Raw genomic sequence first — 115,343 nt, 5'->3', positions numbered from 1 at the left:
ACGGGGGCGTCCCCGATACTGTTGTCGATCACTTCCATAACTCGTATCTTTAGCGTAGAAGCGTCGATCCCAAGGTGCACCTTGCACCATTGGCGGCGATAGTCCGCGCCATGCTTTTTCGTCTTCCACTCGCCTTCGCCCAGCATCTTGATCCCCGTACTGTCCACCAGCAGATGCAAACCCGTTGTAGTCGGTACGGCGCCGGTGGCAACCTGCAGCGTTTTCTGGCGCCGGCTTATCGTGCTGTAATCCGGCACCGGCCAATCGAGACCGGCAAGCTTCAGGAGGCTTTGCGTCATGCCTACGGCCTGGCGCAGCGGCAGATTGAAGAGGCACTTGATGCTCAGGCAGAACTGGATTGCCTCGTCGCTGAACATCTGGCTGCGCCCGCGCTTGCCGCTCGGCTGACCATACCAGTTCATCGTTGGATTAAGCCAGATGAGTAGCGAGCCACGTGACTTCAGCGCTTCGTTGTATGACTTCCAGTTCGTGGTGCAGTACTTCTGAGGAGCCGGTTTCATCCACTCAGGCTACCAGACCATCACGTTCCCTGCTGCTTAGGGCGATTTACGCAACAAAGCCATCTGCACGCGTCGCGTCCGTCGGCCTTGACCGCCGAGGTACTGCGCTGCATCAGCGAACTGAATGCCATCGAAGAGGACGTCCGCAGCAAGCAGCCGGATAAACGTCTCATCGTACGGCAGGCGCAGGCGAAGGTATTGCTCGACGACTTGGAGCGCTGGCTAAACGCCACAGTCTCTACGCTGTCGCGCAAATCCGATACGGGGACGGCGATCCTGTACGCACTTAAGCTGTGGCCAGCCCTGACCCGTCATGCCGACGACAGCCACACCGAAATCGACAAATCGGCGGCCGAACGCCCGCTGCGCCGCGTCGCGCTTGGCCGCCGAAATTTCCTCATTGCCGGCGACGACGGTACTTAGCGCTGGCGCCGGCCGGTACCTGGTCGTGCGTTGACTTCACAGGCAAATGGACCGCGTGCCTTTCTTTCGCTCTGTAGTGGCGGTGCGAAAGTAACTCGGCTTCGTTGGGTTCGGTTTCAGGTTGCTTAGTATGTTTGGACCTCAAGCGAAACCTCGACGGAGCGCCAGGCGGCGGCGACAACAAGTTCTCCCTCGTTCTTTGCGACGATGTCGTCTACGGTATCCCTCATCGCATTTCTCTGGGTGCGCTGCACGCCATGCGCAGCTGGTCGATCGTAATCTCAAGTCGATCAATTTTAGGTTGCAGCTCGGCCAGGCGGTCCTTGGCAACTCGGGTTTCGGCGCGGCCCATCTCGATCGATTGCATGGCAAACAGCCGCTGACCTTTTAGCTCTTCCGTCAAGCTAACCACGGCTTGCCGCTGTTGGGCGAGAGCGGCCTGGCTTGTCTCCAGTTCGCGGGCGAGGAAGTCGGCGCGGGTTACATGCGTCTACAGCTCGCTGGCGAGTCGCGCATCCTGGATTATAACTTCGACCTTCGCGCGCTCAGCGTCGCGCAGTCGGCCATTGAGGTAACCAACCTGGGCGCCACGGCCGCGTAGGCCGCTAGGAGAGAGAACTGCGGCATACATTCGACAAAGACGGAACGAATGACAGACACGTCCAGCGCTGGTGCCTCAGGAAGCTGCTGATGAAAACCGGCCCAGACGGACGCGACATTGCGGCCGGTGCCGCGGCGGCAATTAATTCCCGCTCAAGGGTGTCGCGTTCGCTAGCAATAGTCGACGTCGACGGGCTGCGCCTAGATACGTAAGCATCGAGGCAACATTGCGTACTTTCCGACTGGGAAAGTAGCATAATACGTACTGTTCAAAGACAAGGAAACAACATGTTAGATGGCGTATCTGACGTTTTCAAATTCTTCCAGGCTTCTAAGCTGGCAAGTGCCGCGCTGCTAATCACTGCTATGTGCATGATCTTTGGACCACGATACGCCTTCATTGTGCCGCCTGTACCGTCAGATTGGCGTTGGTTGCCATGGAGCGTCATGTTCTTCACCGGTCTGCAATGCGCTTACTGGACCTCAACAGCCATATTGACGCGTTTGCACAAAGGGGCGCACGCACTTCGTGATGTTTTGTTTCCGGTCAGGCTTGACCAACTTTCAAACGACGAGCAGTTTGTGTTAGTTGTGGCAACCGATAATGCTGGTCATTTTTTTCGAGAAGGTGCAGAAAGATACAGCCCAAGACCACAATCCGTTGCAATAAATTTAGCTGAAGCAAGTTTGATAAAGAAGGGGCTGATGGCCGACAGTTTCGCGGGTAGCTACCTAACGGAAAAAGGCGAACGATTCTGTGTCTCTAATAAGCTCTACGCACGCATAAACCACACTCGCAATCTGCCTCCACTCTCGTAACCTCCACGAAACCATCCCCCAGTGAGCACTTCAAGCTGCTGAACAAGTCGAGCGGAAAATGTGCGACAAATCAATTGCGGTTATAACGAACCACGTTTGACGTAGGGGAAGATTCCTGTTCGGGCACGCTGTCGATTTCCGTCGCCAGATATCCATTGCGTGTCCTCATCCGCAGACTTCTGTATTAATGATACGTAAGGAAGTAAACTATGACAGACGAAATATTCCAAGCTTCCAATGTTGAAGGGGAAGCTCGCCGTCTCTATTTGCCACTGTCCAGCCTCAATCTTGATCCGAATAATTACCGGTTTGTGGACCATGAGGACTATGCCAAGGTGCCGAATACCCAAGTCACCAACGATGAGGTGCAGCGGCGTACGAGACGACTTATTCTTGGGGCAAATGAAGATAAAGTTAGTGACCTTATAGCGAGCCTGAAGCAGAACGGATGGCTGGACGTTGAGCCTATAAACGTCCGAAAAATCACCGAAAATCAATTTTTGGTTGTCGAGGGAAATCGAAGGGTTGCGACATTGAAGCATCTTCAGTCGCGCTGGCAAGATTCAACCGGGAACCTTGGGAAGCTTGATTCTTCGATATTCGAAAATGTGCCGTCTATTCTTTACGAAGAGCGTGATGATTTTCATCATCTCGTCGTTATGGGGTTACATCACATTAGTGGAAAGGCGCGCTGGCCGGCGGTAAATCAGGCGCGTTTAATGAAGCGCTTACGCGATCAGTTTAACAAGAATTCTGACGAGATCTGTGCATCACTCGGAGTCAGTAAGCGTGAATTTAATTTGAGTCTCCGTACCCTGGCGCTGGCTGACGCGTATGGTGCGAGCGACTACGGTGACCAATTCACGACTGAGATGTTCAATTTATTCCGTGAAGTATTAAAGGCCCCATCGTTGCGAAATTGGCTAGAGTGGGATAACGATAGGGAGGTAGCTCAAAATGTTGGAAATCTAGAACGGTTGTTCTCATGGCTATCTCGAGAGCCGGAGGATGAAAGTGAAGACGAAGACGATTCTCTTAACGGATCAAACCGAGTTCTTGGTGATCGCGTCATCACGACAGGGGGGCAGATCCGGGAACTAGCCAAAGTCATTGAAGATCCTACTGCCGTCAAGCGACTTGAGGAAACACGTAGCTTGCAGGCTGCAACACTCTCTAGCGACCTGCTTGTGAAGAACGAGATCGACGGTGCTATTGAACGTAGCAACCAAGACGCTGCCCGTCTTTTCGAGCTAGCTCCAAAAATGTCCGGCAGCGAACTCGATCGTGTAGAGAGCCTCGTCGCTCGACTTGAGGCTGTCGGCTTGTCTCGAAAGCGTCAGCCGGCAACTGCAACGATGTCAGAACAGCCTTGGAGAGTTTATTCCGAGCTCCCTCAATCCCATTTCAAGTCGATAAATATTGAAAAATATCGCTCTCTTAATAATATTTTCTTCGACGATCTTGGGCGGGTGAATCTGATCGTTGGCACTAATAACGCCGGCAAAACAAGTGTGCTCGAAGCAGTCTATTTACTCGCTAATCAAGCGGACCCGCGCGGCCTACTTGAGTTGCTTCGGAGGCGAACTCGTGTTGACCCAGTAGGCGTGCCTGCCTTCTCCGTAACTCAGCTTCCACAAGAGGTTATGTTAAACGCTAACTATGACAAAAGAGCTGACAACTCTGTTTTTCTGAAAATCGCAGCTAAGGACCAGCCTGAAGACGCTGATGAGGATTGGGCCAGTTACCTTCGCACATTGATTGTTGATGCGACATATGCGGGTCAGCGCCAACGTTCGGTGACGGACTTCTTTTCAGGACGTGCGCGTCGAACGCGGCTATCAATGGGAGATCCGCGCTGGTTGTGTGCTTCCGTCTTTCACTCCCCATTTTCGCTTTCCGATCCAGAGCTACTGGTTCACTGTAACGAGGAGAGTATTCGCCTGAAGCTAAAGGAACGGGTCGTGAAGTTTATCCGGGAGCATATCGATTCGGGCGTCCAGGACATTGCGTTAGCGAATGAACACCGCCGGTTTCTGGTGACTCACGATGATTTTAGTGAAGCGGTGGATCTCTCGCTATTCGGTGAGGGTATTCAAAGAGTTTTTTTAACAGGGCTTCTTTTTGCTGGTGCGCGAGGCGGCGTAGTCTTAATTGATGAGTTTGAGAATGCGCTGCACACGGGACTTCTGATTGAGTTCACTAAATTTGTGCACGAGCTCGCTGTCGAATTTGGGTGTCAAGTATTCCTAACGACTCACAGTAAAGAGACCGTCGACGCGTTTTTGCTTAATGGTTACCATATCGACGAAATTGTTGCGTATCTATTGAAGCTAGGTAGCGGCGGAAAGAAAAGTGTCGTCCGCATCTCTGGGCCCGATCTCAAGCATGCAATTGAGGTTGGTGATGTCGATTTGCGGAGACTTTAATGAGAGCAGTATTCGTTTTTTGTGAAGGGATTCACGACATTACGTTTGTGGTTCGTAGCCTTGGTCAATTGGCGAACGCAACGTGGATCGGCGACTCCATTGGTAAGTTGCCTTCTCCACTCGGACCCATTCCAGACCCGCTAAACCCGACTAAGCCTAAACTTGAGAGTCTAATTGCCAAACGGTATTCGAGCCGTACGCTCGATGGGCTACGTCTGAAAGCAGCCGCACATGCTCCATTGCCAGCCTTTGAAGCTATAGTAAAAGCTAACGATACGCTCTTTGTTTTAATTCGGTGTCACGGAGATGGCGCTTCGCAAGCAGCGATAAAGCTAATCAACGATACGATGGTATTGTTAAATCCGGCGTTTGGCACCGACCTGAAAGAGATCGCCGCAGCCTTCATCTTTGATGCAGATGCATCGCTAGGGCAGCGTGAGTCGACCTTCGCTGCTGAATTTGCTTCAATTTTGCAAAATGTTACTGCTCCGACACATGGCAAATGGGTCAAGGGTTCACATCGCGTCGGACTTTACGTTTTTCATAATCAGGCTAGCAAAAGTGGATCACTTGAGGAGATAATTGCTCCACTGGTTGCGGCTGAATGGGGCACACGGTGGGCCGCTGCTGATGCCTACCTGCATCAAAACGCCCAGCCAACCGATCCAGTGAGAGTAAAGAGGTCAGAGTGGTTAAAGGCGCAGATTAATGTGACCGGACAATTCTTATATCCTGGCGATCCAATGAGCATTGTCATCAGCAAACCCAGGGGAGCAATGCCCGGCCTCGGAGACGCTCACTTTAGCGGCGGCGAGTCGCAATCTCTTGTGAACTTCTTAAATGGAGTTTTATGGTGATCTGATGACTCAACTGCATCTAAAGCGCTAACCTGCACGAGGTGGCGCTTTCTTTGAGGCGTTCGCCGGTAGTTCATTTGTGAATTTCTACGAACTTTTAGGTCCGCCTAGCAATAGAAGCTACCACTGTGACGTTGGGCGCCAATGAACTTACCAATCCGGCTCAACATCAGCGTGTAAGATTGAAACTGGCAGCGCTGGACGTTTGGACGTTTGGACGATTTGGTCGGATAAATGCGTTGCTCGAAGTCAACCGAAAATAGACCGGAGCTCCCACAATGACACGACCCCAGAACGAAAAGCGCCAACCGTAGGGTTGGCGCTTCTGCCGAGATGTTCTTGGTGGCGCGGGGGAATTGAACCACCGACACAAGGATTTTCAATCCTAGTGCTACTCAGCTAGCCAGTGAGCGGAGCCGCTTGCGTCGCCAGTTCATGATTCTCATCCTTGCCGTACTCACGGATCTGATCGAGCGCGCTCTGCCGGGTGTACGCCATGGTGGTCGTGACGCTCGCATGTCCGAGCGACTCGGCCACCACCCGGATGTCCCGGCCGCGCACGATCAGGGCTTTCGCAAAAGTATGCCGCAACCAGTGCGGAGAGACTCCCCGCAACTGGATCGCCTCGGCACCGCGGCCATCCCGCTCGAGAGATACGGCGACCTCCTCGAGCCGATTCTTAACGATCAAATATAAACTCTTGCGTGACGTGATGCTGGCCCAAGCGCGGAAATAGCGCCGCGATTTTGCTTCTGTCACCATGCGGCTGCCAATCGCCACGGGTTTCGTCTGCACCGACAACAAAAGCCCATATTCTTCACTAGCTTCCGGCACGGACGACAATCCGAACGCACTCCGGTACGCCATCAGTTCCTCGAACACCACTCTCGTCATCGGCACATCCCGCCCGGTACTGCCTTTTGCATGTTCTTCATCAACCTTTAAAATCCAGTAAGTCCGCGCCGTCTTCGGATCGGTCAATGGGTACACATCGCGCATGCGCACGCCGACGAGTTCGGAGGCGCGCAGTCCCAGCTCGCGCAGCGCGACAAACGCAAACCGATCTCGCGCGCGCCGGCGCGCCGCCGAGTCATCGGGGACGGGCAGGGCATCTAGGTAATCCAGCACATAGGCATACAAATCGAGGTCGAGCGATCGCTCGGCATTGATCCGCCGCGATTTACGAGTTTTTACCCGCGCCATCGGGTTTTTCCGGATGACCCCATCCTCGTGCGTCCAATGAAGTAAAAGTGGAACTTGGGACTTCGCCGATCCCATAGTGTCGATCAGGCGAAAATCCAACAACAGTCGCACTTTTACTTCATTTCTCGGTGAAGTAAATTTGGGACTCGTCGGATCGTAGGTCCCCACTATCCCACTTGCTCGAGCAGGAACCGGCAGTTGTTCAAACACGAATTGGCAGGCTGACCTGGGCTTGCAGTTCTTTTAGCCTGACGTGATCGGCAAGGATGCGGTCGTACAGGTCCAAGTGCTTCTTGGCTTCGACTGTGACAACCAGCGCGTAGCGAATCCAGTCGGCACCCGCGCCGATGGTGTCACCGCCTTCACGTGCGTTGTAGTGGATGTCGAAGCACGGTTCCTGCAGACTGGACCCGTAAAAATTGTCGCTCGCGTGGAGCACCGTTTCCCACTTGCCCAGGTCGCTACGCTGCTCCTGTTCGGTACGGAATGTTGAGACGGTAAAGAACGAACGAGGTTTCGCTTCGCGTCCGCCGAGCTTACCAGAGTGGGGACGGAACGTAATACCCAGACCCGCCTTGGTGTAGCTTGCCGCGTTCTCGACATCGACCGGACTGGCATAGCAGAACGTCGCCGTAATCTTGACCTTGCCTTCAAGTTCGCCGGTAGGCAGCGGGATCGGGGCACGTAAGTATTTGCCCGGGCGCAGGCGGCCCTGATAGATGATTCGCGCGACGCCGTCGCCGCAGGTGACGACGTTGGCCACCTCACTCGCGACGCGCCCCCAGCCGATTTCGTCGATGCCGCACTCGGCCGATCCGTCGACGGCATGGAGCAGCAGCGCCTTGATCGTGAGCGGATCGACGTCGGCTCCGAGGATAGCGCGCACGCCAATGCCGGTGCGTAGCGCGAACGGGGAGGCGAAGCTGGTACCCATCGTCGCCGCCAACTCGGGGCGCCGACCCGAGCGAAGCACATGAAAATACTCCTTACCGCAACCGCCGAACGCCACAGCGTCGGGTTTGCGCCGCCCAGGGCTACGCCCCGGCCCCTTCGCGCTGTAGGCTGCGCGCGCCCATCCGGCCCCGGAATGGTTAGCCGCCCCGATCGACAGCGCATTCACACTGTCGGCCGGCACCTGGATGCGGTTTAGGAACAGCTCGGCATCGCGCTCACCGTTGTTGCCGACAGCAACGGTCATGAGGGTCTCGCCATCGCTAAGAAGATTGTCGAGCACGGCAGTCCAGGCATGGACATCGGAGTCCTCGTACGGCAGATCCGGCCCCAGGCTGAGATTGATGAACTGATACTGGCGGGTCAGCAGAACTTCTTCAATGTGCCCGAGTGTGCGGTAGAGTTCATATGGGTCCTCCTCGTCAGAGCGCGCATCCAGGACGCGGTAGTGATCGACTGGCGCGAACGGCCGCGCCGCGGTGCCCCCTGGTTCGATAGGGCCAAACAGCACGGCGGAGGTCACGCCCAGTCCATGCTCGAGGTAGTCAGGCACATCAGCGGCGCCCGGATCACTGCGCTCGTAATGATTGACGTACGGTGTCAAGACGTGTTGTTCCGGCAGGCCGCCGTCGAGGATAGCGACTTTCGGCTCGCTCGACAGAGGAGCTGCCAGCGGCAACGTGCACCCGACAGCCACAGCGCTCGAGCGGGCGATCGGCCGGGCGCTGCGCACTTTGGGCATCGGACGCACCACCCGAAGCAATGTAAATTGTGCCAAGCCGTCGAGTCCACTGGTCGGACCTTCGACCGCCACGAACAGCATGCCGCCTACCGGAAACTCATACTTCGGATTGACCGTAAACCCATGTTGACCGGCGAAGATGGCAAATGCATCGCGCAGCGCCGTGCTCGAATGGCCGGGAGCGAGGTGCAGACCGACCTCGAACACCTTACCATCGTAGTCTTCGAACAGCTTGATTCGATCGACCGGCGTCATGCTGAAGAAATTCTCGATGCGGCGAAACTGGTCACCGGCCGGGGTGTTCGGATCGAGTTGACTGGCCAGGGTAGGCAAACGCGCGAGCGCCGAACGCGAGCCAGCCACAAAGAGTTCGGTCGTCTCACATTCAGGCGGCGCGTTCTTCCTTGTGTCCTCGCGCGGATGCAAGCGGATAGTGCGGCTGCCGATTGATACGAGACCTGTGTCGCGCAGGACTGCACGCGGGAAGTATGACTTCGAAATATAGGCAGGGTGCAGCTGCAACTTTGCCACGGCCAGATCGAAGGGACATGCCTCACGCGGCAGCCGGGCCAACTCAGCCGCCGCGGTCGCAATCTGCGGAATCAAGACCTGCTGGGCCTGCTCGAGGGTGTACGGATGGACTTTATTCGCAAACATCGGAGGCGCGCCGATGTCATAAGTCAACAGCTCGCCTTTGCCGATGATAAATCGATTGGCCATCTTCACTCCTTCTTATGTCCGCGGCCCTTCAAGGGAGAGGGGCCAGCATATTTACGCAACGTATCGCGGGCAACCCCGGTCAACTCCGAAATTTGGTTGTGCGACATCGCCCCTTCCTTAGCCAGCGAGATGGCCAGGTCACGGCGCGCGATCTTGTCCATCGCTCCGGCGTGGCGTACCGCCAAGTCGACGGCCAAACGAGATGGTTCTAGCTGATGAATGAGAGCGTTGCGGCGCATCGTAAGAATCGAGCGCTCGACGTCCGACAGGGACTGTCCCATAAGCGAGGACGCCATAACGCCGATCCAAGGATCGAACTGCTCGGCATCGCGGCCGAGGAAGCGGCGAATCGCCAGGGCCACCGCATCTCGGTCAGACATCTCGAACTGAAGGATCGCGTCAAAACGCCGCCAGAGTGCAGGGTCAATCAGCTCAGGGTGGTTTGTCGCCGCCAGGAGCAGCCCCGAATCAGGCCAGTTGTCCACTTCCTGGAGGATCGCGGTCACAAGCCGCTTCAATTCCCCAACGTCGGAGTCGTCGCTGCGACGTTTGGCGATCGAGTCGACTTCGTCAAGTAACAGCACTGCTTGGCTTTGCTTAGCCGACTCGAACACCAGACGCAGGTTGTTAGCCGTCTTGCCAAGAAGGCTGCTCATCACTGTCGTCAGGTCCAGCACCCACAACGGCTTGTCGATACGCGCGGCCACGTAGCGGGCCGACAGGGTCTTCCCTACACCAGGAGGGCCCACCAGGATCGCTGAGCGAGTCGGGCGAATGCCGTGCGCCTCCAGCTTGGCACGCTGGTGGTGCTCGCGCACGATGTCGTCGATCTGCTTAGAAAGATCTTCGGGAAGAATGGGTGCGGCCAAGCCCTCGCGGTCATCAAACACGCGCACTAGCGACTGCCGGGTGTCCTGATCCTGCGGCAGCAGCGGCTGGGCGTCAGCGGGCGCCGGCCCGCGCCGCATTACGGACGGACCCGATGCGCGAGTCTGGCTCGACTTGAGAGACTGATCCAATTTCGCGGAAAACGCTGGCCGAATCGTCCGGTACTTGCGCACAAGTTTGGCGAGATACAACCGAACATCCTCCACCGAACCACTTGCCGCAAGCCTCGCCAAATTGGCGAAATCCAATTCGAAATCTTCGAGCACTTCACTAGCCTTCACTTCTGCCTCCAAGAACCAGTCGCAAAACTGGCAAATTAATTGGCGTATTATATTTTCTAATTGAAGAAATCGCCAATTGTTTTTTGTGAAGAGTGTGGGGCTTGTACCGATCGGCGCGAAACATGGACTTGGCTCAGGGCCAGCAAGCGCTAACGCCACTATCAAGTCGCCCCGTGCGAGCGGACGCTGGCCCAGCGCTTACCACACTGTTCAGGTGCCGCTGCCTGCCGAGTCGATGTACTGGCGTGCTGCTAGCTGACATGATGATTTTGGCCACTTGCTAGATCATTACGGGTGCTCGACGACGTAAGATCCGGTCGACCATGTGCGGTAACGCACAATCGTGCGCCGGCTTCGTTAGCTCAAGCATATGCTTGGCTCGCACAATGCGCGCTAGGAGGCTGAGATGTCGACTGCACCACGCTTTGTAGAACCTATTGTGATGGATCGCCCACACAAGGCCCACCGCTTCGATGTCTATTCGCCCAAGCTGAGACGCCAGGTGACCCTGTTCGGTCGCAATGCACTGGATCTCTGGACGACGCTCGAGGGCAGTTCGCAGGTGCTGAGCTTCTGTGAGCGGCCCATGAAAATCCCAGGAGCTTCCAGGCATCGGTGCTTCGACTTCTGGACTCGCCGCGCTGATGGGGAAGAGCTGCTCGTGCTGCTCAGGGAAAGCGAGCGCAACGTGGCCAATTCGAAATCCAAACACAAGATCCTGGCCGATCTAGACGGTACCACGCTCGACGGTGCCCTGGTCCGCTGTCTCGATCCCGAATATATGGCCGACCACGCGATCGCCCTTGCCAACTGGGGCAGCATGATCCGCGATCTGTCGGCGTTCGAGCGATTCGTACCGCAAACCTTGAGCAAGGACTTGGCCACCTCCATCGCGCAACCAAAATCGATACGCCAGCTGCAGGAGGAATTCGCGCTTCACGACAGCACGACCATCAGGATAGGCATCTATCTGCTCCTGCATCGCGGCCAGGCCGTATGCAAGCAAATCGCGACGCACAGGCTCGGACCGGAACACATCATCGAGGCGCCATGAGCGAACACAGTTTGGAGCGCTTCGACCGCCGAACATTGAGTCTCGAAGCCCCGCTCATCGAGTTCTGGCCGTCCGCGGACCCGACACACCTACCGGACGATGAGCAGGATGCCTTTCACCGGTTGAGCCAAGCCGTTGCCGAACTGTTTGGTCAACCCGACATCCCCGTTGCGCACATCCTTGCCAAGCACAGCGTGGGGAAGTCAGCGCTGTACCGCGCCGCGCGCCGCTGCTTGCGCTTACACCCAGATGGGCGCATCTATGGTTTCCGAGCTGTGCTGCCATTTCAACATGTAAAAGACTACGAGCGGCAAACTGTGGTCGAGCCCACGCCTTACTCAACCTCCGGCTGTGCAGGCGCCTTTACCCAACTACTGCGAGATTACCCGAGCATCGAAAAGGCTCTTCGAAAGGCCATCAAGGCTCGAAGCAAGAAGGCCGCGCTCGGGCGACAGGTCCGCCAGCCCATCTACGACATCCACGCCGAGTTTGTCGCAGCATGTCGGAATGCGGGTATCACCGCCGAGCGGTATCCGCTCAACACCAAGCGCGTGGCCTTTCGCTCTCTGCACACCTATGTACTGAGGACTTCACACGAGGACTTTGCCATGGCTGTTTCTCACTCTGGCGGTACCAAGACCCGTGTCAGGGCGACCGACGACGTCCAGGCGCCGGCGGCCACACGTGCGTTCGAAGTAGTCGAATTCGACGGACACAAAATGGATTTGCGGCTCGACGTGCGGCTGATCGATCCTATGGGGATGGAGCAGGTACTCGAACTGCATCGCATCTGGATCATCGTCGCACTCGATGTGTTTTCGCGCGCAGTACTCGGCTACCACATCGCCCTCGGCATGGAGTACAACAAGGATGACGTCGCGGCCGCGCTCCAGTCGGCGCTGGTACCCGCGCCACCACGGACCTACACCATTCCGGATTTGCAGCTGAAACCAGACGGCGGCTTTCCGTCGACCGTAATTCCTGAAACGGCCTATGCCTGCTGGGATTGGTTCCGGATGGACGGGGCGAAATCGCAGCTGGCAGGGGACACACTGACGCGCTTGAACCGCATTGTCGGCTGCTGGACCGATAACGGCCGGGGCGGCGATCCCAATGCCCGCCCGCATATCGAGCGCTTCTTCCATCTCATCGCCCGCCACTTCGCACATCGGCTTCCGGGCACTGTCGGGAACTCACCGGAGTCGATCGAACGGGCTTTGGGCGAGCCCGAAGGAAACACTCGGCTACGGGTCGAGCTGACCGAACTGGAAGACATGATTCACGTGCTGATCGCCAATTACAACGGCACCGCACACGCTGGCGTCAGCGGGAAGACACCGCTGGAAGCCATGGCGTTCTCCGTCAAGGCGCAAGGCGGTTTTCTTCGCACCGTGCCTGCCCCTTTACGCAGCAACCTGTGCCTGATGCAGGAGGCGCGCGTCGTCGTGATCAAGGGATCCACTAGCAAGGGCATCAGACCGCACATCAACTTCGCGTACGTTCGCTATACCAGCCATGCACTCTCGGGAAATGCGGCTTTGATCGGGAAAAAACTGCGGATCTATTACGACGTACGCGATATTCGTGCTGTGAAGGCGTTCTTCGAAGACGGGGCCGAACTGGGGATATTGACGGCTGCGCGCCCATGGAACTTCACGCCACATTCGCTTCGTGTAAGACAGGAAATTCATCGTTTGACCGCTGAGCGAAAGCTGCGGCTCTATCCGGATGATTGCCCTACACGTGCCTGGGCAAAGTACAAATGGAAGCAGGCAAAAACCAGTACCCGTGCCGCAAACGGTCTCGCGAAAGTCAGGGACACTGTTCAGAACGACGTCATCGGAGACAGCGCCACCGACCAGGTTCTCGAGTCGAGCGGTACTGCACCTAATGTCGAAGTGACGCTGCAAGAGCCGGCCCAGCTACCGGATCCGGTACAGCCCAAACCCAAGGCGATGCAGATCCGTCGTACGTTCGTTTTTTAGGGGTGCTTTCATGTCCGAGTCCTTTGTTCGCCCAATCGATACCAAGCTTCACCCACTGATCCGGCATCAATATATGCTCGCCACGCCCAGCATCGATGCGCTGATGGCCAAGGTCAAGCGCCTCGTTCGCAACCACACACCTGGAGCGATTGTGTTCGCGGATCCGCGCGTTGGAAAGACCTACGCGATCCGCTACGTGAAAAACGCGTTATGTGACGAGTATCCCGGTGTAGTCTGCCTGAGCTGGGGAACAGAGAACAAGATCAAACCATCGGAGGACGCGTTCTTTACCACGTTGCTGGAAGCCGCAGGTCATCCGGAAGCACTCAAGGGGAATTCGACGCGTAAACGGCGCCGGCTGATCGAGCGTCTGACCGAACTTGTAGATGAGTCTGGACACAACTGGCTGATCATGTTCGCCGACGAGGCCCAGCGGCTGGGCACGATCGAATACGAGTGGCTGCGCGACGTGCACGATTGCCTCGAGCGCAAGGGCATCCGGATGATCACGCTGCTGGTCGGGCAGCCGCAGCTGCTGAACCAGAAGTCGGCGTTCAGGCAGAGTAGTCAGAGCCAGATTATCCTGCGATTCATGGTGGGTGAGTTGCGGTTTGACGGCTTGACCGACGCCGACAGTATCGCGACGTGTCTGCAAGGTTATGACGAAGCGACTTTCCCGGAAAACAGCGACTGGACGTACACCCGCTTCTTTTTTCCACGCGCTTATGCAAACGGATTTCGGCTAGTCGACCAGGCGCTTTCTGTCTGGCAGGCGTTCCAGCGCGCCCATTCGAAGGCGCTGCCAAACCTACCCATCGAGATACCGATGCAGTACTTCGCTCATACAGTCGAGATCGCATTGGAAGAGGGCATGAGTCTGGATACCGCCAACTTCGCTTTCACGCCGGCGATGTGGGACTTGGCGGTGGCGGAATCCTTCTATTGCAGTGCGTTGGAGGAACTGCACTTGGGCATGCCTGCAAACTGAGGACGAGCCATGCGTGCTGGGCAAATCATTCTCGACACCTATATGCCGCAGCCCCAGCAGTGGTGTTGGCGACGCGACTGGCACGTAAAGTGGGAGTCGGCCTGGACACTTTTCTGGAAGTTCGCATATCTCAATCAGATGGCCACGAGTGACCTAGCTCGTCTGGTCATAAGCCGCCAATGCGGCAAACGCTCTGCCATTCTCGCCAAGCCACAAGTCGATCTGCGCGACGGCGCTGTATTCGACATTGCGGTGCTCGCTTCACTCTTGCGCGTCGACCAGGGAACCGTTCGCGAGGCATTTCTCTTCAATATTGCACCCGGCAGCGTGCTCGATTCCAGCGATTGCCTGAGGTGGTGTGTGACGTGCATGAGTTCAGGGTTCCACAGTCCACTGTTTCAGCTTCGTCATACCCGTTCCTGTCCGCTTCATGGACAAATGCTGGTCGACCGTTGCCTAAATTGCAGAGGGACGATTCCATACAAGCTGACGAAGACGTTTAGTAAGCAACCCTTCACCTGCCCACATTGCGGCTTCGACATGGCACCGACAATTCGGGAGGATCGGCCAAAGATATTGCGACTCCAGGCGCATGAAGAGGCATTGCTGGCAGATCCGCTGCGCTTTCATCGCATCGCCGCAGGCGCCGAACTGATCAATACTACGGATGCTCGCAATCTCTTGAAGCACGCCGCCAGGTTCGGAATCACCGCTGTCCGGCACGAAGAAGTGGAAATCACATCGAGCTATGCAGGATTCCTCACCCAGGTATTAAAGGACGTAGTTCCGGGGGCGCAGGTCAAACGGCTTGGTGGACGAACGCAGTACATAACCAGGCATGAGTGTGGGTGTAGCCATCTTTGCGATTTCCACGACGACGAGGATAGTGACGAGGCGGACGATACAACGTCGCTGAAGACCGAATCCACGGTAGCGTCCGATTCGGCAGAGTGCCTTGCACGCTTGCTGGACACTTACAAAGCCCTTCGCAGGCACTTGTGGCGACATGTCCTGAAAAAGCACCAGCGTTGTATTCGTAGCGCGGCGAAGTCTCTCTGGTGGAACATGCATGGAAAATCGACAGTCGATTTCTGTCCGTATGCAATGGCATTCCTCCGGTGGCGCATGTTCTGGGAAGGCTGCTGCGCGCCTCGGTATCTGTATGTGCCGCCCACAAAGGAGCTGTATGGGATCGTTGGGTGGCATCTCGCCAGGCCCGAGACGATCCCGTCGCACTGGTCAAGAACAACGAAGGCCTGGGTTGCCTGCCATGTGTTCGCCGCCTCTGCCATGGATTGCTTTGGCGTATTGATGCGCTGGTCGGACCAGGCGGACGGCAAGGCAAGCGTACGCTGGGACCAACCGATGAGCCCCGTTAACTATTCGAGCCTCTGGGCCGTGGCAGGTCGCGACTGCAACGACAAGCCAGCGGTGGTCTATGTACAAAGCCCGCCGCCTGAGCGCCTGCGTACACCACCGGCGACGTTCACACAATCACACTGGCACTCACACCGCGCACAAATCGCTCAACTCGTTCCATAGCGTGTTCTGGCGACTTGTAAACCGAGAGAGAATCGCCTGCAGCGCCCGAGCGCCGCATCGCTTGATCCGGTCGAGCCTATCGTGGCGGACTCCACTGTGCTTCAAACGCCAAGACATCCGGCCGGACCTGTTCGGTTTGTCTGATCAGGTCAAGTGCCTCCTGCTCGGTATAGATCATCGTGGTACCGATGTCGCGATGGCCTAGCCAGGCGGCGACACTACGCATGTCTTCCCCCTGCATCAGCGCGGCTTTAGCGAAGGTATGACGCAGCCAGTGGGGCGATGCTTGCTCAAGCTGCGTCTTCCGATCATGATCGCCGATCGACTCGAGGAACGTCGCCGCAGCGCCCAAGCGCTGCTTCACGACATAGTACAAACCGTGGCGTGAGGTGATGGCTCGCCATTTGCCGAAGTCACGCCGCGTAGAAACAGTTTTCAGTGGCACGCCCCGGACGGTAGTGGCGTTGCGGTGCGTCCTTGGCGACAGTAGTAGGGGGGTTGTATCGGCAGGGCCGGGCAAGGCCTGCAGGCCGAACGCTTCCCGGTATGCTACCAAGGCCTCGAATACCTGCCGGGTGACAGGTATCTTGCGTTCAAGGCCGCCCTTGGCTGTTTCCATGGTCACGTGCATGATCCAGTAGGACCGTCCCGACTTCGGATCAGACAGTCGCCGGAACGCGCCCATGCTCGCTTTGACCAACTCGCTCGAACGCAGGCCTAGCTCGCGCAAGGCGATCAGGAGGAAGCGGTCACGCACATGCCGCTGCCGTGCTTCGAACGTATCTTTCGTTTGTTCTTCCATGGTCTCGAGCACCAGGTCGAACAGGTCGAGCGATACCGCGCGGTTGGCGTTGATCTTTCTCTCCGTTCCCGCGCCGTGAAAACCCATCGGGTTGGCCTGTATATAGCCGACTTCCCGCCATGCCCGAAACAGCGCGTGCACGCACTTCTGGATGTCGGAGCGGCTGCTTGCCGAGGGTACGCACCGAAATGGCGTGTATCCAGCTTCGCCCAGTTCGGCGTAGCGGCCGGCATAGTCGCGTTCACACAATGCGTGCTCAGGAAGCTCCTTCAGAAAACGATAAAAAGCGTCGACATCCTGGACAGTCCACTTGGACGGCAGGTTCATGCTTACGTTTTCACAATACCAGCGCAGTTTTGCCAGGTGCTGCCGGTACGCTGTCACGGTCAGAGGGGAATTCCGGCGTGGCCGGTTCGCGATCGCTTGCAGCCAGACTTCAGCGGCGTGCCAATCATCGGACACTACACCAAGCGCGTTGCTGACTTCCAGGCCTGAAGCAGGTACCAGCTGCCCAAATACGTTTGTCATCGAAATCCTTTGTTCCTTGCTTTGTCCTGTTCACTGACCAGCCGACGCATCGCGTCAAGCTGCTGGAGGTCACGCTGCCGCTGCAATTCGAGATCGACGCAGCGGTCTTTCCAATGGCGTACTTCGCCACGCACTTCCTCGATCGACATCAGGGCGAACCGCCGGTTGCCATCCGCGCTTTCCTGGACAACACGTAACTGCTCGAGAAGTTTATCGTTGGCCTGACGCTGGTCGCCGAGTTCGCGATCAGCGATCTCGGCACGCTGTGTCGAGAGGGCCAGGTTGGTAACTAGTTGGGCCGCGGTGGCGCGAAGGGCCCGTAATTCGCTTTCGCACTCTGCGAGCCGGTTCTTGAAAAATTCAACCTGGCTTGAACCCGTCGCTGTATCGGCTACCGGCAAACTGGCCAGCCGCTGGTCCAGCTCGTCGGCGATGACGGTTCGAATCGCCTCCGTAAATCGCTCGCGCTGAACGTCATCGAGTCCGGCGGCACGCTCGAGCTGCTCGGCAGTGTCCATGATGCGTGCCCGTTCGCTGGCGATAGTTGCAGTCGATGGTCGCCGCGCCGGCGCATAGGCGCGCAGGAGCCGCTGGTAGATCATCGGACTGAAATAGCTTCCGGTCGCGTCGTGTACGGCCTCGATAAAGGCGCCGACGAAGGGACGATGGTTACTGGTGTCGAGAGGAATGTCCTGGTCGAGCACCGCAACGCGCTGGGCGATGCGGCGGGCTTGATCGTCGGGCAGGCGGAAAGGGGGGCGGCTCATCGGGTCCAGTTAAACAAAACGTACAGGTATCATAACAGGTATATTTATGACTTACAATTTATACTACTCAACATAGCCCGCGTTATGTTGAGTAGATTTGCCGAACGGTTTCAGCGTTTCACGGGCGCGTTTTCGCGACCGAGACCTGACGGGAACTGTGGACGAATAATAAAGTCGGACACAAAACAATAAAGTTCGACACAAAACAATAATGTTTGACACAAGAGGCCGAGGCAGAGATCCTCTCAGGAACTTCCGCTTTCGGCCAGAAGCGGTCTTTCAGAAAAATTGAATTGGACCAAAGACGAAGTTTCCGTTTTTGAAATCGCAACCCATAAATGAGGCATCTAATGAGAATTCCGAAGTCGTCAATAGCGTTTCTTTTCTTTGTCGCCGTTTCTGGATGCATGACTACTCAAACTACGCCAAACGTTGCTACAAAAATAGATGCTTCGTGTTCGACGTCTCCAGGCGGTGCATGCTATGCAGGGCCAGGTGGTCCATTGTATGCAGGTCCCGGCGGCGCAGCGTCTGCAGGGCCGGGGGGCCCAATGTATGCAGGACCTGGCGGTCCCATGTATGCAGGACCCGGCGGCCCACTATATGCAGGTCCAGGTGGTGCAAAAGACTCAGGACCGGGTGGAGTTGCCTATGCGGGGCCAGGCGGGGCTTGTTATGCGGGTCCTGGCGGTGCTTGCTATGCCACGAATGAGGCAAGTAGGCAGTGTCCCGCAATATGCAAGCCCGTGGCATCGGCAGTGCCAGTCACCAACTAACGCGATAAGTTCCCGGTAAGCACGGTCATTCCTGCGCCGTGCATTGGTGCCGAGCGAAAGTCCGTATGGGGCGGAAGCGGACGTAGCTCTAGGTCTGCAATCGGCCAGAAGCGGTCACCCAAGGTTGTTTCCCGAACTCATAATGATGAAACGATCTCTGTTTTTATTAATTGTTTGCGTGTTAGGCCTACAGGCACATGCTCGTGCGACGTCCGAAATCAAGCACTGGTTCACGCCACACGGAAATGGCAACTTCTCTGCAGCTGCTCAAGACGTGTGTAAGGTATCGTCCTCAGCACCTGGCGGCGAAATTTGGTCTCCAAACCATCGGCGCAAGATCGTGACGCGCCCCTCCGCTGACGGCGAGACGACAATATTTACAGTAGATGAAAACGGTCACGAATTCGCGATTGAAACGGCAGCGTGGAGCTGTCCCGAGATTGGCTGGTCTCCGACATCGGCCTTCTTTTTCGTCACTTACAGCGATGACGGCGCCGTGGGAACGTATCACGTCTCGGTGTATCGCATCTCTGCAGCGAAAATAGGGAAGATCGATCTGACCGGAGCAGTGCGACGGGATTTCCAGAGGCACTATCCGAAATGCGATTCGCCGGAGGAACCGAATATCGCCGGCGTTGCCTGGTCATCAGATTCGACGACGCTGCTCGTCGCGGCCCAGGTTCTTCCTCACTCAAATTGTGACAACATGGGGACCTTTAACCTGTACACGGTCGCTGTCTCCAACGGAAGAATCATCGACCGAATTCCCCAGCTAGCCGCCAAGGCTTCGTTTTACGACCTCCTTGGACAGGAGCTTCGTGCCGCTGATGACCACTGTTTTTCCAAAATAGGATCGTGCTGGATACCGGCCCTGCATCAAACCAGGACAAACAAGTAACTCCGCTGTCTGACGGCATTGGCAACGTCCGGTTAGGGTCGTTTTCAGACTGTTATGGTGACTGCTGGATTCCCACCTCGGCAACTTGGTAGGCTGGCTGAACGGCTGGGTTCCTTCGACTAATAAGGGCGCTTATAGGCGCCCTTTGCGTCTAACGCCTCAGCTTTCCAACCGGTTTCGGCCTGCTCTCTTGGCCCGATAAAGCGCGGCGTCCGCAGCCCGCAGTAGCGAGCGTGGATCGTCCTCCAACGGATTGGCTAGCGCCACGCCAATGCTGGTCGTAACCACGCGCAGCTGGCCCTCGATGTTGAAGGGCACGGCCATGCAGGCGATGATTTTGGCAGCTACGCCTTGAGCCTCCTCAGATCGACCAATATCTTCGAGAACGATGGCAAATTCGTCGCCAGACAGCCGCGCGATTGTGTCGGACTCACGCACGCATTGGCGCAATCGTCGGCTGAACTCCGTCAACACGCAGTCGCCGCCTGCGTGGCCCAGCGTGTCGTTCACTTCTTTGAACCGGTCAATGTCCAAATACAGGCAGGCCATGGCTGTGGCCGTCCGGCGGCAACGCGCCAGCGCAGTCACCAACCGGTCCAACAACTCCGCGCGGTTCGGAAGTCCGGTCAGGCCGTCGACGCGCGCTAAATGTAGTAGGCGCTTCTGGATCATCTTGAATTCGGTAATGTCGGTAATCATGGCGTAATAGCCCATTACCCTTCCTTCGCTGGTAAAATCCGGCGTGTATTGATGCTTGAAACAACGTGACTGTCCATCGACAACGTAGATCCGCTCGACATCCACTCGTTCGCCAGAAAGAGCCTGGCGCGCATCTTTCTTTATTGCTTCATAAACCTCGGGGCCATGCGTTTCCAAAAGCGTCTTCCCCAGCGACGCACCGCTAGGGGCGCCGCTGGGCCCGGTGTTGTGATACGTGTAGCGCTCATCAGCATTGACGTAAGCGACCCGCGCCGTCACGCTGTCGGCGATCATTCGCAGCCGGCGCTCACCCCGAGCGAGATCCATCTTGGCGCAGTGAAGCTGATCGATCAATTTGCGCTGCGACGCCTCGACGCGTTCAAGCCGCATGTATTGTTCCAACGCGACGCGGCCGCTGAAGAGCGCGACGATTAACGCCACGGCTAGCCCTACAAGCCCTGCGATAAAGTCCGAGCGCGAGTCGGCTGCCCATGAGTCGCGCGTGACTCCCACGACGACCATCAAGGGCAGCGATGCCACCGGAGTGTACGAAAAGAGCCGCCGCTCGCCGCGAAAAGGGCTGTCAGCTTCGAACGTCCCCTCGATGAGCACGGCGGGGTTTGGGCGCACCAACCCGGACAGGTCAGCCCCAAACGACTCCTCGAACAACGGCGCGCGTGCTACGATCATGCTGCCCTTCATAGTCAACGAGATGGACATCTCTGGCCCGAGCCTGGCTCTTTCAAACACGTCTGCGACGCGCTTGGCGTCCACCGGTGCGGCGATGACGCCCAGAAATTTTCCGGATGGCGACTCAACGCGACGGCTCAGAAAAAATAAGCGACGTTTAGACACATGTCCTATGGCTGGCCCCCCAACATGCAACTGATCCGCATGAATAACCGACGCGTCCAAAAAATAGGACCGGTCCGCGAAAGACACGTCTCGAACCGGCAATCCGCTGCTTGCGACCACGCCTTTGCCAGAGGCGTCGATAAACAGAAGCCAGTGGCGCGAGTCAGACGCCTGGGACGAGACGGCGAGCAACGGCAGCACCGCGTCCGGTGTCAACGCGCTTTCGTCAAGCGCCGAAATGGCTGAAGCAGAGATGCGCAGCGACTGGTCTACCGCGTCGATGATTTCGCCGACGTGGGCCGCCATGGCGCGTGCACTGTTTTTCGTGACCGCAGCGGCGGCTTGCCGGTCCGATTCATATTCAGACAGGACCTTCCAACCCAGCAACGCGAAGAGCAACGCGCATAGAATCAAATAACCGACCACCAATTTGCGTCGAAATTTTGTGTACCCTGCGTTTTGCTCTTTGATCAAACGCGGCTCCCCTGCTGTCGCCGGCAATCGTCAGGCCACCGCGAGGCAGCAATAGACTCAACGGGGTGAATAGGATGTTTTTATTTTAACAATTTCTTGAGCAGGCGGCGCGCGGCTGGCTCGCTATGCTTCAGAGCGTATGCTGCTGCGGTCGCACGGCAAATCCATAGGCAGCGCTTCGCTCGGTGCATCCACGAGCGCAGGATCTGGAGCTCTATAATTAATGCTCATAGCGACCGGATTGAAAACTGATCCAAGGCCTGCATCGTGAGACGCGCCGCTACTTTGTATGGCAAGCTATTGCCCGCTGCTTGGCCAGCTGTCATGCTGAGCCAAACGGATGGGTTGAGAGTTACCCGTTCTGCGCGTTTCCTGGCGACCGAGCAAAAGGCCTCGCGTCAAGAGGAAGATGAATGACAAAAGTGGGGCCTCGCTCCGCGCAACTGTTGAGCGAGACAACCCCGCCGTGGCTCTCCGCTACGGTTTTCACGAACGGAAGCCTTATCCTCCAGCTTGTAACAGGAAGAGTTCCTTTCTCGCCACGCAAGTAATCGAAGATCCCTTCCTGCTTTTCGCCAAGGATTGAGTTGTCATCGTTTCGCCCGCTCAAAGTAACCTGCTGTTTCACTTTTGGCATTGGAACATCGCTGTTTGAGCATCTTAATGGCAAGAAATGCCAAGCCATGCGATGGCCAGTCGATTCAGTCTTAACCTTCAAACAAGCTTTAGGTCAAGGCTAACCTAATTTTGATCTCAATTTGATCAATATGATGAAACGGATCTAATTTGTTAAGTCGGCCCGGCGTATAATGAAACAAAAAAATGGCTCAAAGAGACGTGTGTCAGCTGGCCATAGCCGCCGACAAGACGGTGGGGAGTGGAAATGGCTTCAATGAAGAAAATATTGGTAGTCGACGACAATGTCGACGCCGCCGACATGACGGCTGAAATTTTGCGCGTGTGCGGGTTAAATGTTTCCGTGGCGTATGGCGGAGCCGAAGCGCTGGCAGCGGTGAAGGCTGACGCTCCCGACGTCATCTTTTTGGACTTGGGCATGCCCTTCGTGGATGGCTTTGCGGTGGCGAAGGCGCTGCGGTCCGACGCGGCGTTCGACGGCTTAAAAATCATCGCCTTAACCGCTTGGGGCGATCAAGAAGCGCGAGAAAAGACGAAAGCTGCTGGCTTCGATATCCATTTGACGAAGCCAACGCAGATCGCGGAAATAGTCGAGCTCGCGAGCTAGACTCAATGCCGGGAGCAGACGCTTCTAGTGTTGTGAAGTCTGGGCGAGCAAGACCGTCCACTCGGTAATCGCTTCAACCACCCTTTCGCCGTTTGAAAAGAATCTTGATCGCGTCAATGCACTGCCCCTATCAGGTCATAGGTCTCGCGCGCCGTTGTGAGCATCGAGCGCTTCGACAAAGGCCGGCAATCGACGCGAACGTCGAAAAGGAATGTGGTTCCCAACCGCGGCGAACTGTCCACCGAGACGCTGCCGCCATGGCTTCCGGCCACGGCCTTAACGAACGGAAGTCAGATTCCCCAACCTGTGCCGACGAGAGGTTCCGATTCGCGGCGCAGGTATTCGAAGATCCGATCGTGCTGATCTTCCGGAATTGGGTTGCGTACGTTGTGCACGCTGAGCAGTAGCCGGCCTGGAATTTGGTGCGCCACGATCTTAACGGCGCCGCTGTCGCCATATTTGATCGCGTTGTTAATCAAGATTTCCAACACTCGTCGCATCGAGGTGCGACACCAACGTCCCGTCACCGACTCTCCTCTTGCATGGACCACGAAGCTCTGGTTCGCGCTTTGGGCATATTTAATCGCGAGTCTCTTGGACCAGGTCGAGGATGTCGAAACGGATCAGACGCAGTGGAATCTTCGCCGAGCCATGCAACGGCAAAGCATTAATCAGTTCGCGAATCATGGCGTCGATGTGATCGGCCTTGGCTCCGATGTTCGAGGCGAGGCTGCACCAGGTTTAAACCGGGCGCGATCGAAATAAGCTGGGCACCGTTGGCGATCACCGACAGCGGCGTGCGCATGTCGTGGAACAAGGTGCGCGGCGACCTTGTGGCGCAGATCCTCGTGAGTGCGGGTAAACCCGAGGATCGCCCCACGCGTGGGTGTGTTGATCGATCGATAATGGACCATTCGGGCTAGCCCAACGCCAATCGGTCCTTGGCTACTGTGGCGCTGGCTACGCGAAAGATTTGGTATTCGTGGATCTCTTGGTAAGGGTTTGGCGTCATCCGAGCCCGTTCTCTCCCAGCTGGCGAGGATGTCCAGGGCTGAGCTTCGATTCAACCGGTCAACGAATCACGTTGGTCTGCATGTGCTTTGCTTACCTCTTGTATGATGCGACAGGATCGATTTCAAGAGCACACAGGCTCCGAATGCATGAACACATCATCAGTTCCAATATTTACGTTTCTGGCCGATGGCGGTGAAACCGGCGCGTTGATGCGTGCTCACAACTGGTCGCTGTCGCCGCTTGGCTCACCCGAAAATTGGCCACAGTCTCTGCGCTCTATGGTCGGCATGCTACTCAATTCGAAGTTCCCGATGTTTATTGCCTGGGGGGAAGATCTTGCCATGCTATATAACGACGCCTACATCGAAATTTTAGGAAGCAAGCATCCCTCAGCAGTTGGCGCACGGCTGGAAGATATCTGGGGCGAGGTCTGGGTCGATGTACGACCCAATATTGAACAAGCGATGCGTGGACAAGCCGTCTACGGTGAAAATTTGCCGTTCACAGTGCACCGCAACGGATACAACGAGGAAGTATGGTTCACCTTTTCCTATTCACCGGTGCGGGACGAAAGCGGACAGGTCGGCGGCATGTTTTGCGCTGTGATGGAAACAACTGAACAAGTCCTGGCACAACAGCACCGTGCAGACGAGATTACGCGGCTGCAGCGCCTTTTCCAGCATGCGCCAGGCATTATTGCCGTCTTGCGTGGCCCGGAACATATCTTCGATATTGCGAATGACGGCTATTGCCGGTTCATCGGCCGTAACGACAGTGTTGGCAAACCAGTCAGGCAAGCACTCCCGGAACTGGAGGGCCAAGGATTCTACGAGCTTCTTGATCAGGTGTATACAACCGGTAGACCGTACTTCGGAAACGAATTGCCAATCATGCTGCAGCGCGAACCGAACGGTAAGCTCGAACAGCGATTCGTCAGCTTCATTTATCAACCGACTTTCGACCACCGCGGCGACATTACGGGAATTTTTGTCGAAGGCAACGACGTAACCGAATCCGTCACGACATTGAGGGCATTGCAGGCGAGCGAGCGTGAGCTCGTCTCTGCAAGCCATCGCAAGGATGAGTTTCTCGCTATGCTTGCACACGAGCTTAGAAATCCACTGGCGCCAATCGCAACCGCCGCTGATATGCTGAAGATGCTTGCCCATGGCGATCACAAGGTAGTCAAAGCCGCTGAAGTCATTGCACGCCAATCAAGGCACCTGACTGCACTGATCGATGACCTGCTGGACGTATCACGGGTTACCAAGGGGCTCGTCGAACTCAAGATGGAAGTGGTCGATCTGGCTGCAATCGTGACGAGCGCGATTGAGCAGGCACGGCCACTGATACAGTTCAAACATCAGTCGTTGGCCGTCCGTTATGAACGTGGCCATCCCGCGGTGACCGGCGACCGGAATCGACTTGTTCAGGTTATCGTCAACTTGCTCAACAACGCAACCAAGTACACGCAGGAAGGCGGTAGCATCGTTTTAACCGTTGATACGGCTGGCAGCCGGGTGATCATTGATGTGCAGGACAATGGCATCGGCATTTCCCCGGAATTGCAACCTCAAGTTTTCGACCTGTTCACGCAAGCGACACGAACGCCGGATCGATCGCAGGGTGGACTCGGTATCGGACTTGCGCTTGTCAAAACGATCGTGAAACTGCACGGCGGCGAAATCACTGTATCCAGTGATGGAGTAGGTACGGGCAGCAGGTTCAGGATTGCACTTCCCATAAGTGGCGCAAACCAAGTTAGCACGGTGAAACCGTGCTGATCGTCAACGACGAACCTTCGGTCCGCATGCTCGTCACGGAAATGCTGCAAGACCTGGGGTAACGCACGATTGAAGCGGCCGACGGCCGGACTGGCCTCGACATGCTGCGATCGGATGTACGTATCGACTTGCTTGCCAATGACGTTGGCCTTCCGGGAGACATGAACGGGCACCAGATGGCCGGTGCTGGTCGTAAGCACCGTCCGGAACTCAAAGTCCTGTTCATCACCGGTTATGCCGAAAACAGCTTGATCGGCAACGGCCAGCTCGAACCGGGCATGCATGTGCTAACCAAACCGTTCGCGGTCGACATGCTGGCACGGCGCATCAATGAGCTGATCTCGGCGAAGTAAGGGCTCGATGAACGTAAAATCCATCAAAACGTGTTTTTACGAAGCAAGCAAATCGCCTGACCAAGTAGTAGCATAACTTGCTCTCTTTCTTCCGCACTATTATCTAAACCCATGTCATTCGCCAGCGATCAAAACCAGGCTCAATTTCCGCTGTCATCCAACGGCAAGCGCATGCTGTCCTTACGCGACCACGTATTTGCGCTGTGGGAACAGCAGGTGCGCCAGCGCCTGCAGCAAGCTCGGTCGCTTCAGCACCCGATCCTAATCGATACGCTACCTGTGTTTTACGACAATATCGCGCAAAGTATCAGTCCTGCCTATCCGCGGGCGATAGCGACCGATGGCACCACCGTGGCGGCAGAACATGGCGGCGAACGTGCCCGTATCACGTCCTACGACCATACCGCACTCATCGAAGAGTATCAGCTCCTGCGATGGGCGATTTTCGAGGTTCTGCATCGGGAACAGGTCGTGCTCGACCATGAGGAGATGCATGCGATCAATGCGTCGATCGATGGCGGCATCCAGGAAGCGGTCGAGGCATTCACGCTGGTGCACAGCGGCTTTCGCGAACGTTTCGCGGCCGCCCTCACCCATGATCTGCGCGGCCCGATGGCCGCCGCTTTGACGGGGCTTGAAGTCCTTTTGTTAACCAATGACCAGGCAAAGATGAAGACGCTCGGCGCCAAGGCCATCACGAACATCCAGCGCATGAGCAAGATGGTCGATGAATTGCTCGATACGATGGCCTTTCACGGCGGCCAGGACATCCAGCTGTCCTTATCCGAGTTCGATATTCTCGAAGTGATCAAGGAGGCGCAGTCCGAGGCCATAGCGATCCACGGACCGCGTATCCACCTCGACGCAGGCTCGGTGCGGGGATGGTGGGATCGCGACGCATTGAAACGGGTGATCGAAAACCTGGTGAGCAACGCTGTCAAATACGGCAGCCGGGATACACCGGTGACGATTCAGAGCCAAGAAATCCACGGCCGCCTGGTCGTTACTGTGCATAACGAAGGACTGCCAATTCCAGCGCAGGAACAGGAATGCATCTTCCAGATGTACCGCCGGGCCGAGACTGCGAAACGCGGCGCCAAGGAGGGCTGGGGCATTGGCCTGCCCTATGTACGCGCAGTTACTGAAAGCCATGGCGGCAGCATTGGCCTGGACAGCAGCGTTGAACGCGGTACCACCTTCGTCATCGATATCCCTGCGGACGGCCGCCTTTACAAAAACTCGGACAGCTTGGCGCAAGAGCAGACCTAGTTTGCTACGTGACGAATGGCGGTCGGACGCTGGCGACGGTTGTGCAGCCTTCTGCGGCACTGATGCGACGATCGCGTTCAAAACAAGAGGAATAGGTGCACACCAGACACTTTTGCACCGATCAGTCGGTTTTTCAAGAACCGCCTTTGACCCAAGACTCAATACGCTTTGCAACCAATTTTCGGATGGAAGGTCGATTCAACCCATTATGCTTCTCGTTTGCGCCATCGCCCGATGCCGCCAGTCATCAACCTGAATTCAGGGTGCGATCTCACGATTCAGCCCGCGATCACAACAATGCCCTTCTCCGATTCATTCTTTCAGGGTCTATTCGACGCCTCTCCCAATCCTTATCTTGTGCTTGATCGCGAGCTGAACATTGCAAGTGCAAACCGCGCCTACCTTGATTCAACCAACCGTACACTGGACGACATCGTTGGTCGATGGGCGTGGGATGCATTTCCGACTGATCCGCAAACCCTGCAACAGGCAATCGCTTCATTCGAGCGTGTAATCCGGACTAAAAAAGCCGATACCATGGCGTTGCTACGGTTCGATATTCCGCGTCCAGAAGTCGACGGTGGAGGCTTCGAGGTCCGTTACTGGAGTATCACACACTCCCCTGTCATCGCTTCCAACGGGGAGGTGGAATATGTCTTGCAGCATCCTATCGACGTCACCGAGCTGGAGAGGCTGCGAGAAGTCAGTCGCCACACTGTCGACGCGCCTCTGAATCTGGTACCCGCCCACAGCGGTATCTTCAAGCGCGCCCAGGACGTCTTTGAAGCCAACCTGAACTTGATGGCGGACGTCGACAGGCTTCAGGCACTGTTTCAACAAGCCCCCAGCTTCATGGCGGTGCTACGTGGACCTGATCATGTTTTCGAACTGGCCAATGCCGCAATGACCGAGTTGATGGGACCGCGCGAGTATGTGGGAAGGTCAGTGCGAGAGGCGATTCCAGAGTTCGTCGAACAGGGTTTCATCAACCTGCTTGACCACGCCTATCGAACCGGTGAGGCTGCCGTTACGTACGGCAAAGCGGCTCGGTTCGAACGGTCGCCAGGCATATTTTCAGAAAGGGTACTTAACTTTATTTACCAGCCGATCTCAAATGCGAATGGCGTCGTTGAGGGCATCTTCGTCGAAGGCAACGACGTTACTGAGCAATATACGGCCGAGCGCATGCGCCAGGAGCAAATGCTGCTCGAAGCGCGTCATAAGGACGAGTTCCTGGCGATGCTGGCGCATGAGCTGCGTAATCCGCTGGCCCCGATTACGAGTGCAGCGCATCTCCTGGGACTGAACCGTTTGGACAGTGCCGGCGTCATGAAGGCCAGCGGCATTATCGGGCGTCAAGCTGCGCACATGAGTAGCCTGATCGATGACTTGCTTGACGCGTCGAGGGTCACGAACGGACTTGTATCTCTCGAGTTTCTTCCTGTTGGTGTGGAAGGCGTTATCCAGGAAGCGCTGGAACAGGTCCGTCCTTTGATCGCCGCGCGTAAGCATCGTCTCGACATCGACATGCCCGACGGGGATACGTTTGTCTCCGGAGATCGCAAGCGGCTGGTTCAAGTGATTGCCAACCTGCTGACCAATGCTGCCAAATACACGCCCGAGGGCGGCCATTTAACGCTGTACATGACATCCAACGCAAGGCAAGTCGTCCTGCGCGTCAGCGACAACGGCATCGGTATGACGGCAGAGGTACAGAGTAACGTATTCGGCCTGTTCACGCAGGCTAAACGCACACCGGATCGTGCCCAGGGCGGACTGGGCATTGGCCTAGCGCTCGTCAAAAGCATCATCGAATTGCATCATGGCTCGGTCACAGTGTTCAGTGCCGGTCTGGGCCAGGGGAGCACGCTGACGGTGCAACTGCCACGCTTGTGTGCGCCGGTCATGCATCCGGCCATTTCCTCGAGCGCTACGGAGACGACTGGACCGCACCTGAATATTCTGGTTGTCGACGACAACATCGATGCCGCCGACCTGTTGGCGATGGCGCTACGCGAACACGGGCACAATGTGGTCGTTGAACACGGATCTGCCACTGCGCTTGAACGAGTAAAAGCATTTTCTCCCGATGCTTGCGTACTCGATATAGGCATGCCAAACATCGATGGCAATCAGTTAGCCCGAGAACTGCGCGTGCTTCCGGCAACACGACAGGCGCTGCTTGTCGCCCTCACTGGATATGGCACTCGTCATGATCGGGATACTGCGCTCGCTTCAGGCTTTGATCACTATTTTGTCAAACCGGTCGATATCAATGCGTTGCTGCAGCTATTAACAGGCGCGCGAGACGAACGGCGTAGCGATGACTAGCGTCCTGGCGGTTTGAGGGTGAATCGCCACGACATCGTGACAGTCTGCGACTTTCTCCAGCTCGGCAACCTGCTATGCTGGCTCGACCGTCTGCTATCGGCCAACAGCGGCCGGTCATGGCCTCGAAGATAACAAGTGAGCCTAAGAGTCATTAATATGCTGATTCGTTTCCGCCGTGCGCCAATCTGGATCCTGATTAACTTGGCTGGTATTGGAGTGTACTTAAGACTGGCTTCCGAAATTTGGGCAGTTCCAGGCGAGGAAGGGCTACCAGGCGGCCCGGGCGACCCATTCTATTGGTTTTTCGTATTGCTGCCCTTCCTCTTTGTCTACCTAACGATCAACCTGATCGCCCTATATGCAATCATCAAGCGTACTCGAAAGACCGGAAACATATCTTCACTCTTTACTTGGATAACCGTAGCAGTGCTTTGGGTTGCGACGAACACCTACGACAACCATCGGTTATTCCGTAACATCTGTCCAGTTGATCGGGAGTATTTTGTCGACGGCGTGTGCGTGTCGAGCCCGAATACTCTTGGTAAAAGTGACAGGACGCCGGAATAGCACGCATTGGTATTACACATTGTCGTACACCGTAGCGTAAGGTGCGCTTCGGGTCGATAACGGACGCGACAATAGGTCGGCAACCGGCCAGAAGCGGACCGTCGCGCGTCTAGTAAGCGCCTGAATGAAGTTTCGTGTTAAATCCTTCGATTCTGAGCAATTGCGGAACTCGCTTGCAGCTTACGCTCAGGGTACGTTGACTCGTGCTGCATTCATAGATTTACTGGCCAATAGAATCAGTGCGCTTGGAGGCATGTCGCTCACTGTTACCGGTGAACTTCAGCAGCACAAACATCTTATCGAGACTGGAGCCTATTTTGATGAAGGAGGGTTCGAGTTCCTACCGGAGTTGGAGCAAGAGCGCTTGCTCTCTTGGATTCACCAACTCGAGCGCTTTATGGCAGATATCCAAGCCAACCTTGCGACGGCTACCGTGTTCATGCCGTACACGATTTGGCCATTGCAACTCACGCGTCATGAACGCGGGGCATAAGCACCATCGCTTGTGCGATCCGTGTCTCGAAGTCGGCGTTGTTCACTGACTTATTCCAAGCACAATCTTGCCCCGCGTTCGACCGCCTTCAGACAGCGCAAACGCCTCTTTGACCTCATCGAGCGTCAACACTGTTGCCACGTGAGGCTGCAACTTCCCTGCCTCCACTAAGTCTCGGATCGCAGTCAGCTGCGCCGCATTGGGCTTGCAAAACACGCGCCCGACGCCAACTCCACGCCGGCCGTCTTCTTCGGTCGGAAACTCAACTGAAGTCACCAGAAAGCCTCCATGCTTGAGCGTCCCAAACGCACGTTGGAAGGTGTCGCCCCCCACGGTGTCGAACACGACGTCCATGTCGCGTGCCACTTGTTCGAACGGCTGCGCAGTGTAATCGATGAACGTGTCCGCACCAAGGCTCCGTACGAAGTCGGCATTCCGTCCGGACGCTATTGCCGTAACATGTGCACCTGCGGTTTTCGCGATCTGCACCGCCAGCGACCCTACGCCGCCTGACGCGCCGGCAATGAGCAGCCGCTGTCCGCGTGTTAGCTTGGCTACGTCGAACAGTGCCTGCCATGCCGTTAGCGCGCCGAGCGGAATGGCGGCCGCGGCGATGAAGTCCAGGTCGGCCGGTATGCGCACCATGTCGGCAGCGGGCGCTATCGCATAGTCGGCAAAGCCGCCGTCCTTAATGATGCCGAAGACAGCGTCCCCGACGCTGAACCCGGCGACGCCTGCACCGACCTGCTCCACCGTGCCGCTGATTTCGCCGCCAAGATGAATCGGTAGCGTCATACCCATGCGCTGGCCCACGCCGCCACGAATTTTCCAGTCGATCGGGTTCACGCCCGCCGCCCGCACTTTCACAAGGAGTTCTCCCGCCTGTGGCGCCGGCCTGGCCACGTCGACCACATTCACCACACTGTTGTCGCCATACGACTCGATTACGACTGCACGCATTGTACGCTCCTGTTGATTCACCAAATGATGTTGCGATCATAGAGGAAGCGTTTTACGATGTGGCGCCAACCTGCATCGCCGACAAGCCACCATGCCTTACCCAGCTTTTACCCTACATCGTGCCTACAAAGCACGCGGCGCTGGCGAGCCGATGCACGCGCACGACGAGGCGCAACTCACGTTCGCGGCCACTGGCATGGTCCAAGTCCACACGGGTGCCGGCCGCTGGCTTGTGCCGCCGCAGCTCGGCGTCTGGATCCCGGCCGGGGTGCAGCATCACGTCGAGGTTCTCAGCGATGCCGAGCTATGGATGGTGCATTGGGACCCCGCCGCCGCGCGGGCATGGGCACCACCGACGCGGCTCGATCGCGCCTTCGCACTACGTATCACGCCGTTGATGCGCACGCTGCTTGCGGTCGCGTTCGACAGTGCGATGAGCGCCGACAAGACCGAACTGGTGGTTCGCCTAATGCTTCACGAATTAACTGAGACCGCACACGCGCCAACCTTCCTACCCTTGCCAACTGGCGCAACAGGCAAACGCATCGCAGCGGTCGCAGCCGGCGACGTGCGCAACCGGTTGAGCGTCGCCGAGATCGCGTCGCGCGCCGCGACTTCGGTGCGCACGCTGAGCCGGGTGTTCCTGACCGAGACCGGGCTAACGTTCAAAACTTGGCGCCAGCGCGCCCGGATCGTCCATGCAATGGACAGCCTCGCGCGCGGTAAGGCGATCGCGCAAGTGGCGTCAGAACTCGGCTTTGCCAGCACAGCATCGTTCTCGTCCGCCTTCCGCCAGGTGACGGCGACAACGCCCAGTGCTTTCCTGGAACCGTCTGCATGAATCTCGAAACCGGCCTGTCGAGACATTCCATGAATTTTCCAGTTAGGCAACCTGCTATGCTGGCTCCCAATGGCCGGGTTCGGCCAGAAGCAGACATTCGCTGTCATTTCTTAGATGAAACGTTAAAAATTATATACGGGCCGACACTGCGCCCGAACTCATTTTGAGCATTTGCCACCACCTCAACACGGTAAGAGTTGCAAAAACTGTAGGTAAATGTAAGCTACATACAATTATCTAAATATTTCCGTCAAAAATGGCAAGTAGCGTGGAAGTCAGCCCTTCCTTTCTCAAACATCTGCATCAATTTTTACAGCAACAAGTTGAAAACGGAAGTTTTCAATCCATCGATGAAGTCGTACAGGCTAGCTTGAACATGCTGGCGCGTACCGCGTCCTATACGCGCGGCAGTACGAAATCGAGCGATCAAGATCTGTCCAAACCTGCGGTAGACCACCTTTCCGACATCATTCTGCGCAGCGCAATCGACTTCGGCATCATCAGCTTCGATTTGACAGGCCGTATCACAAGCTGGAACACGGGTGCCAATCGAATATTTGGATGGTCTAAGACAGACATGCTTGGCGAATCAGCCGAACGGATTTTTACTGCTAAAGACGTCGCCAACGGCCGTCCGGCCACCGAAATGCGTGAAGCGCTCGAAACGGGGCGTGGCAAGGACGAGCGCTGGCACCTGAGGTCGGATGGTCGACAATTCTGGGCAGTGGGAGAGATGTTTGTCTTGCGCGCCTTGTCGGGTGAACCCGTCGGCTTCATGAAGATGCTGCGTGACCGCACCGAACAGCATCACCTGATGCGCAATCTGTTGAATGACAGAACACGTACGGAAATAGCGGCGGACACTGGCTTGATCAGCTTCTTCGAGTGGGATGTAGGAAGCCAGCTCATACGCGGGGACCAGCGCTTTGCCGACCTCTACGGATTTGACGCCGATGCTGTGGATGCCGGGTTGCCGGTCGACAATTACATGGCGCGCGTGCATCACGACGACGTCGAAATGCTTAAAACAGTGTCCAGCGCGGCCATTGAATCGGCATCGGACTACACGCAGCAATACCGTATTCACGCCCGCGGCAACGTTTATCAGCATGTTCTCGTCCGCGCACGCTGCATGATCCAGGAAGGCCAGCGCGCCAGTCGTTTCATCGGCGTTGCAATCGACATCACTGCCGCCAAGATTGCCGAGAGCTCGCTGAAAGACACCGAAGAGTTCAATCGTCGCATCCTGGCTGCGTCGAGCGATTGCATCAAGGTGCTCGATCTCGACGGTACCCTGCGCTTCATGAGCGAAGGCGGACGCCGGGTAATGGAGGTCGACGACTTCGCCCAGATCGCAGGTACCTCGTGGCTCGACCGCTGGACCGGGAAAGCGCGCGAGCAGGCGCAAGCGGCATTGGAAGCAGCACGCCGGGGCGAGACCGGTCACTTCAGTGGCCCGGCGCCGACAGCCAAGGGTAACGCGCGGTTCTGGGACGTCGTGGTCACGCCGATCAACGGCGCCGATGCGCGCCCGGAGCGGCTGTTGGTGATCTCACGCGACATGACGCGCGCGCATGAAGCCGAACTCGCGCTCAGGGCAAGCGACGGCCGCTGGCGCGACGTGTTTGAAAAGCTGGACGAAGGCATCATCGTCGGCCAGGTCGTACGAGACGCTGATGGACATGTCGTCGACTGGCGCTACGTCGATGTGAACGACGCATGGGGACGGCAAGTCGGCATCGAGGCGCGCACGGCGGTCGGCCACACGATCCGCGATCTCTTTCCCGGCATTGAGCAAAGCTGGGTCGACCAGGTGGCCGAGGTCGTCGACAACGAGAAACCCGGGATGTTTATCCGGCAGGTCGGCAATCTGGGCCGCTGGTACGAAGGTCGGATCTACCCGGCCGACAAGGACCGCTTCTACATTATCTTTATCGAAATCACCGCCCGGGTGCGTGCCGAGGCGCGCAAGTCTTCGCTGCACGACTTGGGCGAACGCCTGCTTGCCTCAGAGACGATCGAGGCCATGTCGGCAGTCGCGGCCGAAACGATCGGCGGTGCGCTAGGCGTGGCGGGCGTTGGCAATAGCGTGGTCGTCGCCGACTTCGAACGGGTGCCGGAAGCCAGCCAGCGCATGTGGAGCGACGAAGACATCACATTCATGCGCGAGGTCGAGCAGCGCGCCCGGGGCGCCATTGAACGGCGCCAGGCCGAACTGGTCGTCAAGGACGCTGAACGGCTGCGTATCGCCTTGGCCGAACTAAGCGACCACTTGCGCAATGTCGAGGACCTGAACGCCTTACAGCTTGCCGCGGCCGAAGTAATTGGCACGACATTGCACGCGGATCGGGTCGGCTACGGCCGGGTCTTCCACGACGATCAGACGTTTGAAGTGCCGAACGATTGGACACGCGCCGACTTTCCATCGCTGGCCGGAAGCTATCATCTGGACGACTATGGCAAGTACGCGGACGAATTGCGCACCGGCAAAACAGTAGTCATCGAAGACGTGGTAACCGATTGGCGGACTGCGGATAATTCCGAGCCGCTACAGCGACTGCATGTGGGATCGCTCATCAATCATCCTGTCGTGGAACATGGTAGGACCGTAGCCATCTTGTACGTCAATACTGCCTCACCCCGGCTCTGGAGTCCGAAAGAAATCGACTTCGTGCGCGAAGCTGCGGACCGCCTGCGTCAGGCGGCCGAGCGCCGGTACGCGGAAATCAGCCTCAAGAATCTGAACGCCGAACTCGAATATGCGGTCGAAATACGCACTGCGGAACGCAACCGCATGTGGAAGATTTCGCCCGACCTGATGATGATCCTATCTCCGGATGGCCACTATCGCGAGACAAACCCTAGTTGGGCCAGCCTGCTCGGTTACAGCCCGGACGAGTTGTCAGGCCTGTATGCCACATCGCTCGTGCATCCCGATGACATCAATGCGACGGACAAAGCCCTACGTGCCGCCGCCAAGGCGTCGCCGCCTATTTTCGAGAACCGGCTTATCCACAAGGATGGTAGCTACCGCTGGGTCCAATGGGCGCTGGCACCGAGCGGCGGTGAAGTGTTCGGCACGGGGCGCGACATCACCGAAGCTAAAGAGGCACGCACCCGTCTCGAACAGGCCGAGGAACAGCTGCGCCAGAGTCAGAAAATGGAAGCGGTCGGCCAGCTTACCGGCGGCCTCGCGCACGACTTCAATAATTTGCTGGCTTCCATCAGTGGCGGCTTGCAGGTGCTGAAATTCAAACTCCAGCGCGGCCAGTTCAATGGACTCGAGCGTTACATCGACATTGGCGAATCCTCGGTGCGCCGGGCTGCCGCGCTCACGCAGCGGCTGCTGGCATTCTCGCGCCGGCAAACGCTCGATCCAAAGCCGACGAACGTCAATCGTCTGGTTGCCGACATGGATGAACTGGTCCGCCGTTCGGTCGGCCCGATGGTGCAAGTGGAGATCGTCGACGCGCCGGATCTTTGGCCTACCAGGATCGATGCATCGCAACTCGAGAATGCACTGCTCAACCTGTGTATCAACGCGCGCGATGCGATGATGCCGGCGGGTGGCAAGTTGACGCTGGTATGCGCCAACAGATCCATCGACGAACATCATCTGGAGCCGAACGTGTCACCGGGCGAGTATGTCGTGCTCAGCGTTTCCGATACAGGCTCAGGCATGCCGCCGGAGGTGATAAAACGCATCTTCGATCCGTTCTATACAACCAAGCCACTCGGGGAAGGCACGGGCCTGGGCCTATCGATGGTGTACGGCTTCGTGCATCAGTCGGGCGGTCAGGTACGCGTCCGCTCAGAGGTGGGAATCGGAACGACGATGTCGCTCTACCTGCCGCGCTACGTCGGCACGGTCGCTGCGGAGGACTCCATCGCAAACGTGCCCCTCGAATCCGGCCACGGCGAGACGGTGCTGGTCATCGAAGACGAACCTGCGCTGCGCGAACTTATCGGAGAACTGTTGCGCGACGCCGGCTATCGCGTGTTCACTGCGCAGGACGGCCCTACCGGGCTGCAGGTGCTGCGCTCGAACACGCATATCGATCTGTTGATCACCGACGTGGGTCTTCCGGGCGGGCTGAACGGCCGTCAAGTCGCGGACGCGTCACGCATATGGCGCCAGGACCTGAAGGTGTTATTTATTACCGGATATGCAGATGCGGCCGTCATCGGCAATGGCGGCCTGGCCCCAGGGATGGAAGTGATGACGAAACCTTTCGACATTAGTATATTCGCCAATAGGATTGGCTCTTTACTTACTTCGAAAAACACGTAACATCCCTTAGATCGTTGCTCGATACAAGGTATTTTTCGCAGGTGGCAAGCACAGTAAATCGTTTGCAAAACCTGCTTGTGTACCAGGCAGATTAACGGCCAAAGGGACAACTGTTCTGCTTGTTGAGCGTCCGCTTCGGGTCGGTTGCTGCCGGTCGTGACACTTCGCGAGTTTTTCGCCTTGGCAACCTGCTATGCTGGCTTGACCGGCCGACTTCGGCCAAGAGCGGTCGGTGGATATATAAATTCAAGCCGCCTGGAGGCGAGCCAGCAGCTTTGCGGCTAAAACTCGATGGGTTTATCGGTCGCAAGGACATGGCCTCACATCGCGCCCCGGCTTGGTCGCCACCGCGTCACCAATCAACCTCTGCAGCGCCGTGCAGTTACGAGGGTATCAGGCCAGTTGACGCCCAAGTCACGCGGCACCTACGCCATCTCGGCTATTAAAACGGAAACCGGCAACAGATTCACTTAGGCATTGCCTAAATCAGTGCAAGGTTGAAGCCGGCGCGACGATCGGCAGCACGATTTCAAAACGGCTGCCGTGGCCAGGACCATCAGAAAACGCTTGCACGGTACCCCCATGGCTCCTTGCCAGGTCGAGCGCTAGGGAGAGGCCAACGCCCATGCCGCCGCGACGCCTGGCATCACCGTGATCGACTTGCGCATACAGCTTGAAAATATCGGTCAGGCGCTCGGCAGCGATGCCGATGCCGTTGTCCCTCACTTGCACCGTCACAGAATTGCCGTCCAACGAGACGTCAACGTCGATCGTGCCCTCATCTTGAGTATATTTACTTGCGTTGCCCAACACATTGGCGATCAACTGGGCCACGCGGACGTCGTCGCATTCCACCAGGAGTCCAGCTGGCAATGCCGTCGTCGTCAGCACTTGGCGGCGCGCATCCACAGATGGACGCACTGTGTCGAGTGCCACCTGCAGCACCTGTTCGAAAGGCACAGAGATTTTATGCAGAGGCAATTCACCGCGCGTGAGACGCGATGCGTCGAACAGATCGTTAACCAGCCGGCCCAACATGCGTGCTTGGCGCGTAATGACGCCGGCCAAGCGTTTCATCGCGACCGGACTGTCCGTCGCTTCAATCATCTCAGCGGCCGACATAATTGGCGAGAGTGGGCTGCGCAGTTCATGCGCCACTGTCGAAATGAATGCGTCCTTTCGGAGATCATGCTGGCGTAGCTGGTCCTCGACAGTGCGGCGCTCAGTGATATCAATGACCACATTCACGGCTCCCGTGATATTCCCTTCATCATTACGAACTAGGCGTGGATGCGCTAGCACATACCGCCGTTCGCCGTCGGGGCGCTCGACCATTGCCTCGACACGGCCAATTTCGCGACGCTCGCGAATCGCTATTGCCATCGGGCATTGATCGTGCGGTAGGTGGACACCTTCAAGCGTGTACATCGCTTTCGAACCGCACCAGTATTCGGCCCCCGGTTTCGGTTCCCGGCCCCACAGTGTCACGGCGGCAAGATTGAAGTCGACAACGCGACCTTCGCTGTCGCAGCTATATACAGCTTCTGGTATGTAATCGGCAAGTTGCGGTTGACGGTTTTTCACGGAGATGTCCAAGGTAGGCGGATAGGTTATTGGAACGTAGGATCACGCTTACACGATCAACTATACAGCATGCCTCCTAGTCAGGGCTGCCGATCCTCCTATTTTTGCATCCCTAGTTCAGCTAGGCTCCGATTAGTTGACGGCTGCTTTGGGTCGGTTGCTGCCGGTCGTGATAGTCCGAGAGTTTTCCGCTGAGGCAACATGCTATGCTGGCTTGAGCGGCTGGGTTCGGCCAAGAGCGGCCGCTCAACAGGAATGCTAAGTCAAGAATATTCAGGTTTTTGATGGGGCCGAAAAGGCGGTCTACGACATCTTCGCGGCGACTGACGAGGAGTTTGCGCTCATCTTCCCAGATGGCACAGATGTGGCATTTATCGATGAGGTCTACCAAAAGCAGCCGTCGCAAACTTTAGACGCCGCGTTCTCCGGAATTTGGAAGCGCTGCGTGCCGAAGCGCCAAGCGATGAGCATTCACGGGGTCCTCTTCTACGAGTGCGACCATAAGAAGGCCTACTATCCGACGCGTCGCGATGAGGATGCAGTCAATCCAAACGGGTTAAGACTACGATAGTGAACCTCCGCAATGGGTCGGAGCGGTCCGCCACGCAATTGCATGCAACAGCCCGAGCCGTTGGTACAGAGGCCGTTGAGCTCGCCGCCGTCTTTATTCGGTTGAGCAGACCGCCATGTCGTCATGGCGGGTGCCAACATGATGCTGAATATATTGCGTCTGGAGCAGCAGCGTACTGGCGAGTGTAGGGGGTTGAGCGAACGAGCATAGTTGCGGTGATGAGGGCTTGTCGTGGCATCGCCGTGTCCGAGTCCGTTCACTGGTGTCCGGAGACGCACACCTCATGCCGCGTTTGTCGATGGAAATCACCCTGCGCATCAATGGTTTAGTACATGGCACGCCGCTTGCTCAAGCGTGTGGTGAACGTCCCGTTCGAACCCACACAAAGAAGGAGAATTTATGAGCTTGCTACGTTTCCTGATGCGCTTCCACGCCGTTGTCCTGGTCAGCCTCAGTCTAGCATTCCCAGCCATGGCGCAAAACAACTCCGCGCCGGCTACCCCGCAAGACGCAGCCCGCGTTGGACAGATCGCGGCCGCGTCCGACAAGGATCCGATCGCCACGATGACGTCGCCCGACGGGCGCTGGTTCCAGAAATGGTCGGACGACGTCACCGACTACAACTTCGGTCCCGACAAGGCCGCCTTCTGGCTGATGAACGGCGCGGCCAAGGGCGAGCTGCGACGGGTGATGGCATTCCAGCACGAGGTCAGCACCGCCGCCTACCAGCTGAGCCATCTCATCCAGGACCCGCGCAAGTCGCCCGAAGATCGCGACGCCGTGACGCTCGCCGGGCTAGAAGGCATCCTGCGCGCCTACGAAAACATGCTGCCGACGCACCCCGACATCCGCTCGGCGGGCCTGGACGAGGCGATCGCCGCGCGCGACAAGGGCACGTTGGCGCAATTCGTCGCCGCCCTGCCGCCGATGCCGCGGCGTTGACGGAGGCCGCGATGCTACGAATTTTCCTGGCCCTGCCGGCGTTGTTGTCCGGCTGCGTGCTGTGCGGCGCGGCGCTGGCGGCTACGCCCGAGAGCCGGCTGATCGACGAGATTGGCCAGCACGCCGAATCGATGTCCAACTTGGAGCAGCTGTGCGACGACATCGGTGGGCGGCTCACCGGCTCGCCCCAGCTGCAGCGCGCGCAGCAATGGGCGATGGCGCGGCTGCGCGCCTATGGCGCTGTCGACGTCCACCTGGAAGCCTACGACATGGGGCGCCCATGGCGGCGCGCCGATGCGCGGGCGCGCTTGCTGAACGCGAACGGCATGGCGCTCGACGTCGTGCAGAAAGCCTGGACTGAGGGCACGCCGGGACTGGTGCGGGCCGAGGTGGCGCTGCTCGACGTGCAGACGCTGGACGAGTTCAAGGCGGCGCTGCCTGCGCTGAAAGGCAAGATCGTCCTGGTCCAGTCTGCGCCCAGGGCCACGCCCGAACAGGGCAAGGACATGCCGGCCTATCTCGCGGCCGCCACGCGCGCGCTGCACGACGCGCGGCTGGCCGGGGTGCTTCTGGTTGCGCAGAAGGAGAATGGCTTGCGCGAGATGTGGGGCGGGCCGCATTCGCTGTTCGACCGGCGCACGGCGATCGTCACGCGCGAGCATGCGAACGTGCTCGCGCGCCTGCTCGCGCGCGGGGTCGTGCCGCGGGTCGAGATGGCGCTGGACGGCCATTTCGCAGCGCATCCGGTGCTGGCCTATAACGTGGTAGCTGATTACCCTGGCGAAGGCGAAGAAGGGGAGATGGTCGTGCTGGGCGCCCACCTCGATTCCTGGGACCTGGGCACCGGCGCAACCGACAATGGCGCAGGCGTTGTCACCATGCTGGAGGTGCTGCGCGCCTACCATGCGCTCGGCCTGCGCCCGAAACGCGGCCTGCGCGTGGTGCTGTTCTCGGGCGAGGAGCAAGGCCTGTTGGGGAGCCGCGCCTACGTGGCCGCGCATCGCGACGAGTTGGCGCGCATTCAGGCTGTGCTGGTTCAGGATACCGGCGCCGGTCGCGTGGTCGGCTTTCCCGACATGAAGAGCGATGCCTTGTATGCGGCCCTGACGCGCGCCGTCGCGCCAGCCGCCAGTCTAGGGCCGCTGGACATCGTCTATGGCCCGTCCCGCGGATCCGACTTCGAACCATTCGCCGAGCAGGGCGTGCCCGCCTTCCCGGCCCTGCAGGACGAGCGCGACTACCGCACCCATACCCAGCACACCCAGGTCGACAGTTTCGACCATGTCGACCGCGCCAGCCTCGTGCAAGCGGCGCAGGTGCTGGCGGTGGCGGCATGGGGGCTCGCCAACGGAGAGCGCCTAGCGCACGGGCTGGCGCGCTGAAAACAAAAAAGCCGGCCCTGTTTAGCAGAGGGCCGGCCTTCCCAGCGCGATCGCGACGTCAGACCAGTCCTGGAGTCAATCCCAGTTGAGCGTACCGCTGGTCAGGTACTCGGTCACGCGCGTCTCGAAGAAGTTCCACTGTCAATATCATAACCAAACCGCGACTGACTGAAGGTGTCGTCTGTGGTCCTACTTAAGTACACTGTCACAATCGAACTTTTGGTTTCGGCCAAGAGCGGGCCTATAACCCCCATCCAACGTGAGAAAAATATGCTGCATCATTTGTCTATCGCTGTCTCTGACCTGAACCGTGCTTCATCTTTCTACGACGCAGTCCTCGCACCTCTAGGATACGTGCAGGTTTTTGCCGATGACGAGGCTGTCGGCTACGGCTATGCAGGTGGCGGCGATAAGCTATGCCTCAAACTGGCGGATCGAGTTCAGGTTCCAGGCGAAGGGTTTCATCTGGCGTTTGCTGCGACTGAGCCCGAACACATACACGAATTTCATGCGGCTGCACTCGTCCATGGAGGACAGTGCAACGGGTTGCCGGGGCCTCGTCCTGAGTACGGGGCTGGGTATTATGCCGCGTTCGTTTTCGATCCTGATGGCTATCGAATCGAAGCAGTCATCAATAAATCCGAATAACGTTGTTGGCGCTAGACTTCTGAATACGAAGTAATGAGAAATGACTGATTTGGGTCGGTTGCGGCCAGCCGTAGTTGTTCCTGAATTTTTCACTGCGGCAATATGCTACGCTGGGTCCAAAGGCCGAGATCGGCCAGAAGAGGACGTTAAAACGACCTACGTTTGAATGGCTCAAGGGTGAACTACGCAACCCCATGCTGCCGATGTTGGCAGCAGCTGGCGGCATTGCAGTACCGGCTTTAATCCACTTCGTTTTCAACGGTGGGACTGTAACCCAAGGTGCGTCGGTATCCCGATGGCGACCGATATCGCGTTCGCGCTTGGTGTGCTTGTCTACCCGCCAGTACGCGCATCTTTACTAGGTGGCCGTGCCAGTTCATCGTCGGATCAAGCCAGATGAGCAGCGAGCCGCGTGCCTTGAAGGCTTTGTTGTACGTTTTCCAGTTGGTCGTGCGGTACTTCTGTGGAGCTGGTTTCATCCGTTCAGGCTTCGATACCTGCCGGCTCTATGCAGGGCGGGCGTGATTTGCGCAATAAAGCCTCTGCCAACTCTCCGGTGGCGCTTCTGCGGCATTTTTCTTTAGGGACGAGCGCGTCTCAAAAACTACTCGCGTAAATTTATAAAAAAGCATATATTTAAATTAATTCTTGGTCGCTTCGCTTGTGTGGCGACGGCACAACCTAACCAGCTCAGCGGGAACGACGATGTCGCTTTCGACCGATCAAAACATTGATGCGCGCCGAGGCGGAGAGTCGTTTCAAAAACTCCTGCTACTTCGAAGTGTTGTTCTCGATATTTGGGAACAAGAGGCTCGCGCTCGGATCAACGGGGCAAGTTTGTTGCCGCGCTCGATTCTAATCGACACCTTCCCAGCCTTTTACGACAACTTGGTTGAGGCGATCGCTCCGGAATGTCCGCGTGAAACTGCGACGAGCGGAAGCACGGTCGCGCGCACTCATGGCGACGAGCGTGCCCGGCTGAGCTCGTTTGGCCCGGTTGAAATCGTTTTGGAATACCAGATTCTTGAAGAATCAATCGCCAAAGCGACTGAGCGAGCGAACGTAGCGCTTTCGGCATCGGAGTGGCATTCGATGCGCCGCTCGATCGATTTGGCCATGCTCGATTCGCTCAGCGAATTCACTTCGGCTCACGCGCTGCTGCGGGACCGCCTGGCCGCCGCTCTGGCTCACGACATGCGCAATCCGCTTTCTGGCATGTCGCTTCGGGCGCAGTTGCTGTCGAGTCCAGAGATGCCAAAAAAGGTACGCTATCTTGCCCGCAAGATCATCGACAACGGCGCTCGGCTCAACGCGATGTTTGACGAGCTGCTCGACGCGCTCGCTTACGGCGGTGGCGAGCGGCTACCGTTGAGCCTGTCATCTTTTGATCTGCTCGACCTTGCCCGTGAAGCGTGCGCTCAAATCGACGAAACCAAACAAGCGCGCTGCACCGTCACCGGAGAATCGATTCGCGGCATTTGGTGCGCCAACTCGATGCGCCGCGCTCTCGACAACCTTCTTTCCAATGCGATCAAATACGGCGATGGCGGGCCGATAGGAGTTCACGTGTCACGATGGGAAGAGCGCGTTTCGCTGTCTGTCCACAACACTGGCGCCAGCGTGCCCGAAGAGCAGATCGAACGCTTGTTCGAGCATTTGCGGCGAGAGCGCGCGGGCGGCCCCTCGGGCTGGGGGATTGGATTGTCTTTTGTGAAGAAAGTGGCGCTCACCCATGGAGGCAGCGTCACCATCGACAGCAGCCCTGAACGAGGCACGACGTTCACCATGGACATCCCGCTAGACGCCAGAGACGCCCAGTCTTCGTCGCCTTGATAGTCTATGGCAACTGCGGCTTCTGGATCGTGGGTCAAACCGACGAATGTGCTCATCCCGAGTGCATGCTTTTGCGGGCAAAGAAGGCGGAGCATGTTGAACTAAACAGTCAAACGTCGCGAAGGAATCGTCTCGAAAGCAACCGGTTCTTCCAACGCAAACAGGGCGCCAACGATTTATAGGCTAAGCGATGGAGGCTGGACTGCGCTCAACAAGGATGCCCAAGAAGCAGGCTTTGTCAGATGGAGGTCAAAACCCGCGACTCGGGTTCGCTCCCGAGACTCGGCGTCTCCCCACGCCGTTAGCGCCACTAGCTTAACTTTGACGAAAGCGGCGTCTTTGCGTAGCGCTGCGGCCACCGCGCAGCCGTCCATCACCGGCATACCAACGTCTAAAACGATAACATCGGGTTTGATTTTAATGGCCATGTCAAAGCCCTCTGGACCTCCGTAGGCCACTGCGACAGAAATCCCATGCATCCGAAGCAATTCGGCAGTCATGTCTGCCGCATCCATGTTGTCATCCACCACCAGAACCACTGCGCCTGCTTTCATTACCCCTCCAGCGGCACGGCCGCGCGCCACGCACAATTGAACGCACAGTGCGCAATTGGTTAGTAGAAAGTGTAGAACTATCAGTAAGGGGTAGCGATGTAAAAAGAACATTTCCTTGCTTTGAAAGGCCTTCTCCTACACAAGCCGCAAAGTTCATCCTACAAATCCAGCTGACTTTGCAGACTGGGCGCAACAAAAATCATGGCGAACGGTCAAGTGCTCTGCTTAACGCGGCGAATTGTCAGATGGCGAATACGATGTGCACGGCCAGTGAGCATGCGAACGTCTGCTATGGGTCGGTTGCGGTCGTACCGGTAAGGCTGCAACCGGCCAAAACCGGACCTACGCTCACCTTGAAAAAGAGCAAGCCGGCGAACTATGGTGTTAAGTGCGGCTGCGTTCGACGCTACGGCTCATCCAGAGGCAGTGTGCTAATTTTCCTGCCACAACGATCACGGCTGGTGCCATCAGGCAGATGGCCAGCGTGCTGGCGATCGCGATCGGCGCGAACGCGTATGCAAGCGCGAAACCCAGGCCACCCAGTACCAGTGTCCATGCGGCGAAACGGCGCAGGGTTTGTTCACGTCCCGGATTGCAGGACACACGCGCCAAGGGAACCAACTTCTTTGGAAGCACGTTCGCGGAAAGGAGCACCGTCGAGCCTATCAGGATGCCCATCACGCGCATGGCCGTCTCGGCACTGACAATGCCGCCCTGCCGGAGTGTATTGAGCAACACAGCTGTCAACAGGTAGCCCGCAGCGACTAAAAATGCGCGGCGAATCGGATGGTGCAGGGTCATGATTTCTCCTTTGTTTGCCCAGGGGCCGTTGTGGTCGGGGTCTCGGACGAAAGCTGCAGCCCGAACGCTGCTGCGAAACCCATTAGTGCTTCTTCGAGCACCGACATCTTCAGTCGGTAGATGATCGTACGCCCGCTCTTCTCCGCTTCGATTAGGTCTGCGGCGATCAAAACGGAGAAGTGCGCCGACATCGTCGGCTTTGACACAGCAAAGGAATCGGCCAAAGCGCCGGCGCCCATTGGTCCGGCCTTAAGCATTTGTAGCACCTGCCGGCGCGTCGGATCGGAAAGTGCTTTGAAAACTGAAGTCATGATTGATTATTAGCTAAACATCTAACAATGTAAAGGGATTTTCGCGTGCAAGAGCAAAGTGCCGTCCAGGGATCGAAGTTCTCCTAGTCTGAAGAGTGAAGAGATGCGTTATCCCTAGGTGCCTCGACCGTCCGCAATGGGTCGATTGCGGAAGGTCGTGACAGTCTGCAAGCTTTGCGTCCTGGCAACCTGCTATGCTGTTCGACCACCTGCTGTCGGCCAAGAGCAGACGTTCATTCCAATTAAAATTTTCGTTATAATATTTATATTGATTGCCGCGTTAAGCAGCGAACAGCTTTAAAATTTCTAGTTGGAACGAAGCTTTGCTATGCAACGGATTGACTTCGTTTGAGTAGTCTCATGTCTATAAGCGTTTTAGTTCTCTGTGAGATAGCCAGTTTTCGCCAGCCCATACAAGAGATGGTAGCTGAGATAGGTCACGTTTCGCTACTAGCGAGTAATGATGAATACGCTACTGAAATTCTTACGGCAATACACGTCGACGTGTGTATGGTCTTTACAGACAAAGGTAGAAACCATATAAGCAAGGTTGCGGAGCAGCTTCGAAAGGCGCAGGCGCTGCTGCCGATCATAGCACCAAGAGATATGGCTACGGATACAGATGACCCGAAGCTTGATATACCAATAAGTGTGCCGTTTACAAGTGCAGTACTTGATCAAACTATTAGGATGGCAAAAGCCATAAAAATTGTAGCGTATTACAACAAGAGAGACTGAATGTGAGCAGTTAAGGTGCGCCAAGGGGGCAAAGGTATGTCAGCAATCAACCAGCAACTGACGATTGTGCAACAACGATGTTTTTGATAACATAAATTATCGAAAAATTATCGAAGAATGATGTTCGAACCAGAATTTTATGAACTCGATGAGGCCTTAATACGCCAGATCAAGGCAGGCCTAGACACCGTTGATAAGCTATCAACAATCTCAAATCCGTCCAAAACAATTGCCGAACGTTATTGTGTTAAAGACCCTTGGCGTGGCCGTACACCTGTTTCATCAGTAATTCGTAAGCGGTTGCAAGAGCTCCGCAAACATGGCTTGATCGTATGGAACGGAAAGCGATGGTCGTTTTTGGACTGCTCAAGCCCTCCTCAGAACCGAAACGATAATAAGGATCGTTTTAGCACGCAGGACTAAAATTTTACTGTGTGGCAGCTGGGGACGCATGAGTATCATCGTCGACTTGCTTATGCGATTGTAGACGAGCACCTGTAGTCTTGATATGGAGCGTCGATTCGATTCTTGCACTGCGCTGCTTTTAGATACGATATTAGCGGCGGGCGACGACGCAGGCATCGCGCTTTCGTAGCGGTCCTTGCTTGCTCTTGGGTTGCCTGCTGAGGTAGTAGAGTGGGTACTGAATTGCCGAGGCGCTTGTCGCAATTACTCGTTAATATTAGGGAAGGAATCAAGTTCCTCGTTGTTAACGGAAATTCCAGACTGTGCAATATTTGGGCCAACGTATCGGCAGTTTTCATGCTAGCTGGAGTCGTTATCGCCATTGCAACGACAATTTGGCAGCCGCGCGGCCTGCTAATATGCTTCGTGCCTTTTGCAGTTGCCTTCGTTGCTAAACAAGGTGAGGCACGAGCGCTGCGGTCAGCTCTTAGATCGAAGATGGGTAGCATTTCTTCAGTCGATACGCGGTGAGCGTTTGATTCGGGTCGGTTCCTGCCGGTCGTGACAGTACGTGACTTTTCCAGATGGGCAACATCCTATGATGGTTCCAACGGCCGAGATCGGCCAAATGCAGGCGAGCGAGTAAGGTCTTGCCCACTCGGCAGTCTGCCTTCATTCACGACGATAAAATCGTCCCAGGCTGGTTCTGGCATAGTTCAGTTGCGGATCTGTAAATGATCTTCAATGACGTGTTTGCTTGGAGTCCTTGTCGGCATCGGCCATCACCTTATTGATGACCGCGATTACCAACTCTGGCTCATCAAGCTGAATGTTGTGACCGCTCTGCGAAGTCAATACTTGGGACCCGTCACTGAACTGACGCAGAAACTGCGCGTGCAGTTCGCGCTTGACCGCTACCGCCGGCCCTGTCTCTAGGAAGAATTCGGGTTTGTCCGCTTGCTGCACCGAGGTTAGTACTACCACCGGCACGTCCGGCAGCTTGCCGGCCACCGGGAACACGCCGCTGTCGAGCACTGGCTGCAATTGTTGCAGCTCGGGTTGGAATTTGGGCGGGACGATGGCGGCGAATCGCTTATCGTCGGACGCGGCACGCGCCGCATCGAGCTTGCGCAGCGCCGGATTGAAGTGCTCATCGGACGGATCGACCAGCACCATACCAGCAATCCAATCTGGATGACGCGCCGCGAAGGCACGCGCCAGCAAGCCGCCATACGAATGGCCGACTAGGATGAATGGCGGGCTCAGCTTTGTCGCGGCGACCAGTTGGTCGAGTTCTTCGCTGCTCTGCAAGAGAGTACGCGTTTCTGGACGCGCGTCGGAGGCGCCGTAGCCGGCCCGCGAATAGGTGACGGTACGCGCCGATTTCGCCACTTCCGGCGCCACCTTGCGCCAGGCGCGCAAGTCGGTCCCGAAGCCGGATTCAAAGATGACGGTGTAATGGCCGGCGCCGCCAATTGCTACCTGCACGAAATATGGCTTGGCGCCTACTTCAACTTGCTCGGTCGTGATGCTTGCGCTAGATACTGGTGCCTTTGCCGGCGCCTGCGCTTGAGCGAAACAGCAAGCTATGATGGATGCAAAACCGAAAGAATCGATTAAAAGTTTCATGGTAATTCCTCGAAGTGATGTCGGCACAGCTACTAGGCCTATTAAGGATTGAAGGCTCGTTTTCGCCATTATGTGTAGCGTGAGCATAAACCGGAGGATCGATGCATCCTTAAAAGCTCTTTCTTCCGATGGTTAAAAGTAACACTCGTGCTCGCGGATCAAAGCGACCATGCGACAAACTGTCGAATTAGCAGATTGAAGTGCATTTGTCCGGAATAATTCGATTGTCAGCGAAGGTCCGCAATGGGTCGACAGCTGCCGGTCGAATAGGTCCGAGGAAGTCGCAGGTTGTGTCAAACTTTATTGTTGCGAACTGAGGACTTGTGGAGCTTCGACAGGCGTTTGTGTCAAACTTTATTCGCAAGCCCAGCGTGCTGAAATCGTTCGCATCATAGGAAGTCTTGTGTCAAACTTTATTGTTTGTTCACAGGAACGGGCCAGCCCAACCAAGGAAATAGATTTCATAATGGCAATAAAATAGAATGGTTCAGAACTAGGACGCACGCCAGCTGGCGCAGCGGGCGTAGCTCAGCGACAAAGTGACGTCAACATCGGAGCCAAGCGGCTGGGCGGATTTGTTGACGATGTTCTGGACAGGTCAAAGATAAGTTCCGCAGGTAAATAGACCAGCGGCCAGAATCGGCACGTTTTCTGTGACACGTCACGGCATCGCAGGCGATCGCTGTCGAGGACGAACGCTGAGGCCCGATGCTGGCATGCCAATACACCCTGGCTGGCCTCTGTCCGCAAAACTAGACGACGGGCCGCGCAAACCCGACGGCTTCGAAAAATTGTCGAGAGACCGACAATGAACAGACGTTGATGTGTGAACGACTGAGTTCGGCTTGGCCAAGCGCTGGCTTTTCGCTAGGATTATGGGAGTCCAGTACCCTGGCGCCAAAGCGAATCAAGAACACTGGCCGCCGAGCTCTTCTGACAGGAGAGAAACGGGCAAAAAAATACCCGCCGGGAGGCGGGTTGAATCTATTTTCCTGGAGGAAGATAGAGGAGACATAAGCATCATGCTGCATCGCACAAGGACTGTCCAATGACGGTTCGTGATACCTGAAATGCGTCCAACCCATGTCTCATACGACTACGCAGCAAACTCGACATTACCAAAAATATTGTCGATTTGAGAGTGTCAAGTTCGAAGTGGATAATATTAAGGAATACGTTAAGATGCTGATGCATCGCATGTTACATATGTCATTACTTCTATAATGTCAGATATTTGGGGCGCCTGTCTTACGCGGTCTCGTCACTCTTCCGTAATGCGGGCTAAAGCTGCGACAACTTTCACTCGACAAGCCGGCCCCCCCTTGAAAGCCGATCGAAAGAGGCTTTACGGCATAACCTGTCATTCTTCGTCCCGAATGACGCCCGAAGTGCCCCCTCCCCGTTCATCCACCCAGCCTTTCGCTGATCGGCCTTAGTAAGGACATGGAACTGGCGCGTTTTCGACGTGGCATCCACATCTCCATTGCCGGCGACGGAGCGCGGCTCGTGTCAAGGCACTTGGACGAAATGAATGCAGAGCATCAGCACTTGATTGCGCCGGGCTTAGGGATCACGAGCGGCGCGGTGGTTGACGGCGCCGTCCGATGGCCTTCCTGTCGTTCTCATCCTCTTCAAGCACAAACAATCTATTTATTTATATAAATATTCCAGGCTGCGCGCGGCCTGAGGCGTCATTATGTTGATTCCGTTGTCGCTCGGCCTGGCAGTCGGCATGATCCTGTCGCTCATAGGCGCCGGCGGAGGCATATTTGCAGTTCCATTGCTCGTGTTCGGAAGCTACATAAGCGTCGCACAATCCGGCCCGATCAGGCTGATGGCCGTAGGGATGGCGGCGGCGCTGGGCGCCATCCTCGGGTTGCGCGCCGGGGTGGTGCGCTACCGTGCAGCGCTCCTGGTTCCCAGCGCGTTCCAAGCGTATTCTTTGGGTAGAAGCTGTCGTACTGCTGGCGTTTGTCGTACTCGCCGCTTGGCTAGCGTCAACGTCGCCTCCCGGCGAACAGATGTGAAGCGTCCGAGTAGTCGTCGCTGATTCACGCTGGATAGCCGGCCCTTACAGCTGTCTTCCACAAATCCGCGCGCCATCGCCGCTGGATGATTCAAAGCGAGCCGGCTTTTACAGCGTCGAGCCACGTTTTCATGTCGCGACGACGATCGCGTGGGCCAGCGGATGCTCGCTATTCCGGTAACGCTGGCCGCGATGCGCGGTACGTCCTGCGCGCTGCCATCGGGGGCAGCCATACCCGAATGAGACGTTGGGCTGCCCACGGTGAGCATGCCGGTCTTGTCCGTGATGAAGGTATCGATTATGAGCAGGTCCCTAATCGCAGCGGCATCGTAAACAGATCGGCACGAGGATCAAGATGAAATTATCGGCTATCGCGTCAGCCGGACGCTGCATCGGCGCACGCCAGCGCAGAGCGTGAGCTAAGCTGCTTCGTTCCACGCCTGCATCGGCAATATACGAAAAAAAGTTGCGCGAGAACGGAATAAAAACACGACCGGACTCGTTTATCCATACGAGAACATGTTTCTCGCGGCCTTTTTTAGCGATATTCTGACTGGAAGCCCATATGACCATCAAGCACATCATCTTCGCAATCGCCTGTACAGGCACCGCCGCACATGCCATGGCCGGCCCGGCGCTGGACGCCGCGCAAGCGCATTTCACCGCAATCGGCGCCGCGGACCGCGCTGCCATCCTGCGCGATTATGCCGACAACGCGCGGCTGATCTGGGTGGGCGGGCCGCTCGACGGCAGCTACGACGGGACTGCATCCATCGGCGCGGTATGGGACAAATTCAATGCCGCCGCCGGCCCTGCGCGCGTTACCGTCCTGAACGCGAGCGAGTCGGCTAATCCGAAAGGCGCTACCGTGACGGCTGCCGTGCAATTCGACGCCAAGGTCCAAGTCAAGGTGCGATACGTACTGACCTACCGCGACGGCAAGCTGGTGAACGAAACCTGGCAGGTCGACCCTAAACTGGCGGCCGGCGGCTACTGAGCCGGCGCGCCGATGTCCTTCGTGCCGGACGATCCCGCCGACCACCTGCTGGCCTGCCTGCCGCGCCTGCGGCGCTATGCCCGTGCGTTGGTCGGCGATCGCGCCGCCGCCGACGACCTGGTGCAGGATACGGTCGAACGCGGCTGGACCGCCCTGTCCGGCTGGCGGCGCGGCAGCGATATGCGCGCCTGGCTGTTCTCGATCATGCACAACCTGCGCGTCGACCAGGCCCGGCGCGGCGCCCTGGACACCGAACCGCTGGACGACGACACGCCGTTGCCGGCCGCGCAGGAACACGTGAGCGCCGGCCTCGAACTGCGCGACCTGGACGCCGCGCTGCGCCTGCTGCCCGAAGAGCAGCGCGAAATCCTGCTGCTGGTCGGGCTCGAGGACATGCGCTACGAAGACGTGGCGCGCCTGCTCGGCGTCCCGGTCGGCACCGTGATGTCGCGCCTGTCTCGCGCGCGCGAGAAATTGCGCGCGTTGATGGACGGCCGCGCGCCCGTCGTTCCATTGAGAGTCGTGAAATGAGCATCCTACCGATCACCGAAGCCGATCTGCACGCCTACGCCGACGGTCGCCTGGCGCCGGCCCGGCGTGCCGAGGTCGACGCCTACTTGGCCGCGCGCCCGGACGACGCCGCGCGCGTGCGGGCGTGGATCGGTCAGAACGACGCGCTGCACGCGCTGTTCGACCCCGTGCTCGACGAACCGCTGCCGGCGCGCCTGGCCGCGCCGCTGCGCGCCCGCCCCGGCCTGCGCGACGTACGGCATTGGCCCTGGCAGGCGCTGGCCGCCGGCCTGGCGCTGGCGCTGCTCGGCGGCGGCGGCGGCTGGAGCCTGCGCGGCGCCGCCGAACGCGATCATCGTCTGGCGTCGATCGAGGCGGGCGCGCCCTTCCCCCAGCCGGCATTCTCGGGCCTGGCACACCAGGCTGCCATCGCCCACGTGGTCTACAGCCCGGACGTGCGGCGCCCGGTGGAAGTCGGCGCCGACCAGGAAGACCAGCTGGTGGCATGGCTGTCCAAGCGCCTGGGCAGCAAAATCCATCCACCGCACCTCGGCAAGCTCGGCTACGAACTGATCGGGGGGCGCCTGCTGCCCGGCGCCAGCGGGCCGGTGGCGCAATTCATGTACCACGACGGCGCCGGCCAGCGCCTGACGTTGTACGTCTCGACCGAGCAGGCGCAGAACAAGGACACGGGCTTCCGGTTCGCCAAGGAAGGCCCGGTCAACGTGTTTTACTGGATCGACGGCAAATTCGGCTATGCGCTGTCGGCCGGCATCGACAAGGGCGAACTCGCGCGCGTCGCGACCGCCGTCTACGAACAACTGGAGGGACCCGTTTGAAACCGATGTATTTGCTTGCCGCCTGCCTGTGGGCCGGCGCCTGCGCCGCCCAGGACATGCCGTTCATGCCCGCACACATGCACGCGCATGCGAGCACGATCGCAAGCGCCGCCCCGCCCGCCTTCGTCGCCAGCAGCGCCAAGCCGTACGCGGCCCTGGCCGACGACGCCATGGCCGTGATGGACGACGACATGCGCCGTGCGCCGATGAACGGGGACCCTGGCCACGACTTCGTCACGATGATGATCCCGCATCACCAGGGCGCGATCGACATGGCCAAGGCCATCCTGGTGCACGGCACCGATCCGGAATTGCGCAACCTGGCGCAAGGCATCATCGCTGAGCAACAAAATGAAATCAATGTCATGCGGGCCTGGCTGCAACGCCACGACGCCGGCACGACCACCCATACCGATAAGGAAGTCCATGCAACGCACTAAATTTGCCGGCACCACCATCCGTGCCGCCGCACTCGCCATCGTACTGGCCGGCGCCCTCACCCCCGCCCACGCCCTCCCAAGCGCCCAGGACCGCGTCTACACCGCCGACCAGAACAGCAACACGGTCTCGGTGATCGACCCGTCCACCAACACCCTGCTGGGCCAGATCCGTCTGGGCAACCTGCGCCCGGACGTGCTCTCGCCGCTGTACAAGGGCGAGGTCAACGTGCACGGCCTGGGCTTCTCGCCGGACCACAAGACGCTGATCGCGATCGCCAACGGTTCCAATTCCGTCACCTTCATCGACACCGCCACGAACAAGGTCAAGGGCGTCACCTACATCGGCCGCTCGCCGCACGAAGGCTTCTTCACGGCGGACGGACGCGAGGTCTGGGTGGTGGTGCGAGGCGAAGACTATATTTCCGTCATCGACCCGGCCACCTTCAAGGAAACGCGTCGCATCCAGACCACCGGCGGGCCTGGCATGGTGATGTTCCACCCGGACGGCAGGCTGGCCTTCGTCGTCTCGAGCTTCAACCCGGTGGTCGATGTCGTCGACGTCAAATCGCACCAGGTCGTCAAGCACATCCCCGTGACCAGCCCGTTCTCGCCCTTCCTGCAATTCTCGCCGGACTTCAAGGAAGTGTGGATGACGCACAAGGACGTGGGCAAGGTCACCCGAATCGACGTCGCGACGCAATCGGTGAAGGGCGTGATCGACACCGGCCTGATCACGAACCACCTGGCGTTCGCGCGCACCCCGGCCGGCGTGCGCGCCTATGTGACGGTCGGCGGCGAGAACGTGGTCAAGGTGTACAGCACCGGCGACGCGCCGGCGCTGGTGGCGACCATTCCCACCGGCGCCCTGCCGCACGGCGTCTGGCGTTCCGACGACGACAGCCGCGTCTACGTCGGCCTGGAAAACGGCGACGGCGTGGACGTCATCGACACCGCCGCCAACAAGGTGGTGGCGCACGCGCCGGTGGGCCAGGCGCCGCAGGCGCTGGTCTACGTCTCGCACGCGGTGCCGGCCGGCGCCGGCACGACCAACCTGGTGCCGCGCGCCAACGCCGAGCCCGTCAACATCGCACTGCGCCCGGCCGGCGGCGGCGCCACCGGCTTCGTGGTGGCGCGCAACCTGGGGCTGACCGATGCGCTGGAGGTGTCGTTGTTTTCCCTGAAGCCGGACACCGTGTATTCGGTATACGCGAGCGGTCAGGCGATGCCGGTGGCGCGCTTCAAGACCAATCCGAAGGGCATGGCAAACGGCACCGCCATCGGCCCGATGCGCGAGGTTGCGAGCGCCCTGTCGGCCAAGGATCCCGGCGCCAGCCGCATCCTGGTGATGGAAGGCGATGCGCCGGCCGACCCGGCCAAAGCCGTCCTGGCAAGCGTGCGCTAGAAACACGGCTCGGCCGCCGGCCCGATCAGAACAGCGAGTGCCGGCCTTCGTCGCTCACGGCCGGCATGTCGTACCGACGGCGCACGTGCATATCCGCGTCGAACTCGTAGACGACCGGCGTGGCGTTCGGCACGTCGAGCGTGGCGATGTCGTCGTCGCTCATTCCTTCCAGATGCTTGATCAGCGCGCGGATGGTGTTGCCGTGCGCCTGGATGACGACGCCCCGTCGCTCGCGCAGCGCCGGCGCCGCCAGCTCTTCCCAAAACGGCCGCACGCGCCGAACCACATCTTCCAGACTTTCGCTCAGCACGATCTCGCCTGCCCGGGCACCGCGGTTACGCGGATCATCCGCATACGCGCGCGCATCTTGCAGCGCCATCGGCGGAGGCGCCACGGCAAACGAGCGGCGCCAGGCGGCGACCTGCGCCGCGCCGTATTCCCGTTCGGCCGTCGCCTTGTTCAGCCCCGTCAGGGCACCGTAATGGCGTTCGTTCAAGCGCGGGTCCGGCACAATCGGCAGCCACATGCGGTCCATTGCTTCGCAGATGATCCATTGCGAGCGGATGGTGCGCTTGAGCATCGATGTGAACGCGACGTCGATCGCCACGCCCGCCGCGCGCAGCGTCGCGCCCACCGCCCGCGCCTGCGCCATGCCGAGCGGCGTGAGGTCGACATCGGTCCACCCCGTGAAGCGGTTATCGGCGTTATAGGCGGACTCGCCGTGGCGGATCAAAATCAGTCGGTGCATGGCGCCTCACTCCTCGGATCGGCTGCGTCCCGGCCGGGTCGCGCGCAACCCCCGGACGAACTGGGATAGAGTAACCGCAAACTTATCCGGGCACGCGTTCGATGCCGGCTTTCACCCTGGAAATTCTTATGAATCCTGCCATTCAAGACATCCATGCGCGCGAGATCCTCGACTCGCGCGGCAACCCGACGGTTGAAGTCGACGTGCGCCTGGTATGCGGCGTCGTCGGTCGCGCCGCCGTGCCTTCGGGCGCTTCGACCGGCATTCATGAAGCCGTCGAACTGCGTGACGCCGAGCCGCGCCGCTACGACGGAAAGGGCGTGAAGAATGCCGTCGCCCACGTCAATGGCGAGATCGCCACCGCCGTTGCCGGCAAGGACGCGACCGACCAGAAAGGCATCGATGCCCTTCTCATTGCGCTGGACGGTACGCCGAACAAAAGCAGGATGGGGGCGAACGCCGTTCTGGGCGTGAGTCTGGCTGTGGCGCGCGCTGCCGCCGCGGCGGCGGGCTTGCCCTTGTTCAGTACCCTGTCCGCGTCGCACGCTCCACGCATGCCGGTACCGATGTTCAACATCCTCAACGGCGGGGTACACGCCAATTGGCAAGCGACCGATTTTCAGGAATTCATGATCGCCCCCGTCGGCGCCCCCACGTTCGCCGAGGGCGTACGCTACGGCGCCGAGATCTACCATCGCCTGCGCACCATCCTCAAGGAGCGTGGTTACAACACGGCGGTCGGGGATGAGGGCGGCTTCGCGCCTATCCTTAAGCGCAACGCCGAGGCCGTCGAATTAATCCTCGAAGCGATCGAAAAGGCAGGCTATCGACCCGGTGACGACATCGTGCTGGCGCTCGATCCGGCGTCGTCCGGCTTTTACGAGGACGGCCTGTACCACCTTCGCAGCGAGGGCCGTAAGGTCGATGCGGCCGGGCTGGTCGACCTGTACGAGGGATGGATCGAACGCTATCCGATCGCCGTGCTGGAAGACGGATTGGCGGAGGACGACTGGGCCGGCTGGCGCATGATGAACAAACGGCTGGGCAAAAAGGTCGAACTGGTTGGCGACGATCTGTTCGTGACCAACGTCAAACGCATCGAACGCGGAATTCAGGAAGACGTCGCCAATGCCGTCTTGATCAAACCGAACCAGATCGGCACCCTCACCGAAACGCGCGCCGCAGTCGAACTGGCCTACCGTGCCGGTTGGGGCGCCATGGTCTCCCATCGCAGCGGCGAAACGGTCGACAGCTTCATTGCCGATATGACGGTCGGATTCGGTACAGGACACCTCAAGACCGGGGCACCTGCGCGCGGCGAGCGCGTGGAAAAATACAACCAGCTGATGCGCATCGAAGAAGCGATGGGTCGAGATGCCTCTTACGCCGGCCGCGATGCGTTCGTGCGCGGGTAGGTTGAAAACAGCTTAGCCCGATGACGCGCCTGGTTACACGCATCGTCGTCGTTCGTCATGGCCACGTCGATGGCATCGATCCGCCGCGATTTCGTGGATGCGCCGAATTCCCGCTCTCCGAACTCGGACGGCGCCAAGCGGAGGCGCTGGGACGGCGCGTGGCGCGTGGCTGGCAGCCGGATGCCATTTACACCAGCAATTTATCCCGTTGCATCGATACGGGCACGGCGATCGAGCGCGCAACCGGCGCGCCTGCAAGCGTTCTCGGCGAGCTCGCCGACATCGACTACGGCCAGTGGCAAGGTTTGACGCACGATCGTGTCGAGTCCTTGTGGCCCGGGCCGGCACGGATGTGGTTTTCGAAACCCGACATGGCCTTGATACCCGGCGGCGAGACGCTCGCACAGGTGTTGGTACGCGTCATGAGTGTCCTCCATTTCGTGCTTTTGAAACACGCCGGCCAGACCGTCGTCCTGGTCGGGCACGACAGCGTCAACCGTGTGCTGTTGTTGCATTGCCTTGGGCTTTCTCTCAGTCATTATTGGCAACTCCGGCAGACGCCTTGCTGCGTGAATGAATGCACGTTCGAGGACGATTCGTTCGTCATCCAACGCATTAACGAAACCGGTCACCTGATTGGCGTTTAAACAAGGAAATGGCGGGAAGACGAGTGGATCGAAGTTTTTACAGCAGGTTAAAAGGTCGAATTCGGCGTCGCCTGCGCTCAGGACGCCGCGCGATGATTTGGCGGAACAAGCAAACCTTGCTATGATTGACTTTAATTGGAGATGGCATTCCTCCCGTAACCGCTCAATCCCGAGCTGATGATGCCTACCTTTCCCGGCCGGGCCGGGAAGGTAGGCGCATGCCTCGATCCGGACCAGCTGGGCTCACTCACTGGACCGATGAAACCTGATCACACACCCGAACAAGTCGAGCTTTTGCATTACATGGCGAAGTGGCTGCTGCTTTCCGTCATCGCGGCCGCACTCGCCGGCTCCGCGTCCGCATTCTTCCTGTTTGCACTCGAGCGCGTCACCCAAATCCGTGTCGCGTCACCGCAGATCATCTGGCTGCTCCCCCTGGCCGGGTTCGCCGTGGGGTGGATCTATCATCGCCTCGGAAAGGATGTCGAGGCCGGCAACAACCTGATCATCGACGAGATCCACGACCCGAAGAAAACGATCCCGCTGCGGATGGCGCCGCTGGTCCTTGGCGGTACCGTGCTGTCGCACCTGTTCGGCGCATCGGTAGGTCGCGAAGGCACGGCGGTGCAGATGGGCGCCACGCTGGCCGACCAAATCGCCCACATGTTGCGTCTGGACCGCGATACACGCCGGGTACTCGTCATGGCCGGCATGAGCGCCGGCTTCTCATCCGTGTTCGGCACGCCCGTGGCGGGCGCGATCTTCGGCCTGGAAGTACTGGCGATCGGCCGCATGCGCTACGACGCGATCCTGCCCTGCATCGTCGCCGCCATCGTCGCCGACCGCGTGGGACTATGGTGGGGTATCCACCACACACATTATGTGCTCGGCGCGGTACCGGCTGTCGGTACGACCGGCCTGGTTGCGGTCGTCGTCGCCGGCATCGCGTTCGGCATGGCAGGCATGCTCTTCGCGACGCTGACGCACACGTTGAGCGACACGGCCAAGCGCCATGTGCCGTACGGTCCGGCACGCCCCCTGCTGGGCGGCGCAATCGTCGCCCTGGCGGTCTGGCTGAGCGGGACACAGCGCTATATCGGTCTCGGCATTCCGGTCATCGTCCAGGCGTTCCAGCAGCCGCTGGGATTCGAAGACTCGATCGGCAAACTGGCGTTTACCGTCGTCTCACTCGGCAGTGGCTTCAAAGGCGGCGAAGTGACGCCGCTGTTCTATATCGGCGCCACGCTCGGCAACGCCCTGGCGCCGTTGCTGCACCTGCCTTTCCCGCTACTGGCCGCGCTCGGCTTCGTCGCCGTGTTCGCCGGCGCCGCCAACGTGCCGCTGGCGTCTACCGTCATGGCCATCGAACTGTTCGGCGGCGAGATCGCGCCGTACGCAGCGCTCGCCTGCGTCGTCAGCTACCTGTTCTCGGGGCACACCGGCATCTACCGCGCCCAGCGCATCGGCCGGGCCAAGCACCGGCGCGCGCTTCCCGAGGACCTGCGTCTGTCCGAACTCCATGCCTACCGTGCGCGCGAACGCGCGAGGCCGGCAGCGCAGCGTCCTGAACAGTGAGCCACACGATGAACGATTTTGCCGTCCTGCGCCTGTACATCCCGATGTCGGCCCGTGCCCGCGCCACCCGTCTGTGGCACCATCTCAGTCCCCCGCAGCTCGCCCACCAACTGCTGACGCAGGCACGCCGCGCCGGCATCCGCCAGGCGTTGCTGTTCCATGTCGGCAGCGGCTACCTGCCGGGTGAGAAGCCATCCCACGCCCACGTGGAAGGAACGGCAGGGCGCCACCCGCAATGCGTCGAACTGGTCGATACTGAAGAAGCGCTTCGCGCGTTCCTTTTCGAACACCATGCGCAACTGCACGCGGTGCAGGCCGTGCTGTTGCGATGCGAGCTGCCGCTCGCAACCGAGGGCAAGGCGACGCACGCAAGCGCCGGTTAGCGGCGCATCAGTAATGCGGCCGTCCCCATGCCGAGCGTGCACATGACAAGCGAACCGGCAACGTGCAGCAGCACTGCACCGGCTGCCATGGCCAAGCGGCCGGCGCGCAGCAGGATCACCGCCTCGCCGGCGAAACTCGACATGGTCGTCAAGCCGCCAAGGAAGCCGGTGACGACGAACAACCGGATCTCGGGCGCGAGTGACGGCGTTTCGGTTAGCCAAGGTATCGCCACCCCGATGATGTATGCGCCCACCAGATTGACAAGCAGAGTACCGGGTGGAATCTCCGGAAACAGCGAATTCAAAGCCACGCTCGTCCACCAGCGCACGAGCGCTCCCAGCGCAGCGCCGGTGGCGACTGCGAATACGGAAGAAAACTCCATCGATGTCCCATTTGTAATGTACCTTGCCACCTTAACACGGCACTATGGGCAGCCGCACCCGGCTATACTCCATGCCCATGTCTTTCCATTCCCTTGCTCGTTTCGATCCATCCGTTCGTCTTGCACTGCGTGCGCTATGCTCGGCACATGCCGGCCCGGTCGACCTGGACCTGGGGCGAGGCGAATGCATCGCCATCGTCGGTGAATCCGGTTCCGGCAAGAGCGTGTTGCTGCGCATGATCGCGGACCTGATTCCCAACGAGGGCACGGTGCTGCTGGACGGCGCACAGCGCGCAAGCTGGACGGCGCCGGCATGGCGTTCGATGGTAGTCTATCAAGCAGCCGAGCCGGCCTGGTGGGACGCGACCGCGCGCGCGCACCTTCCGGCATCGGAGCAGAAGCGGGCGCAGGCACTGGCCGATGCGCTGAAACTGCGGGCCGCTGCGCTTGATACCGACCTGGAGCTGCTGTCGACCGGCGAACGCCAGCGCCTCGCGCTCATCCGTTCCCTGGCTTGCCGGCCCCGTGTCCTCCTGCTAGACGAGCCCGCTTCGGCGCTCGACGCCGCCTCGACCGCAGCTCTCGAAGCCCTACTGCGTTCGGAACTCGAACGAGGCACGTCGGTGTTGGTCGTGACGCATTCAGAAGAACAGGCCGAGCGCCTCGGGCAGCGGTGCCTGCGTATGGCGAGCGGCCGGCTCGAGGTGGCATGAGCCAGATTGCACTGTCGGCGTCGGACATGGCGCTCGCGGCCAGTCTGGTCGTATTCGATGCGGCGGTTTCGATCGCCTTCGGCCTGCGCCTGCATCGGCCCTTGCTTGTCGCCAGTCTGAGGATGGTGCTGCAGTTGCTGCTCGTCGGCCTCGTGCTGCGCATCGTATTCCGTTCCGACGCGCCGGCGCTGACGCTGGCCATCGCCTGCCTCATGATCGCCGCTGCCGCGCGCGAAGTCGCAACGAGGCCGACGCAGCGCCTGGCCGGCTGGGGCAACTACCGTATCGCGGGCGCAGTGGTAGCGCTGTCGAGCCTGGCCACGGTGGTGCTGGCCCTGATGACGGCCATCCGCCCCACGCCCTGGCACGACCCGCGCTATGCCATCCCGTTGATGGGCATCGTGCTGGGCAGCGTGCTAAATTCGGCAAGTCTGGCCCTCGACGCTTTCCTCGGCGGCGTGGTTGTGTCGCGCAATCAGATCGAAGCCCGTTTGGCCCTGGGTGCATCCTTGCGCACAGCGCTTGCGCCGCTGATGCGCGATGCGGTGCGTAAAGGCCTCATCCCGGTCATCAACCAGATGTCCGCGGCGGGTATCATCACGCTGCCGGGGATCATGACCGGCCAGCTCCTCGCCGGCATGGATCCGCTCGGCGCCGTCGAATACCAGATCCTGTTGCTGTTCCTGCTGGCCGGGAGCAGCGGACTGGCCGCCGGCGGCGTGGTCTGGCTGGCCAGCCGCGCACTTGGCGACGACCGCGACAGGCTGCGGCTGGACCTCTTGGCTTAGTTATCCGGCCGCTTCCTGGTCCGCACCATGTCTTCGAAGGCGGCGACGGCGCGGCTGCGATGCCGCTGGGCGTGGCGCAGCATCGAGAAGCTGCGCGCCGGGAGCGCGCAGTGCGCCCGTGCCAGCAAGCCGGCCTGCACATGCGGCGCCACGACCAGTTCCGACATCGCGGTGGCAAACGGTCCCGCCATGACCGCACTGCGCACCGCCTCATTTGAGGGAAGTTCGAGTGCGATCTGCAGATTGACGACCGCCACGTCGAGCGCGGCGAGTCCGGTCTCCAAAGCGGACCGCGTGCCCGAACCGGCTTCACGCAAAATCCATTGTCCAGCTTCCAGTTCTCTGGCCGTCAGCGTCCTGCCGTCGGCCCAGGGATGATCGGACGCAACCACAACCACCATATTGTCTTCGCCGACAGTCTCCTCCTCCAGGCCGGTCGGTTCTATGTTTCCCTCCACAAAACCGAGATCGGCGCCGCCTTGCAGCACGGCCTCGGCGACGCTCTCGGTATTGCCCGCTTCCATGTGCAAATCGATTCCCGGCCATGCTTGGCGGAAGCGTACCAGCAAGGCCGGCAGCCAATAGCTGGCGATGGTCTGGCTGGCGTGGATCGTTAGCGACCCGCGTCTGAGCTCGCCCAAATCGGCCAGCGCCGCCTCGGCTGCCTGGGCGCTCGCGAGCGCGCGGCGTGCTTCGACGAGAAAAATTCGTCCCGCGTCGCTGATTTCGATGCGCCGGCCGACACGGTGAAACAGCGCCGTTCCGTATCGCTCTTCCAGCGACTTGATGGAAGTGCTGACCGCCGAAGGGGTCAGGAAGAGAACGGCGGCGGCCTGGGTAAGGTGCTGGCGTTCGGCGACCTCGACGAATATACGCAACTGATCCAATGTCATCGTTCAATATTTTAGAAAGATATGTTCGTAATTTTAAAATAGACCAAACAATTCAGTACAGCGATACTTATTACATCGACGTATATGAATATGAGAAAAATAATGAAGAATCAAGTGAACAATTTGTCCGCCGCCGTTCCCGGCCTGTTGCTTTGTGCTGCGGTGACGGCAGCTGCCTATCTGCTCGAAGTGGCCGAAACCCACGTGTTCGGCCGCGCTTGGCTCGAAAGCCTGGTGCTGGCCATTCTCATCGGCACCGGTATCCGCACCCTGCACCGCCTCGACCCGCGCTTCGATCCAGGCATCCATGTCGGCGCCAAACTGCTGCTCGAGATCGCGGTCGTGCTGCTGGGCGCTTCGGTCAGTGCCGGTGCGCTGCTGGCCAACGGCCTCGGCCTCATCGGCGGTATCGCGGCGGTGGTCGTGGTTGCGATCGTGTTCAGCTATTTCATTGGGCGCAGCGCGGGCCTGCCGCAGAAGATGGCGATCCTCATCGCATGCGGCAATTCGATTTGCGGCAATTCCGCGATCGCTGCAGTGGCGCCGGTGATCGATGCCGACGGCAAGGACGTCGCCGCCTCGATCGCCTTCACCGCCGTGCTTGGCGTGGGCGTCGTATTGGGCCTGCCGCTGCTGGTAGGACTGCTGTCGTTCACCCCGGTGCAGTATGGCGTGTTCGCCGGCTTGACCGTCTATGCGGTGCCGCAAGTGCTGGCGGCGACCGCATCGGTATCGGCCGCGAGCGTCCACATCGGCACCCTGGTGAAACTGGTGCGCGTGTTGATGCTAGGTCCGGTCGTGCTGGTCTTGTCGATGTTCGGACGCGGTAGCGGCCGGGCACGCCCTGCGCTGTCGCACCTCGTGCCGTGGTTCATCGTCGGTTTCCTGCTGCTTCTGGTGCTGCGTTCGATGGGCTGGATTCCGCAGGCTGCACTGGCGCCTGCCCACGACGCGGCGAACTTCCTGACCATCATGTCGATGGCGGCCCTCGGACTGGGCGTCGATGCCCGCGCCGTACTGCGTGCCGGCGCCAAGGTGGCCTCGGTGGTAATCGGCTCACTCGCAGGATTGGGCGTGGTCAGCTTTGCTCTGATCAAGTTGCTGGGTGTATAGGCACAGCGCCCTCTTCCCGACTTATATTTATGCCAACTAAAAAAAGGAAAAATCCAATGAAATCATATCTCTGTCATAACACCGCTCGCCGACTCGCTGCAGGCGCGATGTTCGCGCTCATGACAGGCATCGCCTGTGCCGCACAGCCGGTACTGGTGTACGGCCCCGGCGGTCCCGCGCCGGCGATGAAGGACGCGGCTGCCGCCTTCGAGCAGGAGCACGGCATCAAGGTGACAGTGACGGCGGGCCCGACACCGGGCTGGATCGAACGCGCGAAGCAGGATGCCGACGTGATCTACAGCGGCTCGGAAACCATGATGACGGACTTCACCGTTGCGATGGGCGGCCGCATCCAGGAAGCCAGCATCACGCCGCTCTACCTGCGTCCGCTGTCGATCCTGGTTCGTCCGGGCAACCCGAAGCATATCCATGGCGTCGCCGACCTCGTCAAACCCGGCGTGCGCATCCTGGTCGTCAACGGGGCTGGCCAGAATGGCGTTTGGGAGGACATGGCGGGTAGGAAAGGCAATCTCGATACAGTGCGCAAGATCCGCACGAACATCGCCAGCTATGCTGCCAACAGCGCGATCGCGCGCGACACCTGGACCAGCCGCAGCGACATCGATGCATGGCTGATCTGGAACATCTGGCAGGTCTCCAACCCCAAACTCGCCGACGTCGTGTCGATCGAACCGGATTACGCGATCTACCGCGATGCCGGCGTCGCCCTGACCGAGCACGGCAGCGGCAACCCGGCTGCGAAGCAGTTCGTCGATTTCCTGCAGTCGCCGCAGGGCAGCGCGATTTTCACCAAATGGGGATGGCAAAAATGACGGCGCGCGTCCTGCCATGACCGGGCAAGCGCAGGAACGCAATCTCGACGACCCGGAGGAAGTTACGCGCCGCTACCGCGAACGCCATACCGCGCCAGTGGCTGCGCTCAACCGCTGGGTCGAAAGCCACGCCGGCGGCATGCGCGAGATGCCGTGGTTCGATCCGCGCGATGGCGGCACCTTCGCCCGCATCCTGGTCCTGCTGGAAGCGCCGGCGCGCCAGGCGATGCGGCCGCGTTTCGTGTCGCGCGACAATCCCGGTCCGGCGCAGCGCAACCTCAAGCTCTTCCTGGCGCAGGCCTGCGTGGCGCGCGAAGAGACGGTGATCTGGAACACGGTTCCCTGGCTGCCGCCGGTCGATGGCCCACCGATGCAGCTGCGCGCCGGCGACATCCGCGCCGGCATCGCGCTGCTCGACGACGTCCTCGGATTCTTGCCGGAGCTGCGCGTCGTGGTGTGCGCGGGACGCACGGCCAGGCGCGCCGAAGCGTCCATCCGCGCCAGCCGGCCCGATATCCAGGTGCTGTCGATGCCACATCCGAGTCCGCTCGCTGTCTGCGCCGGCCCTCACGTAGCGCGGCAGATCGTGGACACGCTGGCGCAGGCGCGCGGGGTTGCCGGCGCCTGGCGCCGTACCACCTAAGCTCACGGGCGCTGCAGCGAAGCAATACAAGGCGAGACGAACAGCTTGCCCTGGTAGGCGCCATTCGCCGTGCGCCACGCGACCACCAGCCACAGCATGGCCAGCACCGCTACGAGCAGCGCGCCGGCGATGTCGAAGAACAGCGAATCGAATACATTGGCAAGCCGCAGCGTGGTCACGGCAAATACGCCGAGCGGAAATGTATACCCCCACCAGCCAAGGTTGAAGGGTACCGCGCTCCGGAAATAGCGGCAGGTGATCAGTGTCGCGAGCAGCATCCACCACAGGCCCAGCCCCCACAGGAGCAGTGCGCTCACGACCCCCAGGCCGTATGCGACCCGGCCGACCTCTTCCATGCCGAACAGGGCGAACGTCGCAGGCGCATCCGCACCGAGCACCAGCATGCCTAGGGAGCCTGTACCCACCGGGCCCAGGGCCAGCCAGCTCGATGCCGCCATGCTTTCGTGCGGCAGCTTGTGCAGCGCCATGCGCAGCAGCAGGATCGCGAGGATGCTGAGTGCAACGGGCACCGAATAAGCCCAGAGCACATAACCCGTAAGGAGCACCGTGAAGCGCGCCGCGCTGTCCTGCAGGTGCGGCACGAGCAGGCCTGCGCTGGCGGCCGCCACTTCGGCTGCGACCACGGGCAGCAGCCACACCGCAGTCATCTGGTCGATGCTGTGTTGCTGGCGGGTGAACATCAGGTACGGAATCAGTACGCCGCAGGCCAGCGCCATGGCGACGTCGATCCACCACAGGCATTGCGCTACCGCGACCGCGGCCTGCCCCCAGCGCGCCACGCCGAACCCCAGGAAACCGTTGATGATCGTCGCCAGACCCATCGGGATGGTGCCGAAGAACATCGATACCGTCGCGTGCCCGAAGACTTGCTTTGCCTCGTCGAAGAACAACAGCCAGCGCGCGCCGTACATCGCGGCGAACACGACGAACAGCAGGATGTTGAGCAGCCAAAGGCCTTCGGCAAGCTGATGCAGCCCGAAAACGGCATAAGGGAATTGTGCGAGAGCGAGCGCGAGAATGCCGGTGCCCATCGTCACGGCGAACCAATTCGGTGTGAATTGCCTGATTGCTTCAATCGGACTGCTCAATTGCCTTAAAGGCTTGAGGCCCGACGAGGTGGCGATGATTTCGCTGAAAGACATGGCTCTCCAATTTTGCATATAGCGCGCAGCATGCGCTGGCAACCGTAGCTTAAATCGAAATGCCTAATTCATGAAACACGACGGACAGCACGAACATCAAGCTGATATTTAGCTTGATAATACTTATTTTATTCGTTTTACAGCTATTCCCCGGCTCAATAAACTGAGGTTGTAACTTTCACTCAACACTATTGGAGCGCACATGAAAACCCCGACTCGCATTGCCGTTACCGGCGCCGCAGGCCAGATCGGCTATGCCTTGCTTTTCCGTATCGCCAATGGTGACCTGCTCGGCCCCGATCAGCCTGTCATTCTCCAGTTGCTCGACCTGCCACATGCCGTGGGCGCCATGCGTGGTATCGACATGGAGTTGCAAGACTGCGCGTTTCCACTGCTGCAGGAAGTCCTGGTGACCGACAATCCGGAAGTCGCCTTCCGCGACGCCGACATCGCCATTCTTGTCGGCGCACAGCCGCGCAGCAAAGGTATGGAACGCAAGGATTTGCTTGCCGCCAATGCAGGGATCTTCGCCACGCAAGGACGCGCCCTGAACGCGGTTGCCAAGCGTGACGTCAAGGTACTTGTCGTCGGCAATCCCGCTAATACGAATGCACTAATCGCCATGCACGCGGCGCCGGACCTTGATTCTTCCTGCTTCAGCGCGATGATCCGGCTTGACCACAACCGCGCCCAGGCCATGCTGGCGCTACATCTGGACAAGAGTGTCGACAGTATTTCGCAATTGATAGTTTGGGGCAACCACTCGCCCACCATGTACGCCGACTACCGCTTCGCCCTCGTCGACGGCCAATCCGCCTCGTTCGCGCTGCGCGACGCGCGCTGGAACCGTGAGGTCTTCATCCCGACGGTGGCGCAGCGCGGCACAGCCATCATCGAAGCGCGCGGCCAGTCGTCCGCCGCATCGGCGGCCAATGCCGCGATCGACCACGTACGCGATTGGGTGAGGGGCAGCGGCGGGCGCTGGGTCTCGATGGCGCTGCCGTCGGACGGCGGGTATGGCATCCCGGAAGGCATCTTCTTCGGCGTGCCGGTCGTCTGCGACGGGCGCGAGGCAAATCGTATCCGTGGCCTGGACATCAATACCTTCGCGCGCGAAAAACTGCAGGCGGCAGTCGATGAATTGGTGCAGGAGCGCGACGCCATTCGGCATCTGCTGGACTGACCTCCGTAAATTGTCATCCCCGGTACGGAATTTACAAAAATATCAGGTTGAATTCCGACTTTTAATTTATCCAGCAATTTTGTAGAAATAATAATGCAACGTATATTAGGCTGACCATCACGCCGGGAACCCGGCGCCCGGCCAATCACAGGAGACAACAGCCATGACAAGAAGATCAGGCGACGACACCGCCAAACCTGCAGGTCCCCACGGTAGCGCGCGCCCCTTCGAGGGACGCCGCCGTTTCATTCGGCACACTGGCTTCATTGCCGCTGGGTTGGCCGCCGCCCCGGGCGCCAGCCTTGCCGCCATCGCCAAGGACGAAGGGGTCTCGTTTGCCGATGGCCCGCGCGAACTGGTCAGTTATCCGCAAAAGCGTCCCTTGATCCGCGTCACGACCCGTCCGCCGCACCTCGAAACACCGTTCGAGGTCTTCAACAACGGGGCGATCACGCCCAATGACGCGTTCTTCGTGCGCTATCATCTGGCGAACCTACCGATGTCGATCGATCCTGAGACCTACCGGCTCGAGGTCAAGGGTGCGGTAAAGCGCAGCCTGAGCTTGTCGCTTTCCGAACTCAAGGCGCTGGGAGAGCCTGTCGAAGTCGTGGCTGTCAACCAGTGCTCCGGCAACAGCCGCGGGTTCTCGTCGCCGCGCGTCTTCGGTGCCCAGTTGGCAAACGGCGCCATGGGCAATGCGCGCTGGGTCGGGGTGCCGCTCAAGACAGTGCTGGAAAAGGCCGGAGTCGGCGCCAATGCACGACAGGTGATGTTCAACGGCCTGGACCAGCCTGTGCTGCCGTCGACCTCCGATTTCAGGAAAACGCTGGACATCGAACACGCGCTTGGCCACGACGTACTCCTGGCCTGGAGCATGAACGGCCAGGACATCCCTTACCTGAACGGCTATCCTCTGAAGCTGATCGTTCCCGGCTATTTCGGCACTTACTGGGTCAAGCACTTGTCCGAAATCGAGGTGCTCGACAAGCCTTTCGAAGGCCACGATGCCTTGTTCATGACGACGGCCTATCGCGTGCCAGACAATGACTGCCTGTGCGTGGCGCCCGGCACCACGCCGTCCAGGACCAGGCCGATCTCGACCCTGCCGGTGCGCAGTTTTATCACCAGCGTCACCAGCGGCGGCGTGCTGCCCGCCGGCCGTACGGTCCAGCTCAAGGGTATCGCTTTCGACGGCGGCGCGGGCATCAAGGCCGTGGATGTTTCGATCGATGGCGGCAAGACCTGGCGGGCGGCGGAACTCGGCGCCGACCTCGGGCGTTATTCGTTCCGCGAGTGGCGCCTGCCGGTAAGCTTCGCCGCACGCGGCCAGACTGTCCTGATGGTAAGGGCCACCAACCGTGCCGGCGAAGTGCAGCCGGCGGACCCGACCTGGAACCCGGGGGGCTATCGCCGCCATGTGATCGAATCCTACCCCGTGACCATCGCCTGAGGACGCGCCCATGAAACGAATCGAATCCTTCTTGCCTGTTTTCCTGCTCGTTGCAGGCATGGCCGCGCCGGCGTACGCCGAAGTTCATACACTGAAGCTTCCTGCCGAGACAGCGCAGCTCAAGTCGTCGCGCCTGCCCGGCTATGTCATCGCCACGCAGAAATGCGCTACCTGTCATTCCGCCGATTACATCAAGTACCAGCCGCCAGGCATGACGCTTACCCAATGGACCGGCGAAGTCGGCAAGATGCAGCACATGTATGGCGCCCCGCTCGCCGATGACGACGTCAAGGTCATCGGCGCCTATCTCGCGGTGACCTATGGCAGCGCGAAGGAAGCCGATTTGCCAGCCGAACTCAGGCTCGCGTCGGCATCGGGCGCTACGAAGCCGGCGGCGGGAAAGGATCCCGACGTGCAAGCGCTGCTCGCTTCCAACAATTGTCTGGCCTGCCATGCAATCGACAAGAAGATCGTCGGGCCGGCTTACCATGAGGTGGCCGCAAAATACCGCGGCAATCCCGGAGCGCAAGCCCTCCTTGAAAAAAGCATCCATGGCGGCAGTTCGGGCAAATGGGGACAGGCGGCGATGCCGCCCTTCCCCCAGCTCAAGCCCGAGGAATTGCGTGCGCTGGCCGATTTCGTTCTGAAGCAATAGGGAAATGCGCAGCGTTTTGGCAAGCGGCGTGGTTTCAATATAATTGGGCGTCAGCACAACTCGACGCCCGCCAACGATGCGCCTCTCCCTTCGCCAGCTTCAGATCTTCCTCGCCATCGCAGGATCGGGCAGCACCACGGCAGCGTCTCACCAGGTGGCCTTGTCGCAATCCGCGACCAGTGCAGCCCTCAACGAGCTCGAGGCGATGCTCGACGTCCAGCTGTTCGACCGGGTCGGCAAGCGCCTGCTCATCAACGACAACGGCCGCCTGTTGCTGCCCCAGGCGCGCCAGATGCTGGACGCAGCGACGACGATCGAACGCCAGTTCGCCGAGCAGAACAGCTTGACAGGCCTCGGCCTGCATCTCGGAGCCAGCACGACGATCGGCATCTACCTGTTGCCGGCGATACTGGCGGAGGCATTCGCCGCGTCGCCCCAGGGCCCGCCTCGCGTCACCATTGCAAATACGTCCGACATCGCAACGGCGGTCGCGAATTTCGAGCTGGATCTCGGCTTGGTGGAAGGGCCATGTCATGACCTGCAGCTACAGGTCGAACCGTGGATAGCAGACGACCTTGTGGTGGTTGCCGCCGCCGGCCACCCGCTGCTTACCGACGGTGCCGCCAGCGACGGGACCGTGTCCTTGCAGGCCTTGCGCAACGCCGGCTGGCTACTACGCGAACCCGGTTCGGGAACCCGTGAGGCGGTCGAGCAGGCGCTCGTCCCTCACCTGCACAGCTTGCGCTCGGCAGGCGAATTCAGCAACGCGGAGGCGATCAAGCATGCGGCCGCGCATGGACTGGGGCTGGCCTGCCTGTCCCGGCTCGTGGTCGAGGATTTCCTCGCGAGCGGTCGGCTGGTAGTGGTACGAACCTCGCTGCCCGCCCTCAAGCGCAACTTCTTCATCATTCACCACAGGAACAAGGTGCTGTCGACCAGACTCCTGGGCTTCCTGGCTTTGTGCCGCACGACGGCAAGCAGGCGGGTGCGGCGCAAGCTTGCGGGCCAGGCCCATGAATATGGTTGACGCTGCACCTCGAGCCAGATCGAAAAGAGGATGACTTACGCGGTATCGACCTCTGCTATCGCTCCCAGATGAACTTCAGGTAATTGTCGTCGAAATACGCATCCTCCCGCAGTCGCCTCATATTTTCTGGATCTGACGGTTGATGGCTTTCAGCGCTTTTTCATTACGTTCGCTGTACCGGTTCGTCAGGTAGTCCGTCCGCACACGCATCAGCAGCGTTATCTTGAACAGCTCTTCCATCACGTCGACCACGCGGTCATAGTAGGCGGACGGGCGCATGCGGCCAGCGTCGTCGAACTTCTTGTAGGCCATTGGCACCGAGGACTGGTTCGGGATCGTGAACATACGCATCCAGCGTCCCAGCAGGCGCAGGGTATTCACCACATTGAAGGACTGTGAGCCGCCGCATACCTGCATAACTGCCAGCGTGCGTCCCTGGCTCGGCCTGATCGCGCCCATCTCCAGCGGAATCCAGTCGATCTGGTTCTTCATCACCGCGGTAATCGCGCCATGACGCTCAGGACTACACCACACCTGGCTTTCCGACCATGAGGGCTAAGTCGGCGGAGAAGTTCCACTTTTACTTCATTTCTCCGGCGAGTTTCACTTTTACTTCATAAGAAGTTTCACTTTTACTTCATCGGACGCCCCCGTTCTGTTGGCTCGATGCGGCGATCGGTTATCGCGGTTGACGCGCGGCTTGTACCGGCGGTTTTACCACCTCCGGCTGACGATGAAGCCGAAAACTGCCGTTGGGCTCGGCTTCCCTGCCAACGCGGGGGCAGCAGTTCCAGGGAAGTGCGCTCCTGGCTGACTCTGTGCCGCCCATGCGCGGTCACCCCAGGCTTGAGGTCCCGCCCTCGGGTGGCGACTACTGCTACTCGGGTGCAGCACCGCATACGCCACCGCAAAGCCGCCGTCGTCAACCCGGGTAGAAGCGGGAAAATGCTAAGTCTTGCCGTCTCAGACGAGAAGCACGACAAGCAGCCCGTCGCCAAACACCTCACTATCTTTATGAACGCCAGGCAGGCAATCGATCCTTCAGTCGAGGCGACATGGACGGGCGGGGCGCGGCGCGATTGACAAAAGCAATGCGCTTCTCGGGGTCTACCTTTTTTTACGCAACCTTGGCCAACTAGTGGGACGATTTCGCTGGGTCGGGGCCTGCGCTGGAGCGGGGACCTGGCAGAATTCTCGATGCAGAACCAACTTTTCGGAATGAGGTCACCGCGTTCGTTCATGTGGCTGCTGGTTCCTTTCGTTTCGTTTCGTTTCGTTTCGCAGACTGACCCTATGGGGTGCGGGCGTCCGTGCCATCTCGTGCGGCACTTGCCGGATAAGGTGGGTAGATAGCATGGCGACAGCGATGCATTGAATTCGCCGACGGATTGCGGAAGGCGCTCACCGTTACCTAGCCAGCAGAGGGCCAGGCGGGTACACTCGTGCCAAGAATCGCTTACTTCGAGAGGCAACGTGATTCGATACCGCCGTCGTTTGGCGATCGTTAAATAAATTGCGGTGGTTCCATCTAGACTCCCCTTCGTCTCTACTACATCAGCTCGTGATAAAGCAATACTCGGCACTAATCAATCCCAAATTCACACCATTCCAAATTAAATACTTGGACGGGATCGACACCGTCAGGATCGCGGAACCCGGCAGGCAGCACCTCGTAGAAGCGTATCGCATGCTTCGAGGTGGGTATGTGGGAATCGTCGACCTGATCAACCCGCAAAGCCGAGCATGGCTACAACTTGTCACGTTCGACGAAGGCAAGAACGTGGGTATTGCTGCGAAGGCGCACCCTGATGACGCAAAAGTCCTTTACAGCGAAAGCCGGGACCTCAGGGTCGAAGACATGTTACTGATATGCGAAGCATTCATGCGTTCAGGCGATGTGGCGACGAGCGGATTCGCATTTAGTGATAGCGAATGGGATGAACGCGACGATCTTGTTCCGTCCGCCCCGCTCGCGTTCGTGGTGGCCCCACCCGACACCGTGGCCGAGCCGGATGACGAGCCGGACTGTCCTGAATTGTCTCCACAGGACATTGTCGACGAGTGGATAAAAGCTTCGCACCACTTTGACGACGAGATCGTCCGGCTGGCCTTATCGTCCGGTGCTAGTCTCAGCACCAACACGACAACGCCCGCGCTCATTCATCTTGCCCAATGTGGCGCGCATCCAGACGTCATCGATCTCGTGATGTCGCTTGGTGAGGACCTCGCTGCGGTGTATGACGGCGGCACAGCGTTATGGCATGCTGTGAGCACACGTCACTATGCATTCGCGGATGCCCTTCTGCTGCGTGGTGCAGATAAGGCCGAAGCACGATCCAGCGTACATATTCGGGCTTGGCAAAAGCGTGAGGTTGGCCAGCGCATCCTCGACGATATTGCACGCGGCGACGAACACGCCGTGTTGGCCTATCTCGAGAATCGATCCCCCAGACATGTCGCGCTTGACTTGGTGGTCCAAGCGATTAAGGATGAACGCCTTGCGATCCTGGTCCATCTCCTTGCCGCCAAACGCGAACTACACCTTATGCGCGCGGGTCTGGAAAGCGTGTGGCGACTCGCAATGGGACTACGGGACGTGCGTTATGTCGAGGCGCTCATCAAATACGGTACTTATGAAAGCGTCACGTCGCTACCCGAATATGGGCGTTGCTGTAGCTTGAGCGCGAGTCCCGAGACGTTGTCGTTCTTGTTTTCGAACGGGTACAAGCATGACATTCGCGCTATGTTTTCATATCTGATTCGCTCGAGGCGTGACCGAAGCCTAGCGCTACTGCCTGTTTTTCCAAATTCGTATTTCATCGGGCTCCCACCGGAACACGTTGGAAATGCTCTCCTCAGTTTCAGTCAACATGCGCCAGAACGGATCGATCATCTGTTGGATCACAATGACTATGCGGCGCTCCTCCATTACGTGTTTGACGGCACAGGCCATCCCGACGGGCTGATTCTTGGCCCCCTGATTCTCGACGGCCTTGGTCCTATCGCCACACAATCCTCATGGCGCGAGCGCGAGCCAGCACGCGTTTGGGAAAAGTACGATGAGCTTCGCGCGCTGGCAGGAGGTTTAATCGATCTTGACGTCCCGGTCGTCATGCCTGCATACGCCAGAAAACAGCGTTTCAAGCATGCTCGACGCCAGTACGAAATCCTCAACGAAGCAGTTCGCCGTGGCACTATAGATGAGGAGTCAATCGCGTACGATGTGTCAACGAAGTTCATTGACCACGGCTACGCGTCTCTCACCGCTGCGCAACAACAAGTCTTTCATGCGCACGTAGCGCCCATTTTTGCGAACCTAACAATGCGGCCCAGCCACTGGTTTTTAGATCCTATACAGGACCGTTTTGTTTGTGAATAATACAAACAAACTGGTTGGGCTGTCGGTCCACAGGCTGGAAGAAAGGGAAATTCGCATGCTAAAAAGAATCACGCCGGCGCTGATCGACAAGATGAACAAACGCCATACTACCGAAGGCGGCACCGCCATCAACGACAAGCTCGACCTCCTTTTTTCGACTTTCCCAGACAACACCTGTCTGAATGACGTGCAGGTCAAAGTGGCGGTCCTCAACACCATTTACAACACCTCGATCCAATATATCCGGCCGGTCGCGGAGAAGATCAACGCCGAATTCAAGGCGTTCGCCAAAAGCAAGAAGGGCATACAGGTCTCCCCCATCGATATGGTAGACCGTATCGCGACGGCCGAGTGGGACCGCAAAGAGCGCGGCGGGTTGGTGATGCGCACGAACCTCTCGTTTGCGTCCAAATACATGCATTTCGAGAGCAAGCGTGACGTGCCGATCTACGACAGTTACATTTGGATTGTAATGAACGGCTATCTGCACGCGGCCGGCGACCGTGTGACGTTCGGCGTACCGTGCAACTATGCTGACTTCTATGCACGTTTCCGGCAATTCCGGCAACGATTCGAATTGGACCGGTATTCGAACTACCAGATCGACAAATTCCTCTGGCAGTACGGCAAGGCGGAGATCAGCGCATACCGCAAGGAAGGACTTTCCCAGGCAAAGGCGAAAGCCCGGCTCCAAACCCAGCTGCTTAAGGCACCGCTCGGCTCAATGCCGACGGCATAACGGATAAGCGAAACCGGTGCTAGGACCTTGAGAACGACTCGCACTGAAACACCGCTTGCGCTCATTGCCCTAGGTGGTCAGGGGTGAGAGACCCGAGGTTCACAGAATGGCGTTTCACTTTTGCTTCATCTCTCCGACGAGTTCCACTTTCACTTCATAAACAGTTCGACGTTCACTTCATCGGACGTCCCGGCCAGGTTATCTGTACCCTGCCGAGAGAATGCGGCACGCGCTGGGCCGTCGCGCGCCGGCGGTGCGCCGCATCCAGACGCCTGCGTCATCGGCGGCCGCTGCGCGGTTGACCGGCGCCCAGTTCGCGCAACCGCAACCTTGCCGCCAGCCGCGCGTGCCTAGGCCCAGTACCCAGATAGCAAGGTGGCGTTGGGATCGCCGCCCGTGGCCTAGCACGCGCTCGTCCAGGGATAAACTGCATCGGCCCGTCAAGGACGCTCAGCTGCCGTCGCAACCCGTCAACATCCCAACAGGACCGCGTCACACGTGAATCTCGGCGGCGCGATGTCACCGCCGTGCAACGTCGATCCGCGGCCGCGTTCCACCAGCATCCTGCTTTAGTTTCCTATATGAAATATTTTTGGTAACATGCCAATGTGCGCGCCGGGACAGTTCCACCTGCTGCGGCGCGACGCGTCGGCATCCCTAGACTCACCGAACGCAGGATGCCGGACGGCAGACACGCCGCGCCAGCATTCGGCACCCGCTAGCGGCGGTAGATGCTCGACGTCCAGGTCACCAACACTCAACCCACGGCGCTGTTCCAATGGCGCCCGCTGCACGACACCTGCGCCTCCGGGCGTCTATCCATAAGGTCACTAGCATGAATCGCATCGACATCGACGATAAAACATTCCGCCAGTTCGAGGACTATCGCGCGGACGAAGACGGCTCGCGAGCCCTCGGACGTCTGATCCGGTTTTCCGCCAAAAAGCAACAGGAAGAGGCCGAACGTCTGGCCATCGTGATCCTGGAAGCCCACTGGTTTGACTTGGACGACAATCCGGGCCAGGCGTCGAATGCCCCCTTTCTCGAAGGCGTCTGCCGACTGGCCGACAACGCAAAAAGCTACCGGCTGAACTTCTACGACGCCAACAGTTTCGGGCATGCGTTGGACGCCATCGCGACCATTTCCGAAACCAGGATCATTCTGTATATCGGCGCACACGGATCGAAGGCCAAGGTCGCAGCGGCCCATGCGACGACCCTCATGAAGAAGGTCGCCGATTTCTCCCGTAAAAAAAAGAAAATCGAAGGGATCGTGTTGAGCTCATGCCTGGCCGGCGGCCATGATCCGGCAATGGTGGAGGCGCTCAGCGGCAGCAGCAACTGGATCTTCGGTTATCGTACGGCTGTCGACTTCCTCGGCAGCATCCAAGTCGAATCCGCCATCCTGGCACACCTTGCAGCGGCGGGCCCCGGCTTTTCCCACAGCGAGGAGGACGTGGTCGAGGTCTTCGGCAACGCCCTGCACTGCTTTAATCCGCATTGGGAAATCGGTATGAAACAGTATCCGCGTCTCGTCGATGCGTTCCGACTGATCACACGTGGCAAACACATGAAGAACGTGACGGACCGCTCGCAAGGGGTCATCGACTGCGCATGGCCCCAACCCGCGCCCCCTGTCCAGCGCCAACCCTAGCCGCCTAGGTCGGTAATCCACGCCGGCGTCATTCCACTATCGGCTACATCAGCCCGGTACAGTTTGAAAATCTAAAATGCCCCTAACGGAAGTGTCCGTATCGATGGGGGAAGGCCAAAGGCATCGTGCAGCTCTTGGCTTGGCCAGCGGCAATCGGATTTTTTGTACTCGGGGTCGTGGTAATCAGGAAGACGTTTGCAGAACGTGTAGTCTTCTATAGGCATTACAGGCACTGATCAGCCGCCGTCTCAAAGTTGGTTAGTTCATCGCTGGTCGTTTTCGAACAGGCTGCCTTGGCCTTAGGGTCAAAAGAAAGTCGCACTGACAAGAGGCGGCAACGGCACTCCGTTAGCAAGGTGACCCACCTTTCGTGCGGGTGTAAAAGGCAGGCATCTCGCCAAGGTCGACCGGCGACTTCCGTACCCATTTTGATGGTGTTAAGGTTGCATTAGAAAAACTGAATTACTTTGCTTGCATTCCATGATCGCAAACCAACAGCACGCTGGCGAGGGGATCCCTTTTGGCCGAAGGATCGAGGACGGCCGCATGTACGAGCCGCGCCAGGTACCGCTCGGGAAGAAATGCGGGTGCATCTGCCCGGCTTGTTCCTTCCCTCTGTATGCAAAGCATTGCGAATCCGGCAAGCGCGCGCCGCATTTCGCGCATGCGCCTGGCTCGGCGTGTGAGTCCGGTACCGAAACATCGCTTCACCTGGCAGCCAAACAGCTCATTTACGACCGGAAGGGATTTTTGTTCCCAGAGCTCACAGCGACGGTGGAGGTGTCCGACGCTTTCTCATCCCTTCACCGGGCGTCCCAGAGCTTAGCCGCCGCCGCCTACCGAGAGCTTGGGAAGGTCCAGCTGGAGCAAGCCGTTGGGTCAACCCGTCCAGATCTGCTGGCTGAAGCCGCCGATCTTGGCAAGGTCGCGATCGAGATCGCCGTCACCCATTTTACCGACGAAGAGAAGTTGAAAAAACTGCGTAGTCTCGCCCTTGCCGCGGTCGAAGTCGACCTGTCAGGGATACGTGAGGCTACGTTTGACGTCCTGAATTCGCTGCTTTTTGAGAATGGTAGCGTCACCGTCTGGCTCTTCCATCCTGCGGTCTCGGCGGTCGAGGACGAGCTGCGTCAGTCGTTGGCGCCTGTGTTGGCTGAAAGCCAGGCACGCAAAGTCGAGGAGGTCGCTAGGCAACTGGCACGTCACACAGCGGCGATGCGGGAGCGCGAATTGGAGCGCGAGCAGAAGCGGACACGCCTTCGGGTGGAACAGATCAGGAACCGGGAGGAGCGCGCGGAGCAAACTCAGAAAGAGGAGCAGCAGCAGCGCAAAACAGCGCTCTTCAAAAACGCACTTGAGGCCGAAAAACGCGAGATCCTCCGTCGCTGGCTCGGTGGTGCGGATCTCCCGGCTTTGCTGAGCGTGCCAACCGGTTGCCCGGGGGTTTTCGGGGTGTCAGATCCTCACGTATGGCAAACAGCCCTTTTCGCAGGCCTGATACATAAACGGGCCGCACGAGGGAAGTACTTGCTGACTTTAGAGACCGCAGTTAGCTGGATGCGGGAGCGATTCGAGTCGGATGATTTCCATCCTGAGAGCGAGACGCTGGCAGTACGCGATTACCTGAACACGATGGTCGATGAAGGTGCCCTGCTCGCACGTCACGAGTCATACTATCTGATTGGAATCGCGGATTTGTCCGCCTACGAAACGCTTCGATGTCTGCAGGCGGGGGAAGAACTCCCGGTCTACGCGATGGCCGAGTGTGTATGTTGGGTCGACGAAGACAAATGGCCCACAGCCAATCAGCCTACAGTTATGGCAATGGCGATGAGCCCTCAGCAAACAATGACAAAAAGCTGGTACAAGCTGTCGACCCTAGAACCCAGTGCCCGCGCGGCCACGCCATACCGAATCTGCGAATGGGGTGCGACACTGGGTATAGACGAGGCCATGACTTTCCAGTACCTGGTGCGCACCGGTTACGTTCGGCTCAAGGACTATTGAGCCGATCACGGCCCCGGCCGCGTCAATCTTTCCCTACCGCTTGGCGCGTTTTGCCGGCGCGTCGGGTACAGCCACCAGCTCCGCCGGCGCCATAGCAGCCTTCATCGCCGCAGCAAGTTCCTGCTCGGTCGGTGGGTATTCGTCGTACCAGTCGTAGCTGTAGACACGCTCGCGTGCGCCGTCCAGCGCCTTCGTGTCCAGGGGAATGTCCTGACCTGGTGTGCTACGGCCTTTGCCCACGACGATCGACGTCAACGGAGGCAGACCTTGCTCGATGCAGTAGAAGGCGATGTGCCCGAGGATCTTGTCGAGCACGCCCACTGCCTTCTTCTTGTACATCTTCACCGACAAGCCCTCATAGGTCAGCGTCTGGCGGTTCATCGCCGCGCCTACGAGGATCACCCATGCCTGGAGGGCGCGGGCGGGGTGCTTCGAAACTGGGTTGAACTGGGCCATGGAGATCCTTGCGGCGGCTGCCGGTCGCTGACGAGCGCGAGGCGCGGTTGCTGTATCGGAACATGGTACCGCAACACAGCCGCGCGATCGGGGAAATTCGGTCTGGGTCTGCACCAGGTGGGAAATTGAGCTGGCTGTGTCAGGCCCGTGCCTGACATCGACTTGGGCGGCCAGCGAGAGGTACTCCTCGAAATCCGCGATCTCCTGGCGGGAATACCCATGAAGGCGGGAGAACGATTTCCAGTCGTCGCACTGGTAGGCGAGGCGCTGGTCGGCGGTCTAGGTTTCTGGCTTGCTGATCTTCTCGGCGCGAGCTGTACGCTCCAGGAGCTCGATGAAGCGCAGGACCACCGGGTCTTGCCGGTGTTCGTCGACCAGCGCCAGGCTGTCGAGGTCGAGCGGGCGCATGGTGTCGCCGTAGCGTGGGGCGGCCGGGTCGATCGGAGGCATGCTGGGTCGCGTCATAATAAGCCTGGCGCCCACTTCACGGTACCAAAGCGCAGCGGGCGCGGGCCGCTCGTCAGCGCGTTGCGCTGAGCATTCCACCAATGCTGGTAGATCGCTGGATCCGGAATCAGGAACTGCAGGTCACGGCCGGTACGGCTGCCCCTGACAAAAATGGTGGTGAACATCGCAGCTGCGTACATCATCGGCTTCGGTGCCGCCGGCCGTTCGCTCGGGTCGAGGAAATGGAACCACGCTTCCCAGACGGCTTCGAAGTCGTCTGCCGTGAACGGGTACCCGCTGCGCCATTTCGATAAATTGCGGGCCAGGTGCTCGCATCCGGCCAGCTCGAACCATCGCTTCATGTCTTTGGCGGCTGGCACCGCGGATGGCCACTTGCGGCCAGGGCTTTCACGCAAGACGCGCATGCATGCGGCCGCGTCGAGTAGGCGGCGAAACGGGTAGTGGAAGGCGTCACGGACAATGGGGCTGGTAGTCTGGACTGCGAAATCAATCCGAGGATGCGTGCGGGGCATCAGGCACGTGAAGATCGATGTCGCCTCGATGTTGGACAGGTATTCGGCGCAGAACTCCAGGTCGAGTATTGCGAGGAGCTGGAGCTGTGTGTGCAGCGCCAGCACCGCCACTGGCAGGTCGAGGTCAGCCCATGCGGTGGCCGCCTGCAGCTGGCGCCGGATCGTGTCCGCGTCGGTGCCAGCGTCCGGGTTCATGAAGTGTTCCTCCTGCAGCCATTTCGCCCCGAGCAGGGTCTGCACAAAGCCCAGAATGTCCTCGTTCTGACGATGGACGGCAAGCGCCTGCTCCAGAAGGTCGATCTCGCGCGAAAGCTCCAGGAAGGCGGGGAAATGGTCACCGCCGTTTTGTAAGCCCAGGGCGAAGCTGCTCAGCGTCCCCGGGCAGGCCTTTATCGCGGTCGCGAACGCGTCGCGCTGCTCGGGCGTCCATTCTCGCCGGCCGGCTGGCCAGGCTTGCCCTGGGCCTTTGCGGCACCCTTTGGCGCCGGTGGCGGCGGCGCAGTCTCCGCATTGGCGCGCTTGTCAGCAGTGCTTTGCAGACGGCGCACCCAGTCTTTCTGCTCGCCGCCATTGTCGGCCGCCGTACTGCCTTGCACCCTTTTCACAACGTCCTTCGTCGTGGGCGTCTTCACCGCAGCACTCTTCGGCGCTGCCTTCGTCTGCTTGTTCATCGCTCTCTCCTCGTGGTTGCGCCGCACCTGCTGGCAATCCGCACATTCTGCGCCAGCTGGCCGGCCGCGTTATTCCGAATTTCGGAAAGGCTCCAGTCCAAGTCAGCGCCATCGATCAGGCCCGAATAAACTGCAATTAACGGTCGGTTCACGGTGGTGGGGCAGTGGCTCAAGGGTATGCCCAGACTGTGGTGGAGAAAACTGTCGTGCAATCCTCGGATCGCTCAAGAATTTCTCTTGAAAATTATGACGTTTCGCACTCGTTGGAACGCCTCGGTTTCCACAAGCGATAACTGTTAATAGCTCTCGGAAGTAATTCTGTTAGATCGAAGCCATTGCGACTCATAGGAAAAACCCGCGTGCAAGCGGCGCCCAAATCACAAATTTCGTTTCAAATTTCGGAAGTAAAATTGGTACTTCGCTGCGTCGTGTACTAATTTGGACGGATCAGTGCCGAATCAGACTCGACAGGAGAGTGGCTAAGCGTAATACAAACCAAGGATGGCTTGAAGTAAATTTGTTAGAAAGATGCGACCGGCTTATCTCGCAAATTTACTTCCGAAAACCTAACAAAATTACTTCCGAGCGCTTCTCGGCCTTCGGGCCGTTTTTTACGTCGCTTCCTTTCGATGATAACGCTTATTATCATCGAAGCGTTTATGCTTGTTTTGGCCGTGAAACAGGGTTAGGATGGTGCTTTCATTTACCAGCCTCAGTCGGACGACCATCGTGTCCAGCGCCCACCGCCATGCCCGACACGCCCGCGCCGCAACCTCAGCAGCTTGACATCACCCTGGACATCGTGCTGGCCGCCGGCCTGAACGATCTACTAGATGCCGATTCGACGCCTGATCCCGGCGCCATGCACAGCATCCTAGCACAGGCCGCCCGCGACGCCGAGTCCGCCGCCGACATGACCAGGGGCGCGGGCCCTGCGTTTCATGGCCGGTATCAGTTCCATGATGCTGGAGCCGGATACGCGCCCGACGCCATTCCTGCCCATGGCCACCTGGTCCGACGGCACGCGCACCATGCTCCCCGAAGACCTGACCAGCGCGCATGTCGACCTGCTGGCGCAACTGGTCGACGCGGTGTGCAATCCCGCTGCTGCGCGCCCGCCTGGCCGACCTGGTGTGGCTCAAGGACCGGCGCAAGGACATCGCCTTCGCCCTCACGGCCATTGACGGCTACCGCAGCCACCCAATCGATTTCGCCACCTGGCACCTAAGCGGGCGGGCCGCGTGGCACCGCGCGCTGCAGCTCGCCATCTCCCTCGGCCGTGGGGCCGGGACCCGGAGCCACGAGATCGAGGTGGCGCTGCTCGCCGCGTTCAATAGCGCGCTTGGCGCCGGCACCTTCGAGCCGATGTTCTATGTGCGGCCGCTCTACAACGAGAAGCGTGCCGGCGCCGACGCCCCCATGATCGCCGGCGCGCTAGAACACCTGGGCCGCGAACGGCTCGATGCGGGGCGGAATTCGGATGCGGAAGGCTTTTTTTTTTGAGGAAGCGGAAAAATGGTATGGACGCGCACGGCTACCCGATCGGCAGGCCGACATGCTGGTGATGATCGGCGCGAGCCTGGCGGCGCAGGCGGATGCCAGCGGATCCGCGATCGCCGCCAGGAATTCTTGACCCGCGCTATCAAGGCCTACCGCGACGCGCCTGGCCCGCACCGTGCCACGCACAGGGTGGAGGAAGTCATCGCCGCGCTGCGTGACAAATTGGCCTCGGCCGGGCGCCTGGCACTGGGCGAAATGCGCGTCGTCCAAAGCCGGCAAATCGATCTGACGGACTACCGACAGCAAGCCATTCAGCAGGTGCAGGGAAAAACGCCCCTGGGCGCATTGGTCGGATTCTGCACGCTGCATGACTTTCCGAACCGTGAGACCTTGTTCCAGCAGGCCCGGAAGCTGGTTGCGCAAAGCCTCGTTGGGAGGCTGTTCGGCGGGGTAACCCTAGCCGATGACGGACGCGCGATCGCGCGGCGTGCCGGCGCCGACAGCGGCGAAGGCGCTGAGGCGGCGCAGGTGCGAGCTTTCGCCATCAAAAACTGCGTCAATGTGGCGGGGATGACCGCATACGGCATGATCATGCCCGCGCTCGAGGCGATGCAGCTGGAGTGCTACCTGACCTTGCTCGACTTCGCGCACCTGTGCGCGAATGCCGGTGTCGTGCCGCGCGACCGGGTCGACGTCGTGGCCAAGGGACTGCATGCCGGCTACTGCGGCGATTACGTACAGGCGATCCACATCCTAATTCCGCAATTCGAAAACATGGTTCGGGTCGCACTGCGGGACGCTGGCGCCCACACCACCACGCACGACGTCAACGGGCTGGACATGGAGGTCGGCTTGTCGAACTTGGTCGAGCGGCCGCAGATGATAAAGGTGTTCGGCGACAACCTGACCTTCACGGTCCGGGCGATCATGTGCGAGCAAGAAGGGCCGAACCTGCGCAACGCGGTTGCCCACGGCATAGCAGATGACAGCCTGTGCAGCGGTGTGTATGGCGTCTACGCCTGGTGGCTGATCCTTCGGCTCGTGGTTGAATCGTTCGTGGCCGACCTTCCCCAGGAAGACGAGCACGGCCCAGCCGCGCCAGCGCAGGGAGAGTAGGAATGGCCCAGCACACCAACGTGGCGCTGCCCGACCTTGCCTACAACCGCACCGATTACACGGCGCTGCGCGCCTATGTGCTTAAAATTCCAATCCAGCGCATCGCCGACCTTTACTTCACAGAAGATAGCCCCCAAGTCGCGGAAGGACTGGAGCGCTGGCTGATCGACATGCGCAATGCGCTGATCGAGCGCGCGATCGAGCACAATCCAGCCTTTGCGGAGATCCTGAAGGGAGCGCGCCAGGGTGGCGCCATTACCGACAAGGCGCTGGACATCCTGATCAAGGCCGCGGACATGCCACGTCCGGTGCCGGCGCTGGCGCAGCCGCTGGCCCAATGGTTCCGTCCGAGGACGGCGAGCGCGTTCAAGGCCGAGGGCGTGCGCACGCTCGCCGAGCTGGTCGACCTGATCAACCGGCGCGGACCCGGGTGGTGGCGCTCGGTGCCCCGCGTGGGCGCCGGCCGCGGCGCGGCGATCGTGCGATGGCTGCGCCAATGGCCGCAACAGCTCGGCGAGGTTGGCGAGGAACGTTCGCACGCGGCCCCGTCACATGACCTGGACCTGTTGCCGGTGCTGGATCCGACGCGCCAACGCGCGCTGGCGCCACTGGGCACCTTCCAGCTGCCGGCCTGGCTGTCCGGGCTGCAGGGCGCAAACCGCTCGCCCGCGTTTTGCTTCATCGCCGCGCGCAACGACCTCGAGGCGATCAACGCCTACCTCGTGCGCTACCAGGGCCAGGCCCACACGGAACGGGCCTATCGCAAGGAGCTGGAGCGTGTGCACTGGTTGCGTGCAAGCCCATGTCGTCGCTGCTAGTCGACGACTGCGAGCGCTACAAGCACTTTCTGGTGGCGCCGACGCCGGAGTTCCGCGGCCCGCGCACCGTCAAAACCAGCAAGCGCTGGCGGCCGTTCGCCGAGGAGCCGATGGGCACCGGATCGCAGAAGCAGGCAGTGCTCATCCTGCGCGGCATGTTCGACTGGCTGGTCAAGGTGCGCTACCTGGCCGGCAACCCCTGGACTGCGGTGAAAGACCCGGTGGTGATCGTGCAGGCCGAGCACATGCAGGTCGACCGTGCGCTTAGCAGGAATTCCTGGGACACGGTCGTCGACGTGTTGACCCTGCGCGCGGCGGAACCCGACAACCAGCAGGACCGGGTGGCGCTGGCGGCCATCCTGCTGATGGGGGACTCGGGCCTGCGTCGCGCCGAGGCGGCCAGCGCGCGTCAGGACAAGCTCAAGGCGAGCCGGCACGCAAGCGGGGTATGGATGCTCACGGTGCTCGGCAAGCGCAACAAGATCCGCAAGGTGCCGGTCAGCGGGCGCACCATCGATGCGCTGCGCGCGCACTGGCGCGATCGCGGGCTCGACTTCGACAGCACGCCGGCGGACTTGCCGCTGCTGGCGCCGCTGGTGGTGCCGGGCACGTCGGCGGCGCAGGCGCGGCACCGGGACCACGGCGCGAACGGCTATCGCGCCAATTCGCTGTACGACCTGATCGCTGGCGCCCTGGACCGCGTGCAGGCGCACGTAGCCGAGCACACGTCGCAAGAGGCGCCGCTGCTGACGCCCGAGGCCCTGGTCCAGCTCAAGCACACGTCGCCGCATGCCTTCAGGCATACATTCGGCACGCTGGCCGTCGAAGACGACATGCCGATCGTCGTCGTGCAGGACGTGCTTGGCCATGCCAGCGCGGCGACGACGTCCATCTACGTCAAGACGAAGGAAAAGAGGATTGCCGAGGCGGCGGAGTTGTATTACGAGCGTCGAAGAAGCAGCGTAGGTAACGAGGCTGTTAAAAAAACTTAAGCTAGAGGATCACACGGGAGTCAATGGTAAAGCAACGTCGCACATCAATTAAACGGTCAGGTTAAACTGGCTTTAAACCAGGTTCAGAGCTGGCAGACGTCCATATCTTTTCACATACGACAAGATCATGGCTCGCTCGTAATACGCCAACGTTGCTCTCGCAACGATTGCGCGTGTTTCTTTAGGCCTAGAATTCGTCCATTCAGATCGCCAAGTCGTGAACCAAAGCTTAGTCATGTCAGCACCTTTTTGCGCTCGATATTTCCGAACTGCTCGGTGTGACCGCTCAAGTCGGCAATCAACATTTGCTGACATCCCGATATAAGTGACATTTTTCGGTAGTTTCTCGAGACTAGGGCTGGGCTCAACGGCAAGATTATCCGATGATTCTGCAAGAAGATACAAGCCAAGAATGCCGAAATCTAATGGCACATCGAGTTCGCGAGACGGTCGTGGGCGGTAAGTCCATTTCTGCCATCCGTCGAAGACAAGTTCAGGGACCTCAATCAATGTCATTTATCTACGCACTGAAGTAGCGATTTTTGACCGGAGCTGTGTAGAAGACGCTTGCGTTATCGGTTGAACTTAAACCGATAACGCAAATTTTCACCAAAGCTTACTGCTCTTCAGGTGAAATAATTTTTACCTCCAGCGACTGGTATTTATTGACTGGGTTAGGGATCATTAGAGACGGATTATTACTATCGCCGCCTAGTTCTCCAAAAGCTTTTAGTTCTTCCAACCGCTCCCGATCAAGGCTAAATTCATTTGGTCCCTCAGCAATATAAACATAACTACCAAGGTCCTCGCCAAGCTCACGCAGGTACCTATCGACTTTATCTTCGCTACCCCTACCTTCCACGGCGTCTTTGTGGGCATTCTGAATTCTTTTGATGTCAATTGCGATATTATCAAAGTCAACGTTGTCCATCATAAGGTATCCTATATTCCTTTTTAGAGAACTTAATTAGTCTGCTGAAGTGTTGTTGTGAGCTGCGGACGCTAACAGCTTTAGCTAGCAATGCAAGTATGGAAGAGTAACTTGCTAGGGTGTTTTATCAGTAGTACGCCATACAGGGGGCAGGCTGTCAAGCAGATGCGCCGAAAGAAAGCAGTTGTTATTGGAAACCGTGTGTGAGATGGCGATGAACGAAACGTCCAAGAAAGGATTGAAGGTGCCTTTCGCCCGCAAGGGCGACCGCCTGATTGCGCCGACTGATCCCCTTGTCGGCGGGCTGGACTGCCATTGCAACTGTCCAGGGTGTGGGGCAAGGCTGATCCTTAAGCAAGGGTCGAGGCGCCGCCACTTCGCTCACCAGAACGCACCCGGTTCCAACCAGTGCGTCGAGAGTGCAACCCACGCCGCCGCCAAGCAGGTGCTCGTCGAGTGCGGCGCCCTGATGGTCCCGGAGGTCAGCTTCCACATTTCAGCCGCGACCCAGGACGGCGGCGAGCTGCATGAGTACGAAGTCCTGTCACCGCAACGGCGCATCCGATTTGATCGGACGGTGGCGGAAGTCACCATCGACACGATCCGGCCGGATGTCGTCGGCTACCGCGGCGACCGACAGCTCCTGGTCGAAATGTTTTTCCGCCATTGCGTCGATGAGGAAAAGCGGACCAAGCTCAAACGGCTCGGATTACCGGCGATGGAAATCGACCTGTCCGACCTCGATCCGCTGGAAGGGTTCGACGCCGTAAAGGCGCGCGTCATCGAGAGCGTGCACTACAAGGAGTGGCTAGTGTACCCGCGCAGCGACCAGCATCTCGCCTACCTGCAACACAAGCTGCAGGGCCGGGTGGACGCGGCCAACGACACCTACCTTGCCGAATTGGAGCGGCGAAGACAGGAGCGGGCGAAGCTGGCCCAGCTCGAAAAGGCCAGGAAGGCCGCCAAGGTCGACATTGATACCGCTTTTTCTGGCTGGCCTACGGATCAGCAGGAAGCATGGCTCCGCAAGCAACTTGGCCTCAAGGATGCGGTGCCAGCCTTCTTATCTCGGCAATCTTACCCTGAAACAGTGCTCCGTGTGCCGGCGTTTCTCTTCCAGGCCAGTATCTTCGAGCGCTTTATCCACCACGCTGAGGTAGGAACGAGACTATCCGCTGAAACGATCTATCCTTTTCTGCGTCGACGATTCAACTTGCCACTGCGTGATCGTGCAGTCCAGCATCTGGCAATCAACTTGTACTTGCACTACCTGGCAGGCGCACGGTTCTTGGACGAAGCTGGCGCTCACATGAGGGGTCCGTACTATGTGACTCACGGTGATGTCTCACTACCATTCCTGACCTCGTTTGAAACTCGCTACGACGGCGAACCGGTGCTGTCGGCGCGAGCCCGCAGTTCCGGGTCCCGTCGGCGCTGGAGTACCCGTTGGCCACGGTGGCGGGAAGTCTTGGACGACGCACACGCTGTGCTTGCAGGATCGGCGCATCGCGAACTGCTCCTTGACGCTCTGGACAGCCTTTCGTCGATGAACCCCGCCATCTAGCCCGCACCACTGGGCGGAACCTCTCGTCGAACGTGGTGTGCCGCTTGAAGTCTGTTTGGATCTATTGAGCGCGGCAGGATTGATCGATGGCTAGATAGTTTACACAGCAGCAGATCAGCTTGCCCAATCTCGGTCCTTTTCACGGGTTGACTTACTGGCGCCCGTGACGTGTCCGTATATGTCCTAATTGAGGGCGTGACTGGACAGCAACGCTGCTTTATCGTTTCCCCGTTAGCAATCAACCTATGGAGAGATCGTGAAAAAGCAGACCAAGACCGAGGCGGGTAAGGGAACAGTCGGGAAGACCCCGATGACACAGGAACGCGCATCGGCTATACAGCGCCGCACGACGATAGACAACGGCCGGGTGTCAAAGGAAGATTTTGCCGCGCGTGCAGCGAGCGCAGCAGCTCGTAACAGCAAAGCACGTGGTGAACGATAGAGGCCGGGAACGAGACAATGCCGAAGGAAACTATTCAGCTGCATGCCCAAAAGGTCCGCCATCGCATCGCCATGGCTGGCGGACCGACGAAGGCTTATGCCAACAACATGAGCGAAAAGACCGTCCAACGCATAAAGAACACGGGGCGCACGACCCCGACCACGGCGCACAAGTTGGCGAAGGCCCTCGACACAACCGTCGAAGACCTGCAGCTTCCTCCCACACGCGAGGAGGTGGAACGGCAGTTGCCGCCCAACTGGCTGTACGAAAGCGTCACGCCATCCGGGGAATCACGGCGACATTTACCGGCCCAACTTGCCATCGGTGGTGACCACGAAGGATACGTTGTGGACCGGCCGCCGTCGGGCTCGTTGGACCCCATAGACGCGCTGCTGAAATGGCACACGACGGACGGCAGGAAGATTGTTCTGCGCCGCGAAGCTCACGCTTACCTGTTAGAGCTTCACTATTTCCATTACACGTCAGGCCCAGCACTGGAACTTGATTTCTACGGCGCGAGCGCTTGCAGGTTCTTCGCGCTGGCACGAAGCGGTGACGATTTCAGGAAGGCAGCGTTGGACGCGTTCCATGCAGACTGGGTCTGGAATGGCTTGCGGCACCTAGCGATGGAAAGGGCTGACATCGTGGATGTTGAGGGGAGCGTCGCGCCCGTGCACCCGCGAGACTACGTACCGGTTGCCCGCTTTTACCGCGGCAAGGTCGTAAGGCGCAAGATGGAAGGCATACGCTTGTTTGGCCAGTTTCATCGTGACTTCCGGCGGGCGCTGATCGAGCGCTTGGATGAGCTGGATCCGCGCCGGGTGCATGTGTCGACCCACCGATTGGGCATCCAGATTAGGATTGAGGCCGTGCGGCCGGAAGTGTACGACCTGTATTGGCAGGAGGCAGAACTATGCATTGAGGTCGACCTGGCATGGTGGACGCAGGACGACCGTCTAGCACCCGCGCCTTGGCGCCTTGAGCACCGCGAACGTATTGCTGACGCACTTATCAAGCGTGACTGGGCGGCTTTGGACTCCCCGGGCTTGCCGCAGGGCTACCTGACAGAAAGTGCAGACGACGACGAAAATACTCTCCTGGTGCCTGACCCCCACATTCAAGCGGACGTGGCGGAGGCGGTGATGACTCTTTACTGCTAAGAGCCAGAAAAATGGCCGGCATTGACTGACGAGACGGCCTAATCATCTGAGCTGAGCCAATGCAGACCTGGTCCCCAAGGGCGAATCGCGCCATTTTTACTGCAGACTATTGCTTGCTCGAACATACCTTATCCGAGTACCATTGCTTCAATTTTAATAATACAATGGCTAATCCATATGAAGTGTATCGGGCTATTCGCTACAGCTGTGGTCTCATTAGTTTTTACGTCCCACGCATTCGCTGAGATTGTGACTTTTCGATCGTCAGGCCTAATCGCGCAGACGGCCGAATATAGTTTTGGGGAGGATGGGATCGGCCTCTTCGGGGCGCCAGGTAGTAGCCTGCTCGGCGCTAACTTTATTCTCGAAACGACCTTTGATACAACGAATCGCCACATCATTACATCCGATTTTTCCGAGAGTCTTTCGGACACGGTCCCCTTCAACGTCAGGATCATGATCAACGACCGACAGTATTCGTATCGTGTCGACGCTCCGGTCATTTCGTTGGCGCACGTCTTCGGAGGGCTGTCAGAACTTGGACGAGGGGCTGACACACTTTCCTTCCAAGCTTCCGGTCGCGACTCGGCAAGCAGGTTCGTCAGCGTATCGCATTACGTTAATAGCTATGTGACACCGTTCATAGGCCCGAATGCCACCTTTAATACAACTGCATCGTTTGTGCCTGCAGCGTACGACAGCGCCTCTAGCAGTTTCAGCATCTATGGTCCAGATGGTGTTGCTACCCGATTCCAAACTTTCACTCTTTCCAAGATAGAAATTAACCCGTCTCCAGCAAGAGTGCCAGAACCCGATACTTTAACACTGTGGGGAGCTGCCATATTTAGTTTTGCGGTAGCTCGAAAGCAGCTGAAACGCAGAGCAAATGGGAGAGAGAAGGGATAAGGCATAGGCTTATCGACGCTAATGAGGTTAGTCTAATCGGAAAGTATTGCCATCGGACCCTGATCAGAATTCAAACCATGTGTAAAGCTATAGCTTGGTTACTATAAACGCCTTCGGATCTAACTCGACAATACATTTTATATTGTCGAGTCAGCTGTGGATCGACTGATTGAGTTGGCCTCTACGAGCTACCGGCCATGATATGCATGCATGCGTCGCCATATCCGGGTCGCTCACGTCATCTTTGCTTGGGTGGCACACCCAAACGCTCGACGAGATAGGACTCGTACAGCGCCGCAGCTCGTTCGAACTCGTCGAACGGGAAAGTCTTCACATCGCGGAAGTTCGCGTCCTTGGCGTTGGTCTGGTAGTGTTCGACGTTAACCATCATCTCGCTTTCAGCCGTTTCCTTCGAGACCGCGATGAGTGTACCGAAATTGCGCTGGTCTTTATACGAAAGGTAGCGACTCAGGAGAATCGTCCCGCCTCTGACTTCGCGACAGAGCTTTGAAGACGCGGGGCGCGCTTTCGGCCGTTTCGAGGTGGCGCGCGTGACCGAGGCGCCTGGCACCTAGTCGGCTTACGACGACGACTCGATGTTCGACGAAGAGCCCTACGACGACGAGCTGGTCGTCGACCAGTTTGCCTCCAGCATGGTCGGTGCTTTCCTTGCTGCGGCTTGCGACGAGGCAGACTCCCTGCATGACCACCTCTACGAGATCGCTGCGACCTATCTGCGCACGCCGCTGCTGAAGCACAAACTCTACAAGCGCTTCCATGCGTTGATGGAGATGGTCGTCGACGTGTACCGCGCGGCCGGCGCCGACCCTACGTCGACGGTGTGGTTCGATTACGGCCTGGCCTGCCAGTTCACCTCGCATAACGACTAAGCACTGGCGGCGTACGAAGCCTGTCTGGCTCGGAATCATCAGCACGCGGCCGCGCGCGCCAACCAGCTGATGCTTGTCCCTTCGGGCGCCCGGAAGCGCGTCATCATTGCCCACGCGATCGAGGAGTTCGCGGAGCAGGCGCCGCCGGCGACAGCCGCAAAACTCGACTTGAAGCAGGCCCTGTATCTGCTGGCGCTGTACAGAGCCAGCAGCGGCGCGGAGCAGGATCTGGTGCTTCTGCCTTTCGGCATGAGCGAACATCCGTTTGCGCCCGCGCCAGAGCTGTTGCAGCCCCTTTTCGGGCTTCTCCGCGCGGGCTTGGTGAAGATATCCAGGGAGACGCCCACGTCGGCTTTTACGGTAGAACAGTCTCCTCCGCGGATGACCGGGTACGTGCTGCAGGACCTGTACTGGGAGCTGCCGGCGGCAAGCATGGCCCTGATCCGTGCAATCGAGCAGGCCTGCCTCTCGGGAGCGTGGCCAGCCGAATGGCGAGAGCAGGCACCGGCCGTGACGCGCGAGCTAACGGCCCACGAGTGCCTGGCCTACTTGCGACACTGCGCTGACGACCGGGCCCTGCCAATGCCGACGGTCGAGAAGACGATGATGATGATCGAAAATTCGCTGACCACCTTCTCGGTCGCTCAAACTTACGCCTTTTGCTGGCAGGGAGCGGCGGCGGATTTCAAACAGCGCAGAAACATCTCGGCCGTGCATGCCGAGAATGCGATTGTTGGGAACTGCCAGCGCCCAATCGAGCTGGCGCGCGTCAAGCAGTGGGACGTCGCGAACTAGACTTGGCCCCGTGAGCTGAGGCGCACGCACCTCAAGTTCACGCTCTTCGACGCTTTCCTGGGCTCTAGGGATCGCGCATTCACGCAGCCGCTCGGGGCACTATTCGAAGGTGCTGTCGCTGGCTAGCACGGGCCGGTGGCCACCTGACCTATGACAGGTACCGAGAAACAGCCCTCCAGCCGCCGTGACTAGAGGGCTCTTGTCCGGTTAGGCTGCCCAGAATTGCAGGATAGTACCGACGACGACGAATGCCAGTGCGCCGATGCCAACGTTGGCGACTGTCTCCTCGAAGTTCGTTGCTCGAGCCTCTGCGGTGGCTGCGTCGGCCATGTCCGCTTCCAGCTGCTTCAGAACTGGCGTAATTAGGGGAGTGTTCTCGGCAGCGTTCGTAAGCACGCGTACTGCCTCGGCGTATGCCTGGAGGTTATTTGTGGCCAGCTGGCGGTTGCTCACGTTCTTCTTGAACCAGAGGAAGCCGTAGGCGCCCAGGACGCCGCCTCCCATAATCAGAATGCCGCCGACCCGCGTCATGAAGCGCTGCATCTCAGGAGAGAGTGGCGCTTGGGGGTTGAAGAAATAGGTGAAGCCGACGCAGAGCAGCAGCACCACGGCCGCCGTAACGAGTTGGCTACGAGTAGAAGGGGTGTTCGAGTACTTGGTAGAGCGCATAGTAGTTCCAGGTTGTGGGTTGAGGGTGTTCCTTGAGTGTAGGAACGTAGCGGTCGATGTCGCCCTGCAGGAGAGCGCGAAAGACCGATTACTTGAGTAGCAGAAGGAATTTATTTTTTTCCGCCACCCCTCACCCACTGACCAGATTCAGCGCCTAGAACGCTTGGCCGCCAAGCACCGGTCCCTCAGCGGCCTCGTCGGCGCTAGATTTGTCGGCGCCTGGGAAGTGTGGCCAGCTGGCGCGGTAGGATTCCAGGCACTTGGCCAGGTAGGTCTCGAGCGCCACAGCGTGGCGCTGCACGCAAGCCTTCCAAACGCCGATGACGGTGCCGTGGGCCACCGCAGCTTGCGTCAGCTCATGCGCGGCACCACCATTGATGCCCAGCGCGAGCATGTCTCGCGCCATGTCGCTCTGGAACATCCCAACCGCGTGGACCCACGCCAGCTGGCCAAGCGCATACCTCGCCTCGCCGGCGGCGATGACTACGGGCGGATTCTGGGGCACCTGGGCCAAGTGCCAGTCGATGAGCGCCTCCATCTGGGCGCCGTACTCACCACCGTAAACCTAGTATAGGCTGACGACGTCGCCGTCTCGAGTGGCGTCCGCGGAACGGAGCGCAAAGCTGGCGGCTTCGTCCATCCCCAAGGCAACCATCGCCCCGAGCATAAACCGGCGATCCATTCCGCTGTCCGTGAAATGGGCCAGCTGTTCGAGGGTATATGTTCGCATTTTTATCCAGGCAGCACCACTCAGGCGCTCACCATCGCTTCGAGTTCGCGGTCGCGGCTCACCGTTTCCACCTTAGTCGTCACACCCATCAGGGCCGCGTAGCGGAAGGCTGCGGCCTCGCTGGCGTGTTCGGAGATCGGTAACGCTATGCGCTCGTCGAAGCCGCGCTTGTCGCTCCAGCGAGCGACCATCACCGGCGCACCGGCGGTGGTCACCTCTTTGCGAACGAAGCGGGCGTGCTTAATCATGAGGTCCACACAGTCGTCATTGGAGCGCGCCCATGCAGGAATGCACGAGCGCTCAAGTGCGCTAGGCGCCAGGCCCACGGCGCGCCAGGACGTCTCGCCGACTGCGCCCGAGTACACCGCGTCCGTCCAGTCCAGCGCTGCTGCCAGCTTACGCTCGGCGTCGATATAGCGAGTGTCCATCAGCTGCTCCTCTTTCGGCTTTTGTTTGTTGGTATGGCCATTGTATGTAGCGCCGGCCAGGTCTCCCAAGGGAAGGCTCAACATTCCGGTCCGCGGCGCCAGCCAGCGTGCGCCTGGTCACGCCTTGAGGGCTTCGTAGTATCGTCTGCGATGGCCTATCATGTCGGCACCCCGACGATGGACCTCGCCCATGCTGCTCACTGCCCGTACATTCGAAGAACTGCACGCCCGCCTGCCCCGCCTGAACGTGGAGGTGCCTCCGCCCCCGGCGCCGCGGAAAGGACCGGTCGAGATCTACTCGATTGTCCGCCTGCTGGGCAGTATCCCTTGGCACCCAGACGACTTCCCCCTGCAGCTCGCGAAGGACGAGTGCCCGGACTTTTCGCTGCAGCTGGGCGACCGGACGATCGGCATTGAACATACCGAGGCGGTTCCGGAGAATGCGGCGCATGAAAGGACGCTGCGCGCCAAACTCGACCGCAGCTTCCACTTCATCAGCCCGGCAGCCGCCGGCGAGCCCAGAAAGTCGAAGAAGCAGCTGCTGGAAGAAATCGAGGCGAACAGGTTCCCTCCGCCGATGGAGGGCGATTCGGTGGAACGTGGCTGGGCCGAGACGATGGCGCACTTTATCGCAACGAAGGTGGCCAGCGCCCAGAAACCCGGCTACACGACCTATGGCGAGCAGTGGCTCGCCATTTATGACAACTGGCAGGCGCTTGCCCTAGAGCGCCAGCATGCCCTCGCGCTCCTGCAGGAGCATCTGCTGGCCAGCGATCCCTTCACGGTCTTCGACAGGATTTTCATCCTCACCGGGCAGACCCTGGTGGAGCTGGCACGCGGCCGCGCGCTGCTCCATCGCCTGAATCACTGCTTGCCGACGTAACCACGGTCGCCGGCGACAGCAGGATCAGCCTCGCGGGGCGCTGCTGTCGGTCTCGTCGTCGTCACTCGAATCCACGATCAACGGTTCCTGCATGTGCAGGCGCCGCAGGATGACTTCAGGGGTGCCGCTGCGCGCCACATCCGCGAGGTGGTGGCCGAGGTCGGCGAAACCGGCTTCGCGGAAGGACTGGGACACGCGCATGGCCTGTGACTCCTCGCGCGGCAGGAAGATGGCCTTTGCCTGCTCATACAACTGGGGCAGCGCGTGCCAGAGTCAGGTGGCGCCATAGGACTGCATCGCATTGAAGAAGGCGTTAGCCAGCTCGGGCTTGTCGCTGACTAGGTAGATCTCGTACTCGGTGCGCAGCAGCGCCACGGCGTCCTCGTTGACCGAGTAGTAGTGCAGCAACGCCTGCACCGGCACTGGCGCGTCGATGCGCGCGGCGATGTACTTGGCCGCCGCCAGGTGGTGCGAGCCGCCGTCGTTGACCACGAACATGCGCTGGTCCCACTGGTGCACCTGGACCCAGTCGGTCGGGTTCTTGCGCAGCAGGCGGATCTCGTCGTGCGCCAGGTTCTTGCGCAGGCCTTCGGCTGAAATGTTGCCGATCATCTCGCGCGCATTGGTGCGTACCATTTCATCCATCGAGCTGAAGGTTCAAGCTTCGACTTCGACGCGGCGAAGCCATGCAGGTCCTGCAGGTCGAACGACCAGGCGTCGAAGACGCTGTGGCGCACCAGGTTGGCCAGCGTTGGGCAGGACGCGGTGAAGCTGCGTTAGTGGTTGCCTTGGTTGCGCCAGCCCATGAGCTCCAGGCGGGCGTTGCGGCGGCCGGCGGCGCCGATCTCGTTGATGCGCTGCCACTTCGGCACGCGCGCCATGTCGATGTTGTTCTCCGGCGCCAGCAGTTGGGCCTTGAAGTCCGGGCGGTGCCCCAGGAAGCGGCGCAGGCGCACCGGGTTACCGAGGGATTCGAGTACGTGGTCGCTGATGGTCTGGAGAAGCTTGCTCATGGTGTGAAAGGGCAGGCGGCCGTTTGTTTCATCGTGTGCCGATGATACGACACAAATAAAGCTTGCGCTGTTGCAACCACGCCTATTCGAAATCCGTACCATTCCTCCTGCGCCGAACAAACCCGCGCCCCTCTCTTTCCCGGACGTGCGAAGCACGTCCCCTCTTCTGGCTGTATCCTGCCAGCGCCACCGCTATTGGAATTGCAATTAACGGTCGGATAATTATGCTAGACAGGCAGTTCCGATCCGCCGCAGACCCTGGTCCCTGCCAAGCCTCGATCCTCCCGGACCTTGGTCTCCTACAACCCCCTTGTGCCTGACAATCCAAAAGGCCCGCCGCGCCAGGCCCGAGGACTTGCGCGGATCATGAATTGAATAAAACCTGGTTCTCCACAATCCATGTTTTCCCCAAGGCATAGGATCCCCCCAATCCCGATTCGGACAATCCATGAAGGGGCATAACCCAGGTCCCCGGCGAGCGGCGGCCAGCGGGACGGCGGCCGGTGAGGCGACCACTACCCTACTTCTCGTGATCCGACTGTTAATTGAATTTCAGTGGTGCTGGCGGGCGAGCAGCAGCTGGCAAGACAAGATCCGAAGGCGGCGGCCGGCACCAGGGCAGCAATGCAACGTAGGGTGAACGGAACAGGTAGCACGGTACATCCCTGCACCGACCGTTAATTGCATTTCCACCAGTTCGGGGCTTTACCTTTCCGGTTCACGGCATAACGGCGGTGCCCAGCTCGCATAGAATGTGGGTGTCGCCGGCGCTTGACCGGCCTACATCACCAAGAGAAACCCATGACAAAGCATTCCAAGACAGCACCCAAGAGCCCAATTACCCAGGAAGCAGTTTGCCGGATGCAAAGCAGCACGGCACCCAACAACGGTGGCCGGCAGAGCGACTATGTGGCGCGGCTTCAAAGCGTTGCCGATAAGCGCGCGGCCGAGGGCGGCGCCGGCGCACCAGCTGGCCAGCGCCAGGGTTCGCGCAAGACCGCGTGAGTGGAGCATGGCCGGCTTCGGAGTGCACGCGACCGGCCATGCGATATGCTTGCCTCTTTTCAAATTCGATAGCCGAATGATCAGCACGCTCTCGCTCAAGGTCCTCCAACGCATGCACGATCGCACCGTCGCCGGCATGGTGGCCGAGGTCGCGGCCAAGAGCGTCGGCGACAGGACCGTGCGCAACTGGCTCAGCAAAAGCACAACGCCCGACCCGGTGGTGCTCGAACAGATTCGTCTGCAAGGTCTCGAGATTTTGCGCGAGAACCTGAAGAATAAGGACTGGCCTGGCGCTGAGCGGGATGCCTACGTCGCCGGCCTGGACGCAACGCCTGGCTTCGTCAGCGGCATGGCCTTCTCGCTGCAAAGCGCCTGCGACCAGTATCCCGCCACTGTACACCTGGCCGGGCAGATGGACCTGCTTGAACAGGCGGTGGCCATACACCGGCAGGCTGGCGACGTCCGCAGCGCAGCGCAAGCCGTGCTCGACGTGGAATGGCTTCGTGACGAGCACCTGGCGATTCCGCAGGACGGCATCAGTGCCGACGAGATGCGGCTCCAGCTGCGTGAAGCGGTGTCCTGGGATGGGCTCGATGTGCCCGGCCGCGTTCTCGTGCTGAACCTGCAGTTCCAGCTGCTGGCGACGCTGGACTTCGAATTTTGCGCCGCGCATTTTCCTGGACTGGAGCCGACGCCAGTATTCGCCTCGCTTCTCCCTCGTTTCAATCTGCGGGTCCGACCTGGAAGGAAAGACCTCGGCTCCGAAGACGCGAGATATCTACCACTACCCTACTCGGCGGCTCCTGGACGCGATCGCTTGTTTGCGTGTAGCTTGTGAAAGCCCTGTACGGAAATGGCCAAGGGCTATGCCGCCGGCTGCGGCGATGGCGCGGTGGCTGGATATTGCGGGCCAAGACAAGCTGGCCAGCAACCTGCCGAAGTGGCGCAGCGGGCGGACGATCACGGCGGAGCGCTTTCAGCATTTATGGGATGCGTGCTTCAGCTTCATCAAGGAACCCGTGCGGCCGCCAGCGCCCATACCGATGCTCTGTGCCGCCACGGTCTTCACGGAACTGTTCATCAACGGCAGCCTGGCCGAGCGCAACATGAGCTTCATTGCACCCGATCACGAGATCTACCTGGCCTGGTGGGAAAGGCAGCGCCTGGCGCTGTCGGCCGGGGCAATGCCCCCTACGTCTGGTGCCATGCAGTGGATGCCGGGCTTGGGCTGAACAGGCCTGGCGCCGGCCAGCACCGGGTCAACAAGATGTCGGGTGACACAGAACATGAAAGCTGCGCCAAGTTAGTGAAAACTATGTAACACATAAACTGAAAAAATTGCTCGGCTAGGCACGTTTGTTGCAAAAATAGCAATCTATGCCGTACACTAATCGAACTTCCGCTTTCGGTCTATTGTGTAGAAAAACTCGGCTAAGTTGAAGGCCGGACAAAAATCCTGTCAGCCTCGACTTGCCAGAACCGCCGCCATTCAGCGATCTCAAAGCGATTGGATATTTGAGACGACCCAAAACCGTTGCCGTTCGGCTTTTTCAACACAATAGGCCACAAGCAGACAATCAACTTTGCTGATCAACCAGCAGACAGCAGCCACGGTAAGGGAAGCGATGGACAACGAACTGCAACTCGACGAAGAATTACATCAGAAGATCAAGGTCCATTGTGCTCAGGGAAACGACTTGGCAAACGCACAGAGGTTTGAAGATGCGATTGCAGAGTACAACAAAGCATGGCTTCTGATTCCTGATCCTAAGAACGACTGGGAAGCAGCTACATGGGTCTTGGCAGTAATTGCTGATTCTACGTATTTGGGTGGATATACAACGACTGTAAGAGAAGCAATCGAATATGGCATGACTTGCCCAGGGGCGATCGGTAACCCTTCCATGCACCTGCGGTATGGACAAATACTCTTCGACGTGAACGAACGAGATCGGGCAGATGATGAATTGATGCGAGCGTAAACGGGTCCTGGTCCAGATATCTTTGCATCTGAAAATTCCAAGTACCTTTCTTTTTTGAACTCGCGCGCGATAGTGTAGCAAGGTCCACCTTGGGTAGGAAGCGAACGCTACAATACGTCTGCAACCGGCCAGAACCGGACACTGAGTATCTAATAGGGAAGTAAATGAAAAACGTAAAAGAATCGCGTGTTGCTGCCGGCAAGGGCGTCGCATTTTCCAAGAGCCCGGTGCTGGCGGTGCGCCTGCCGGACTGGCGCTCGCGCGTCGTCCTGTTCGTGCTGTTCGCGGCCTTCGCCGCGCTGGCCGGCCGCGCCCTGTGGGTGCAGGCGATAGACAACCAGTTCCTGCAGAAGAAGGGCGCCAGCCGCTACATGCGCACCGAGGAACTGCCGGCCACGCGCGGCAAGATATTCGACCGCAACGGCCTGGTGCTGGCGTCGTCGCTGCCGGTGAAGTCGGTCTCGGCCTTTACCGAAGACATCAAGGGCACGCCGCCGGAAAAGCTGCGTGAACTGGCGCGCCTGCTCAAGATGCCCGAAGCCGAGTTGCTGAAAAAGATCAACTCCAGCCGCAGCTACGTGTACCTGAAACGCCAGGTCGAGATGGACGTCATCGCCAAGATTGAGAAGCTCGACATCGACGGCATTGACACCCGCAAGGAATACAAGCGCTTCTACCCGCAGGGCGAAGTGATGACCCACATGGTCGGCTTCACCAATGTCGAGGACCTGGGTCAGGAAGCGATGGAGCTGGCGCAGCAAAAGGTGCTCGCCGGCCAACCGGGCAGTCGCCGCGTGATCAAAGACCGATTAGGGCGTATCGTCGAAGACGTCGGCATGCAGCGCGAGCCACACGATGGCAAGGATCTCACCCTGTCGATCGACAGCAAACTGCAATACATCGCCTTCAACAGCATCAAGAACGCGGTCGAGAAATTCCATGCCAAGGCTGGCGCCGCCGTGGTGATCGACGTCCACACCGGCGAAGTACTCGCCCTGACCAACTGGCCGACATACGATCCCAACAATCGCGCCCACCTGACCGGGGAACAGCTACGCAACCGCGTAATCACCGACACATTCGAGCCGGGTTCGACCTTGAAACCGTTCACGGTGGCGCTGGCGCTGGATAAGGGTTTGGTTACGCCGACCACGAAATTTGATACAGGCAAGGGCCTCATTATGTTGGGCGGCAAACCAGTCCACGATACTAGTGCGCACGGTGTCATCAACGTTGGCGAGATCATCCAGCATTCATCGAACATCGGTACTAGCAAGATTGCAATGATGCTCACGCCGCAAGAGATGTGGGAGATGTTCACCAAGGTTGGCTTTGGCCAGGCACCGCGCTTCGGGTTTCCGGGTGCCGCTGCTGGTCGCGTGCGGCCCTACAAATCGTGGAGCATCATCGGGCAGGCCAATATGTCGTTCGGACACGGGATTTCGATGTCGCTGCTGCAACTTACGCGCGGCTGGCTGATCTTTGCGCGTAATGGCGATATCATTCCGCTTTCCTTCCAGAAAACTACCGAAAAGCCGGTCGGCCAGCAGATCATTTCTCCCAAGGCCGCGGCCCAGATGCGTACCATGCTCGAATCGGTGGTGAGCCCGGAAGGCACGGCGCCGCAAGCACAGGTTGCTGGCTACCGTGTCGGCGGTAAGACTGGAACCGCGCAAAAAGTGATCGATGGTCGCTATTCCCAGAGCCGCTACGTCGGTAACTTCGTCGGCATCGTGCCGATGTCCAATCCCCGCTTCCTCATCGCCGTCATGATCGATGATCCTATCGGCGCCGGGCACTGGGGCGGTACCGTAGCGGCACCGACTTTCCAGACGTTGGCCGAGAACGCACTACGCGCCCAGAATATTCCACCCGACTCGTCGGTTACCGACATCATCATCCCGGAACATCCCGAGGCGAGCGATTGATGAACGAGACGAACCAGATCTTTCGGTAGCTCATACGATGAGCTAAGCGTAAGTGGCAAGGTCCACTATGGGTCTATTGTGAAAAAGTCGAACGGCAACGGTTTTGGGTCGTCTCAAATATCCAATCGCTTTGAGCTCGTTGAATGGCGGCGGTTCTGGCAAGTCGAGGCTGACAGGATTTTTGTCCGGCCTTCAACTTAGCCGAGTTTTTCAACAATAGGTCGGTCGCGGCCTCAGCCAAAGGGCGGCAATCGGTCAAAAGCAATGGACTCGCCTATCAAGTTTGATTTTGTCTACACCCACTTAGCTTACGTAGTAGTGCTACCTCGGCGTCCCTTGTTAATGGCTTTAGGTTGCTTCCTAGTGCTTCCATTGCTATCCCTTAGGTCATGAAAAGTCACTGTTGGAAGCATCAGAGGGCCGCCAGGCATACGCGAGGTTAGGGTCAAGACTTGGTCACGTAAGGCCGACCAAATGAGCGAGGCTCCGTTCACTGTCGCTAGGTTCTCAGGAGTGTCTAGCTTCTCTGCCCCTTGGAGAATCAATACAAGAGCCTTAGCGTCGATATCAATTGTATATGGCAAATATACTTTGGAGCTTTTAGCTTCGCTATGCTCGTTCCCTACGTTGAAATGCATTGCAACCAAGTAGAGTTGACCATGTTCATGCGTTGTATCGACACCAACAGTCGAAACTTCGGTAGTGATTGGTACGCCGTCAAAAGTAAACACGCTTGTCAGCGGGTTTGGGGCGCTCTCCGGTGTGTGCTCGACATTGTGTTCAACATTAATTTTGTTGAAGACGAGTTGTAGCATCTGAACTGGGCTTGTCTTCATGCAGCTACTCCTCCAATTGCAGCGTCACCAATCGCTGATTCTCCAGCTGCATCTGTGTCACCAAACGGGGAGGACAAATTGTCGTTAAACACGTAGCGCTGTGCCTCGACATGTGCGTCCCAAGCGCGATTCAGTATTGCCCATCCTTCTGTGCAATTTAGCCATTCCGTATCGATTGTAGGGGCCATTCGTCCAAGTAAGGACCTTTTGCGGATTACGGAGTCGGGTGTGAAGCCTCGATACATGTATGCATTTGGTCCACCTTGTAAAGGAGGGGTGCCAAACCATACGTCATCTAGCAAGCCATTAGCCTCGATAATTACGGATTCAAAATCATTTCGTTGAGGGTTAATGCCCTTAGCTTCTGCTTGCATCCTATCTCTCACTTTCTTAGCCTCTGCCTGCAATCTATCTTCCCTTGGCTTAGTCTCTGCCCGCATCCTATCTTCCTCTTGCTTAGCCTCTGCCTGCATTCGGTCTTCCTCTCGTTCCTTCCAAAGGGGAATCTCAACCCCAGCTTTGTCTGCAAGTGTCTTCAATATTTCTGGTCGAGAGATAGCAAGCTCAATAAGAAGCCGGGTCGAAGCGTCGGGGTAAGACTCTTCGTTCTCATAACGAGAGAACGCTATAAGTCCTTTCCCAAAAATCTTGGAAGCTTGTCTCTGTGTTAGGCCGTACCGCTTTCGTAGGGCTATGTATTCTTCCCCCATGAGCTGGTCACCGTAAGACTCTTTGCGAGCTGCCAAACGTCGCAAGTTTTCTGAATGCTGAGTACCGGAGACACTCACTGCTCCGCACTTTTCGCAGCGAGACTCCAGGAGCTGTACTTCCACATTCTGGTTGTTTGGATGGTAGGTTCGAACTACGGTCGACTCCTGCAAAGTTCCTTCTTTGCACACTCGGCAAGTATTCGATTTCATATATTTTCCGTTGTTATCAAAGGTGACAAGAGACCAGCACTAAAACTACCTCTCCCTCGGTGTTCAGAGAGAACTTCAGGTAGACGACCAGTTGAGACGACGGGTTGCGCTCTCCGCGTACTTCGTCTAAGGGCAATTGGTATACGTCGCAAGGATACAACTCACCCCCATCGACCGTGCACCATTCGGATTTCTTGTAGTCGCCGTTCGGCCCCTTCCCGGGCTTTAGGGCGCAAATCATCTGGGCAATCTGAGAATATTTCCAGCTGTAGTGCTCCGTGATGTCCTTACGACATTTGGGAGTAGCTGCCCACAGGTCGTTCTCGATGTCGATGACATTGCTTTTAATCAGCCTCTGCAGTTCCGTAAGGTTGATGAGCGGCCCCTTGCGGATGACGCGGCTTTTTTCAGTGGGCGGGGGAATCGTGCTCGGAGCTCGGCTCCATAGTGTAGGCACATGGTTTATCACGATGATAAATTGAGTAAGTTTGCCGCATGATACCTGATGTCAAGCCAGGTTGCGCAACTCAACACGTTGAAGCACGTTTGATAGGGAATGAGGTGGTGAGGAGAAGAATAAAGAGGAAGACCGCGGAGGGCAGGGATAAGGAGACCCAGAAGGAGCACAGGCTATGTGATGCACTCTCTGCTGCCCAAGCTACACGCTAGGTGATGAGGCACCCGCGGTATGAGAGCGCTTTGACTAACCAGGTGGCTGCGTCATCACGACTATGCCTTGGAGACAAGCTTTGACCGTAGGGCTTGTCCATTGCGCACTAGCTGTTCGTTGGCAGCGCCTGGTGGCATTCTCCAAAGCTCACCGAGCTGACCGGCAACGCCTGCCGCTTCCCAAGGCATGATTGGACCGCTCGCGGTCTTCGCAAAGGGCCCATCGCTTTCAGGTACTACTCGGTCGACCGGAAGCATGGTTGCGAGCTTACGACCGTTCGCAGAAGTTAACATAGCTGGCCCAACGCTGAACCAGCAGCCCATGCTGATGGCCTTACGTAGGACGGAGGCCGAGTCAGTGAACCAGTGCAACACGGCCGTTCCGAACCCAGGAAACTCCTCTAGAACACTCAAAACCTCGTTGGCTGCAGCTCGCGAGTGAATACTGAGCACTCTTCCGCCCAGAGACTGAGCGCGCTCGACAACAGCAGAGAAAATGTGTTTTTGCAGGTCAAAATGTTGACGGTACCTAGCCGAACCATCGATACCAACCTCACCAACTGCCATCGAGTTCTTGATCTGCTGCAACAGCAGTTCAAGCTCAGTAGCTTTTTGGGCAGCAACCTCCGGGTGCAAGCCTGGGGATACGATAATGGTTTCAGTTGGTGGAAGCACCTTGGACGTGGCCGCGAAAGCGCGTGGACTCGTTGTCACGAGCCATGTGAAGTCCATTCTCCGGTTCGCTTCCGCATAAACACTCCGAGCGTCAGGGTACAGGTCAAGATGACAATGAAAGTCCATCATAGCAAGCCATCTCTTTCTAGAAGGGATGCAAGCTCACCGAGGCCGCTTTCAAGCATATATCGGTAGCTCGAGCGTTCAGTTGGCGAAGCAAAGGAGAGCGTTGCGCCGAGCAGTTTGTCGATACCGCCGTTCCGTGCAGTGAGTACAGCTACAGCTACGGCCATTGGGTCGTCGGCGCTCGATTTTCCAGCACTGGACACGTTGCCGAAGCGGTAGGTAGTCCTATCAGAATTTGTACCCCATCGTAGGAATGCAGCTTTCCTCACTATGCACGGAACGCATCGGCCACAGTGAGTACGGTTGTAAGTTCTGAAACGGCCGCAGCTCGTGGTGTTTGAAGCGTACTCAGCCAGCAAATCTTGGTCAGCACACTCGGCCAACATCTCGCCCTTTGTTTTGAATTGATAAGGCATTGTGAGTCGCACGTCCACGCCAAGTAGCGGAAGCACCTCTTGCAGTTGTCTCATGAAGAGAGGGTGTGTTGTCCTGGTGCTTAGGCTAGCCATCCTTCCAGGGAGTAGCGGCGGATTCACACTGATGAAACCATTCTCGGGCACGATAATTTCTGGTTGCGGGACCGATAGGAGCGAAGCGGACAGTACAGCCAAGGCATAAAAAGCCATTGACCTGCCACGAGTCGAAGGCTCACGGCGACCCTTGAAGTCAATCCGGTGACTCCACTGCTGGTGCCAACTACCGCCTCCTAACATCTCAGCATATGCCCTTTGTCGTTCTGAATCTTCGTGTGCTAGCTGAGAAACAAAGATAGGGCGTTTGCCTTGAGCTGTGGCATCGATACCGCCGATGAGACTATCTAGTCCACCTGACAGAAGTGCTACGCAATCTCGGTCACACAACACACGGTTGCCACGTGGAGGCGTTGGTCCGCCATCAGTGAAACGAAGGGTCCAAAAGTCGCCAGTTAACGTTCTCAACATGCTTTCGAGCTTTGGTATCTCACGACTCCAAAGGGTCGGGTCGTTAAGCGTAACCTCTAGTTTGAGCTGACGTGTCCATCCGTCTGCTGCAGTTTTTCGTACAACTGCAAAATCGGCGGCGCAAACAGCAAAGGCGAAAAGTACGAAATCCCAGGTCGCGGTTGAAGGGGAGAAGCCGGCGTTCTCAAGTTGCCGTACCCAACCGTTACCAATCCCGCCAACCTTAGGGTCAGTGCTGCGTTCAAAGAACGTGAACGCTTTGACGTTGTCTGGGATTGACGCGGGTAGTGATTCAAGAGACGAGCATAGAATTTTCATTGGGCACCGAAGATTTCTAATGCGTTGCGAAGAGCCAGGTCCGAGATATCGCGAACAGAGCGTGGCTGACTTGAGTTGCGGACCTTCGTCATCGCATCCCTCACTACAACCAGGATGTAGTCTTGAACTTGCGCCAGCCTGTCTTGCACTACCTGCGCTGAGAACTTAAGTTTTTCGAAGACCCTGCCAAGTTCCAGCTGCACTCGGTTGTAGACGTCGAACGCAAGGGTGTATCCCATCAAGGCCGAGATTTGCTCGTTCGTTAGAGCAAAGATGTCTGTGGTTGGGTCAACCTCATACAGATGGATAATCGCTTGGTTCATCGCGTGCTTTGCGGACTCTTCGTCTACGCTACCTCCAGCTGGAACAATCTGACTGATGACCTCAAGTGCTGCGTCTTGAGCAGACAGTCCGCGGGTACGAGCAGAGGCCACCCAGTCATTAATCGTTGGGTCAGTTCCCTCCCGAACTTGAGTAAGGAAGCCAGCCAGTGCAGCTGCAGCTTGTGAACTCATTCTCATACGACTGGCTGCTTTGGCGGTTCCACCAAGCCCCTTTCGCACAAAGCTGCCTATGGCGCGTGCAGCGTCACTGCGGTCGCCAGTACGCATAAAGCGTCCCATCTGTGTTCTTGCTTCCTTATATCGACCGCTGGGAGCTACATCAGAAGTGGGAGTAGCGCTGTCAGAGGTTTGCTCGTTTGATTCGTCGCTCGGGTCGCTGTCTGCGTCACTCTCAGGAGCTCCATCACCGGCAGGAGGCAGTTGAGTGTCAGAGTTACTGTCATCGATTCCCGCACCAGCACTATCGAGCCAAGGTGGGTCAAAGGGGCTACCGGCGCCGGCGCCGGCGCTTGAAGTTGAGGTACCCATTATTGACACTCCTGCTCAATGACTTTTTTGATTTGCGGCGGCGTATTCGGGTCCGCTAACCACTTTTTTAGAGATTCTGTAGCCCACGACGACGACTTCAGTTGATACACAAGTGCTGGTGCCAGCTGTGCAGTTGGAGCTTCAGCAAGGAGCGCGGCTGCGCGGGGGCCAGCGCTTGGGAAGATACGGCTCACTTCCGTGAGGATGAGTAGCTCATTGGCTTTTTGCCATGTGCGACTAGGTCGTTTTTGCTCCCACGCCCGTGCCATGGCAAGAGCTGCTTGCCTCTCACCTGCGCCACGAATCTTCTCGTCGAGGGCTTCGTTTTGAGCGCGCGCTGCAACCAAGCTGTCACGCAGCTGTTTCCCTTCTGCGCTGAGATCGTCAGTCCCGTAATCACGAACCGTACTGTCACGACTAAGGTGCAGTAGGGCGCGCAGGTCGTAATCACCAAGGGACGGAGTAAGCTGCAGCCACTCTCGAACGAACGGTTTGTCCGAGAAAGGAGCAGATAGCCGACTGTCGGCATCCTTAGCTTCTTCCTCCGCTTTCTTGAGTAACGCGACTCGCCCTTCGTTCACAGAAGAGACTTGCTCTCCAATAGCGTTGGCCAGGTCTACATCGCATCGTTCAAGCAAGTGCCATTTGGCCAACACAGAGACGTCGACATCGATTCCTTGTGGTGTCGCGAGCGCCTTTCGCAAGAAGATAGTGTTGAGGAACCGTTTGATTAGGCGCGGATTTGACTGAACGGCACTTGAGGTCAGAAGTAGCGGTGCAAGCCGTTCAGACAGGCCCATGAGGGCAGTTAGCTCTGACTCGCCACCTGGGGCTAGGCTCTCCAGGAAGGCTAAGTCAACATTCATGTCTTTCCACGTTTCGCGAAGACGTTGTTCGACCTTCTGCTTCGCGTCGTTGAAGTGCTCTGCGGTTATCCGCTCTTCGCGCTTTGCCCTCTCCAAAAATAGGAGAGCAATGTAGGCCTTCGTCTCGTTTGCCCCTAGCCGCGGGACCTGTAGCGGAATCTGGATGAGCTTGTCGAAATAGTTCGTTGCCATGTCATCACTGATGCCTGTTCCTTTAAAGTGAACACGGACAGCCCCGCGGATAAACGTGTCGTCCGCAGCGAGAACAAATGCGCTGCGACGGAGGAAAAGCAGCAGTCGGATTGCCTCAAGTGTCGAGATTGTCGTCTCGGGCAAGCATCGGTCTAGGTCATCCACGAAGACAATGAGCGTTATGTTCAGCTCTTTGAGTAGCTCTTCGAGAGATGTCCGTAGCGCTTGAATCTCATGAGGAAGCGACACAGGCTTAGCTTCATTTAGCAGCCCTTTTGTAGACGCGGGAAGTTCTTTTGCTGCCGACAGACCATCGGAAATAGATTCGTCTTCGACCGCATTGACGAGAGATGTCAATGACTTCCCAATTAGTCCTACGGGGACCCCGGTAACTACGGTAGCGGCGACTTCGCCGCCAAGTTGGACAAGGCGTAAAAGGTTGATGCGCTTCCTGAAATTGTCTATTTTTTTTCAGTAGAGGCGTGTTTTCTTTCGCATGTTTTAGAACTGCGTCACCGACAATCTGCAGAAGAGCAGTCCTTGCGTCCTCAAAGCCTTGGTAGAGCCATGGGTTAAACGTGACGACGACGTAGCGCTCACGCTCCAATGAGAACTCTGACTCAATCATGCGAACCAGAGACGACTTGCCGACGCCCCACCCACCCGAAATACCTATGGAAACAGGTTCTTCGCCGGCACTACGGATGAGCTCAGCACATGCTTTTGCAACAATTCGAAAATTTACGTAGTCAACATTTGTTTCGTTGTCATGCCACATTTAGGTTCCTGAGCAAGGTCGAAGAGGGTTGGGTGCAGTAACAGTGGTAACAGTTAGCCACTAAATTAGCGATTAATGCTTAACAGCAATGAAGTCGTAACGATAACACTATTGTGCCAGGGCTGTGTAAATATCCAGTGCTTTCCCGCTTCAAGGATAGCGGTATGAAAAAGCCTTATGCACCACGACAGGCAGGTGCATCTGCGATTCGTTGTCGGCATTCCGGTTACCTAGGTATCCATTAACCGGTAAAGCCATGACCGTGAAGAAGAAGGTAGAGGTTTCACATTGGTACTAATGGGATGGACGTCCGCTTTCAAAATGGCATGCGAATGCCAGAAAGAGAAGTGATTTCACTTCGTCATCGAAAGGAGCGACCATCATGAAGATCACGACAGTGGGCATGGATTTAGCAAAGCAGGTGTTCCAGGTTCATGGGGTGGATGCGCAGGGCAACGCGGTGTTGCGCAAGAAGCTGGAGCGGTCGAAGGTACTGGAATTCTTTGTGAATTTGCCGCCGTGCCTGATTGGCATGGAAGCCTGCGGCAGTGCGCACTACTGGGCGCGCAAGCTCCAGGCCATAGGGCATGTCGTCAAGCTGATGGCGCCACAGTTCGTCAAGCCCTACGTCAAGACGAACAAGAATGACGCAGCCGATGCCGAAGCTATCTGTGAGGCCGTGACCCGGCCCAGCATGCGTTTTGTACCGATCAAGACCGACGAGCAGCAAGCCATCCTGTCCGTGCACCGTGTGCGCCAGAGTTTCGTGACGGCACGTACTGCCCAGGCGAACCAGATTCGCGGCCTGCTTGCCGAGTTGGGCATTGTGATTCCGCAAGGGATAGCGCACATTGCGAGGCGTGTGCCGCAGTTGATGGAACAGTCGGAATTGCCTGACAGTTTCCGGATACTGTTACAGCGGTTGTACGCGCACTTGAAGTAGCTGGACAAGCAGGTCGACGAGCTGGAGGCTACGATTACACATTGGCATCGCGACTCGGACCTGAGCCGCAAACTGGCTGAAGTACCAGGGATTGGCCCGATTACAGCTACGGCCCTGGTCGCATCAGTCGATGACGCGAAGAACTTCAAGAACAGTCGGCAGCTGGCGGCATGGCTGGGTCTGGTGCCAAGGCAACACGCTAGCGGCGGCAAGTCGGTCTTGCTGGGCATCAGCAAGCGAGGCGACACGTATCTTCGAACACTACTGATCCACGGAGCCCGAGCAGTGATCCGACATGCACAAGACAAGCCAGCAACTGGCTGGCTCAGGCGACTACTGGAGCGGCGCAACAAGAATATTGCCGCGGTCGCCCTGGCGAACAAAAATGCCCGGATCGTATGGGCACTGCTGACCCGTAGTGACCAACGGTTCCGTGCCGGTTCCGTGCCGTTTACGCGCCAGCCAGCGCATAACCGGCACGGTAGAGTACACGCAGCAAGCCAGAACTAGCGATCAGCTGAAATAGGAGAATCTCTCAGGTTGTACAGGTAGGAACGAAGTGATGGCAAAATAGGTAAGACCGTGGTTGAGCAAACCTGCAAGTTGACATGCGCTTCGAGCGCGCGGTACTGATAAGGTCTTAACCAGCGTATCCCATCAGGGACAGAGGCGACGGCCTCAACAAAGTCCGGATATATGGCCGCAACCTTTCCTTCTCGCTGTCACCATTCACTGCTTGGCAAACTGCGGACGTCCATATATGTCAACTTGGCGGAGGCCGTCACGCTTCTCTAAAATTCCGAGATGGCAAACACTCAACTCTATAGGGGCTTCCGTTACCCCCGCGAGATCATCAGCCACGCGGTGTGGCTCTACTTCCGCTTTTCGCTGAGCTTTCGTGACATCGAAGACCTGATGGCCAGTCGGGGTGTCATCGTCACTTACGAGACAATCCGTCAATGGACCCTGCGGTTCGGCCAGCAATACGCTGCTGAGTTGCGCCGACGTCAGCAGCGGCGTGGAGACAAGTGGCATCTTGACGAGGTCGTGCTCACGATCAAGGGCAAGCATCATTACCTCTGGCGCGCTGTCGATCAGAACGGCCATGCGCTCGACGTCCTGGTGCAGAGCCGACGCAATCGCCAGGCAGCCAAACGGTTCTTTCGTAAGCTACTCAAGACCTTGCGATATGCGCGACAGGTTCTCGTCACTGACAAACTGAAGAGCTATGCCGCGGCAAAGGTTCAGGTCATGCCGGGCGTCGAGCACCGCCAGCACAAGGGGCTGAACAATCGGGCCGAGCTGTCGCACCAACCGACACGGCAGAGAGAACAGCAGATGCGCCGTTACAAGTCACCAAGACATGCGCAGCGTTTTCTCTCGGCACATGGTCCGATCAACAATATCTTCCAGTGCCAGCGCAACCGCCTATCGGCGCAACAGTACAGGCACGTCCGTACTCAAGCATTTTTACTTTGGAACGAAGTCACCGATATAACGAAGAACGCGTAATCCGCGATATTTTATTACTCGGGCCGAGGCAAATTCGCCCGGATTATGCAACTCTTCCCGTCGGTTCAACAACTTGACAGTACCAAAATAACCCATAGAGAAAAGAAGATTCATCCTATCTAACTGTCCCTCAAAGTACACGCAGTAGGCTAACATATATTTTCTCACAAAATCAACATCTCGCGGTAATGGCTAAGTTACTCAATGGCTATGGCGTCACCCTTAATGGAGAAGTCCATGCAAGCGTAGAAAAATAGAGCAATGCGCTTCGATAATCCAAATTGCTTTACATTCAGAACTTCACTTCAAGCACCGCACGTACAGTAGGCCTTTCTGGATAACCTAAAGTTTGTCTTGTGCTTGAGCCAACTCCATCTTGATAAATGCTCGATGTCACTGCTCGCTGATTTAGCGAGGTAGACACGGATGTCCGGAACTGCGTCTTTGGATCCAATTTCCACAAAGCATAGGCGTTGATGTCACGAGTTGTGCCAGAATAAATAGTTTGAGTTAGCGAGACGCGTGATGAGTTAACACTCTTGAAAACGAAGTTCGCGCCCGTCGCAAAAGCATTTGCTTTATAGTCGACCCCAAGGTTAGCAGAAAGTGGAACTTGCTCAGCCACCCGATTTTCAGGAAAAGGTATCGAGGCGACTTTCGACCAGTTTTTATTAACGCTTATGCGCATATCTAAAGGAATTTTTTTTCCAATATTTTTGAGTATTGGAAAGCGACTTTCAATCTCTAAGCTATAAGTCCTCGCACTGCCAATATTTTCAGTGGTCGTAACCCAACGGCCATTTTTTTCTAATAGTATTTTATGGCTATAATCTTTTATGTTGCGTGTTGAAGCGCTCACTGAAAACATCGCGTCTTTCGACCAATAATGCTCATACGAGGTGTCCACTCCTAATGCCAGTTCGGGTCGGAGGTGTGGATTGCCTTCCCTATCTGGAGTATTTTGATTATTCTGGACAGCAAATTGATGTAAAGGAATAATATCCTCTAACGTCGGTGCTTTATAAGTACGTGTGACAGCTAAGCGAAGTTGATCATCCTTGCTTTCAAATGGCTTCCACAGGGTCTGAAAGATCGGGCTAAATACAGCCGAGCGAACCGCTATTTCTTCGAACTTCGCTCCTAACGCTCTAGTGTTTATTCCTTCCCATCGGGCGCCGAGGTAGATGGCCGCATTTTCGTGTACTTCCCAATCGTCTTGCAGATAAACTGAGGTCTGATTAATTGCTGAATTGTAGCTGTTTAGCGATAAATTTACGGAGGAATTTTTGATGACATCGTTCTCTTGACTCTTTCGCTCGATGTGACGTAATTCCCAACCCATATCGATTGAATGATTCTTAAACAGTGGCTTCTTTAATTTGCCCATTGAGGCTATATTTTTTTCGCGCGATTTCGATTTTATTACTTCGCTTGCATCTTTATAATCTCCATTAGGGAGGTATGCGCCTGCGTAATCGTTAGACGGCATAGCATATAATCCACTTATTTTTGAATTAAATTCTCCGCCGTTATCTAATTTTTTGGTCCAATTTACCTCGGTGCGAAATGATAAGTTTCTTTTGTAAGTATTATCTGCAATTTCCTTGTTCCTCAATGATAGCGAAGTCCGACCGGTGGTTCTGGTTTGAGCGATACTACTTGTCTTGCCAAAATTTAAAAAACTTTGCCAAGCAATCGTGTTGCCATTCTCTAAGTTCCAAGTTAAGCGGGGTACTATGTTGAAGAAGTCTGTATTAACATTCTTTATTACGCGATAATTTTCGTGATACTCATTTAATAAACCAACGGGAATTGTTTGGGTCAAATATTCGATCTCATCAGTTTTTCCCTCGTGCAATAGATTTGAGATTATTAAGTATGAAAATTTCTCAAACCGGTCGGATAGCTGTATGGTTCCAAAGCCCCCAGTCCAACCTGCCCCACGCCGAGCGTCTAATTTTATTTGGTCTTGATTGTTTTTTATTTTTCGTTTCAATACAATATTAATTGTTCCGGCAATCGATTGAGTCGAAAATTCGGCGGTCGCCGAACGCAAGATCTCTACCCTTTCGATAATACTTGGAGGTATTGAGTCAAGTGAAAAACCTGCCGATGTTCGCTCCCCATCTACCAAGATCTGGGTATAACCTGCACCAAGGCCCCGCATTTGGATTTCTCCGCCGGTGACTGTTATACCTGGAACTCGCTTAAGTACATCAACGATATTCGTCTCACCGTATTTGTTTATCTCCTCTTGCCCAACAATAATCTTCGCGGCCGTGTCGTCACGACGCGCAATATATGTTTCCGAATTCGCGCGTATTTCTACCTTCCGTATATTTTGGGCGGTGCCATCACCTTGTACGCCGATTTTTTCTGCAACTTCCTGCGCTTGAACTGCTGAAACTGGCGCTAAAATGGCAAACACGACTTGATAATTCTTGAAATAAATCATTATATGAGAATAAAAAATGTCGGCGCAATCTAGATAGATACCATTACTAATTGCCGACTGCGAATGCAAGGTAGTCTTGTTGTGTAACGCTTTTGCGGACTTAGATACGGTTTGAAACCGTATCGAAAGCATTTTGTACAATAGCAATAAGCCCAGCGCGATGTAAATCCTCGCTTTGATACATCGCGGCACGGTTCGTGATTCACGGATTTTGTGGTGATAGCGCATCAACCGTAAAAGGGTTAGGTCCTGACTGGTTGCACTGTAGACCGTCCTAGCCCTACAGACCACACACGACCTTGGTAGCGAAATTGAGATGGCGTACCTTGTCCAGCAACGTACGGTTTCGTAAGCCGGATTCCCGAACAGATGCATCTCCTATGGCCAGCACTTGAGCAATCCATTAAGCATCAGCTAGGGAACGCTGGTCGAATCGGCGAGGTTGGAATTTATAGGTTCACATCCATTGCGTCTTGCCAGCGTGGACTTTGAAGTGCCGCTTACTCCCACTAATCTTTTCCGCCTTAGAGCACGCTCACGTGCATTTGGTGCTTTCACTAACAGATAGGCGACGACACCGAGCAAACAGATGGCGTCGCGATGCTGGCAAATTTAGGCGAGCGTAAAGCTCGAGTCGTAAACCATTCAGTCCTGAATATTATTATTTTATTGGGATACTAATTCCATTAGAGCTGCGACGATTATTCAAGAACAAGAGCGATCTTCTCATTTATAAAATCAGCAACTTCGTCTCCCGCAGTGTTTGTAAAAAAATGCCCACCTTTTATTTTTTTTAAATCGAACTGGCTTGTGGTTTCCTTGCTCCATTCTAACGCGTCAAGATGAGTAACATGCTCATCATCCGCTCCAATCAAAACATAAATTGGAGACTTCAGTTCGCTGCATTTTTTATAAGTATAGTTTTCAATCATCTGAAAGTCAGCTCTTATCGCCGGAAGAACCAAATCCATTAGCTCATCATGATCAAGGACTTCCTGAGGAGTCCCAGAATAATTGCTCAATTTCTTTCGCAGCTCTACATTATCAAGCTTGTGAAGATTTTGACCTGATCTGCGTTGACTTGGTGCAGAACATCCGGAAACAAAAATTGCCTGCGGAGGAGGTAAGTTGTTCGCCATAATGTATTTGGCTACTTCGAAAGCAAGAAGAGCTCCCATGCTATGTCCAAATAATACGAACGGTTTATCTAAGAATGGTTTCAACTCAATATAAGCGTCCTCAATAAATTTTTCTATTGACGTGTATGGTGGAGTTTGAAAGCGAGCCCCCCGGCCTGGTAAGCTAGCAACGTAAACGTCTACTTCTGATTTGATCTTTGTTTGAAATGACGAAAAGCATTGCGCCCCCCCTCCCGCATATGGGAAACAAAACATTTTAACGTTATTTTTTTCATCTTTTCGAAGATTGGGGAACATCTTGTCTGCACTATAATAGTGTTTGATCATAGCCTACAGCCTAAAATTAAAATTAAAATTAAAATTAAAAGTTCATATATTTAAAGGATTGCATATAATAGTCTAATTCTTTCATGATTGCAAATTCCACACGAAAATTATCTCACATGAAAAATAAATAAGTATAAATTTATTAAATAATTAAATGTAAATATTTTGCATTATTAGATTGGCGCCCGATGAGAGAATTCGTTCTAATCAGAGAGCGTTCTCAATAATGCTTGGTATAACTTGCGAAGTTTATTTTATTGGTGGATGTGGTATGGCGATCGCTAAGTACTGAGCCAGTTAGCGATCGCTCAAGGTCTTATCGTAAATATGCGTTGCTTTAATCCACTGATCTTATTGCTTTGGAGATTTCAATTCCCAAGTTCTGCACATGTGGCAAGGATATAATGCTATCGTGAGTTCCGCATACGTCAATAATATTTAGGTTCGATGCTAATAATCGAGTCCAAGAGTTTTTAATATGGGAGTTTATAATATTTGATTTTTCCTCTGCATCTATGGCTGAAAACAAGTTTACTTGAATTGCGATCTTCTCTAATTTGTACTTGGATAAAGCTTTAGACATACCGGTTCGGACACCGAGATATCGTTTGAGAGTTATATTGTCAACGTCTCGCGTTATTAATCCCATATCTTTAGACATATCAAACATTTTTTCAATATTATCTTGCGCGATGATTTCTTTTAGTTCTATGTCATGGGCCTCATTGCGAAGCCAATCGATAAGTGTTTGAGTTTCGTTGATTGTGTGGCAGTCGGTTGGAGCACGGTGAGCCGTATCCAATAGTCCAAGGAATTTTATTTTGCTGCCGGATCGGAGAGCTTGTCGAGCTATTTCATAGGCAAGTATTCCGCCGGAAGAATATCCAATGACTATATAGGGGCCATCTCGATTTACACTTTTTATAAGTTGAAAATATCTCTCTGCGATCAGCTCAACCGATTCTAAAGGAGTCTCACCGGGGCCCATGCCATAAGCGGAAATACCGTAAATGGGAGACGAGATGTCGATATAAGGCTCAATTACACGTGCATAGTCGGCTTCGCCGCCAATAGGGTGAATAAAGAAGATTGGCGCGTTGGAACCGGTTTCACGGACCGGAATAAGGATCGAAGTTTTCGTGTTATGGATTGTTTTTGCAAGTTCCGACAATATGGGAGTGAGAAATACCTGACGTACGTGAATGTCAAGTTTAGTTGTGTTGCGCAAGCGCGAGGTCGCTAACACCGCCATGAGCGAGTGGCCGCCCAGCTCGAAGAAGTGGTCGTGGCGGCCAATCCGTTCGATGCCGAGCAGGTCCTGCCAGATTTCGGCAATCGCTTGTTCGGTTGGTCCTTGCGGCGCCTCGTAGGCGCGCACGACGATCGCGGCCTGGTCCGGCGTTGGCAATGCATTGCGGTCGAGCTTGCCGTTGGGCGTCAAGGGCAGCGTATCCAGGCTGACGAACGCACCGGGCAACATGTAGTCGGCCAGTGTCGTGGCCAACTCGGCGCGCAGAACGGCCGCCGAGATTTCCCGGCCCGGCTGGGGAACCACATAGGCGACCAGGCGCTTGTCGCCAGGCTGGTCTTCGCGCGCGATCACGATCGCTTCGCGCACGCCGTCGCAAGCAGCAAGGCGCGCTTCGATCTCGCCCAGTTCGATACGGAAACCGCGAATCTTGACCTGGAAGTCGTTGCGGCCGAGGTATTCGATATTGCCGTCGGTCAGATAGCGGCCCAGGTCGCCGGTCTTGTACAGCCGTGCGCCCGCCTCATCGGCAAACGGGTGGTCGATAAAGCGCTCGGCGGTCAGATCCGGTCGGTTCAGGTAGCCGCGAGCGACACCAGCCCCGCCGACGTAGATCTCGCCGGTGACACCAAGTGGAACCGGCTGTAGGTGACGATCCAAAATATAAATCTTGGTGTTGGCAATCGGCCGCCCAATCGGAATCGAGACCAAATCTTCG

General features: G+C 57.8%; 103 protein-coding genes, 1 tRNA gene, 6 pseudogenes and 1 riboswitch (1 of these 111 running past the window's edge). Of the genes and pseudogenes, 67 read left to right on the top strand and 43 right to left on the bottom strand.

Going from position 1 to position 115,343, the window contains the following annotated elements:
• A protein-coding gene (locus U1H99_RS28015; RefSeq protein WP_323144896.1) for an IS5 family transposase crosses the window boundary here: on the bottom strand, positions 1-521 show its 5' portion. Its footprint begins 409 nt before the window's first position; 521 of the gene's 930 nt are visible here — the first part of the coding sequence; the start codon lies at positions 519-521; its stop codon lies off the left edge, out of view.
• A 60-nt stretch (positions 522-581) separates the two neighbouring features.
• Between U1H99_RS28015 and U1H99_RS28010 the strand changes: the two are divergent.
• Positions 582-935 (top strand): annotated as a pseudogene (locus tag U1H99_RS28010) (IS66 family transposase); the annotation flags it as partial.
• Between the two features lie 235 nt (positions 936-1,170).
• Here U1H99_RS28010 and U1H99_RS28005 read toward each other — a convergent pair.
• Positions 1,171-1,347: a hypothetical protein gene (locus tag U1H99_RS28005; protein ID WP_323144895.1), complete on the bottom strand. Its 177-nt coding sequence runs from the start codon at positions 1,345-1,347 to the stop codon at positions 1,171-1,173.
• Positions 1,348-1,832: 485 nt separating this feature from the next.
• Here U1H99_RS28005 and U1H99_RS28000 point away from each other — a divergent pair, with 485 nt between their 5' ends.
• The 3 genes from U1H99_RS28000 to U1H99_RS27990 all read left to right on the top strand — a co-directional run bounded on the left by U1H99_RS28000 (position 1,833) and on the right by U1H99_RS27990 (position 5,646).
• Positions 1,833-2,363 carry a hypothetical protein gene (locus U1H99_RS28000; RefSeq protein WP_323144894.1) on the top strand — a complete coding sequence of 177 codons (531 nt, stop codon included), beginning with the start codon at positions 1,833-1,835 and terminating at the stop codon, positions 2,361-2,363.
• 209 nt (positions 2,364-2,572) lie between these two features.
• A complete protein-coding gene (locus tag U1H99_RS27995) occupies positions 2,573-4,789 on the top strand; it encodes an AAA family ATPase (protein ID WP_323144893.1) in 2,217 nt (738 codons plus the stop codon).
• Positions 4,789-5,646, top strand: a complete 858-nt coding sequence (locus U1H99_RS27990; RefSeq protein WP_323144892.1) for a hypothetical protein — start codon at positions 4,789-4,791, stop codon at positions 5,644-5,646. The genes U1H99_RS27995 and U1H99_RS27990 overlap by 1 nt, the downstream gene beginning before the upstream one ends.
• Positions 5,647-5,986: 340 nt before the next feature.
• Here the strand turns inward: U1H99_RS27990 and U1H99_RS27985 are convergent.
• The 4 genes from U1H99_RS27985 to U1H99_RS27970 form a co-directional block, all read right to left on the bottom strand.
• Positions 5,987-6,064 (bottom strand) — tRNA-Phe (locus U1H99_RS27985).
• Positions 6,046-7,059, bottom strand: a complete 1,014-nt coding sequence (locus tag U1H99_RS27980) for a tyrosine-type recombinase/integrase (RefSeq protein ID WP_323144891.1) — start codon at positions 7,057-7,059, stop codon at positions 6,046-6,048. Before U1H99_RS27980 ends, U1H99_RS27985 begins: the two co-directional genes overlap by 19 nt.
• Positions 7,052-9,262 (bottom strand): S8 family peptidase, encoded by a 2,211-nt coding sequence (locus U1H99_RS27975; RefSeq protein ID WP_323144890.1) that lies wholly within the window; start codon positions 9,260-9,262, stop codon positions 7,052-7,054. The genes U1H99_RS27980 and U1H99_RS27975 overlap by 8 nt, the downstream gene beginning before the upstream one ends.
• A 2-nt stretch (positions 9,263-9,264) precedes the next feature.
• On the bottom strand, positions 9,265-10,416 hold the full coding sequence (locus U1H99_RS27970) for an AAA family ATPase (protein ID WP_323144889.1): 1,152 nt from the start codon (positions 10,414-10,416) through the stop codon (positions 9,265-9,267).
• Between the two features lie 421 nt (positions 10,417-10,837).
• Between U1H99_RS27970 and U1H99_RS27965 the strand changes: the two genes are divergently transcribed.
• The 4 genes from U1H99_RS27965 to U1H99_RS27950 are packed head-to-tail and all read left to right on the top strand — an operon-like array spanning position 10,838 to position 16,000.
• On the top strand, positions 10,838-11,485 hold the full coding sequence (locus U1H99_RS27965; RefSeq protein WP_323144888.1) for a hypothetical protein: 648 nt from the start codon (positions 10,838-10,840) through the stop codon (positions 11,483-11,485).
• Positions 11,482-13,470 (top strand): TnsB C-terminal domain-containing protein, encoded by a 1,989-nt coding sequence (locus U1H99_RS27960; RefSeq protein WP_323144887.1) that lies wholly within the window; start codon positions 11,482-11,484, stop codon positions 13,468-13,470. Before U1H99_RS27965 ends, U1H99_RS27960 begins: the two co-directional genes overlap by 4 nt.
• A gap of 10 nt (positions 13,471-13,480) precedes the next feature.
• A complete protein-coding gene (locus tag U1H99_RS27955; protein WP_288067471.1) occupies positions 13,481-14,458 on the top strand; it encodes an AAA family ATPase in 978 nt (325 codons plus the stop codon).
• Between the two features lie 9 nt (positions 14,459-14,467).
• Entirely contained in the window at positions 14,468-16,000 is a 1,533-nt protein-coding gene (locus U1H99_RS27950; protein ID WP_288067470.1) for a hypothetical protein, read from the top strand.
• Positions 16,001-16,076: 76 nt separating this feature from the next.
• Here the strand turns inward: U1H99_RS27950 and U1H99_RS30240 are convergent, their stop codons facing one another.
• A complete protein-coding gene (locus U1H99_RS30240; RefSeq protein ID WP_288067469.1) occupies positions 16,077-17,330 on the bottom strand; it encodes a tyrosine-type recombinase/integrase in 1,254 nt (417 codons plus the stop codon).
• The gene (locus U1H99_RS27940; RefSeq protein WP_288067468.1) at positions 17,327-18,097 is read right to left on the bottom strand and encodes a hypothetical protein; all 771 of its coding nucleotides are present in this window, start codon (positions 18,095-18,097) and stop codon (positions 17,327-17,329) included. Before U1H99_RS27940 ends, U1H99_RS30240 begins: the two co-directional genes overlap by 4 nt.
• A gap of 918 nt (positions 18,098-19,015) precedes the next feature.
• On the opposite strand from U1H99_RS27940, the gene U1H99_RS27935 reads away from it, so the two are divergent.
• Positions 19,016-19,771: a hypothetical protein gene (locus U1H99_RS27935; protein WP_323144886.1), complete on the top strand. Its 756-nt coding sequence runs from the start codon at positions 19,016-19,018 to the stop codon at positions 19,769-19,771.
• 159 nt (positions 19,772-19,930) lie between these two features.
• Here U1H99_RS27935 and U1H99_RS27930 read toward each other — a convergent pair whose 3' ends face one another.
• On the bottom strand, positions 19,931-21,799 hold the full coding sequence (locus U1H99_RS27930; RefSeq protein ID WP_323144885.1) for a sensor domain-containing diguanylate cyclase: 1,869 nt from the start codon (positions 21,797-21,799) through the stop codon (positions 19,931-19,933).
• A gap of 883 nt (positions 21,800-22,682) precedes the next feature.
• On the opposite strand from U1H99_RS27930, the gene U1H99_RS27925 reads away from it, so the two are divergent.
• On the top strand, positions 22,683-23,042 hold the full coding sequence (locus tag U1H99_RS27925) for a response regulator (RefSeq protein ID WP_323144884.1): 360 nt from the start codon (positions 22,683-22,685) through the stop codon (positions 23,040-23,042).
• Between the two features lie 290 nt (positions 23,043-23,332).
• Here the strand turns inward: U1H99_RS27925 and U1H99_RS27920 are convergent, their stop codons facing one another.
• On the bottom strand, positions 23,333-23,569 hold the full coding sequence (locus tag U1H99_RS27920) for an ATP-binding protein (RefSeq protein WP_323144883.1): 237 nt from the start codon (positions 23,567-23,569) through the stop codon (positions 23,333-23,335).
• 633 nt (positions 23,570-24,202) lie between these two features.
• On the opposite strand from U1H99_RS27920, the gene U1H99_RS27915 reads away from it, so the two are divergent.
• From U1H99_RS27915 to U1H99_RS27890, 6 genes are all read left to right on the top strand, one after another.
• Positions 24,203-25,840, top strand: a complete 1,638-nt coding sequence (locus U1H99_RS27915; protein ID WP_323144882.1) for a PAS domain-containing sensor histidine kinase — start codon at positions 24,203-24,205, stop codon at positions 25,838-25,840.
• Positions 25,841-25,908: 68 nt separating this feature from the next.
• The gene (locus U1H99_RS27910) at positions 25,909-26,193 is read left to right on the top strand and encodes a response regulator (RefSeq protein WP_323144937.1); all 285 of its coding nucleotides are present in this window, start codon (positions 25,909-25,911) and stop codon (positions 26,191-26,193) included.
• Positions 26,194-26,304: 111 nt separating this feature from the next.
• On the top strand, positions 26,305-27,462 hold the full coding sequence (locus U1H99_RS27905; RefSeq protein ID WP_323144881.1) for a sensor histidine kinase: 1,158 nt from the start codon (positions 26,305-26,307) through the stop codon (positions 27,460-27,462).
• 234 nt (positions 27,463-27,696) lie between these two features.
• A complete protein-coding gene (locus U1H99_RS27900) occupies positions 27,697-29,793 on the top strand; it encodes a PAS domain-containing hybrid sensor histidine kinase/response regulator (RefSeq protein ID WP_323144880.1) in 2,097 nt (698 codons plus the stop codon).
• A 156-nt stretch (positions 29,794-29,949) separates the two neighbouring features.
• Positions 29,950-30,360: a hypothetical protein gene (locus tag U1H99_RS27895; RefSeq protein WP_323144879.1), complete on the top strand. Its 411-nt coding sequence runs from the start codon at positions 29,950-29,952 to the stop codon at positions 30,358-30,360.
• A gap of 124 nt (positions 30,361-30,484) precedes the next feature.
• Entirely contained in the window at positions 30,485-30,853 is a 369-nt protein-coding gene (locus U1H99_RS27890; protein WP_170204067.1) for a hypothetical protein, read from the top strand.
• A gap of 42 nt (positions 30,854-30,895) precedes the next feature.
• Here the strand turns inward: U1H99_RS27890 and U1H99_RS27885 are convergent, their stop codons facing one another.
• Positions 30,896-31,813, bottom strand: a complete 918-nt coding sequence (locus U1H99_RS27885; RefSeq protein WP_323144878.1) for an NADP-dependent oxidoreductase — start codon at positions 31,811-31,813, stop codon at positions 30,896-30,898.
• A gap of 151 nt (positions 31,814-31,964) precedes the next feature.
• Here U1H99_RS27885 and U1H99_RS27880 point away from each other — a divergent pair, with 151 nt between their 5' ends.
• Positions 31,965-32,654, top strand: a complete 690-nt coding sequence (locus U1H99_RS27880) for an AraC family transcriptional regulator (RefSeq protein ID WP_323144877.1) — start codon at positions 31,965-31,967, stop codon at positions 32,652-32,654.
• A 268-nt stretch (positions 32,655-32,922) separates the two neighbouring features.
• Positions 32,923-36,945, top strand: coding sequence for a PAS domain S-box protein (locus U1H99_RS27875; RefSeq protein ID WP_323144876.1), 4,023 nt, complete (start codon positions 32,923-32,925; stop codon positions 36,943-36,945).
• 486 nt (positions 36,946-37,431) lie between these two features.
• Here the strand turns inward: U1H99_RS27875 and U1H99_RS27870 are convergent, their stop codons facing one another.
• Positions 37,432-38,529: a sensor histidine kinase gene (locus tag U1H99_RS27870; protein ID WP_323144875.1), complete on the bottom strand. Its 1,098-nt coding sequence runs from the start codon at positions 38,527-38,529 to the stop codon at positions 37,432-37,434.
• 271 nt (positions 38,530-38,800) lie between these two features.
• Between U1H99_RS27870 and U1H99_RS30255 the strand changes: the two genes are divergently transcribed.
• The 5 genes from U1H99_RS30255 (at position 38,801) to U1H99_RS27850 (ending at position 42,434) form a co-directional block, all read left to right on the top strand.
• The gene (locus U1H99_RS30255; RefSeq protein WP_510980333.1) at positions 38,801-39,100 is read left to right on the top strand and encodes a DUF8220 family protein; all 300 of its coding nucleotides are present in this window, start codon (positions 38,801-38,803) and stop codon (positions 39,098-39,100) included.
• Positions 39,101-39,499: 399 nt separating this feature from the next.
• Positions 39,500-40,042 (top strand): hypothetical protein, encoded by a 543-nt coding sequence (locus U1H99_RS27865; protein ID WP_323144874.1) that lies wholly within the window; start codon positions 39,500-39,502, stop codon positions 40,040-40,042.
• 11 nt (positions 40,043-40,053) lie between these two features.
• Positions 40,054-41,424 carry a M20/M25/M40 family metallo-hydrolase gene (locus U1H99_RS27860; protein WP_323144873.1) on the top strand — a complete coding sequence of 457 codons (1,371 nt, stop codon included), beginning with the start codon at positions 40,054-40,056 and terminating at the stop codon, positions 41,422-41,424.
• Between the two features lie 270 nt (positions 41,425-41,694).
• Entirely contained in the window at positions 41,695-42,072 is a 378-nt protein-coding gene (locus U1H99_RS27855) for a VOC family protein (protein WP_323144872.1), read from the top strand.
• Positions 42,073-42,266: 194 nt separating this feature from the next.
• Complete coding sequence (locus tag U1H99_RS27850; RefSeq protein ID WP_323144936.1) at positions 42,267-42,434, top strand: hypothetical protein; 168 nt, start codon at positions 42,267-42,269, stop codon at positions 42,432-42,434.
• A 6-nt stretch (positions 42,435-42,440) separates the two neighbouring features.
• Here the strand turns inward: U1H99_RS27850 and U1H99_RS27845 are convergent.
• Positions 42,441-42,551, bottom strand: a pseudogene (locus U1H99_RS27845) (IS5/IS1182 family transposase); the annotation flags it as partial.
• 226 nt (positions 42,552-42,777) lie between these two features.
• Between U1H99_RS27845 and U1H99_RS27840 the strand changes: the two are divergent.
• Complete coding sequence (locus U1H99_RS27840) at positions 42,778-43,905, top strand: sensor histidine kinase (RefSeq protein WP_323144871.1); 1,128 nt, start codon at positions 42,778-42,780, stop codon at positions 43,903-43,905.
• Positions 43,906-44,081: 176 nt separating this feature from the next.
• Here the strand turns inward: U1H99_RS27840 and U1H99_RS27835 are convergent, their stop codons facing one another.
• The 3 genes from U1H99_RS27835 to U1H99_RS27825 all read right to left on the bottom strand — a co-directional run bounded on the left by U1H99_RS27835 (position 44,082) and on the right by U1H99_RS27825 (position 45,571).
• Positions 44,082-44,459 (bottom strand): response regulator, encoded by a 378-nt coding sequence (locus U1H99_RS27835; protein WP_323144870.1) that lies wholly within the window; start codon positions 44,457-44,459, stop codon positions 44,082-44,084.
• A 384-nt stretch (positions 44,460-44,843) separates the two neighbouring features.
• Positions 44,844-45,260, bottom strand: coding sequence for a hypothetical protein (locus U1H99_RS27830; protein ID WP_323144869.1), 417 nt, complete (start codon positions 45,258-45,260; stop codon positions 44,844-44,846).
• On the bottom strand, positions 45,257-45,571 hold the full coding sequence (locus U1H99_RS27825) for an autorepressor SdpR family transcription factor (protein ID WP_323144868.1): 315 nt from the start codon (positions 45,569-45,571) through the stop codon (positions 45,257-45,259). The genes U1H99_RS27830 and U1H99_RS27825 overlap by 4 nt, the downstream gene beginning before the upstream one ends.
• Before the next feature lie 360 nt (positions 45,572-45,931).
• Between U1H99_RS27825 and U1H99_RS27820 the strand changes: the two genes are divergently transcribed.
• On the top strand, positions 45,932-46,309 hold the full coding sequence (locus tag U1H99_RS27820; protein ID WP_323144867.1) for a hypothetical protein: 378 nt from the start codon (positions 45,932-45,934) through the stop codon (positions 46,307-46,309).
• A 1,146-nt stretch (positions 46,310-47,455) separates the two neighbouring features.
• Here U1H99_RS27820 and U1H99_RS27815 read toward each other — a convergent pair.
• On the bottom strand, positions 47,456-48,343 hold the full coding sequence (locus U1H99_RS27815) for an alpha/beta fold hydrolase (RefSeq protein WP_323144866.1): 888 nt from the start codon (positions 48,341-48,343) through the stop codon (positions 47,456-47,458).
• Positions 48,344-50,934: 2,591 nt separating this feature from the next.
• Here U1H99_RS27815 and U1H99_RS27810 point away from each other — a divergent pair.
• Genes U1H99_RS27810 through U1H99_RS27790 form a run of 5 tightly spaced genes read left to right on the top strand, consistent with a single transcriptional unit; the run spans position 50,935 to position 54,557 of the window.
• Positions 50,935-51,366 carry a nuclear transport factor 2 family protein gene (locus U1H99_RS27810; protein WP_141839142.1) on the top strand — a complete coding sequence of 144 codons (432 nt, stop codon included), beginning with the start codon at positions 50,935-50,937 and terminating at the stop codon, positions 51,364-51,366.
• Positions 51,367-51,378: 12 nt separating this feature from the next.
• Positions 51,379-51,897: an RNA polymerase sigma factor gene (locus tag U1H99_RS27805; protein ID WP_141839144.1), complete on the top strand. Its 519-nt coding sequence runs from the start codon at positions 51,379-51,381 to the stop codon at positions 51,895-51,897.
• Complete coding sequence (locus U1H99_RS27800) at positions 51,894-52,715, top strand: anti-sigma factor family protein (protein ID WP_141839146.1); 822 nt, start codon at positions 51,894-51,896, stop codon at positions 52,713-52,715. Before U1H99_RS27805 ends, U1H99_RS27800 begins: the two co-directional genes overlap by 4 nt.
• A 56-nt stretch (positions 52,716-52,771) precedes the next feature.
• Complete coding sequence (gene copM, locus U1H99_RS27795) at positions 52,772-53,155, top strand: CopM family metallochaperone (RefSeq protein ID WP_370457380.1); 384 nt, start codon at positions 52,772-52,774, stop codon at positions 53,153-53,155.
• Positions 53,142-54,557, top strand: coding sequence for a YncE family protein (locus U1H99_RS27790; protein ID WP_141839147.1), 1,416 nt, complete (start codon positions 53,142-53,144; stop codon positions 54,555-54,557). Before copM ends, U1H99_RS27790 begins: the two co-directional genes overlap by 14 nt.
• Positions 54,558-54,582: 25 nt before the next feature.
• Here U1H99_RS27790 and U1H99_RS27785 read toward each other — a convergent pair whose 3' ends face one another.
• A complete protein-coding gene (locus tag U1H99_RS27785; protein ID WP_141839148.1) occupies positions 54,583-55,305 on the bottom strand; it encodes a 2,3-bisphosphoglycerate-dependent phosphoglycerate mutase in 723 nt (240 codons plus the stop codon).
• A gap of 128 nt (positions 55,306-55,433) precedes the next feature.
• Between U1H99_RS27785 and eno the strand changes: the two genes are divergently transcribed.
• The 4 genes from eno to U1H99_RS27765 all read left to right on the top strand — a co-directional run bounded on the left by eno (position 55,434) and on the right by U1H99_RS27765 (position 59,325).
• Complete coding sequence (eno, locus tag U1H99_RS27780; protein ID WP_141839149.1) at positions 55,434-56,720, top strand: phosphopyruvate hydratase; 1,287 nt, start codon at positions 55,434-55,436, stop codon at positions 56,718-56,720.
• A 20-nt stretch (positions 56,721-56,740) separates the two neighbouring features.
• A complete protein-coding gene (locus U1H99_RS27775) occupies positions 56,741-57,367 on the top strand; it encodes a histidine phosphatase family protein (RefSeq protein WP_141839150.1) in 627 nt (208 codons plus the stop codon).
• A gap of 128 nt (positions 57,368-57,495) precedes the next feature.
• Positions 57,496-57,561: riboswitch (Fluoride riboswitch) on the top strand.
• Positions 57,562-57,625: 64 nt separating this feature from the next.
• Positions 57,626-58,942: a voltage-gated chloride channel family protein gene (locus U1H99_RS27770; RefSeq protein ID WP_141839151.1), complete on the top strand. Its 1,317-nt coding sequence runs from the start codon at positions 57,626-57,628 to the stop codon at positions 58,940-58,942.
• A gap of 8 nt (positions 58,943-58,950) precedes the next feature.
• Entirely contained in the window at positions 58,951-59,325 is a 375-nt protein-coding gene (locus U1H99_RS27765; protein ID WP_141839152.1) for a DUF190 domain-containing protein, read from the top strand.
• Here the strand turns inward: U1H99_RS27765 and crcB are convergent.
• Positions 59,322-59,708 carry a fluoride efflux transporter CrcB gene (gene crcB, locus U1H99_RS27760; protein ID WP_141839154.1) on the bottom strand — a complete coding sequence of 129 codons (387 nt, stop codon included), beginning with the start codon at positions 59,706-59,708 and terminating at the stop codon, positions 59,322-59,324. The two genes, U1H99_RS27765 and crcB, sit on opposite strands and share 4 nt — an antisense overlap.
• A gap of 71 nt (positions 59,709-59,779) precedes the next feature.
• Here crcB and U1H99_RS27755 point away from each other — a divergent pair, with 71 nt between their 5' ends.
• Together U1H99_RS27755 and U1H99_RS27750 are read left to right on the top strand one after the other, a co-directional pair.
• Positions 59,780-60,421: an ABC transporter ATP-binding protein gene (locus U1H99_RS27755; RefSeq protein ID WP_229217788.1), complete on the top strand. Its 642-nt coding sequence runs from the start codon at positions 59,780-59,782 to the stop codon at positions 60,419-60,421.
• Positions 60,418-61,209, top strand: a complete 792-nt coding sequence (locus U1H99_RS27750) for an ABC transporter permease (RefSeq protein WP_141839156.1) — start codon at positions 60,418-60,420, stop codon at positions 61,207-61,209. Before U1H99_RS27755 ends, U1H99_RS27750 begins: the two co-directional genes overlap by 4 nt.
• Here the strand turns inward: U1H99_RS27750 and U1H99_RS27745 are convergent.
• Complete coding sequence (locus tag U1H99_RS27745) at positions 61,206-62,102, bottom strand: LysR family transcriptional regulator (RefSeq protein WP_141839158.1); 897 nt, start codon at positions 62,100-62,102, stop codon at positions 61,206-61,208. The genes U1H99_RS27750 and U1H99_RS27745 overlap by 4 nt on opposite strands.
• 102 nt (positions 62,103-62,204) lie before the next feature.
• Here U1H99_RS27745 and U1H99_RS27740 point away from each other — a divergent pair, with 102 nt between their 5' ends.
• From U1H99_RS27740 to U1H99_RS27730, 3 genes are all read left to right on the top strand, one after another.
• Complete coding sequence (locus U1H99_RS27740; RefSeq protein WP_141839160.1) at positions 62,205-63,215, top strand: YeiH family protein; 1,011 nt, start codon at positions 62,205-62,207, stop codon at positions 63,213-63,215.
• Between the two features lie 107 nt (positions 63,216-63,322).
• Positions 63,323-64,048, top strand: coding sequence for a substrate-binding domain-containing protein (locus U1H99_RS27735; protein WP_323144865.1), 726 nt, complete (start codon positions 63,323-63,325; stop codon positions 64,046-64,048).
• A gap of 16 nt (positions 64,049-64,064) precedes the next feature.
• On the top strand, positions 64,065-64,691 hold the full coding sequence (locus U1H99_RS27730) for a uracil-DNA glycosylase (protein WP_141839164.1): 627 nt from the start codon (positions 64,065-64,067) through the stop codon (positions 64,689-64,691).
• Positions 64,692-64,693: 2 nt separating this feature from the next.
• On the opposite strand, the gene U1H99_RS27725 is transcribed toward U1H99_RS27730, so the two are convergent.
• Positions 64,694-65,854 (bottom strand): TDT family transporter, encoded by a 1,161-nt coding sequence (locus U1H99_RS27725; protein ID WP_145646837.1) that lies wholly within the window; start codon positions 65,852-65,854, stop codon positions 64,694-64,696.
• 202 nt (positions 65,855-66,056) lie between these two features.
• Here U1H99_RS27725 and U1H99_RS27720 point away from each other — a divergent pair, with 202 nt between their 5' ends.
• The 4 genes from U1H99_RS27720 (at position 66,057) to U1H99_RS27705 (ending at position 70,169) form a co-directional block, all read left to right on the top strand.
• The gene (locus tag U1H99_RS27720) at positions 66,057-67,037 is read left to right on the top strand and encodes a malate dehydrogenase (protein ID WP_323144864.1); all 981 of its coding nucleotides are present in this window, start codon (positions 66,057-66,059) and stop codon (positions 67,035-67,037) included.
• 163 nt (positions 67,038-67,200) lie between these two features.
• A complete protein-coding gene (gene sorA, locus U1H99_RS27715; RefSeq protein ID WP_323144863.1) occupies positions 67,201-68,487 on the top strand; it encodes a SorA family sulfite dehydrogenase catalytic subunit in 1,287 nt (428 codons plus the stop codon).
• A 10-nt stretch (positions 68,488-68,497) separates the two neighbouring features.
• On the top strand, positions 68,498-69,142 hold the full coding sequence (sorB, locus tag U1H99_RS27710; protein WP_323144862.1) for a SorB family sulfite dehydrogenase c-type cytochrome subunit: 645 nt from the start codon (positions 68,498-68,500) through the stop codon (positions 69,140-69,142).
• Positions 69,143-69,218: 76 nt separating this feature from the next.
• Complete coding sequence (locus U1H99_RS27705; RefSeq protein ID WP_141839173.1) at positions 69,219-70,169, top strand: LysR family transcriptional regulator; 951 nt, start codon at positions 69,219-69,221, stop codon at positions 70,167-70,169.
• A gap of 117 nt (positions 70,170-70,286) precedes the next feature.
• On the opposite strand, the pseudogene U1H99_RS27700 reads toward U1H99_RS27705, so the two are convergent.
• Positions 70,287-70,718, bottom strand: a pseudogene (locus U1H99_RS27700) (NAD(P)H-dependent oxidoreductase); the annotation flags it as partial.
• A 1,156-nt stretch (positions 70,719-71,874) separates the two neighbouring features.
• Between U1H99_RS27700 and U1H99_RS27695 the strand changes: the two are divergent.
• The 4 genes from U1H99_RS27695 to U1H99_RS27680 all read left to right on the top strand — a co-directional run bounded on the left by U1H99_RS27695 (position 71,875) and on the right by U1H99_RS27680 (position 77,948).
• Complete coding sequence (locus tag U1H99_RS27695) at positions 71,875-73,548, top strand: ankyrin repeat domain-containing protein (RefSeq protein ID WP_323144861.1); 1,674 nt, start codon at positions 71,875-71,877, stop codon at positions 73,546-73,548.
• A 55-nt stretch (positions 73,549-73,603) separates the two neighbouring features.
• Positions 73,604-74,287, top strand: coding sequence for a Dag1 family anti-phage DNA glycosylase (locus tag U1H99_RS27690; protein ID WP_323144860.1), 684 nt, complete (start codon positions 73,604-73,606; stop codon positions 74,285-74,287).
• A gap of 835 nt (positions 74,288-75,122) precedes the next feature.
• Complete coding sequence (locus U1H99_RS27685) at positions 75,123-75,941, top strand: hypothetical protein (RefSeq protein ID WP_323144859.1); 819 nt, start codon at positions 75,123-75,125, stop codon at positions 75,939-75,941.
• A gap of 546 nt (positions 75,942-76,487) precedes the next feature.
• A complete protein-coding gene (locus tag U1H99_RS27680) occupies positions 76,488-77,948 on the top strand; it encodes a competence protein CoiA family protein (RefSeq protein WP_323144858.1) in 1,461 nt (486 codons plus the stop codon).
• Positions 77,949-77,981: 33 nt separating this feature from the next.
• Here U1H99_RS27680 and U1H99_RS27675 read toward each other — a convergent pair whose 3' ends face one another.
• From U1H99_RS27675 to U1H99_RS27665, 3 genes are all read right to left on the bottom strand, one after another.
• A complete protein-coding gene (locus tag U1H99_RS27675) occupies positions 77,982-78,404 on the bottom strand; it encodes a hypothetical protein (protein ID WP_323144857.1) in 423 nt (140 codons plus the stop codon).
• Positions 78,405-78,683: 279 nt separating this feature from the next.
• Positions 78,684-78,854 carry a hypothetical protein gene (locus U1H99_RS27670; protein ID WP_323144856.1) on the bottom strand — a complete coding sequence of 57 codons (171 nt, stop codon included), beginning with the start codon at positions 78,852-78,854 and terminating at the stop codon, positions 78,684-78,686.
• Between the two features lie 11 nt (positions 78,855-78,865).
• Entirely contained in the window at positions 78,866-79,579 is a 714-nt protein-coding gene (locus U1H99_RS27665) for a hypothetical protein (RefSeq protein WP_323144855.1), read from the bottom strand.
• A 3-nt stretch (positions 79,580-79,582) separates the two neighbouring features.
• Between U1H99_RS27665 and U1H99_RS27660 the strand changes: the two genes are divergently transcribed.
• On the top strand, positions 79,583-79,735 hold the full coding sequence (locus U1H99_RS27660; RefSeq protein WP_323144854.1) for a hypothetical protein: 153 nt from the start codon (positions 79,583-79,585) through the stop codon (positions 79,733-79,735).
• A 38-nt stretch (positions 79,736-79,773) separates the two neighbouring features.
• On the opposite strand, the gene U1H99_RS27655 is transcribed toward U1H99_RS27660, so the two are convergent.
• Positions 79,774-80,055: a hypothetical protein gene (locus tag U1H99_RS27655; protein ID WP_323144853.1), complete on the bottom strand. Its 282-nt coding sequence runs from the start codon at positions 80,053-80,055 to the stop codon at positions 79,774-79,776.
• Between the two features lie 941 nt (positions 80,056-80,996).
• Between U1H99_RS27655 and U1H99_RS30235 the strand changes: the two are divergent.
• The 6 genes and pseudogenes from U1H99_RS30235 to U1H99_RS27630 form a co-directional block, all read left to right on the top strand.
• Positions 80,997-81,101, top strand: a pseudogene (locus U1H99_RS30235) (hypothetical protein); the annotation flags it as partial.
• A gap of 13 nt (positions 81,102-81,114) precedes the next feature.
• Positions 81,115-81,558 carry a DUF7380 domain-containing protein gene (locus U1H99_RS27650; RefSeq protein ID WP_323144852.1) on the top strand — a complete coding sequence of 148 codons (444 nt, stop codon included), beginning with the start codon at positions 81,115-81,117 and terminating at the stop codon, positions 81,556-81,558.
• Positions 81,536-81,688 carry a hypothetical protein gene (locus U1H99_RS27645; RefSeq protein ID WP_323144851.1) on the top strand — a complete coding sequence of 51 codons (153 nt, stop codon included), beginning with the start codon at positions 81,536-81,538 and terminating at the stop codon, positions 81,686-81,688. The genes U1H99_RS27650 and U1H99_RS27645 overlap by 23 nt, the downstream gene beginning before the upstream one ends.
• Positions 81,685-82,671: a DUF4209 domain-containing protein gene (locus U1H99_RS27640; RefSeq protein ID WP_323144850.1), complete on the top strand. Its 987-nt coding sequence runs from the start codon at positions 81,685-81,687 to the stop codon at positions 82,669-82,671. The genes U1H99_RS27645 and U1H99_RS27640 overlap by 4 nt, the downstream gene beginning before the upstream one ends.
• Positions 82,672-82,673: 2 nt before the next feature.
• Entirely contained in the window at positions 82,674-83,489 is an 816-nt protein-coding gene (locus tag U1H99_RS27635; protein WP_323144849.1) for a phage integrase family protein, read from the top strand.
• Positions 83,474-84,481 carry a tyrosine-type recombinase/integrase gene (locus U1H99_RS27630; RefSeq protein ID WP_323144848.1) on the top strand — a complete coding sequence of 336 codons (1,008 nt, stop codon included), beginning with the start codon at positions 83,474-83,476 and terminating at the stop codon, positions 84,479-84,481. The genes U1H99_RS27635 and U1H99_RS27630 overlap by 16 nt, the downstream gene beginning before the upstream one ends.
• A gap of 616 nt (positions 84,482-85,097) precedes the next feature.
• Here the strand turns inward: U1H99_RS27630 and U1H99_RS27625 are convergent.
• The gene (locus U1H99_RS27625; RefSeq protein ID WP_323144847.1) at positions 85,098-85,415 is read right to left on the bottom strand and encodes a hypothetical protein; all 318 of its coding nucleotides are present in this window, start codon (positions 85,413-85,415) and stop codon (positions 85,098-85,100) included.
• Between the two features lie 205 nt (positions 85,416-85,620).
• Here U1H99_RS27625 and U1H99_RS27620 point away from each other — a divergent pair, with 205 nt between their 5' ends.
• The 3 genes from U1H99_RS27620 (at position 85,621) to U1H99_RS27610 (ending at position 88,578) form a co-directional block, all read left to right on the top strand.
• Entirely contained in the window at positions 85,621-86,976 is a 1,356-nt protein-coding gene (locus U1H99_RS27620; protein WP_323144846.1) for a competence protein CoiA family protein, read from the top strand.
• A gap of 256 nt (positions 86,977-87,232) precedes the next feature.
• Positions 87,233-87,418, top strand: a complete 186-nt coding sequence (locus U1H99_RS27615; RefSeq protein WP_323144845.1) for a hypothetical protein — start codon at positions 87,233-87,235, stop codon at positions 87,416-87,418.
• A 17-nt stretch (positions 87,419-87,435) separates the two neighbouring features.
• Positions 87,436-88,578: a hypothetical protein gene (locus U1H99_RS27610; protein ID WP_323144844.1), complete on the top strand. Its 1,143-nt coding sequence runs from the start codon at positions 87,436-87,438 to the stop codon at positions 88,576-88,578.
• 1,144 nt (positions 88,579-89,722) lie between these two features.
• On the opposite strand, the gene U1H99_RS27605 is transcribed toward U1H99_RS27610, so the two are convergent.
• Positions 89,723-90,055, bottom strand: a complete 333-nt coding sequence (locus U1H99_RS27605) for a hypothetical protein (protein WP_323144843.1) — start codon at positions 90,053-90,055, stop codon at positions 89,723-89,725.
• Between the two features lie 25 nt (positions 90,056-90,080).
• On the opposite strand from U1H99_RS27605, the gene U1H99_RS27600 reads away from it, so the two are divergent.
• On the top strand, positions 90,081-90,374 hold the full coding sequence (locus U1H99_RS27600; protein ID WP_323144842.1) for a hypothetical protein: 294 nt from the start codon (positions 90,081-90,083) through the stop codon (positions 90,372-90,374).
• 69 nt (positions 90,375-90,443) lie between these two features.
• A complete protein-coding gene (locus U1H99_RS27595) occupies positions 90,444-91,169 on the top strand; it encodes a hypothetical protein (RefSeq protein WP_323144841.1) in 726 nt (241 codons plus the stop codon).
• Positions 91,170-91,376: 207 nt separating this feature from the next.
• Here the strand turns inward: U1H99_RS27595 and U1H99_RS27590 are convergent, their stop codons facing one another.
• From U1H99_RS27590 to U1H99_RS27580, 3 genes are all read right to left on the bottom strand, one after another.
• Complete coding sequence (locus tag U1H99_RS27590; protein ID WP_323144840.1) at positions 91,377-91,838, bottom strand: hypothetical protein; 462 nt, start codon at positions 91,836-91,838, stop codon at positions 91,377-91,379.
• A 154-nt stretch (positions 91,839-91,992) separates the two neighbouring features.
• Entirely contained in the window at positions 91,993-92,376 is a 384-nt protein-coding gene (locus U1H99_RS27585; RefSeq protein ID WP_323144839.1) for a hypothetical protein, read from the bottom strand.
• Positions 92,377-92,588: 212 nt separating this feature from the next.
• Positions 92,589-93,080 carry a hypothetical protein gene (locus U1H99_RS27580; protein WP_323144838.1) on the bottom strand — a complete coding sequence of 164 codons (492 nt, stop codon included), beginning with the start codon at positions 93,078-93,080 and terminating at the stop codon, positions 92,589-92,591.
• A 106-nt stretch (positions 93,081-93,186) separates the two neighbouring features.
• Here U1H99_RS27580 and U1H99_RS27575 point away from each other — a divergent pair, with 106 nt between their 5' ends.
• A complete protein-coding gene (locus U1H99_RS27575; RefSeq protein WP_323144837.1) occupies positions 93,187-93,879 on the top strand; it encodes a hypothetical protein in 693 nt (230 codons plus the stop codon).
• 24 nt (positions 93,880-93,903) lie between these two features.
• Here the strand turns inward: U1H99_RS27575 and U1H99_RS30250 are convergent.
• A pseudogene (locus U1H99_RS30250) lies at positions 93,904-94,524 on the bottom strand (DUF6685 family protein).
• 131 nt (positions 94,525-94,655) lie between these two features.
• Positions 94,656-94,892 carry a hypothetical protein gene (locus tag U1H99_RS27560; RefSeq protein ID WP_323144834.1) on the bottom strand — a complete coding sequence of 79 codons (237 nt, stop codon included), beginning with the start codon at positions 94,890-94,892 and terminating at the stop codon, positions 94,656-94,658.
• Between the two features lie 801 nt (positions 94,893-95,693).
• Here U1H99_RS27560 and U1H99_RS27555 point away from each other — a divergent pair.
• The 5 genes from U1H99_RS27555 (at position 95,694) to U1H99_RS27535 (ending at position 99,807) form a co-directional block, all read left to right on the top strand.
• The gene (locus U1H99_RS27555; RefSeq protein WP_323144833.1) at positions 95,694-95,897 is read left to right on the top strand and encodes a hypothetical protein; all 204 of its coding nucleotides are present in this window, start codon (positions 95,694-95,696) and stop codon (positions 95,895-95,897) included.
• A gap of 76 nt (positions 95,898-95,973) precedes the next feature.
• Positions 95,974-96,735 carry a hypothetical protein gene (locus U1H99_RS27550; protein WP_323144832.1) on the top strand — a complete coding sequence of 254 codons (762 nt, stop codon included), beginning with the start codon at positions 95,974-95,976 and terminating at the stop codon, positions 96,733-96,735.
• A gap of 28 nt (positions 96,736-96,763) precedes the next feature.
• On the top strand, positions 96,764-97,129 hold the full coding sequence (locus tag U1H99_RS27545) for a hypothetical protein (RefSeq protein ID WP_323144831.1): 366 nt from the start codon (positions 96,764-96,766) through the stop codon (positions 97,127-97,129).
• 351 nt (positions 97,130-97,480) lie between these two features.
• Positions 97,481-97,879, top strand: a complete 399-nt coding sequence (locus tag U1H99_RS27540) for a tetratricopeptide repeat protein (RefSeq protein ID WP_323144830.1) — start codon at positions 97,481-97,483, stop codon at positions 97,877-97,879.
• Between the two features lie 164 nt (positions 97,880-98,043).
• A complete protein-coding gene (locus tag U1H99_RS27535) occupies positions 98,044-99,807 on the top strand; it encodes a peptidoglycan D,D-transpeptidase FtsI family protein (RefSeq protein ID WP_323144829.1) in 1,764 nt (587 codons plus the stop codon).
• Positions 99,808-100,115: 308 nt separating this feature from the next.
• Here the strand turns inward: U1H99_RS27535 and U1H99_RS27530 are convergent, their stop codons facing one another.
• The 7 genes from U1H99_RS27530 to U1H99_RS27500 form a co-directional block, all read right to left on the bottom strand.
• Positions 100,116-100,643, bottom strand: coding sequence for a hypothetical protein (locus U1H99_RS27530; protein WP_323144828.1), 528 nt, complete (start codon positions 100,641-100,643; stop codon positions 100,116-100,118).
• Positions 100,640-101,563 carry a type II TA system antitoxin MqsA family protein gene (locus U1H99_RS27525; RefSeq protein ID WP_323144827.1) on the bottom strand — a complete coding sequence of 308 codons (924 nt, stop codon included), beginning with the start codon at positions 101,561-101,563 and terminating at the stop codon, positions 100,640-100,642. The genes U1H99_RS27530 and U1H99_RS27525 overlap by 4 nt, the downstream gene beginning before the upstream one ends.
• 729 nt (positions 101,564-102,292) lie before the next feature.
• The gene (gene qatD / locus U1H99_RS27520) at positions 102,293-103,033 is read right to left on the bottom strand and encodes a Qat anti-phage system TatD family nuclease QatD (protein WP_323144935.1); all 741 of its coding nucleotides are present in this window, start codon (positions 103,031-103,033) and stop codon (positions 102,293-102,295) included.
• A complete protein-coding gene (qatC, locus tag U1H99_RS27515; RefSeq protein WP_323144826.1) occupies positions 103,033-104,292 on the bottom strand; it encodes a Qat anti-phage system QueC-like protein QatC in 1,260 nt (419 codons plus the stop codon). The genes qatD and qatC overlap by 1 nt, the downstream gene beginning before the upstream one ends.
• Entirely contained in the window at positions 104,289-104,903 is a 615-nt protein-coding gene (gene qatB, locus U1H99_RS27510) for a Qat anti-phage system associated protein QatB (protein ID WP_323144825.1), read from the bottom strand. Before qatB ends, qatC begins: the two co-directional genes overlap by 4 nt.
• Positions 104,904-105,163: 260 nt before the next feature.
• The gene (locus U1H99_RS27505; protein ID WP_323144824.1) at positions 105,164-106,579 is read right to left on the bottom strand and encodes a P-loop NTPase fold protein; all 1,416 of its coding nucleotides are present in this window, start codon (positions 106,577-106,579) and stop codon (positions 105,164-105,166) included.
• Positions 106,482-107,000 (bottom strand): KAP family P-loop NTPase fold protein, encoded by a 519-nt coding sequence (locus U1H99_RS27500; protein WP_323144823.1) that lies wholly within the window; start codon positions 106,998-107,000, stop codon positions 106,482-106,484. The genes U1H99_RS27505 and U1H99_RS27500 overlap by 98 nt, the downstream gene beginning before the upstream one ends.
• Positions 107,001-107,382: 382 nt before the next feature.
• Here U1H99_RS27500 and U1H99_RS27495 point away from each other — a divergent pair.
• Positions 107,383-108,453, top strand: a pseudogene (locus U1H99_RS27495) (IS110 family RNA-guided transposase).
• 294 nt (positions 108,454-108,747) lie between these two features.
• Positions 108,748-109,455 (top strand): IS6 family transposase, encoded by a 708-nt coding sequence (locus U1H99_RS27490; RefSeq protein WP_323144822.1) that lies wholly within the window; start codon positions 108,748-108,750, stop codon positions 109,453-109,455.
• A gap of 292 nt (positions 109,456-109,747) precedes the next feature.
• On the opposite strand, the gene U1H99_RS27485 is transcribed toward U1H99_RS27490, so the two are convergent.
• The 3 genes from U1H99_RS27485 to U1H99_RS27475 form a co-directional block, all read right to left on the bottom strand.
• Positions 109,748-111,979, bottom strand: a complete 2,232-nt coding sequence (locus U1H99_RS27485) for a TonB-dependent receptor plug domain-containing protein (RefSeq protein ID WP_323144821.1) — start codon at positions 111,977-111,979, stop codon at positions 109,748-109,750.
• Positions 111,980-112,611: 632 nt separating this feature from the next.
• Positions 112,612-113,346, bottom strand: coding sequence for a thioesterase II family protein (locus U1H99_RS27480; RefSeq protein WP_323144820.1), 735 nt, complete (start codon positions 113,344-113,346; stop codon positions 112,612-112,614).
• Between the two features lie 367 nt (positions 113,347-113,713).
• Positions 113,714-115,343: thioesterase domain-containing protein (locus U1H99_RS27475; RefSeq protein ID WP_323144819.1), on the bottom strand; the 1,630-nt coding region annotated here is incomplete at its 5' end.

It is taken from the genome of Massilia phyllosphaerae (assembly GCF_034659755.1).
Taxonomy (GTDB): Bacteria; Pseudomonadota; Gammaproteobacteria; order Burkholderiales; family Burkholderiaceae_D; genus Telluria; species Telluria phyllosphaerae.
This window is presented reverse-complemented; position numbering and strand designations above follow the sequence as displayed.

Bases quoted from the DNA above. Each gene is read 5' to 3' on its own strand.
- U1H99_RS27535 (WP_323144829.1), top strand. From the start codon at position 98,044: ATGAAAAACGTAAAAGAATCGCGTGTTGCTGCCGGCAAGGGCGTCGCA.
- U1H99_RS27650 (WP_323144852.1), top strand. From the start codon at position 81,115: ATGTCGACCTGCTGGCGCAACTGGTCGACGCGGTGTGCAATCCCGCTG.
- U1H99_RS27720 (WP_323144864.1), top strand. From the start codon at position 66,057: ATGAAAACCCCGACTCGCATTGCCGTTACCGGCGCCGCAGGCCAGATC.
- U1H99_RS27765 (WP_141839152.1), top strand. From the start codon at position 58,951: ATGAACGATTTTGCCGTCCTGCGCCTGTACATCCCGATGTCGGCCCGT.
- U1H99_RS27590 (WP_323144840.1), bottom strand. From the start codon at position 91,838: ATGCGCTCTACCAAGTACTCGAACACCCCTTCTACTCGTAGCCAACTC.
- U1H99_RS27545 (WP_323144831.1), top strand. From the start codon at position 96,764: ATGCCGCCGGCTGCGGCGATGGCGCGGTGGCTGGATATTGCGGGCCAA.
- U1H99_RS27995 (WP_323144893.1), top strand. From the start codon at position 2,573: ATGACAGACGAAATATTCCAAGCTTCCAATGTTGAAGGGGAAGCTCGC.
- U1H99_RS27880 (WP_323144877.1), top strand. From the start codon at position 31,965: ATGCACGCGCACGACGAGGCGCAACTCACGTTCGCGGCCACTGGCATG.
- U1H99_RS27800 (WP_141839146.1), top strand. From the start codon at position 51,894: ATGAGCATCCTACCGATCACCGAAGCCGATCTGCACGCCTACGCCGAC.
- U1H99_RS27745 (WP_141839158.1), bottom strand. From the start codon at position 62,102: ATGACATTGGATCAGTTGCGTATATTCGTCGAGGTCGCCGAACGCCAG.
- U1H99_RS27850 (WP_323144936.1), top strand. From the start codon at position 42,267: ATGCTGCCGATGTTGGCAGCAGCTGGCGGCATTGCAGTACCGGCTTTA.
- sorA (WP_323144863.1), top strand. From the start codon at position 67,201: ATGACAAGAAGATCAGGCGACGACACCGCCAAACCTGCAGGTCCCCAC.
- U1H99_RS27635 (WP_323144849.1), top strand. From the start codon at position 82,674: ATGGCCCAGCACACCAACGTGGCGCTGCCCGACCTTGCCTACAACCGC.
- U1H99_RS27655 (WP_323144853.1), bottom strand. From the start codon at position 80,055: ATGAACAAGCAGACGAAGGCAGCGCCGAAGAGTGCTGCGGTGAAGACG.
- U1H99_RS27940 (WP_288067468.1), bottom strand. From the start codon at position 18,097: ATGAGCCGCCCCCCTTTCCGCCTGCCCGACGATCAAGCCCGCCGCATC.
- U1H99_RS27815 (WP_323144866.1), bottom strand. From the start codon at position 48,343: ATGAAACTTTTAATCGATTCTTTCGGTTTTGCATCCATCATAGCTTGC.
- U1H99_RS27820 (WP_323144867.1), top strand. From the start codon at position 45,932: ATGTCTATAAGCGTTTTAGTTCTCTGTGAGATAGCCAGTTTTCGCCAG.
- U1H99_RS27665 (WP_323144855.1), bottom strand. From the start codon at position 79,579: ATGAACCCGGACGCTGGCACCGACGCGGACACGATCCGGCGCCAGCTG.
- U1H99_RS27525 (WP_323144827.1), bottom strand. From the start codon at position 101,563: ATGAAATCGAATACTTGCCGAGTGTGCAAAGAAGGAACTTTGCAGGAG.
- U1H99_RS27990 (WP_323144892.1), top strand. From the start codon at position 4,789: ATGAGAGCAGTATTCGTTTTTTGTGAAGGGATTCACGACATTACGTTT.
- copM (WP_370457380.1), top strand. From the start codon at position 52,772: ATGCCGTTCATGCCCGCACACATGCACGCGCATGCGAGCACGATCGCA.
- U1H99_RS27730 (WP_141839164.1), top strand. From the start codon at position 64,065: ATGACCGGGCAAGCGCAGGAACGCAATCTCGACGACCCGGAGGAAGTT.
- U1H99_RS27555 (WP_323144833.1), top strand. From the start codon at position 95,694: ATGACAAAGCATTCCAAGACAGCACCCAAGAGCCCAATTACCCAGGAA.
- U1H99_RS27835 (WP_323144870.1), bottom strand. From the start codon at position 44,459: ATGAAAGCAGGCGCAGTGGTTCTGGTGGTGGATGACAACATGGATGCG.
- U1H99_RS27680 (WP_323144858.1), top strand. From the start codon at position 76,488: ATGTACGAGCCGCGCCAGGTACCGCTCGGGAAGAAATGCGGGTGCATC.
- U1H99_RS27885 (WP_323144878.1), bottom strand. From the start codon at position 31,813: ATGCGTGCAGTCGTAATCGAGTCGTATGGCGACAACAGTGTGGTGAAT.
- U1H99_RS27735 (WP_323144865.1), top strand. From the start codon at position 63,323: ATGTTCGCGCTCATGACAGGCATCGCCTGTGCCGCACAGCCGGTACTG.
- U1H99_RS27490 (WP_323144822.1), top strand. From the start codon at position 108,748: ATGGCAAACACTCAACTCTATAGGGGCTTCCGTTACCCCCGCGAGATC.
- U1H99_RS27580 (WP_323144838.1), bottom strand. From the start codon at position 93,080: ATGTTGAGCCTTCCCTTGGGAGACCTGGCCGGCGCTACATACAATGGC.
- U1H99_RS27855 (WP_323144872.1), top strand. From the start codon at position 41,695: ATGCTGCATCATTTGTCTATCGCTGTCTCTGACCTGAACCGTGCTTCA.
- U1H99_RS27600 (WP_323144842.1), top strand. From the start codon at position 90,081: ATGTTCGACGAAGAGCCCTACGACGACGAGCTGGTCGTCGACCAGTTT.
- U1H99_RS27740 (WP_141839160.1), top strand. From the start codon at position 62,205: ATGAAGAATCAAGTGAACAATTTGTCCGCCGCCGTTCCCGGCCTGTTG.
- U1H99_RS27840 (WP_323144871.1), top strand. From the start codon at position 42,778: ATGTCGCTTTCGACCGATCAAAACATTGATGCGCGCCGAGGCGGAGAG.
- sorB (WP_323144862.1), top strand. From the start codon at position 68,498: ATGAAACGAATCGAATCCTTCTTGCCTGTTTTCCTGCTCGTTGCAGGC.
- U1H99_RS27955 (WP_288067471.1), top strand. From the start codon at position 13,481: ATGTCCGAGTCCTTTGTTCGCCCAATCGATACCAAGCTTCACCCACTG.
- U1H99_RS27960 (WP_323144887.1), top strand. From the start codon at position 11,482: ATGAGCGAACACAGTTTGGAGCGCTTCGACCGCCGAACATTGAGTCTC.
- U1H99_RS27530 (WP_323144828.1), bottom strand. From the start codon at position 100,643: ATGAAGACAAGCCCAGTTCAGATGCTACAACTCGTCTTCAACAAAATT.
- U1H99_RS27690 (WP_323144860.1), top strand. From the start codon at position 73,604: ATGCTAAAAAGAATCACGCCGGCGCTGATCGACAAGATGAACAAACGC.
- U1H99_RS27705 (WP_141839173.1), top strand. From the start codon at position 69,219: ATGCGCCTCTCCCTTCGCCAGCTTCAGATCTTCCTCGCCATCGCAGGA.
- U1H99_RS27900 (WP_323144880.1), top strand. From the start codon at position 27,697: ATGCCGCCAGTCATCAACCTGAATTCAGGGTGCGATCTCACGATTCAG.
- U1H99_RS27895 (WP_323144879.1), top strand. From the start codon at position 29,950: ATGCTGATTCGTTTCCGCCGTGCGCCAATCTGGATCCTGATTAACTTG.
- U1H99_RS27775 (WP_141839150.1), top strand. From the start codon at position 56,741: ATGACGCGCCTGGTTACACGCATCGTCGTCGTTCGTCATGGCCACGTC.
- U1H99_RS27950 (WP_288067470.1), top strand. From the start codon at position 14,468: ATGCGTGCTGGGCAAATCATTCTCGACACCTATATGCCGCAGCCCCAG.
- qatC (WP_323144826.1), bottom strand. From the start codon at position 104,292: ATGAAAATTCTATGCTCGTCTCTTGAATCACTACCCGCGTCAATCCCA.
- U1H99_RS27725 (WP_145646837.1), bottom strand. From the start codon at position 65,854: ATGTCTTTCAGCGAAATCATCGCCACCTCGTCGGGCCTCAAGCCTTTA.
- U1H99_RS27975 (WP_323144890.1), bottom strand. From the start codon at position 9,262: ATGGCCAATCGATTTATCATCGGCAAAGGCGAGCTGTTGACTTATGAC.
- U1H99_RS27805 (WP_141839144.1), top strand. From the start codon at position 51,379: ATGTCCTTCGTGCCGGACGATCCCGCCGACCACCTGCTGGCCTGCCTG.
- U1H99_RS27595 (WP_323144841.1), top strand. From the start codon at position 90,444: ATGCTTGTCCCTTCGGGCGCCCGGAAGCGCGTCATCATTGCCCACGCG.
- U1H99_RS27830 (WP_323144869.1), bottom strand. From the start codon at position 45,260: ATGACCCTGCACCATCCGATTCGCCGCGCATTTTTAGTCGCTGCGGGC.
- U1H99_RS27620 (WP_323144846.1), top strand. From the start codon at position 85,621: ATGGCGATGAACGAAACGTCCAAGAAAGGATTGAAGGTGCCTTTCGCC.
- U1H99_RS28000 (WP_323144894.1), top strand. From the start codon at position 1,833: ATGTTAGATGGCGTATCTGACGTTTTCAAATTCTTCCAGGCTTCTAAG.
- U1H99_RS27675 (WP_323144857.1), bottom strand. From the start codon at position 78,404: ATGGCCCAGTTCAACCCAGTTTCGAAGCACCCCGCCCGCGCCCTCCAG.
- U1H99_RS27965 (WP_323144888.1), top strand. From the start codon at position 10,838: ATGTCGACTGCACCACGCTTTGTAGAACCTATTGTGATGGATCGCCCA.
- U1H99_RS27890 (WP_170204067.1), top strand. From the start codon at position 30,485: ATGAAGTTTCGTGTTAAATCCTTCGATTCTGAGCAATTGCGGAACTCG.
- U1H99_RS27575 (WP_323144837.1), top strand. From the start codon at position 93,187: ATGCTGCTCACTGCCCGTACATTCGAAGAACTGCACGCCCGCCTGCCC.
- qatD (WP_323144935.1), bottom strand. From the start codon at position 103,033: ATGGACTTTCATTGTCATCTTGACCTGTACCCTGACGCTCGGAGTGTT.
- U1H99_RS27915 (WP_323144882.1), top strand. From the start codon at position 24,203: ATGAACACATCATCAGTTCCAATATTTACGTTTCTGGCCGATGGCGGT.
- U1H99_RS27670 (WP_323144856.1), bottom strand. From the start codon at position 78,854: ATGCCTCCGATCGACCCGGCCGCCCCACGCTACGGCGACACCATGCGC.
- U1H99_RS27560 (WP_323144834.1), bottom strand. From the start codon at position 94,892: ATGAGCAAGCTTCTCCAGACCATCAGCGACCACGTACTCGAATCCCTC.
- U1H99_RS27500 (WP_323144823.1), bottom strand. From the start codon at position 107,000: ATGTGGCATGACAACGAAACAAATGTTGACTACGTAAATTTTCGAATT.
- U1H99_RS27750 (WP_141839156.1), top strand. From the start codon at position 60,418: ATGAGCCAGATTGCACTGTCGGCGTCGGACATGGCGCTCGCGGCCAGT.
- U1H99_RS27630 (WP_323144848.1), top strand. From the start codon at position 83,474: ATGTCGTCGCTGCTAGTCGACGACTGCGAGCGCTACAAGCACTTTCTG.
- U1H99_RS27610 (WP_323144844.1), top strand. From the start codon at position 87,436: ATGCCGAAGGAAACTATTCAGCTGCATGCCCAAAAGGTCCGCCATCGC.
- U1H99_RS30240 (WP_288067469.1), bottom strand. From the start codon at position 17,330: ATGACAAACGTATTTGGGCAGCTGGTACCTGCTTCAGGCCTGGAAGTC.
- qatB (WP_323144825.1), bottom strand. From the start codon at position 104,903: ATGCGTACTGGCGACCGCAGTGACGCTGCACGCGCCATAGGCAGCTTT.
- U1H99_RS27625 (WP_323144847.1), bottom strand. From the start codon at position 85,415: ATGATGGACAACGTTGACTTTGATAATATCGCAATTGACATCAAAAGA.
- U1H99_RS27785 (WP_141839148.1), bottom strand. From the start codon at position 55,305: ATGCACCGACTGATTTTGATCCGCCACGGCGAGTCCGCCTATAACGCC.
- U1H99_RS27585 (WP_323144839.1), bottom strand. From the start codon at position 92,376: ATGGAGGCGCTCATCGACTGGCACTTGGCCCAGGTGCCCCAGAATCCG.
- crcB (WP_141839154.1), bottom strand. From the start codon at position 59,708: ATGGAGTTTTCTTCCGTATTCGCAGTCGCCACCGGCGCTGCGCTGGGA.
- U1H99_RS27865 (WP_323144874.1), top strand. From the start codon at position 39,500: ATGAGCTTGCTACGTTTCCTGATGCGCTTCCACGCCGTTGTCCTGGTC.
- U1H99_RS27685 (WP_323144859.1), top strand. From the start codon at position 75,123: ATGAATCGCATCGACATCGACGATAAAACATTCCGCCAGTTCGAGGAC.
- U1H99_RS27905 (WP_323144881.1), top strand. From the start codon at position 26,305: ATGTCATTCGCCAGCGATCAAAACCAGGCTCAATTTCCGCTGTCATCC.
- U1H99_RS27825 (WP_323144868.1), bottom strand. From the start codon at position 45,571: ATGACTTCAGTTTTCAAAGCACTTTCCGATCCGACGCGCCGGCAGGTG.
- U1H99_RS27480 (WP_323144820.1), bottom strand. From the start codon at position 113,346: ATGTTCCCCAATCTTCGAAAAGATGAAAAAAATAACGTTAAAATGTTT.
- U1H99_RS27860 (WP_323144873.1), top strand. From the start codon at position 40,054: ATGCTACGAATTTTCCTGGCCCTGCCGGCGTTGTTGTCCGGCTGCGTG.
- U1H99_RS27935 (WP_323144886.1), top strand. From the start codon at position 19,016: ATGATGAAACGATCTCTGTTTTTATTAATTGTTTGCGTGTTAGGCCTA.
- U1H99_RS27645 (WP_323144851.1), top strand. From the start codon at position 81,536: ATGCGGAAGGCTTTTTTTTTTGAGGAAGCGGAAAAATGGTATGGACGC.
- U1H99_RS27790 (WP_141839147.1), top strand. From the start codon at position 53,142: ATGCAACGCACTAAATTTGCCGGCACCACCATCCGTGCCGCCGCACTC.
- U1H99_RS27810 (WP_141839142.1), top strand. From the start codon at position 50,935: ATGACCATCAAGCACATCATCTTCGCAATCGCCTGTACAGGCACCGCC.
- U1H99_RS27770 (WP_141839151.1), top strand. From the start codon at position 57,626: ATGAAACCTGATCACACACCCGAACAAGTCGAGCTTTTGCATTACATG.
- eno (WP_141839149.1), top strand. From the start codon at position 55,434: ATGAATCCTGCCATTCAAGACATCCATGCGCGCGAGATCCTCGACTCG.
- U1H99_RS27550 (WP_323144832.1), top strand. From the start codon at position 95,974: ATGATCAGCACGCTCTCGCTCAAGGTCCTCCAACGCATGCACGATCGC.
- U1H99_RS27755 (WP_229217788.1), top strand. From the start codon at position 59,780: ATGCCCATGTCTTTCCATTCCCTTGCTCGTTTCGATCCATCCGTTCGT.
- U1H99_RS27925 (WP_323144884.1), top strand. From the start codon at position 22,683: ATGGCTTCAATGAAGAAAATATTGGTAGTCGACGACAATGTCGACGCC.